Source organism: Aeromonas sp. FDAARGOS 1415, from assembly GCF_019048365.1.
GTDB classification, from domain to species: domain Bacteria; phylum Pseudomonadota; class Gammaproteobacteria; order Enterobacterales; family Aeromonadaceae; genus Aeromonas; species Aeromonas taiwanensis.
The window spans coordinates 1,782,761-1,894,067 of sequence record NZ_CP077363.1 but is presented as its reverse complement, the minus strand read 5'-3'; the positions used below and the strand labels follow the sequence as shown (position 1 = coordinate 1,894,067).

Here is a 111,307-nt window from a genome sequence, read left to right as displayed (position 1 = left end):
CGCCTGCCCCACCACCAGCGCCAGCAAGGTGCCCGACAGCAGACGCAGACGACCGCCTGCGCGCCAGCTCAGCGCGAACAGGGCCGCAATCAGGCACCCCAGCACACCGGCCAAGTAGCGGTGCACCATCTCGCTGCGCGCCTTGTGAGGCACCAGCGGGCTGTCAGGGTAACGCTGGGCCGCCTGCTCGACGTGATCGGCGTGGGGGATGGCCAGGGAGCCGTAACAACCTGGCCAGTCTGGACAGGCCAGCCCGGCATCCGTCAAGCGGGTGTAGGCACCGAGCATGATCACCAGCACCGCCAGCACTATGGCCATCGATGCCAACATCTTCTGGATCTTCATAGGCTACCTCGCCGACGCCAGGTTCCGGGTTGTGCAACGGACAGGGCCATGTCGCCCGCCCCCATCGTGATCTCCGCCTTCATTGCACACCTCGCTGATACTTGAGCAGCTGCTGCAGATCCGACAGCACAGACTTGCCAAACAGCGGCCATTGCGCCGTGCTGGCAGGGACCTCGTAACGCAGTATGGCCAGCCCCTGCGAGTCCACCAGCAGCATGTCGCCCACCCTCACCTCGCCATCCGTACCACTTCGAGGGGGCAGTTGTACCAGCTCCAGCTTGTCCAGATTGCGACCCAGTGCGGTCTGGATCCGCGCCATCAACTCCGGCACCTGGCGGCACAGCCCCTCGCACTCTCGGGCCGCCAGATAGACCAGCCGCCATTTGCTCTGGTGGGACGGGAGGGGGGGCAGCAGATAGATCTCCTGATTCATCCAGACCCCCTTGCTACGGGTGCCCGCTTCATACCAGCCCTGCTTCAGGGTCAGGGCCGCCAGTAGCACCGGCAGCAGGATCACCAGACTAAAGAGCACGGGAACGCGCCATCTACGCCATGGATTCATGGTGACATCCTCCTCGTCAGCACCAGACCGCCCACCAGCACCACAAGCGCCAATCCGAGCCATTGCACCGCATAAGCCCGGTGCTTCTCTGGGGGCATGACATTCGGCTGGTAGTGATAGAAGAAGGGAGTCCGCTGCTGGTAGAACACGGCGTCTGCGAGAGGCGCTCCCATGACCTCGCCCAGGGCCTCCGACCTGATGGACTGCAACCGGTTTGGATAGGGGCCGGACTCGATATTCTGTCCCAGCAGGAGGCCGCCGGGGGCTGTACGCAACACGCCATCGAGCGCCAGGGTGGCCGGGATAACGGGCCTTGGCAGCTGAGCACGGCTCGCGGGGGCGGGCACCCAGCCCAGGTTCACCAGCAATAAAATGGAGGCGTTGGGGGCTCGCACCGGAATGAGCACGTCATAGCCGATCCCCCCCCCGGCAGCCTGGTTGTCCAGCAACCAGATATAGGGAGATACCCACTCGACTTCACCCTGCAATGCCAGACCGTCCAGTGACGCCGGGTCGCTCCAGTCGAGCTGGGCCAGCGTTTGTGGCGGTGCCTGTTGTGCCACCGCCATCCGCTCCAGCAAAGACGCCTTCTCCACCCCGCGCTGCCACTGCCAGAGCGCCAGCTTGCACAAACCGGCGGTCACAACCAGAGTAAACAAGAGTACGAGCCAGCGTCTGTGGTGCCAGGGGCGTTGTTTGTTCCACGTTGCCAAGTCACGCATATCACGGAGGATCCCAACATGTTGATCAAGGTGGTGCTGGTACTCATGCTGCTGCTCATCATCGGACAGCTGTTTCACGCCCTCTGGCTGATGATGAGCGCAGGTCACACGCAAAAGATGTCGGCCCCTCTGGGGCGCCGCGTCTTCCTCTCTCTGTTGGTGATCGTCCTTCTGCTGCTCGCCGTCATGATGGGCTGGCTGGAGCCCAATCAGCGCCCCTACTGAGGGCGACCTCAGAGCAGATAGACGAAGACGAACAGACAGAGCCAGACCACGTCGACGAAGTGCCAGTACCAGGCCGCGGCCTGGAAGGCGAAATGGCGCTGCGGAGTGAAATGGTCCCTCAGCATGATGCGCAGCCAGATGATGGTCAGGAACAGGGTGCCCAGCATGACGTGCAGACCGTGGAACCCGGTCAGAATGAAGAAGGTATTGCCATAGATGCCGGAATCGAGCCGCAGTCCCAGCTCCCGGTACGCATGAAGGTATTCATAGCCCTGCAACCACAGGAATGTCAGCCCCAATACCACTGTCATCAGCAGCATCCCCTTGAGACGGGTCCGTCTCCCCGCTTCCAGCCCCGTATGCGCAAACAGCAGGGTGATGGAGGAGCCGAGCAGGATCACAGTGTTGACAAGGGGGATGCCATGCCAGGGCATGGCCTGGGTGGTGGTGCCTCCCGGGGTCTTGAGCAGGGGCCAATGGGCAGTGAAATCCGGCCAGAGCAACTGGCCTGTCATCACCTTGCTACCTGCTCCGTCCAACCAGGGCATGGCGAGCTGACGGGCATAGAACAGCACGCCGAAGAAGGCCAGAAAGAACATCACCTCGGAGAAGATGAACCAGACCATGCCCTGCCTGAAGGATCTGTCCATCTGGGCGCTGTAGAGCCCGGTCATGGACTCGTGGATGATATGGCGGAACCAGCCGAACAGCATGAACGCCAGCAAGGCCACCCCGGCCATCATCAGATAGCGACCGATACCGGCCTGGCCACTCGCGCTCTCATTGACCAGATGTCCCGCCCCCAGAGCCAGGAGAAACAGGGCGATGGCACCTATGATGGGCCAACGGCTCTGCTCAGGTACGTAATAATTCTGGTTCACCTTGGCCATGGCTATTTCCTCTGGGCGAGTGCCGGGGTCGGCTTGGGCTGGGTTATGTCATAGAGCGAGTAGGAGAGCGTGATGGTGTTGATGTCGTCAGGCAGGGCCGGATCGATATAGAACTTGAGCGGCATCAGCTTGCTCTCTCCTGCCTGCAACTCCTGGCGGTTGAAGCAGAAGCACTCCACCTTCTTCAGGTAGGCTGCCGCGGGGCCGGGGGAGACGGACGGCACCGCCTGGCCCACCATAGTGCGCTCGGTGGGGTTGAATACCCGGTAATTGACCTGCTTCACGTCCCCCGGTCGCACCGACAGTCGCACCGTTTCGCCGCTGAACTCCCAGGGCATCCGGCTATCCGCATGGGCAAGAAATTCGACCTGTATGCTCCGCGTACTGTCGGGCACCGCCCGTTCCATCGTGGCTGGCTGAGCGTCGGTCTTGCCATTGAGACCCGTCATCCGGCAGAAGACGTCATAGAGTGGGACCAGAGCAAAGGCAAAGCCAAACATGGCAAGCAAGACCAGGACCAGCTTTCTGAGCAGAGGGCCGTGATTAACCTGTGCCATGGTGCCTCCTTACTTCTCTTCCGGCCGGATGTCGGGCGGTGTCTTGAAACTGTGGTAAGGCGGTGGTGAGGAGAGCGTCCACTCCAGCCCCTGCGCCCCCTCCCATACCTGATCACTCACCTGCCTGCCCCCCCGGATGCACTTGATCACTCCCCAGACAAACAGAAGTTGTGACAACCCGAAGGCAAAGCCGCCGAGACTGATCAGCATGTTGAAATCGGCAAATTGCAGGGCGTAATCCGGAATACGGCGAGGCATGCCCGCCAGGCCGACGAAGTGCATGGGGAAGAACAGCACATTGACCGAGACGAGCGAGCACCAGAAGTGCCACTGGCCGAGCCGCTCGTCATACATGTGCCCCGTCCATTTTGGCAGCCAGTAATACGCGGCGGCCAGGATCGAGAAGACAGCACCTGTGACCAGCACGTAATGGAAATGGGCCACCACGAAGTAGGTGTCGTGATACTGGAAGTCCGCCGGCGTCATGGCCAGCATCAGCCCCGAGAAGCCGCCTATGGTGAACAGGGTGATGAAGGCGATGGCGAACAGCATGGGGGTCTCGAACGTCAGGGAACCGCGCCACATGGTGGCAACCCAGTTAAACACCTTCACACCAGTCGGCACCGCGATCAGCATGGTGGTGTACATGAAAAACAGCTCGGCCACGACAGGCAATCCTGTTGTGAACATGTGGTGTGCCCAGACCATGAAGGAGAGCAAGGCGATGCTGCTGGTGGCATAGACCATGGAGCGATAACCGAACAGCTGCTTGCGGGAGAAGGTCGGGATGATGCTGGAGACGATACCGAAGGCCGGCAAGATCATGATGTAGACTTCCGGGTGCCCGAAGAACCAGAAAATATGCTGGAACATGACGGGATCCCCGCCTCCAGCCGCATCGAAAAAGCTGGTGCCAAAGTATTTGTCCGTCAGCACCATGGTCACCGCCGCCGCCAGCACCGGCATGACGGCGATGAGCAGGAAGGCCGTGATGAGCCAGGTCCAGACAAAGAGCGGCATCTGCATCCAGCCCATGCCGGGGGCCCGCAAGTTGAAGATGGTGACGATGACGTTGATGGCCCCCATGATGGAGGAAATCCCCATGATGTGGATGGCAAACACAAACAACGCTGTGCTGTTGCCGCTGTACTTGGTCGAAAGAGGCGCGTAGAAGGTCCAGCCCGAGCTGGGCCCCCCCCCCTCCATGAACAGGCTCGACAGCAGGATCAGAAACGCAAACGGCAGTATCCAGAAACTCCAGTTGTTCATCCGGGGCAATGCCATGTCGGGGGCACCGATCATCATGGGGATCAGCCAGTTGGCCAGGCCGGTGAAGGCGGGCATGACGGCACCAAAGACCATGATGAGGCCGTGCACCGTGGTCATCTGGTTGAAGAAGAGGGGCTCAACCAGCTGCAAGCCCGGGTGGAACAGCTCGGCCCGAATGACCATGGCCATGGCGCCGCCGGTAAAGAACATGGCCAGGGCGAAGAGCAGATAGAGAGTACCGATGTCTTTATGGTTGGTCGTGTACAGCCAGCGCTTCAGACCCGATGCCGGTTGGTGGCCGTGCTCGCTATGCAGGGTATCCGTGATTCCATCGCTCATGCCGACGCCTCACTTGTCCTTGATGGGTTCGACTGGGTTCAGAAGGGACTGCACCTCGGCAGCCTGAATGAGATCGCCGGTCTTGTTGTCCCAGGCATTGCGCTCATAGGTGATGACGGCGGCGAGCTCCTGCGCCGTCAATTGCTTGCCGAAGGGTTGCATCGCCGTGCCGCTCTTGCCGTGGAGGACGATGTCCAGATGCTGGGCCCGATTCTCCGCCAGCGTGGTCACCTTGCTGCCCTTGAGCGCCGGGAAGATGCCGGGCAGTCCGGTTCCGGCGGGTTGGTGGCAGGCCGCACAATGACCCAGATAGATCTTCTCTCCCAGCTCCATGGCCTGTGGCAGCGTCATGCTCTCAGCGACCTGTGCCTGTTGCTGTTCCTTGGCTGCCGCCTGATCTGCCGCCACCTTCGCAATCCAGTCATCGAACTCCCCGGCAGGCTTGGCCACCACCACGATGGGCATGAAGCCGTGATCCTTGCCGCACAGCTCGGCGCACTGACCTCTATAGGTGCCGGCCTTGTCGATCCGGGTCCAGGCTTCATTGATGAATCCGGGGTTGGCGTCTTTCTTCACGGCGAAGGCAGGCACCCACCAGGAGTGGATGACGTCGTCCGAGGTCATCAGGAACCTGATCTTCTTGCCTACTGGCAATACCAGAGGCTGATCTACCTCTAGCAAATAGTTGTCACTTTTGGACTCGCCGCCCGAGATCTGTTTCTTGCTGGTCGCCAGCAGGGAGTAGAACTCCACCGGATGCTCAAGATATTTGTAATGCCACTTCCATTGCGATCCCGTGACGAGCACGGTCAGGTCGGCCTTGGAGGTGTCTTCCATCTTCAGCAAGGTGGAGGTCGCCGGGGCCGCCATCGCGATCAGGATCAGCACGGGGATCGCCGTCCAGAGCAGCTCGACGCGGGTACTCTCGTGGAATTGAGCGGCTTTGGCACCGCGAGACTTTCGATGACACACGATGGACCAGAGCATGATGCCAAAAACGAGCAGGCCGATGGCGCAACAGATGTAGAAGATCGTCATGTGCAGGTCATAGACCTGTTTGCTGATGGCGGTCACCCCGCGCGTCATGTTGAAGGTGATGTCGTTGGCGAAGGCGCTGCTGCTGACAAACCACATCATCCAGGCGCCATGGTTAACTGCATTTTTTCCCACATTGCACTCCCTGTGCACGTTAGAAAAGATGGACGGCATTAACTACCAATAAGGCTAACCATTTGAAATAAATAAATTTATTAAACTGCCATTTACATTCAAGTATTAGTCCATATTCGGAAAAAACCAAAATGCCGGCACGCGAGGCAGTACTCATCCGAGCAGTATGGACAGGCAGTCCGAACGAGATGGCCTGCCGGCTGAGCCATCCTTTGCATTCACATCAGTCCGGCACAGCTCTCACCCCCAAGACAGGTAGCCAGGCGAGAGACCCGATATGAACAAGGGGCCATCAGGCCCCTCGTTCATGTCTCGGCGATGCGCCATGTCCTGTACCGCCAAGGCTGTCAGCCCCCGGGTACCCTCGGTGTCAGCAACCTGGCTAGCAGGGCGCGCAGGGCCTTGATCAGGGCAGGCTTGCCAGCCACGCCCTGTGCTGCCGCGAGTTCGGCCCAGGGCGCATATTGCCAGATGGTGGCGATCAACAGCCGGCGCTCGTCGGGGCTCAGGTCATCCAGCAACGCCATCTTGCTGCCCAGCCAGCGTTGCAGCGTGGCCTGGCACAGCTCGAACGGTTTGTGGTGATGGGCGAAGCAGTCGAGCTCCTGATGCTCGAAGGCATCCAGCTCGGGCGCCCCGACAACCTGCTCCCCTCTCAGGCACAGCCAGACCAGCTCGGCATCTAGCTGCCTGAGCTCTCCCGCGAGCAGGGTCGGCAGCTGGCTCACGAAGCGCTGGCGCCATTGCGCCAGCTCCGCATGGCGTTCAGCTTGCAGCGGCTTCAACAGCAAGGCCGCATGACTGCCGCTCGCTGCGTCCCGCTGCAGACCGATGCGCAGCACCCTCAGCCCCCCCTTGAGCCAGAATGGCAGCAGATCGGGGCTGGCGGAGAAGGCGGATCCCAGATAGTCGACCCCCAATGTGCGATAGTGCGTCTCCAGCCTGTCCAGCAGCAAGGAACCCAGCCCCAGGCGATGCAGACCGGGGTGAATGGCGATGCGCATCACCCTGGCATAGGTGCGCTCCCCTGCCGTGATGAACCCGGCGTGGGCCAGCAGCGACTGGGGCAGCAGATGGCCGCGAGGACGCCGCCGTCCTGCCCAGATGTCCTGGGCCAATGCAGGGGATATATTGCCCTCTCGCGCCACCAGCGCCACACCGATCAGCGCGTCACCCTGCTCCAGCAGGTGGATGTCGAGATCCGGCCCCTCCAGCAAGTACCTGAGATCGCTGGGGCTGGTCTGGTAGTGGGCCAGCACGAGCAGGCCGAATACCCGGTTGAGCAAGGCCTCGTCGCCAGCCAGCACAGCCTGCTCCAGCCGTCGCCAGCTGGCGGTCGTCGGTGGTTGCGGTGCCACTGTGTCGGCGTGGAGGCCGAGCAGCCGGAAGGTCAGGGGCTCCAGCGGATCGTGCCGGCTCCAGCGAATGGGCTCCGCCAGGTGCAGCTCCTGCCAGTCCGGGGTTTCCCGATCCAGCACCTGCTTGAAGCGCAGGTGAAAGCCACGCCCCGTTCCCTCATAACCGTGTTCCGTGGTGGCGAAGACGATGCGGCTGTGGCGGGCCAGCATGGCCTCCAGAAGCGGTGTCGGTATGGCGGCCGCCTCGTCCACCAGCAGCAGATCCGCCTGCACCTCTCCCCTGGCCACCCGGTCCGGCGAGACATAGCTCAACCCCGCCAGCCTCTCTGGCATGTTGCCCAGCGCCGCTTCGGCATGGGCGAAGAGGGTGGCGACGGTCGCCTGCGAGGGGGCCGTCACCGCTATCCTCAAGGCGGGATCCCGGCTCAGCAGCTCGGCGCTGGCCAGCCCCAGCAAGGCGCTCTTGCCGCGTCCGCGATCGGCACTCAACACCAGGGGGCGCCGGCGATGGCCGTAAAGCACCTTGTGGATAGCGGGCAACCCGAGGGCCTGATCCGCGCTCAATGGCCGGCTCACATCCAGGGGATGCCAGGGCTCGCCCTTGTATAGGGGATCCAAGGTAAGTGCAGGATCCCCCGCCAGCAGCCGCACCAGGCGGGCGATGAACCCGTGCCCTGCCCGAGCGGCGTCCTCGGGCTGGGCAACCAGCCTCAACCTGTCCGGATCCGGATACGCCGGCCACGCCTCTCTGGGCGGCGTCAGCAGCAGCAACAGCCCCCCCGCCCGCAGCGTGCCCGACAAGGCACCGAATGCATCGGGGTGAAAGCCGCTGAAAGCGTTGAAGATCAGGGTGTCGCACTCCTGGCCGAGCCGCTGCAGTGCCTTGGCGGCGGGCAAGGGCCCGTGACGTTCTGGCCCATTGCCCAACCAGAACACCGCCTCTCCCAACAGGAGTTCGGCACGGGCGATGCAGTCCGCCTCCTCTCCTTCCAGCCAGACCAGTCGCCGTTCACCGGCGCGAGCAAGGGATTGGCGCAAGGTGGCCAGCGCGACAGGACTCATGGTGCCGAGTTGTGTTCCGGTTTGATCCTGGGTTCAAACATGCGATCCCCCATCTGATCGATGAAGGTGTGGGCCTTCTGCACCATGAAGCGCTCGGCATCGGCGGGGTTCACGAAGAGATCGGAGCGAATGAAGCGATGGGTCTGCACGACCCCGTCCACCTCTCTGGTGATGCGACCCGCCAGCCGGAACTGCCCCCCCTCTGCCATGGGCTCGGGATAGATGAGATAACCGGCATATTCGGTCGGCGTGACCTCGGCGTGCTGGGCAGGTTGTCCCTTGAACAAGGCATTGAGTAGTTTCTTGAGCATGTTCGCCTCCTCTCTGATGGTGGCATTCTCCCCAAGGGGAGAATAGGTAGCAAGCACGGGATCTTATTACGATTCGTTCTTTGCATTACGAACCATTCTCATTTAGATTTCTCTCATTCCAGCATGAGGTCCATATTATGTACGTGTGTTTGTGCCGCGGCATCACAGATAACCAGATCCGCAAGGCGGTACAGGCAGGCAAGACCGAGTTCCGGCAACTGAAGCAATCGCTGGAAGTCGGGGCCCAATGTGGCAAGTGCGTACGCATGACGATGGAGATCATCGCCGCAGAGCTGGACAAGATGGAGTCGGAGCAGGCGCCACTCTACTACGAAGTGGCCTGATACCTCGCCTGTAGACCCCTCGTCACCCCAAGCGAATGCTCCTCGTGTCAGGAGTGCCGATTCGCCATCCCCTGATTGTCATCTTTCTGGACTAAGCTCTAGTGATCCTTGCCCTAGGCTCGAACACGAGGAGTAATGTCGATGAAAGGAGATCCCAAAATCATTGCCCACCTCAACAAGGTGCTGGCCAATGAACTGGTAGCCATCAACCAATACTTCCTGCATGCCCGCATCTACGATGACTGGGGCCTCAAGGGGCTCGGGCACAAGGAGTATCATGAGTCTATCGATGAGATGAAACATGCCGACGAGCTGGTCAAGCGGGTGCTGTTTCTGGAAGGACTGCCCAACTTGCAGGATCTGGGCAAGCTGCGCATCGGTGAGACGGTGGAGGAGATGCTGCGCTGTGACCTGTCACTGGAGATGGACGCCATCCCTGACCTGAAGGTAGCCATCACCTACGCAGAGTCGGTGCAGGACTACGTCAGCCGCGACCTGTTCCAGGATATCCTGGAGGATGAAGAAGAACACGTGGACTGGCTGGAAACCCAGCTCGACCTTATTGAGCGCATCGGTCTGGAAAATTACCAGCAATCCCAGCTCCACTCGGAATCATCCTGACTCCCCGACGAGAAACGACCCGCCCAGGCGGGTTTTTTTCTGCACCGCACCTCATGCACACCGCACATAGCCCTTGTCGTGAGCCCTCGCAGATCGAGACCATATTCCCGTATCCCGTGACCCGCCTCCTTCCCTCTGCCGAGACGCACCTTGCGCCACATTGAACCGTCACCGCGATCACAGTTACGATGCATGGCGCAGCGACGCGGGTCGCTTTCGATTAGGATACCGCCCCAATCCCATCACTTTGCTACGGATGAACTCCATGGAACTGATTGCACGCGAGATGGCGCCCCACAAGCGGGTCGCCCTGGTGGCTCACGACAACATGAAGGCCCCGCTGTTGAACTGGGTGCTGCGCCGCAAGGAGGAGCTCAAGCTCCACCATCTCTATGCGACCGGCACCACGGGCACCCTGCTCGGCAAGAAGGCGCAGCTGCCCATCACCTGTCTCTTCTCCGGCCCCATGGGGGGGGATCAGCAGCTCGGCGCCCTCATCGCCGAAGGGAAGATAGACGTGATGATCTTCTTCTGGGATCCCCTCAATCCCGCCGCTCACGATCCTGACGTCAAGGCGCTGCTGCGCCTCGCCGCAGTCTGGAACATCCCGGTCGCCACCAACGAGGCGACGGCGGATTTCATCATGGACAGCCCGCACATGCAGCAGGCCTTCAGCGTGCAGGTGCCCGACTACGCCGGCTATCTCAAGGCCAGAACCGAGTAACCCACGCCAGACAGCAAAGAGCCGGAACAAGTGTCCGGCTCTTTTCAGTTATGGGGATGGGGAAAGGTCAGCGCTGAAGGCTCTTCTGCGCGAACTTGGGTCTGGCGTTCATGATCTGCTCCACCTGCTCGTCGCTCATCTTGCCGCGCGACAACCCCAGCACCTTGTAGGTGAGCAGGGGGCGGGCCGGCAGGGCGATCATCAGGGCGCGGATCTGGTTCTCGTCCTCTTTTTCCCGCACCGGCTTGCCATAGGCATAGGTCAGCACGCCGGCATCCATCAGGTTTTTGACGGCAGGTTCGGTGATCGGCAGGTTTATGACGCTTTTACGCTGCAGCACGAACTCGCGCAGCACCGCCTTTTCGTTGAAATCGAGGAAGCCGATCATCTGGGCCAGCTGGTCCTTCTGGCGGCGGGACTGCCACTCGTCACAGGCCCACTCCCAGGCGATCAGGAAGCCCTGGCTGCAGAAGTAGGAGATGGCGATCAGCATGCCGACCCCGAGCCAGGCGGCGTGGGCCGTGGCCCACTGGCTCACGGCCCCCTTCATCAGGCCGGCCGGGAACAGCAGAATGATGCTGCAGCAGAGCAGCAGCCAGACCATCAGCCAGTTGAGGCGGTTCAGCTGATAAAAATGTTGGATCCACCGTTTCATCGTTCACCCTTCCCAAGTCAATGTGGACAGTAGCCAACTCATAGCAATCCCTGTGCCAGAGCGCAGACCCCGGGGGAAAGATCAGGATCCAGGTAGGCCGGCGTTACATCCCCTTACAACTTGGTCCCCGCGATATCCCGGTTTTGCCTTGTGGGGCAGCCGCCGGCTTGGTACAACGCCCCCACTGTCATAGGGGAGTAGCAACCCGCCCGCGATCCGGGCAGGGCTCATGTCAACACGCTTGGATCCACAGGTCCATGGCATGGGCGGCGATGGCATCCATCGCTCTGCAAGACCTTTGGCCTCGACATGTACGCCAGCCAGGCGAGCCATGTCGGGTCCATCGGTTATCCTGCTCGCCTGGCGGCTACTCATATGCTGATCACCCTGCTGTTATTTCTGCTCTCTGCCATCACCATCTACCGGGCCTGCGAATACTTCGTCAACGGCATCGAATGGGTTGGCCATCACTTCCGGCTCTCCCAGAGCGCCATCGGCTCCCTGCTGGCGGCCCTCGGCACGGCCCTGCCGGAATGCATCGTCACCCTGACCGCCTTGCTGATGGGGCAGGCCCCCGCCCAGCAGCAGATCGGGATAGGGGCGGCTCTCGGCGGCCCCCTGGTGCTGGCCACCCTGGGCTATGGCACCGTCGGCCTGCTCCTGCTGCTGTGCATGAGCCCGGCCCACAGGATCATGGACAGGGAGGTGCTGCGCGACACCGCCCGGGACCAGGCCTGGTTTATCGGCATCTTCCTGCTGGCGGTGCTGCTCGGCACCCTGACCTTCACCGGCAAAGCCTGGCTGGCCTCTCTGTTCGTCCTGGTGTACCTCGCCTACGTGAGGCGCGAGCTGAGGCAGACCGACCGCCACGAGGCCCCGCTGCCCGAACCGCTCAGGCTGGATCCGCACGCCGGGATCCCGACGCTCGGCAAGGTACAGCTGCAGACCCTGACGGCCTTGATGGCGATGGCGCTGGCGGCCCAGCTGTTCGTCCATCAGCTGGCGAGCCTGGGGGAGCTGGCCGGCCTCTCCCCCGTGCTGGCGGCCCTGCTGCTGAGCCCGGTGGCCACCGAGATGCCGGAGCTGATGAACGTGTTGCTCTGGGTACGACAGGGCAAGTACCGGCTGGCGCTGGCCAATGTCTCCGGTGCCATGATGATCCAGGGCACCATCCCCAAGGCATTCTGCCTGCTGTTCACCCCCTGGTTGCTGGACGACGTCATGATGGCCTCGTCCCTGGTGACGCTGCTGGCGGTGGTGATCCTGTGGTGGGGCTTTCGGCGGGAATGGATGACGGCGGGCAGGCTCGCCCTGGCGGGACTCTTCTATCTGGGCTTCTGCGGCTGGCTGATCGCAAGCTGACGAGCGCCATGAACAAGGGCGGGTATCTCCCGCCCCCTTCATGGCCGGCACCCCGCGTCAGCCAACGCGGGACGGGCTGCTTAGAACTGCTGGAACCAGCGCTGGATCTGGGCCGGACCCTTGCTCTGAGTCAGGGCGAGCATCAGCAGGATGCGCGCCTTCTGCGGGTTCAGGGTCTCGGCCGCCACGAAGCCGTACTTGGCGTCGTCGATCTCCGCATCCAGGGTGGTGGCGCCGGTCGGCACGCGGGCGGAGCGCACCACGCGAATGCCATCCTTGCTCGCCTGGGCCAGGGTGTCGAACAGGGTGTGGTAGAGGTTGCCGTTACCCACCCCGGCGCTGACGATGCCGTCAAACTTGGCATCCACCAGGGCCTTGGCCGGCAGATCCGAGGCGTTGGCGTAGCTGTAGACGATGCCGACCCGGGGCAGCTTGTCGAGCTTGCTCACGTCAAACGGCGTCTGGCTGGTGTGCAGCCGGGCCGGGCTGCGCTGATAGTCGATCTTGCCATTGTGGATATAGCCGAGCGGGCCGAAGTTGGGAGCGGCGAAGGTCTGCACGCCGGTGGTGTTGGTCTTGGTGACGTCGCGGGCATCCAGCACGGTATCGTTCATCGCCACCATGACGCCACGCCCCTTGGAGGCGGGATCGGAGGCGGTGACCACGGCGTTGTAGAGGTTCATGGGGCCATCGGCGCTCATGGCGGTGGAGGGGCGCATGGCGCCGACCAGCACCACCGGCTTGTCGCTCTTCACGGTAAGGTTCAGGAAGTAGGCGGTCTCTTCCATGGTGTCGGTGCCGTGGGTGATGACGATGCCGTCCACGTCATCCTTGGCCAGCAGCTCGTTGACCCGCTTGGCGAGCTTGAGCCACACCTCGTCGTTCATGTCCTGGGAGCCGATCTTGACCACCTGTTCCCCCTGCACCTCGGCCACGTTCTTCATCTCGGGGACGGCCGCGATCAACGTCTCGATGGCCACCTTGCCGGCCTCGTAGTTGGACTGGGTAGCGGACTGCCCGGCGCCGGCGATGGTGCCGCCGGTGGCCAGTATGTGCACGCTCGGCAGCGCCATGGCCATGGGGGAGAGTGTCAGTCCGAGTACGGCGGCAAGCAGGGTCTTGCGGAGAGGGAGGGTCATGCTGCAATCCTTCTTATGGGTTTGATTGCAGCATTTTTATTCTTTTTAAACGGAATTTAATTGATCATTCTCACCAATAAAAAGAAGCAAACAGAATATTGGTCTGTTTTTTACCACTTAGGTGATAACTCACTCCGCGGTGAACCCCCTGGCTTCGATCAGGGCGATCAGCTCTTCCTTGCTCAGCTCGCTCTCGATGACGGCCTTGCTGCTGGCGAAGTCGACGCTGGCTTCGCTGACGGCTGGCTGGGCCAGCAACGCTTTTTGCAGGCTGGCGGCGCAGCCACCACAGGACATGCCGGAAACGGTCAGTTGAATGGTCATGGGATACCTCCTCTGTTGATGTGCAATCAGCCTAAAGCTGCCGCCCGCGGCAAGGTCAAGCCCCTTTGCTGGGCAAAGATCCCGGCATGGTCATGATGATGCTGACGTCCATCACCTCACCCCATCAGCCCCAGATAGTTCATCAGGGCAGCCCCCAGGCTGGTGGTGACGAGCGAGCCCAGGGTGGTGGTGGCGATGATGTTGGCCGCGAGGGCACTGTCACCGCCCATGGCGCGGGTCATCACATAGCTGGCGGCGGCGGTGGGGGTGGAGCTGATGAGGAACAGGATGCCGAGGGCCTGCGGGCTGAACCCGAGTGCCCAGGCGCCCAGTACCAGCAACACGGGGATGCAGCACAGCCGGTTGACCGTGGCCCAGCCGGTCAGCATGGCGCCGCCGCGCAGGGCCTTGAGGTTGAGGCTGGCGCCGGTGCACAGCAGGGCCAGCGGCAGGGTCATGTTGGCGAAGTAGTTGCCCGTGGTGATCACCAGCTGGGGCAGCTCGATACCGAGCAGACCGAAGGGCAGCGCCGCCAGGATGGCAATGATGAGGGGGTTTTTGACGATCCCCTTGAGTATGGGTTTGAGCCCCTTTCCGCCCCCCAGGCTACGGGTCAGGGTGATCACCGCGAGGATGTTGTAGAGCACGGTGACCGAGCCCACCAGCAGGGCGGCGGCCCCGATCCCCTCGGGGCCGTAGGCGTTCTGCACATAGGCCAGCCCCATGATCCCCATGTTGCCGCGAAAGCTGCCCTGCACGAAGATGCCCCGCAGTTTCTGCTCACGGATGAAGCGGGCTGCCAGTATCTCCAGCACCAGAAAACCGGCCAGGGTGCCGAGCAGGCCGTAAACGATGAGCCAGGGGCTCGGCATGGTGGAGAAGTCGGTGCGCACCATGCTGAGGAACAGCAGGGCTGGCAGGGTAACCTGGAACACCAGGCGGGAAGCGGACTCCACGAAGCTGTCAGGCAGCAGCCCCAGCCGCTTGAGCCAGATGCCGAGCAGCAGCACCAGACAGATGGGGCCCGTGATGGAGAGGGAGAAGTGCAGACTTGCCAACAGATCCATGATGCGCGTCCTGTGCAACGACGACGAAGAAAGTCGCCAGGGAAAAGGGCATTCTAACGCCATGGGCTTGTATTCACAGGACTTAATAACAACAATGTCGGCATCCCGGTTGTCACCCTCCCCCTGTCACGGATCCCTCATGGAAAAGAAACTGACCATCCTCGATATCGCTCGCCTCAGCGGGGTCGGCAAGTCGACCGTCTCCCGGGTGCTCAATCAGGATCCCAAGGTCAATGCCCAGACGAGGGCCAGGGTCGAGGCGGTGATCGCCGAGCACGGCTTCGTGCCAAGCAAATCGGCCAGGGCCATGCGCAGCCAGAGCCAGCAGGTGGTCGGCATCGTCGTGTCGCGTCTGGACTCCAGCTCCGAGAACCAGGCGGTGCGAGGCATGCTGGAAACCCTCTACCAGCGTGGCTACGACGCAGTGCTGATGGAGAGCAAATTTTCCCCTGCCAAGGTGAGCGAGCACCTGGCCGTGCTGGAGCGGCGCGGGGTGGACGGCATCATCCTGTTCGCCTTCAACGATCTGGACTATGCCGCCATGGCGCCGCTCAAGGAGAAGCTGGTGCTGATGGCACGCGAGCGGCCCGGCTTCTCGTCGGTCTGCTTCGACGATGACGGGGCGGTGCGGGCCGTGCTCGAGCACCTCGGGCGCCGCGGCCTCGTGGACGTCGCCTACCTCGGGGTCGAGCGCAGCGACCTCACCACAGGGTTGCGCCGTCACCAGGCCTACCTCGACTACTGCCATGAGCAGGGTCGCACGCCCCGCAGCGCCCTCGGGGATCTCGGCCTGCAGAGCGGCTACCGGCTGGCGGCCGAGCTGCTCACCCCCACCACCCAGGCCATGGTCTGCGCCAGCGATACCCTGGCCATCGGCGCCGCCAAGTACCTGCAAGAGCAGGGGCGTACCGACATCCTGGTCAGTGGCCTCGGCAGTAACCCCATGCTCCCCTTCCTATTCGCCAACACCCTCAGCCTGGATTTCGGCTACAAGGACGCCGGTATCCTGGCAGCCAGACAGCTGCTCGATCAGATTGAAGAGGGGCAGCCCCCCAGAGCCACCATCGCCCCCTGCCAGCCCCTGTAGTCTATCTTTTCCTCCATTCCCGGCATTTTGCGCTTTTTGTGACCAGCGCCACGAATTGGGAACGTTCCCATTGTCGCGGCGAGCCACTGGCCTCATGCTGATTGGGAACGATACCAATAAGCGGGCGGTCATTGGCCAGCCGGCAAAGAAACGACCATTATTCATGGAGTCACAGAGGGAAGGCTCATGTCAAAAGTCAACACACAACATCTGGCGCAGTTGATCGAGCGGATCGGCGGCAAGGAGAACATCACCACCGTCAGCCACTGCCTGACCCGGCTCAGGTTCGTACTGGCCGATCCGGCCAAGGCCGACCCCAAGGCCATCGAGACCATACCGTCGGTGAAGGGCAGCTTCACCCAGGGTGGCCAGTTCCAGGTGGTCATCGGCAACGAGGTGGATCAGTGGTACAAGGCACTGACCCAGGAGATCGGGGTCAGCGGCGCCAGCAAGGATGCCGCCAAACAGGCGGCCCGCCAGAACATGAATCCGCTGGAGCGCGGCATCTCCCACTTGGCGGAGATCTTCGTGCCCCTGCTGCCCGCCATCATCACCGGCGGTCTGATCCTGGGCTTTCGCAACGTCATCGGCGACATCAAGATGTTCGACGACGGGACCCACACTCTGGTGGAGATCAGCCAGTTCTGGGCCCAGGTCCACGCCTTCCTCTGGCTGCTGGGGGAAGCCATCTTCCACTTCCTGCCGGTGGGCGTCTGCTGGTCTGCGGTGAGAAAGATGGGCGGATCCGAGATCCTCGGCATAGTGCTGGGCATCACCCTGGTTTCGCCCCAGCTGATGAACGCCTACGGCATCGGCCAGCAGACTCCCGAGGTGTGGGACTTCGGCCTCTTCGTCATCCAGAAGGTGGGTTATCAGGCCCAGGTCATTCCGGCCCTGCTGGCGGGTGTCTTCCTCGCCTGGGTGGAAACCAACCTCAAACGCATCATCCCGGCCTATCTCTACCTGGTGATCGTGCCCTTCGTCTCCCTGCTGCTGGCGGTGATCGTGGCGCACGCCTTCATCGGCCCGTTCGGCCGCTGGATCGGTGACGGCGTCGGCTTCGCCGCCAAGGCCGCCATGACAGGCTCCTTCGCCCCCATCGGTGCGGCCCTGTTCGGCTTCCTCTACGCACCGCTGGTCATCACCGGCATCCACCACACCACCAATGCGGTGGACCTGCAGCTGATGCAGAGCATGGGCGGCACCCCCATCTGGCCGCTGATCGCCCTCTCCAACATCGCCCAGGCGTCTGCGGTCGTGGGGATCATCCTCATCAGCCGCAAGGAAAACGAGCGGGAGATCTCGGTGCCCGCCGCCATCTCCGCCTACCTCGGGGTAACCGAGCCGGCCATGTACGGCATCAACCTCAAGTACAAGTTCCCCATGCTGTGTGCCATGGTGGGCTCGAGCCTGGCGGCCCTCATCTGCGGGTTTGCAGGTGTAATGGCCAACGGCATCGGGGTGGGCGGCCTGCCCGGCATCCTCTCCATCCAGCCGCAGTACTGGGGCATCTACGCCATCGCCATGCTGGTGGCCATCGTGGTGCCAGTCCTGCTGACCCTGCTTGTCTACAAGCGCCAACAGGCAGCCGGCAAGCTGGATCTGGCCACGGCCTGATCCACACAACATCGGCGGAGCCCTGGCTCCGCCCTTTTCATTTGGCCTGTTCAGACCAACCCCGTTTCAACCTATGAGCGACCCAACCATGAAACAGACACCCTGGTGGCAAAGCGCCGTGATTTACCAGATCTACCCCAAGAGCTTTCAGGACAGCGGTGCTCGCGGCACCGGTGATCTCAAGGGGATCATGGCCCGCCTCGACTACCTCAAGACCCTCGGCGTCGACGCCCTCTGGCTGACCCCGGTCTACGTCTCCCCTCAGGTGGACAACGGCTACGACATCGCCGACTACCTGAATATTGATCCCGCCTACGGCACCATGGCCGACTTCGAGGCGCTCTTGGCCGCCGCCCATGCACGCGACATCCGCATCGTGATGGACATCGTCGTGAACCACACCTCCACCGAGCACGCCTGGTTCAAGTCGGCGCAGGGGGACAAGAACAGCCCCTACCGCGACTACTACATCTGGAAGGATCCGGTGGAGGGGGGCGTGCCCAACAACTGGCAATCCAAGTTTGGCGGCAGCGCCTGGGAGCTGGATAGCGCTACCGGCCAGTACTACCTGCACCTCTTCGCCCGCGAGCAGGCGGATCTCAACTGGGAGAACCCGGCGGTGCGTGCCGAGGTGAAAAACATCATCCACTTCTGGGCGAAGAAGGGGGTGGACGGTTTCCGCCTCGATGTCATCAACCTCATCTCCAAGGATCAGCGCTTCCCGAACGATGACAGTGGCGATGGCCGCCGCTTCTACACCGACGGGCCGCGCATCCACGAATTTTTGCAGGACGTGAGTCGCGACGTGTTCGCCCCGGTGGGCGCCATGACGGTGGGGGAGATGTCCTCCACCAGCCTGGAGCACTGCCAGCGCTATGGCGCGCTGGATGGCTCCGAGCTCTCCATGGTGTTCAACTTCCACCACCTCAAGGTGGATTACCCCAATGGCGACAAGTGGACCAAGGCGCCGTTCGATTTCCTCGAGCTCAAGCGCATCTTCAACCACTGGCAGAGCGGCATGCACGGCAAGGGGTGGTCGGCGCTGTTCTGGTGCAACCACGATCAGCCGCGCATCGTCTCCCGCTTCGGCGACGAGGGCGAGCACAGGGTCGTGGCCGCCAAGATGCTGGCCAGCACCCTGCACGGGTTGCAGGGCACCCCCTACATCTATCAGGGGGAGGAGATCGGCATGACCAACCCCGGCTATCAGCACATCGACGACTATCAGGATGTGGAGAGCCGCAACATCTTCGCCATCAAGCAGGCCGAAGGGATGAGCGAGGTCGAGATCCTCGCCATTCTCGGCGCCAAGTCCCGGGACAACTCGCGCACCCCGATGCAGTGGAGTGCGGTCCCCAATGCGGGCTTCACCGCCGGCACCCCCTGGCTCAAGCCCGCCGCCAACTACCCGGCGATCAACGCCGAGGCGGCCCTGGCCGACCAGAACTCGGTATTCTGGCACTACCGGGATCTGATCCGGCTGCGCAAGGCCCATCCCATCTTCACCCAGGGGGATTATCAGGAGCTGCTGGCCGGACACGACCGCATCTGGGCCTATGCCCGACGCGCCGACGGCCAGACTCTGGTGGTAGTGAGCAACTTCTACGGTGAGCCGGTGAACTTCGCCCTGCCCGCCGAGCTGGCCAATGGCGAGGGCCGCCTGCTGCTTGGTAACTACCCTGACGGTCTGGCACAGCCGGGATCCTGCACACTGCGCCCTTATGAATCCCTGATCTGGCTGATGGAGCAATGATGACTGACGCAACGACAGCGACACGGCCAGCCGTGCGCGGCCCCGAGTGGCAGAAGATGGTGGCGGGGGAGCCCTATGATGCGGGGGACGCCGAGCTGAAGGCGGCGCGGGAGCGCTGCCGCCACCTCTACCACAGTTTCAACACCCAGTGGCAGGAGAAGCCGGCGCAGGATGCCCTGCTCCATGAGCTGCTCGGCGGGCGCGGCGCCCAGTGCGCCATCAACCCGCCATTCTATTGCGACTATGGCGCCAACATCTTCGTGGGGGAGAATTTCTACGCCAACGTGGGCTGCACCATCCTCGACGTGTGCGAGGTACACATCGGTGACAACGTGCTGCTGGCGCCGGGAGTGCAGATCTACACCGCCGCCCACCCGGTGGCGGTAGCGCCACGCATCAGGGGGGTGGAGTTCGGGGCGCCGGTGCGCATCGGCAACAACGTCTGGATCGGCGGCAGCGTCGTCATCTGCCCCGGCGTCACCATAGGGGACAACAGCGTGATCGGGGCGGGATCCGTGGTCACCCGGGATATTCCGCCCGGGGTGGTCGCCGTCGGCAATCCCTGCCGCGTCTTGCGCCCCATGACGGCGGAGGAGCTGGCGACAGGCTGACTCTCAGGGCAGGCATCACGCCTGCCCTCTTTTCAGGTACCATGCCCCCGGACTACACCTGGCTGCGGCTGTTCTTTCTCACACCGGCAACAGGGCACCACAGCGTTTGTGCTGCCCCATGACCACCAGGGTCTTGAAGCTGCGCACCTGCTCCCTGGCGTGCAGCACGCGCCGGGTGAACTGCTCGTAACTCTGCATGTCCCGGGCGGCCACCTGCAGTACGAAGTCCTGCTCGCCCGTGACATACCAGAGGTCCATCACCTCGGGCTCCCCTTTCAGGCAGGCGATCATCTCGTCGACGATCCGGCCGTGATCCCGCTCCAGAGTCACCAGCACCAGCATGGTGATGGGCCAGCCCATGGTCGCCGGCGCCACCAGTGCCACCTCCCGCTCGATCAGCCCCGCCTCGCGCAGGGTGCGAAGGCGGCGGTAGCAGGCCGGTGCGGAGAGGCCGACCCTGTGGGCCAGCTCGGGAATGGGCAGACGGGCATCCTGCTGCAACTCGGCGAGGATGAGCAGGTCGAACTTGTCGGTCATGGGGCTCAGGAGATAAAGATTATCGCGTAGGGGCAGTATTAGACCGAAATTACGGCGAGCTCCAGATATATTTTCTTACCTCCCCCTTACCCAGGTTTGTACCCATGTCGCCGAATCCCCCCGCCCTCTCCTCTCTGCTGGCTGTGCTGCTCGCCATGCTGTCGATCACCCTCGGCGCCTCCCTGGCCAAGACGCTGTTTCCCCTGCTCGGGGCCGCAGGTACCACCCTGTTCCGGCTGGGGTGTGCCGCCCTTCTCCTGTCGATGGTGTTTCGCATCTGGCGCGCCCCCCTCGACCGGCGCACCCTGCTTGGCGCCCTCCCCTACGGCCTCTCGCTGGGAGCCATGAACCTGCTCTTCTATCTGGCCATCGAGCGCATCCCCCTCGGCGTGGCACTGGCCATCGAGTTCACCGGCCCGCTGACGGTGGCGCTGCTCTCCTCCCGCCACCGGGAAGACTTCCTCTGGCTCGGGCTGGCCATCGTCGGCTTGCTACTGCTCTTGCCCCTGCAGGCCGCCGAGCAGGCCATCGATCCGCTGGGGGCCGCACTGGCCCTGGGCGCCGGCGTGTTCTGGGGGCTCTACATGCTGACCGGCAAGCGGGCCGGGGCCCTGCTGGGGGCACAGGCGCCGGCCCTTGGCATGTGGGTCGGCACCCTGCTGGTGCTCCCCTTCGGCCTCGCCGGGGCGAGCGAGGCCTCCTTCACCCTGCCCGTGATCCTGGCCATCGCGGGGGTGGGGTTGCTCTCGAGCGCCCTTCCCTATTCGCTGGAGATGTTTGCCCTGCGCCGGTTGCCGCTCAAGAGCTACGGCATTCTCACCAGCGGCGAACCCGCCATGGGGGCCCTGATGGGATTGATGCTGCTGGGAGAGCGGCTGCCCCCCGCCCAGTGGCTCGGGATCGCCGCCATCATCGCCGCCTCCATGGGCACCACCTGGCATGCGGGACGAAGACGGCCCGACCCAGCCTGACCTGGCCTGATCCAAAAAAATGGGGCCGGTGATGACCGGCCCCGGGGGAGACGCGCAAGCGTCAGGACGAATAGCCGTAGCAGCGCTTGAGCTCGCCGAAGTCATAGAAGAAGCTGCCAGCCTGGACCGGGGCACACCCGGCCTTGAAGGTGAGCTCCTGCTCGTTGTAGAGCATCTTCACCAGCACCCGGCCGGCCTCGTTGCGGTAGACATCCCACTGGATGTTGGCCGCATAGGGTGAGACCCAGCCGCCACGCCACTCGTTGTTCTCCTGGCTCATCAGCACGCCGGGCTGGGCGCTCTGGCGGCTCCCTTCCAGCTGCATCAGGGCCGCCAGCGGGATCAGGGTCTCCGCATGGGCGAAGCGCAGCTTGGCCACGTGCTCGCCGGCCCCCTCCACCACCTGGGTCTGCACCTCATTGAACAGGCCGTCCAGCAGGGGCTGGGCCACGGCGTAGGTGGCACTCTGGCTGGCAAGGCTCGGCCCCTTCTCGTAGAAGTCCTCGGCATCGGAGAGATAGGAGAACCAAGCCGACTCCTCCGGGGTAATGAACTGCTCCAGATCCCAGGGCGCCCCTTGCGCCTGCGCCTCGCGCACCATGCCCGGACCTATGATGAAGAGGTTGTAGAGCATGAGGGCGGCGTCCACCTCGTCGCGCACATAGGTCTTGCCGCCATCTTCCGGGTTCACCGCCACATACTCGACGCCGCCGGCCAGCTCGTCGACAAAGGCCTTGCTGTAGAGGCGCTCGAGCATCTCGCGGGCCATCACCCGGGTCTTGGGCAGAGCCTTGAGCGCCTCGAGGGCCTCGGTCAGCTCGGGGGCGGGAGCCACCCCGTTGTCTTCGTCCCCGATGAAGGCCTGATAGTCCTGGAAGGTGGGCAGGTACTGGGCGTATTGCCCTTCCGGCTCCGTCTTGTGGAAGTAGAGCTCGAACTTGTTGCGCAGCCCCTTGTCGATCTCGGAAGGGTTCTCCTGACTCACGTAGCAGTCGGCGCTGTCGGTCACCAGCGAGACCCGCTTGGCCAGGCTCTGCATGAAGAAGTAGGCGCTCTCGTTTGCGCGATCCTTGCCCGAGGTCTCGACCTTGAGGCAGAGCGGGCTCGCGCCCCCGGTCAGCAGGGTGGGCAACCGCTCGGCGAGCCGGGTCGCGAGGTTGGCGTGCTCCTCCTTGCCGAGCGCGCTCAGCAGGCCATAGCCCAGGGCCTGGTTGGCGGCGGTGACGGCATCCACCTTGGCGCCGAGCGCCTGGCCCAGCTCGGTCAAGGCCCCCTGCCTCGCGGCCTCCGCCCACACCAGCTTGGTCAGCACGTCGTACTTGGGGCTCGACAGCGAGCGTGAGCCGTGGCGGGCCACCAGCTCGGTGAAGACGGGGGTGAAGCCGGCAGGAGCGGCCTCATAGCTGCTCGCATCCTGGCGAGCGGCATAGACGGCCTTGGTGCTGTATTGATAGTCACCGACGGCGGGCGACGAGGAGTCGTTTTCCGAATTGCAGCCGCTCAGCAGGGTGGCCGCCACGCAGGCGGCGAGGGTAGAGACGCGAAACATAGTCATCCTTGAACCAGTTTGAAAATGAAGCCGCACAGTACGCACTTCATATGACAATCCGGTGTCAGGCCAAGGTGCGACGCCGACATCCTGCCGGACAGGGCAGCTCGCTCCCCGCCATTCCTCCCGCCAAGCATCATTCATTTTTTTTGAACATATAGGCCAGTTTATCTCGCTAACAATGATGAGTGAGGCTGCTTATTATTCACCCATCGCTTGAGCAGGAGCGCCAAGCCGCAACATAGCTGGTCATTCATGGTGATGGCACCACAGAACCGGGTGCCTGATGTCAGTGAAAGAACAACACACGATTTGAATGACCTCTTGCATGGATGCATTGATATGGGTCTGACCGGCCCTGCCAATGACATAAAAACCAAGAGAGTGAATGAACATGAAAAACGTAATCAAGATGCTGGCCGTCGCAGGCCTGATGAGTGTTGGTGTTGCCCAGGCGGCCGTTCCCGCCGACTTCAACGCAGCCCCTGGCGTGTTGTTCGTCAACTGGCACGCCGGCGCCGCAGTGGCTGGCAAGAGCAACCCCCAGCTGGAGGTGCGTGACGAGTCCGGTGACCTGGTGGCCTCGGTCCATGCCAGCCTGATGGGTACCCAGCAGGTGCACATTCCGAGCCGCGCCCAGGGCAACCTGACCGTCAGCCTCGGGGATCAGAGCAGCGACTATCGCCTGCCGTTCAGCATCGGCAGCGGCAAGGCGCGCTGATCACGACAATCCATTTCTCCCTGCCAGACACGACAAGGGCGCCATGATGGCGCCCTTGTCGTCCTTGACGATCGGCTGGAGCCCTACTGAGTGAACACAGGACCGAAGCCGGATCCCCACAGAATGGCCGTGGCAGCCAGTACGCAGACCAGCAGCACCAGACCGACCGTCACCACGGAGCTGGCATAGATGAATCCCTGCTCCTTGGAGATGTGCATCAGGATGGGCACCCCCACGTAGAGCAGGTAGACGGAGTAGGTCAGCCCGATGAGGCCGATGATCATGACGAACCAGAGGTGCGGGAAGAAGGCGGACAAGCCGACCATGAAGAGCGGCGTAGAGGTGTAGGCCGCGAGCTCGAGCGAGGTTGTGTAGCTGGGATCCGAACCGAAGGTGTGACCCATCCAGTGCACCAGATAGGAGAGCGCGAGGACGCCGATGATGAGCGTCACGTACATGGCGATCGACAGCATGAGTGCGCTGTTGGCGGTCAGGGTGATGGGATCACCGACGCCTATGCTCCAGCCGATGTGTACGGCGGAGTAGTAGGCGCAGATGGGAGGGATCAGGGCCACGATCAGGATATGGGACAGACTGTTTCTGAAACTGTCGTGTCGCTCGTCTATGGTATGCCATTCGGTGTGAGGATGGGCATACAATCCCCATAAGTGATTCAATATCATAGCGTTATTCCTTCTCTGCTGTGATGGTGTGCTGATCGATACCGTGCTCGCTCCCCTGTCTGTTTTTTTGTCATGTCGCGCGCGGTGCGCCATCGTTCGCCACGGCGAGCGATGACTTTAAATAAAGTCGCTCCAGTGCCGCTGCGTCAAGGAAGGCAGCCCCGCCGGCGGGCAGGGCTGATGGAGGCTGGCTGTCGGGAGACGGTGGCCTGTCGCCCGCTTCGTCGTCAGTACTGCTTGGTTTTCGAGGCAAAACCCGCGAGGAAGAGGCCGGTCAGGAACATGCCGCAGAACGCCTCTATGGCCGACAACAGCTGGAGGGGGGAGGAGGTCTGGGAGATGTCGCCGTATCCCAGGGTCACGAAGGTCACAATGCTGAAATAGAGGGAACGCCCCAGATGGCCGTGGGTGGCGGACTCCGGCGTCACGAAATAGGTCAGGGTCGCCAGCAGGATGACCCCCATCGACATCAGCAGGCTGCGGATGGGCCGCTCACCGAATCCCCAGGTGATGAAGCTGATGAACTTGCCGGCACACCTGAGGTAACACAGCAGGGAGAGCCACCCCTTGCTCAGCAGGCCGCTGCGCAGCCAGCGCTCCCTGAACAGCTCCCGCGGACTGGCCAGGGCTTTCATCTCGTGCAGCTTCTCCTGGTAGTAGCACTCCCCGGCATCGACGGTGTCCCCCACGCTGGAGAAGAGGCGCTTGGCGTTGCGATAGAGCTTGCTCGCCTCGTTGTGATCGATCCGGCCATTCTCGTTGTAGGCCACCTGCACCTTGTCCAGGTTGGTGTGCTCCATGGTGGCATCGAAGTTCTTGGCGCGGACGTTGAAGTTCTTCAGCACGGCCCGGGAGGAGTGAAAGCGGATCTCCTCGCACTCTATGGTGAAGTCCTGAAACACCCCGTCCTCCAGCGCCAGCTCCCGCTTCTTGGCCCAGGCCCTGTGGTCCCAGAGCAGGGAATCGAACAGATCCAGTCCGATGACCCCGCCATTGACCCTCACCCCCTTGGCCGAGCAGTGCCAGAGATAGACCTTGGAGTTGTTGACGGCCCCGTCGAGAGAGAGCTCGTCGAGGCAGGTGAAGTCCAGCAGCCGACCGGAGATGATGGGGCTCTTGAGCGCCACGCCACCGATGTTGAGCAGGCTATGCCGGCCCAGCACCTGGGCCTCCCCCTTGTTGTTCTCGGAGACGGAGAGCAGGCTCTGCACCCGTTTCACCTCGTCCTTGCCATACTTGCCGGCCAGCCACATGCAGTAGGGTTCGAAGCGGCTCTCCGAGCGGATCAGGCCGCTCTTGCGCAGGGACTCCAGGGCGCCCGAGGCGGTCTCGTACAGGCGGATCTTGTCGTCGCTCATGTAGACGCACAGGCTCAGCACGCAGCGGGAGCTGATGAAACGGGCGATCCCTATCTGGAAGATCACGCTCTTCTCTATCTTCTGCTCCGCCATCCAGTCGCCGAAATGGGGCAGCGACGTCACCAGCAGATCCCAGATGAGGGGATAGTCGTTCTCCCGTCGCCATGCGTTGAATTGCTCGGGGGAAAGCTGCCACAGCTCGGTTGCGTTCATGGATTACCTCGGTCATGGATGTGCACCGCCAGAAAGACCCTTTCGAGAACGGCGGCTGGACGCAAGCTTACGGGAAAACGGGCGGGGCACGCCAGGGGATGCGACGATAAGTGACTGATGGGGAAGGTATAAATAAGCCAGCCCCCCCCCTGTTCTGCATCGGGGTAAGGGGACTTTCCCGGCGAACAGGCAAGAAAAAAGCCCAGCATTGCTGCTGGGCTTTTGAATTGGCTCCTCCGACTGGACTCGAACCAGTGACATACGGATTAACAGTCCGCCGTTCTACCGACTGAACTACGGAGGAACAATTTGGTGCCCAGAGACGGAATCGAACCGCCGACACGGGGATTTTCAATCCCCTGCTCTACCGACTGAGCTATCTGGGCAAATGGTGCCGGCTACCGGAATCGAACTGGTGACCTACTGATTACAAGTCAGTTGCTCTACCTACTGAGCTAAGCCGGCACACTTTAAACCATTGTGCATGAACAAATTTTCATTTCATGGCACCAAAATGTGGTGCCCAGAGACGGAATCGAACCGCCGACACGGGGATTTTCAATCCCCTGCTCTACCGACTGAGCTATCTGGGCGTGGGCGCTATTAAACGGATTTTAAGGCAGGTGGTCAACGGGAAATTTCACTTTTCGTCTCGTTCGTCTCTTTTTTGCGCAGCACCACCCATTTTCATCACTTCTACGGGAGACTCCCCTCCCCGGCGGCGCCAGAGGCGGGACTCCTCCCCCTTGAGCAGGCGGGTAATGTTCTCGTGGTGGCGGACGAGAATGAGGCAGGAGAGCAGGGAGACCGGCAGGGTATATTCCGGTTTGAGCAGATAGGTGAAGAGGGGCGTCAGCAGCACGGTAATGATGGAGGCCAGGGAAGAGTAGCCGCTCACCATTAGTACCAGCAGCCAGGTGGCAATCACGGCTCCCCCCATGGCAAAGCCGATGGGCAGCATGGTGCCAAGCGCCGTGGCGACCCCCTTGCCGCCCCGGAAGTGGAAGAAGATGGGGTACATGTGGCCCAGGCAGGCGGCGACGCCGATGAAACCGAGATAGACGGGTTTGATATCCAGATACCAGGCGAGATAGACGGGCGCCATGCCCTTGAGCATGTCGCTCAGCAGGACGATCAGCGCTGCCATCCGGCCCCCGAGGCGCAGCACATTGGTCGCCCCCGGGTTGTGGGAGCCGTGGTCGCGGGGATCCGGCAGCCCGGTGATGCGGGAAACCAGCACGGCACTGGACAGCGAGCCGCCCAGATAGGCCAGAATAATCATCAAAATCGTCAGGGCCGTCATCTTGGTCGTTTTTACCACGATATGAATGGGGTATGATGCGGGCCACATTCTCTGGTCTGGGCTTGCCCGAACGCGTGTCGCCCAAACCGGCCGCCGGCGGCAATCAGCTTGCCAGGCCTGCATCCCTGCGCTGTTTTCACAGCCCATCAAGAGTAAAGAAGAAGTACTGTCATGGACAAGGTGTTTATTCGCGGACTCGAGGTTTTGACCACCATAGGGGTTTATGAGTGGGAGAAGGGCATTCGCCAGAAGCTCTGCTTCGATCTCGAGATGGGGTTTGACAACCGCCCCGCCGCCGCAACCGACGATATCAACCTGGCGCTGGATTACGCCACCCTCTCCCGCAAGATCTGTGATCACGCCCAGAGCAAGGTCGTGGAGCTGGTCGAAACCATGGCCGAACAGGTCGCCGCCCTGGTGCTGGACGACGATCGCGTGCAGTGGGTCAAGGTGACCCTGACCAAGCCGGGCGCCGTGCCCAATGCCGCCGGCGTCGGGGTCGAAATCCTGCGCCATCGCACTCCTGCCGCGAGCGCCAGCTGATGACCACCATCTACATCAGCCTGGGATCCAACATCGAGCGGGAGCGCCACATCCGCGCCGGCCTCGATGCCCTGCACGCCGAGTTCGGGCCCCTTGCCGTCTCCCGGGTGTTCGAGAGCGAGGCGGTGGGCTTCAACGGCCGCCCCTTCTACAACCTGGTGGTCGCCGCCCGCACCAATATGCCCCTGGCCAGCGTCTGCCAGCGGCTGCGTGCCATGGAGTTCGCCAACGGCCGCGAGCCGGACGCCAAGAAGTTCGCGCCGCGCACCCTGGACCTCGACCTGCTGCTCTACGGCAACCTGGTGTGCGAGGAGCCGGTGGCGCTGCCCCGCGGCGAGATCCTCACCAACGCCTTCGTGCTCTGGCCGCTGGCGGAGCTGGCCCCCGAGCAGTGCCACCCCGTCGACGGCCGCCCCTTCGGCGAGCTGTGGCGGGCCTATGACAAGGCCTCCCAGCGCCTGAACCCCATACCCTTCCACTGGGAAGCGTGCGAACTGCAGCATCACTGATCACCAAGGGCACCTCGCGGTGCCCTTGTTGCTGATGGACTGCGCTGATGACGGATAAGAAACGGTGATTGGGCCTGTGTCTGAACGACTGGCAGCATGGCCGTCTGCACAGGAGAACCCCATGCCCCTCGACGCCATTCACGCCTTCAACTGCCAGCTGCTGACCGGGCTGCCCCATCAGCGCTACGAACACGAACCCATCCTGGATTACGCCACCGACGAGCGGGTCAAGGCCCGTTTCGGCTGGCAGGCGGAGTTCAGCAAGACCCTGTTTCTCAAGTTCAAGGATGATCGCTTCGCCCTGCTGCTGACCCACAGGGATGGGCGGCTCGACAGCAAGGCGGTCAGGGCCGTTCTCGGCGCCAAGCCCTCCATCTGCAGCGCCGAGGAGATGCAGGCGCAGATCGGCTGCCTGCCGGGGGCCGTCTGCCCCTTCCTGCCGAGGGCCGATGTGCCACTGCTGGTCGACTCGCAGCTGCTGGCCCACCACGCCTTCACCTGGACCCCGGGCCATCCGGAGTTGACCTTCCTGCTGGCCACCGAGCATCTGGCGGGCGTGCTCGCCCGCCTCCCCTGCCAGGTCAGCTTTCTGCCCTCCCCCGCGATATGACGTGCGCCCCGATTGTCGGGGCGCGGCCATCACCCCTTGCGTTCCTCCCTGGCCAGCTGGGCGAAGATCAGGGCGGCCAGCATGGACATCAGCCCGATGCACAGATAGGTGAGGTGGAAACCGTCGAGCCAGCGCCCGCTCTCCTGCACCGACTGTCCGGCGGAGAAGAGCCCCAGCAGGCTGGCAGCGATGGCCACCCCCAGGCTCATGGAGAGCTGCATCACCACCGACAGCAGGCCGTTGCCGCTGCTGGCATGCTCGGCACTCAAATCCTGCAACGTGAGCGTGTTCATGGCGGAGAACTGCAGGGAGTTGATGGCGCCGAACACCGCCAGCCACCCCAGCAGCACGCCGTGAGGCACCTGGTTGTCGATGAAATAGAAGCTGGCGATCATGGCCCCGAGCGCCAGGGTGTTGCCGATCAGGATGCGGCGATAACCAATGCGCGGGATCAGCTTGTTTACCAGCGTCTTGGTCAGCATGGCCCCGAGCACTGTGGGGATCATGGTCATCCCCGCCTTGCTCGGCGAGAAGCCGAGCCCCAGCTGCAGGAAGAGCGGGGTCAGGAAGGGCATGGCACCGCTGCCGAGGCGGGCGAACAGGTTGCCCCAGATGCCGATGGCGAAGGTGTTGGTCTTGAACAGCGCCAGGCTGAACAGGGGTTGCGCGGCCGTGGCGGCATAGAGCCAGTAGCTCGCCATGGCGGCCAGCCCGAACAGGAGGGCGAACAGCGCCCAGCCGGTGGAGAGACTGTGCTCCCCCAGCCCCTGCAGGCCGACGGAGACCAGCACCATGCCGATGCTGAACAGCACGAACCCCTGCCAGTCGAAGCGCGCGGTGATCTGCCGCAGTTCGGGCATGAAGTGCCAGCTCGCCACAAAGCCTATCACCCCCACCGGCAGGTTGATGAGAAAGACCCAGTGCCAGCTCGCCACTTCCACCAGCCACCCACCCAGAGCCGGGCCGATGAGGGGGCCGAGCAGACCGGGGATGGTGACGAAAGACATGACCCGCAGCAGCTCGTGCTTGCTGTAGACCCGTAGCACCGCCAGGCGCCCGATGGGCATCAGCAGGGCGCCCCCCACCCCCTGCAGCACTCGGGCAACGACCAGCACCGGCAGGGAGTTGGCGACTGCACAGGCGAGGGATCCCAGGGTAAACAGCAGGATGGCGGCCAGATAGACGCGGCGGGTGCCGAACCTGTCTGCCAGCCAGCCGGAGGCCGGGATGAGCAGGGCCACCGTCAGCATGTAGGCAATGACCACCGACTGCATCTGCAGCGGGCTCTCCCCCAGGGCCTCGGCCATGCTGGGCAGTGCCGTGTTGAGGATGGTGCCATCCAGCGTCTGCATGAAGAAGCCGACCGCGGTCAGCCAGGGCAGCCACTTGCGTTGGGCCGGGGTCACCATCTGTGTGCTGTCGGGCATGGCAGTCACCTCCTCGTCAGATAAGAAAAGACCCGCACGAAGACGGGTCATATCAGCATATCAGGCATCCGGCTGGCCGAGCATGGCCTTGAGCCGCTCCTCAAGGCTGGGCTCAGGGGCCCTCAGGGCGTCGAGGAACAGACGCTCTATCCCTTCCCTGTCCTGGCTCTTCACGATGAACACCAGGCGGGACTGGGCCTTGCCCTCCGGCCACTCCCCCAGGGATTGCAGCGGATAGAGCTGGCCGTGCACGCCGTGGATCACCACGGGCTGGCTCTCCCCCTCCAGCTGCAGTATTCCCTTGAGGCGCAACAGGGCGTCGCCGTACTGTGCCTGCACCGCATCGATCGCCGCCAGCAGGCGGGATGGCTTGAGGGGTTCGCCGATGCGCAGGGAGAAACTCTCGATATTGTTGTGAGCAAAAGAGCCGCCGTGCGCGAAATGGGTCGGCGCGGCCGTGCCCACCTTGGCGGCAAACGGCGCCATCTTCGGCTGCATGGGTGATGCCAGCCCCTGTCTCGGGGACTCGGTACGCAGCCAGGCCAGCAGCTGGCGCACGTCGCGCCCGGCCGCCTCGTTGTAGGCGCCCAGCTTCTCCAGCACGGCGGGCGAGAGCACCCCGTTGCTGACCCGCTCGATGGGGGCTGCCGGGTTGAGGGCAGCCAGCTGGCTCTCGACCCGCGCCTGGGTCTCCTCATCCACCAGGTCCCCCTTGCTCACCACCAGCAGATCCGCGAGCGCCACCTGCTTGACCGCCTCGTACTGGGCAGCCAGTTGCTGCTCGATATGACCCGCGTCCACCACGGTGACGGTGCCATCGAAGCGGTAGCGCTGGGCGATAAAGCCCTCCTCACGCAGGGTGAACAGCACGGGGGCAGGGTCCGCCAGCCCCGTGGTCTCGATAATGAGTCGTTTGAAAGGCTTAATTTTCCGCTGGATAGCCTTCATAAAGAGCCCCTGCAGCGCCTCCACCAGGGAGCCCTGCACCGAGCAGCAGATGCAGCCGGAATCGAGCAGCACCACCTGCTCGTCCACCTGCTGCACCAGGTGGTGATCCAGCCCCACGGAGCCGAACTCGTTGATGAGCACGGCGCACTCGCCGAGCTCGGGCTGCTTGACCCAGTGGTTCAGCAGCGTGGTCTTGCCGCTGCCGAGGAAGCCGGTCAGCAGGGTGACGGGGATGCGGGTGTCTTGCATATCGGTCATGTCAAATCCTTAAAACCTGGCGTGATGAGAGGGCCAAGCACCCTCACTTGTTGGCAAACAGCTCGCCGAGCCAGCGGTTTTCGAAGCGGCCGTGGGGATCGAGCTCTCGCTTCAAGGCCAGGAAGTCGTGCCAGCGCGGCAGCAGGGCCGGGAAGTCGTAGAGATCCATCGCCAGGTGCTTGCCGAAGTGCGGGGTGCCCCCCAGCGGCACCAGCAGCTGTTGCAGCTCGCGCATCTGCTCCATGGAGCCGTTGACGAAGGTGCCGTCCGCCGCCAGATAGACCAGGAAGCCAATCCAGCACACCGACTTGCCATGGGCGGCGCTGAGCCAGGCCTCGGAGGGGCCGGTGCAACGCAGGATAAAGGGGTAGTGCAGCACGCCCGGGTTGGCCTCCTGCCAGGCCTGCAGGATCTCGAGGGCCTCCCCCATGCGCTCGAGGGGCACCGCCACCTCGCAGTTGATCTGGGGCGCCGGGATCCCCTTGCAGAGGATCTGGTAGACGTTGCCCACCAGATCCGAGGCGTCCTTGAAGCGGCGTACCGTCTCGAAGTGCTCCCCCGCCAGCGCCTCGTCCTTGGTGTCCTTCGCCATCTTCTGCAGGGTCGCGTCGATAGTGGCGTTCATGCGGCCGTCGATGTCCCCCTCCAGTTGCAGTGGCTCGCTGCTGGCAGCGCGGTAACGGGCCACCTCCTCCTCGCTGGCGGGATCCACCAGCCAGATGTGGCTCTCCCCGGTCCAGGCAAACCACCAGCTCTTCACGAAGGCATGCTCGCGGTTGAGGCGCTCGTTATGCGCCAGCAGGAAGGGGTAGTCGGTGGTGAACTTGGTGCAGCGCATGATGCGGTTCGGCACGGTGCGCAGGGTGACGTCGAGCAGGATGCCGAGCATCCCCATCCCCATCACGAAGGCCCCGAAGCGCGGATCGGTGCGATCCACCCGGATGATCTCCCCATCGGCCAGCATCACGGTCAGCGCCTCCACCGCGTCGCACAGGGCGGACTGGTGCAGCCCCTGACCATGGGTGCCGGTGCTGAGCGCCCCGCCCAGGGTCTGGATGCCGATGACGCCGGGGGACGCGGGCAGCATGCGATCCATGGCGACAAGATCCGCATAGACGGTGTCCAGCGGCGTGCCCGCCTGATAGGTCACGGTGTCGGCGGTGTGTCCCAGGGGGCCGCGCAGGTGGTGCAGGTCCACCAGCAGCGCCTGACTGCCCTCGGCATAGACGCTGTGGATGGGCTCAAAGGAGAGGCCGGATCCGATGAGGCGCAGCTTGCGCGTCGGGTATTCCCGCAGCAACTGTTGCAGCTCGTCGCGATGTTTCGGGCGCCACACCTGCTCCAGGGCACCGAGGGGATTGGTTCTGGACCAGTTGAACAGCACCTCCCGACTGCCAATCGCCTTGATGCTGTGAAATGCCTGGAACTGAACCGTCATACCGCGCCTCATCTCTATCTGACGTCAAAATGAGCGACGATTCTACCGAAAAGTGGCTGGCAAGGCATGAAAAACAAGCCCCTGCACTTCGCGGGTGATAGCTTCGCCCCGGTGCGGCCTCCTCAGCGCGAGGACTGGGTCAGCGCCAGCAGCAGGCTGAATCCCACCAGCAGCCCACCGAATACCCGATCAATCCAGTGGCGCACCGCCAGGAGCCGGACCCGTACCGCGTCGGTGGAGAAGAAGATCGCCACAGCGCCAAACCAGAGGGCGTGGGCCAGCACGATGAAGGCAGGGGCTGGGCCAGATCCGGCAGACGGCGCAGGCCCTGCGCCAGCAGAGCCGCCCCCAATCGCTGGTACTCTCCTGCGAGCCCACCCTGCTGATGCGCTGGCTGATCCCGCGCTGGCCTGCATTTCAGGCTGCACACCCGGAGCTGGAGGTGCATCTGATGGCGGGCGGTGGCGCCCTCAGCTTTGACAGCGGCATCGATCTCGCCATCCGGCGTAACGACTTCCACTGGCCCGAAGATCTCCACAGCCTGCCGCTGTTCGAGGAGCGAACCGGGCCGGTCTGCCAGCCGGACAAGGTGGCACAGTTCTTCGAGCGCAAAGGGAAGCAGTGGGTCCTGCGGGCGACGGCCCCGCGCCTGCACACCCGGACCCGTCCCGGCGCCTGGCAGGAGTGGCTGCGCAGAGCCGCCCCCATGCAGGCAGACGAGGGGCCGGGGCAGACGTTCGAGCACTTCTACTTCAGCCTGCAGGCGGCGGTGGCCGGCCTTGGCGTCGCCATCGGCCCTTACCGGCAGGTGTGTGACGACATAGAAGCCGGCCTGCTGGTGGCGCCGCTCGGCTTCATTGCGGACGGCACCGGCTATCACCTGCTCGCTCCCACCCGGCCCGAGCCCGGCAGCCCCCACGAGACCCTGGTGAACTGGCTGAACGGCCTGGAGCCCTGAGCCCTGCCCTAGGCTGCGCTGCCGGCAGGTGCCTCCCCAAGGGCCAGCACGCGGCAGAACTCCCGCAGGGGCATGGGGTGGGCAAACAGGTATCCCTGCTGATAGTGGACACCCTTGGCCCTGAGGTAGGCGGCCTGCTGCTCCGTCTCGACCCCTTCGGCCACCAGGGAGAGCCCCAGCCGCCTGCCGAGATCGATGACGTTGTCGACGATGTGCTCCGAGAGGGACTCGGTGCCAATGCGGCGAATGAAGGACTGGTCGATCTTGAGGTAGTCCACGTGGAATTGCTGCAGATAGACCAGGCTGGAGTGGCCCGTGCCGAAGTCGTCCAGGGCCAGTTGCACCCCCATCTCGTCCAGCGCCTTGAACAGCGCCAGGGTGTGGGGATCCGCCGCCAGCAATTCCCGCTCGGTCAGCTCCAGCACCAGGATGATGCGGCCGGGCTCGAAGCGATCGAGGAAGCGTCGGCACTCCCCGATCAGGATATCGTCGCGGCAATGGGCGGCACTGATGTTGAAGCTGATGTGACACCCGCGGGGCAGTGCAGCCTGCTCGTCTGCCAGTTGCCGGCCCACCTCCTCCATGAGGAGAGTGGTCATGGGAACGATCAGGCCGCAGGCCTCTGCCTGGGGGATGAACAGGTCCGGTCGCACCAACCCCATGTCAGGGTGCTGCCAGCGCATCAGCACCTCGGCCCCCACGATGCGTCCACTGCCACTCTCCACCAGGGGTTGCAGATAGGGAACGAACTCCCTCCCCCGCAGGGCCCGTGCCAGCTCGTTCGCCGGCGAGCGGGGCCGCCCCAGCAGCCACCAGATGAGCAGGGCGAAACCGGCGCTGACCCCGGCCAGCAGCAACAACCCGAAGCGGTGCGTCTGCAGCAGACCCTGCCAGTTCGAGGGGCTTCGATACCCCACATAGATGGAGAAGGGGTAGACCCTCGAACTCATCATGACGCCGCCATGGGGAAGCGCCTCGGGGGACCGCATGAATAGATGGCCCCGCTGGTCCAGCCAGCGCTCACCGACCTTGAGCCTGATCTCGAGGGAGGGATCCTTGAGATTCAACATGAAGCTGAGATAGTCCCCGTCGATGACGCTGAGGGCGGCACGGCGCCCCTTGGCGGCACGCACCACCAGGAAGGGGTGATCCTGTCGTATGGGGCTGACGTTGCCGAGTTGCAGCATCCCCTTGACGAAGTGTTCCACCGAATAGGCCATCCGGTATGGGCCGAAGAAGGAGGTGCAATAGATGCTGCCATGGCGGGCCAGATTCACCGAACGCACGAAGGGCACCTCGGCCACCTGCTGTCGCAAGGCCGGCAGCACGGGGGCACACGACTGATCCAGCAGGGGCAATGCCCTGCGATTGGCCTCGTCGGCGTGGCCGAGCATGGTCTCCAGCAGGGTCACGGTATGGGTCGCGGCCCCCTCCGACTCCAGCTGCAGATTGCGCAGGTAATGGCTGTGGAACCCCCAGGTGCCGAGCAGCATGGGCACAGAGAACACCAGCAGGGCGAGGAGCAGACGCAGCCAGGGATGAGCCGTATCGAGCCGCAGTGAATAAGGCATGGGGGATCCGCTAAAAATGGGACGGTCAGTCTAGCGACCGACGCTGAACCCAACCCTAACCGGATAAAAAACCGTCAACCCGGGGTACAGGCCATCCGTCAACCCGGGCTTGGGATAAGGGGCTTCACCTTGGTTATCAGGCGGGACACCGGACTATGCCACGGAGCGCCTGGGCGACAGCCCCTCGCAAAACCGGGGCATCGGCACCGGCTTGCCATAGAGATAGCCCTGCAGATAGTCGACCCCCTTGCCGCGCAGATAGTCGGCCTGTTCCCGGGTCTCGACCCCCTCCGCCACCAGGGCGAGGCCAAGGCGGCTCGCCAGATCGATCACGTTGTCGACGATGTGCCGGGAGAGGGATTCGGTGCCGATCCGACGGATAAATGACTGATCTATCTTGAGATAATCCACATGGAACTGCTGCAGGTAGCGCAGGCTGGAGTGGCCTGTGCCAAAGTCGTCGATGGCCAGCCTGACCCCCATCTGATCCAGCTGCTGGAACAGGGAGATCGTCTGGTGATCCGCCACCAGCAACTCCCGCTCGGTCAGCTCGAGCACCATCACCACCTTGCCGGGCGCAAAGTGATCGAGAAAGGTGCGGCACTCGCTGAGCAGGGAGAAGTCGTGGCAGTGGGCCGCACTGATGTTGAAGCTGATGTGAAAGCCATCCGGCAGCTCCGCCTGCACTCGCCCCAGCTGGTTCGCCACGCTTCTCATCATCTGGCTGGTCATGGGCACGATAAGGCCGGACTCCTCCGCCTGGGGAATGAAGAGATCGGGGCGGATCACCCCCTCGGTGGCATGGTGCCAGCGCATCAGCACCTCTCCTCCCACCATGCTGCCGTCATCGCTGGCGACCAGCGGTTGCAGGTAGGGGACGAACTCCCTGGCGCGCAGGGCCCGTTTCAGCTCGTCATTGGGGGAGCCCGGACGCCCCAGCACCCACCACACCAGCCAGGCGAGCAGCGAGGAGGTCACCGCCAGTGACAACAAGGCCAACCGACGCTCTTCCCAGAGTGACTGCCAGTAGTGCGGCATGCTGTAGCCGGCGTAGATGGTGAAGGGATAGCGTTTGGAAGAGATCTCGAGGCTGGTGCTCCGCTCCAGCCTGGGAACATGGTCCAGGTAGCGGCCAGCCTCATCGATGCTGGCCGACCCCACCTGCAGCAGCAGGACGTCGGGCTTGTCTCCCAGGGAGAGCATGAAACCGAGCAGGGAGCTGTCGACGGCGCTGAGGACGGCATCCCTGCCCTGCTCGGTACGCACCACCAGCAGGGGGTGGTTCTGCCTAACCTTGTTGCCGCGCATCAGCAGCAACTTGCGGTCGAGATAGCGGGAGCCATCGTCGGCCTCCCTGACTGCCCCGAACAACGAGGTACAACGGATCACCCCGTCACTGACCAGGTTGACCGAGCGCAGGAAGGGCTCCAACGCCACTTTCTTGCGCAAGAGCAGCAAATTGCGTTCACAGGGGGCCGCCACAAACGGCAGCATTTCCCGGTTGACCTGTTCCGCACGATCCAGCACCTCTTCCATCAAGGTCATCGCCTTGTGCGCAGAAGCTCTAGAATCGGCTTTAAGATCATAGAGATAGTTGCTGTGAACGATCCAGCCACCGACCAGCAGAGGGAGCAAGAACGCCAGCAGCGTGCTGCCGATGCGCAACCTGGTACGGGAAAGATCCAACCGGAAAAGAAACATAAAAAAACCACGCCACAAGCAGCCAGGCCCGCCCAGGCAGGCGCTGCACCAGACCCGGAGTCGGGTTACACCGGCAACGATGACTCATCGCGACCATTCATAACCGAATAACATAACGCAACACGCTTATAAAACGAATCAAACATACTGTGGCCAGATCACACTTATGCCATCCCTCCACAGCAAGAGACCCGTATAGAAACGAATAATGCCGCGTCGGGACGCGGCATTAGGGTTTGTTTCCTGAACGGCCTCAGGTGGGATCCGGTTATACCGCCTGTTGCAGGATCACCGCATCAGCCTTCTTGGTGTAGGAGGCGATCTCGTTGAAGTTGAGGTAGCGATAGGTATCGGCGGCAGTGGCATCCAGCGACTTGGCATACTGCAGGTACTCGGCCACGGTCGGGATCTTGCCGAGGATGGCAGCAACCGCAGCCAGTTCGGCAGAAGCCAGATAGACGTTGGCACCCTTGCCCAGACGGTTCGGGAAGTTGCGAGTGGAGGTGGAGACCACGGAGGCCCCTTCTGCCACGCGCGCCTGGTTACCCATGCACAGGGAGCAGCCCGGGATCTCGATGCGGGCACCGACCCGGCCGAAGATGCCGTAGTAGCCCTCTTCGGTCAGCTGATCCTTGTCCATCTTGGTCGGCGGCGCGATCCACATGCGGGTCGGCAGCTCGCCCTGGTACTTCTCGAGCAGTTTGCCGGCGGCACGGAAGTGGCCGATGTTGGTCATGCAGGAACCGATGAACACCTCGTCGATCTGATCGCCGGCTACCGTGCTCAGCAGACGGGCGTCGTCCGGATCGTTCGGCGCGCACAGGATCGGCTCCTTGATGGTGGCCAGATCGATCTCGATGATTTCGGCGTACTCGGCATCCTTGTCCGCTTCCATCAGCACCGGGTTCGCCAGCCACTCTTCCATCCCCTTGATGCGGCGGGTGATGGTGCGCACGTCGCCGTAGCCTTCGGAGAGCATCCACTTCAGCATGACGATGTTGGACTTCAGATACTCGATGATCGGCTCTTTATCCAGCTTGATGGTGCAACCGGCGGCGGAACGCTCGGCGCTGGCGTCGGCCAGCTCGAACGCCTGCTCCACCTTCAGGGTCGGCAGACCTTCGATCTCGAGGATGCGGCCGGAGAAGATGTTCTTCTTGCCCGCTTTCTCGACGGTCAGCAGCCCTTTCTGGATGGCGGCGTAGGGGATGGCGTGGACCAGGTCACGCAAGGTGATGCCCGGCTGCAGCTCGCCCTTGAAGCGCACCAGCACGGATTCCGGCATGTCCAGCGGCATGACGCCGGTGGCGGCGGCGAAGGCCACCAGGCCAGAGCCCGCCGGGAAGGAGATGCCGATGGGGAAACGGGTGTGGGAGTCACCACCGGTACCCACGGTATCCGGCAGCAGCATGCGGTTCAGCCAGGAGTGGATGACGCCGTCACCCGGGCGCAGGGAGACACCGCCGCGGTTCATGATGAAGTCCGGCAGGGTGTGGTGGGTCTGCACGTCGATGGGCTTGGGATAGGCCGCGGTGTGGCAGAAGGACTGCATGGTCAGATCGGCGGAGAAGCCGAGGCAGGCCAGATCTTTCAGTTCGTCGCGGGTCATCGGGCCCGTGGTGTCCTGGGAGCCGACCGTGGTCATCTTGGGTTCGCAATAGGTGCCCGGGCGGATGCCCTTCACGCCGCACGCCTTGCCCACCATCTTCTGGGCCAGGGTGAAGCCCTTGCCGGTGTCGGCGACAGGCTGCGGACGACGGAACACGGTGGAGAACGGCAGACCCAGCGCTTCGCGGGCCTTGTCGGTCAGGCCACGGCCGATGATCAGCGGAATACGGCCACCAGCGCGCACTTCGTCGATCAGCACCTCGGTTTTCAGTTCGAACCGGGCCAGCACCTCGTCGGTGCCGTGGCGAGTGATCTTGCCCTCATAGGGGAAGATGTCGATGACGTCGCCCATCGCAAGTGCAGAGACGTCTACCTCGATGGGCAGGGCGCCGGCATCTTCCATGGTGTTGAAGAAGATGGGGGCGATCTTGCCGCCCAGACAGACGCCGCCGGCGCGCTTGTTCGGCACGAACGGAATGTCGTCGCCCATGAACCAGAGCACGGAGTTGGTGGCGGACTTGCGGGAGGAGCCGGTACCGACCACGTCACCGACGTAAGCCAGCGGGAAGCCCTGCTCTTTCAGCGCGTCTATGGTCTTGATGGGGCCGATGACGCCGTCCTTGTCCGGAGTGATGCCGGGACGGGCGTTCTTCAGCATCGCCAGGGCGTGCAGCGGAATGTCGGGGCGGGACCAGGCGTCCGGCGCCGGCGACAGATCGTCGGTGTTGGTTTCGCCGGTCACCTTGAAGACGGTGACGGTGATCTTCTCGGCCAGGGCCGGGCGGGAGAGGAACCACTCGGCGTCGGCCCAGGATTGCAGCACCTGCTTGGCATGGGCATTGCCCGCCTTGGCCTTCTCTTCCACGTCGTGGAAGGAGTCGAACATCAGCAGGGTGTGGGAGAGGCCCTTGGCAGCAAGAGGGGCCAGCTGGGCATCGTCCAGCAGATCGATCAGCGGCTGGATGTTGTAGCCACCCTGCATGGTACCGAGCAGCTCGACGGCTTCGGCGGCAGTCAGGATGGGGGAATGGGCCTCGCCCTTGGCGATGGCGGTCAGGAAGCCGGCTTTCACATAGGCCGCTTCATCAACACCCGGGGGAATGCGGGAGGACAACAGTTCTTTCAGAAAGTCCTGTTCGCCGGCGGGCGGATTCTTGATCAGCTCAACCAGGGCAGCGACCTGCTCTGCGTCCAGAGGTTTGGCGACCACGCCTTCGGCGGCACGTTCTGCGACGTGTTTACGGTATGTTTCAAGCACGACTAATTCCTCTTTGGTCTTTTTTTGGGGGTTCGCCCAAGCTCGCGGCGATCGTCCTTGCGGGACACCCGTAGGGTGCCCCCCACTATATAAGTTTTAACGACTAATTAAAATCCAAAGCCTGTGCAGTTATTCATCAAACCAGCATAACCATATAAACCAATTAGGTTTTTTTAGAGTGACAAGCCACCCACCCAAGGTGAGTTAACAAAAAGGCAGCATTTCTCCCTTATTGGAACGTAGTGCCCAATTGCAGATAGAACATGTCATGTCCCCCCTCCGCCATGCCATAGCCGAGGAAGATGGGGCCGAGGAAGCTCTCCACCCCCAGATAGACGGATCCCGAGGTGTAGGAGGACTCCAGGCTGATGTCCCTCCCCTTGTCCCAGACGCCGCCCTGCTCCAGGGAGCCCCCGAGGAACAGGGGCGCCTTGATGGCCCCGAAGTCGTTGTCCGCCACCCGGTAGATGTAGCGCAGACCGCTGAACAGGCTGTAACGACCGCTCAGCTGGTAGTGCTGGAAACCGGACATGCGGAACAGCCCGCCGAGATCCTGCACGAACAGCGGTACCGACTCCTCCGACGTGGAGCCCCCGCCTTCCAGCATCAGGTTGAGGCTGTGCCGGCCCCAGGACCAGGGCTTGATCATCGCCAGGTGGTAGTTCACCCCCTCGGTCTGCTCGGACGCACCATGGGACGGATCCAGCTCGATGCTGGAATAACCGCCCTTGATGTCCCAATAGGCCCCCTGATAGGGGAAGTAACGGCTGTCCAGGGTGTCGTGCTCGAAACGCACATAGGGGCCCCAGGCCGAGGCGTCGGCGTCGGTATTGGAGATGTTCTGGATCTCCACGTTGCCAACCTTGCCTTCCAGTCCGAGGGAGAACCGGCTCCAGGGCTGGCGGTTCCAGCCGACGGCGAGATCCAGGCTGGTGAAGCTGTACTCGGAGTCCAGATAGCTCACCCCGGACGATCGGGTCTGCTCTTCCGGGAAGAAAACGCGGCGCTGGGTCTTGTCATAGGCCAGGCTCGCCTCGCCAAACAAGGTCTGGGAAGGCTCCAGCGGTGTGTAGAAGTCGGTCTTGAGGTGCTTGGCCGTGCCGAGCGACGCCTCGGTCAGCCACTCCGCCCCCCAGTCGTTGACGTTGGTGAGGGTGTAGGACATGCCGACGTTGTAGTTGGAGCTGCTCTCGAAATCGTCGGAGAAACCGAGCTGGAAGTTGAGATAGCCCGGCCCCCAGTTCTTCTCGCTGGCATCCACCACCAGCACGTTTTCGCCGCCCCGCTCCTCCACCTCGTAGGTAATGCGATCGAACGACTCCAGGGCGTAGAGGCGGCGGATCCCCGCCTCCAGGCTCTCGTAGGTCTGCACCTTGTCCGGGCGCACCTTCAGCATGGCCCGCACCGTCTCGTCGGAGAGGCGGGACTTGTTGATGATCTCCACCTTGTCGATGTAGTAGGCGGGCTGGCCGCTGCGTTCGGCACGGCGGCTCAGCTTGCCGTTACGGTAATCGGAATAGGCGTCGGGAGAGAGGGAAAGTGCATCAAGCTGGACAGCCGCGCGGTTGGCCACCTGTTCCCCTATCTTTATCCCCTCCGGCATCAGGGCGAAGTCGGCGATGCCCATGTTGCCGAACTCGGGCGTCAGCAGAATGTCGTCAGGCCCCATCAGGGCCTTCTGCTTCTCGGTACCGACCTGGGTCATGTAGGTCGTGAGCTGGTCTATCATGGCGAGCCCGGATTTGAGGGACTCGCGGGTGCGCAGCCTGGCCCCGATGTCCACCGCGATCACCACGTCGGCCCCCATGGCCTTGGCCACGTCCACCGGCATGTTGTTGACCGTGCCGCCGTCGGACAGGATCCGCCCCTCCCAGTCTACCGGCTTGAGCGCCCCCGGGATGGACATGGAGGCCTGCATCGCCTTGGCGAGGCTGCCGTGATCCAGCACGAAGGGGGTGACCGTCTCCATGTCGGTCGCCACCGCCCGATAGGGAATGGGCAGATCGTCGAAGCTCTTCTGGGACGGCAGGTTGGAGGTCGCGTGACGCAGCAGGCTGGCCATGGACTGGCCCTGGAAGAAGCCGTCAGGCAGCTGGGTGGAGTCGCCGTTGACCCCGATGTCGGTGCGCAGCTGATATTTCTCGCTCTGCTGCTTCTTGCGCAGGGAGAGCTCGTCCCGACCGACCTTGTCCTGATACCCCTTGTTCCAGTCGATGGCCAGGGTGGTGCGCTCCACCTCCTCGGCACTGAGCCCCATGGCATACATGCCCGCCACGTAGGAGCCCATGCTGGTCCCGACGATGATGTCCACCGGAATGCGCTTCGCCTCCAGCACCTTGAGCACGCCGATATGGGCCGAGCCCTTGGCGCCGCCCCCGCTCAGCACCAGGGCAATCCTGGGCCTCTCCACCTTGGCTGCGGGCGTGGCGGGTCTGGCATCGCCCTCCTGGGCCGCTGCCATCAGGGGCAGGGCTGCCAGCAGGAGCATTAACAGGTGAGTCCATCCCCGATGAAAGATGCGCATATGAGTGTCCATTGATCCGGTGCGAGTCGAGTGGCCAGTCTACCGGCCGAGTGCTGCCTACTATAAGTGGATGCACTGTAACCGCAACCCGGGGTGCTGGCGAGATGTGGCAGGCGAGGTGGCTATCCCACCGGCAAAGATGCGCGCCAATAAATCCCCGCCCGGATGTGAGCGCAAACGTTAATCGACAATAAACGCCTCCCCCGCTCAAGAAAGCGCCCGCTACGCCGCTAATATGAATTCAACTTCCCGGTTCACAATCCCGAGTCACCCTTATGTTCGCAAGCCTGACACTGAAACAGAAAATTCTGGCCACCGTCATCCTCGCCGTCGCCCTCTCCTGCCTGCTGGTGGGGTATTTCAGCCAGCGTTCGGCACAGCAGCTGATCGAACAGCGCATGTTCCAGCAGGAACTGCCCAACCTCACGCAGCGTATCGGCAAGGAGATCGAGAAGGACCTCACCTCGGTCGCGAACGCCGCCAGGCAGCTGGCCAACGATCGCTTCGTGCTGGACTGGGTCGAGCGCGGCATGCCCAAGGAGCAGGAGGCCATCCTCATCAACCAGCTCAAGGACATGACGAGCCAGTACGGCCTGGTCACCGCCTCCTTCGCCGATCGCCAGAGCGCGGCTTACTACAACCAGGACGGCTTCCTGCGCATCCTGAACCACGACCAGGACAACTGGTTCTACGACTACACCAAGAGCGGCCAGGATCTGATGCTCAGCATCTTTCGCGAGACCAATGGCGAGGTGAAGCTGTTCGTCAACTTCCAGCAGAAGGATGGTCGCGGCCTCGCCGGCCTCGCCAAGTCCCTCGACAGCATGGTCAGCATGCTCGCCGATTTTCGCATCGGTGAGAGCGGCTTCGTCTTCATGACCGATGGCAGTGGCAAGGTGAAACTGCACCCGGATGCGGCCCGCATCGATCGGGACAACCTGACCCAGCTGGCAGAAGGCGGCAGCACCAACCTGCTGGCCAAGCAGCCCTTTGCCGCTACCCACGCCAATGTCGACGGCCAGCCGGTGATCCTGGCCAGCAGCTATATCCCCCTGCTGGACTGGTATCTGGTAGCTCAGGTGCCTGAAAACGAGATCTTTGCCGAGCTGGATCGGGCACGCCTGCATATCGTGCTGGTCAGCCTGGCCATCGCCGTCGGCATGGGGCTGCTCGGCGTGCTGCTGGCCGGCTCGGTCAGTCGCCCGCTCAACGAGCTGGCTCGCCTATTCCGGGAACTCGGCAGCGGCGACGGCGATCTGACCCAGCGCCTCAAGGTCGATGGCCGTGACGAGCTGGCTCAGGTCGCCACCGGCTTCAACAACTTCGTCACCAAGATCCACGGCTCCATCGAGCAGGTCGCCAGCAACTCCCGTCAGCTGGCCGCCACCGCCAACGAGGTGGCCGCCAAGGCCCAGCTCACCCAGCACAACTGCACCGCCCAGCGGGATCGCACCGTCCAGGTCGCCACCGCCATCCACGAGATGGGGGCCACCGTCAGCGAGATCGCCGGCAATGCGTCCCTGGCTGCCGACGTCGCCAAGCAGGCCAACGAGCAGGCCGATGCGGGGGCCCAGGTCGTGGCCCAGGCACGCCACGGCATCGTCGGCCTCTCCGGCGAGATCGAACAGGTCGCCGGCGTCATCGAGTCCCTGGCCAGCCAGACCGACTCCATAGGCAGCATCCTCGATACCATCCGCAGCATCTCGGAGCAGACCAACCTGCTGGCCCTCAACGCCGCCATCGAGGCCGCTCGCGCCGGTGAGCAGGGCCGCGGCTTCGCCGTGGTGGCCGACGAGGTGCGCAACCTTGCCAGCCGCTCCGCCGCCTCCACCGCCGAGATCCAGGTCATGATCAACAGCCTCCAGGAGCAGAGCGCCCGCGCCGTCAGTGCCATGGCCCAGGGCCGCAACCAGAGCCAGCTGGTGGTCACCCAGGCCGACGAGGCCAACGGGGCCCTCGATCAAATCACAGGCCACATCACCCAGATCAGCGACATGAACATCCAGGTCGCCACCGCCACCGAGGAGCAGTCCAGCGTGGTCGGGGAGATCAACCGCAACGTGGAGGACATCAACCAGCTCACCATGGAGACGGCCGACATCGCCCACCAGCTCACCGAGTCCAGCCGCAGCCTGCAACAGCTCTCCGGCGAGCTCGACAAGCTGGTCGGCAACTTCCGGCTGTGACCCCTTCCCCCTCGTTTTATGAACCAGGGAGCCAACGCGCTCCCTTTTTCATGGCAACGGCAGGCCATGACGCAACGCCGCCAATTCGACTCAGGATTCCTGGCCGCAATGCTTCATAATCAGGGGAGAACCAAGGAGAACGAGAATGGGCAAACTGATGATGGTCATGGTACTGGGCGCACTGCTGTCGGCCTGCAGTAGCGGTCCGGTGCGAGTGCACGGCGCCGATGTCAGTGTGGATGACACCCGGATCAGGGTCTACGACGGCCACCACGACCGCTATTACGACGACGATTATCATGGCGGCCAGCGGGGTCACTTCTGTCCACCGGGACAGGCCAAGAAAGGGCGCTGCTAGCGCCTTTTTCATGCCCGTTCCCCGGGCGGAGCAGACCCTCTAACACATCACTGGCGAGCGCCGTGATGCGCCGCCAACCACCGCCTCAACACGGCACGTACTTCCCCCTCATGAAGGATGCTGGACTGGCTCATCGCGATGCCAGCGGCAAGTCGTGACGCAACACCATCAATCCGCCCCGGTATTCATGGTGAACGGCAACATAATCAGGGGAAACACAGGAGGTTGTTATGGACAAGCGGATTCTGATCGTACTGCTTGGCGCCTTGCTCAGCGGTTGTGCCAGTGGCCCGGTGCGGGTCCACGGCGCGGATTTCAGCGTGGATGACGCGCACATCCGGGTGAGCGACGGCTACTACCGTTACCATGGCGACCACTACTATCGCCATTACGACGATCACCATCACCACCACCACCGCGACAGGTACTATCGCGAACGAGACTACCGGGACCATTACGATGGTCATCACCACGGCGGCTATCGCTCGTTCTGCCCGCCGGGTCAGGCGAAGAAGGGACGCTGCTGACGGCAAAACCCCGAAAGACAGACGACAAAAAGCCGCTCCATGGAGCGGCTTTTTCACAGGCGGGAAGAAGCTTATTTCTTCTTCTTGGCCTTGGCGTTCGGCAGGTCGGTGATGGAGCCTTCGAACACTTCGGCAGCCAGGCCCACGGACTCGTGCAGAGTCGGGTGAGCGTGGATGGTCAGCGCGATGTCTTCGGCGTCGGCACCCATCTCGATGGCCAGACCGATTTCACCCAGCAGTTCACCGCCGTTGGTACCCACGATGGCACCACCGATGACGCGGCCGCTCTCCTTGTCGAAGATCAGCTTGGTCATACCGTCGGCGCAGTCGGACGCGATGGCGCGACCGGACGCAGCCCACGGGAAGGTGGCGACTTCGAAGTTCAGGCCCTGTTGCTTGGCTTCCTTCTCGGTCAGACCGACCCAGGCCATTTCCGGCTCGGTGTAGGCGATGGACGGGATCACTTTCGGGTCGAAGTAGTGCTTCTTGCCGGCGATGACTTCGGCCGCGACGTGGCCTTCGTGCACACCCTTGTGGGCCAGCATGGGCTGACCGACGATGTCACCGATGGCGTGGATGTGAGCCACGTTGGTACGCAGCTGCTTGTCCACCTCGATGAAACCACGCTCGTTGACGGCAACGCCCGCCTTCTCGGCGTCCAGCATCTTGCCGTTCGGCACACGACCCACGGCAACCAGCACGTTGTCGTAGCGCACCGGCTCGGCCGGGGCGTGCTTGCCTTCGTAGGAGACGTACAGGCCGTCTTCACGGGCTTCAACTGCGGTGACCTTGGTCTCCAGCATGATGTTGAATTTCTTGGCAACGCGCTTGGTGTAGATCTTGACGATGTCTTTATCGGCAGCCGGTACCAGCTGGTCGGCAAATTCCACCACGTCGATCTCGGAGCCCAGGGAGGAGTACACGGTACCCATCTCCAGACCGATGATGCCGCCACCGATAACCAGCAGCTTGCCCGGTACGGTAGTCAGTTCCAGCGCATCGGTAGAGTCCCATACGCGCGGATCTTCATGGGGGATGAACGGCAGCTTCACCGGACGGGAACCCGCGGCGATGATGGCGTTGTCGAAGGTGACGGTGGTCTTGCCGTCGGCGCCTTCCACTTCCAGCGTGTTCGGGCCGGTGAACTTGCCGAAGCCGTTCACGACCTGGACTTTACGCATCTTGGCCATGCCAGCCAGACCGCCGGTCAGCTGGTTGATGACCTTCTCTTTCCACAGACGCACCTTGTCGATGTCGGTCTGCGGGGCACCGAATACGATGCCGTGCTCGGCCAGCGCCTTGGCTTCTTCAATGACTTTGGCGACGTGCAGCAGTGCCTTGGACGGGATGCAGCCCACGTTCAGGCAGACGCCACCCAGGGTGGAGTAACGCTCGACGATAATGGTATCCAGACCCAAGTCAGCCGCACGGAAGGCAGCGGAATAACCGGCAGGGCCAGCACCCAGTACTACGACCTGGGTTTTGATTTCTTTACTCATCATGACCTCTTTGTCGTTCTTATATCCCCGGACAGCACAGTCTTATGCCAGACAAGGCGGCTGCAGCCGTGAAAAAAACGGGGCAAGTTTACAATCCTGTTAATGAAATGAGAAGCAAAAAGGGCGGGCTGTGGGCCCGCCCTCTCACTTACAGGACCAGTCGACGAATGTCGGACAGTACACCACTCAGGGTGGTGATGAAGCGAGCACCGTCGGCGCCGTCGATGACGCGGTGGTCGTAGCTCAGAGCCAGCGGCAGCATCAGACGCGGCACGAACTCTTTACCGTTCCACTTCGGCTTCATCTCGGACTTGGAGACGCCCAGGATGGCCACTTCCGGCGCGTTGACGATCGGGGTAAAGCTGGTACCACCGATGCCACCCAGGCTGGAAATGGTGAAGCAACCGCCCTGCATGTCGGCAGCGGTCAGCTTGCCGGCACGGGCCTTCTTGGAGATCTCGGCCAGATCGCGGGACAGCTCGTGGATGCCCTTCTTGTTGACGTCGCGAACCACCGGAACCACCAGACCGTTGGGGGTATCCACCGCCACACCGATGTGGATGTACTTCTTCATGATCAGCTTGCTGCCGTCTTCGGACAGGGCGCTGCAGAAGCGCGGATGGGCTTCCAGGGCCTTGGCGGCGGCTTTCAGGATGAACACCAGCGGGGTGATCTTCACGTCCAGCTTCTGCTTCTCGGCCAGGATGTTCTGCTCTTTGCGGAACGCTTCCAGATCCGTGGTATCCGCTTCGTCGAACTGGGTGACGTGGGGGATCATGGCCCAGTTGCGATGCAGGGCAGGACCGGAGATCTTCTGGATACGGGTCAGTTCCAGCTCTTCGACCGGGCCGAACTTGCTGAAATCAACCTTCGGCCAGGCGACGACGCTCATGCCGTTGCCAGTGCCGGTGCCAGCAGCCGGAGCGGACTCGGCGCGCTTGACCGCATCCTTCACGTAAGCCTGCACGTCTTCTTTGACGATGCGACCCTTGCGACCGGAGGCTTTCACCTTGGCCAGGTTGACGCCGAACTCGCGTGCCAGACGGCGAACCGCCGGGGAGGCGTGGACGTAGGCATCGTTGGCCACGAAGTCGGAAGCGGCAGCAGCCTGGGCAACCGGCGCAGGGGCGGCGGCAACCGGAGCGGCAGCAACAGGCGCAGGGGCGGCGGCAGGAGCAGCCACGGCAGCCGGAGCGGCACCAGCCACTTCGAACACCATGATCAGGGAACCGGTGGAGACCTTGTCACCCGCCTTCACCTTGATCTCCTTGACCACACCGGCGAACGGTGCAGGCACTTCCATGGAGGCCTTGTCGCCTTCCACGGCGATCAGGGACTGGTCGGCTTCAACCTTGTCACCCACGGCCACCATGATCTCGGTGACTTCCACTTCGTCACCACCGATGTCCGGTACGTTGACGTCTTTCGCGCCGGCGGCAACCGGAGCGGCAGCCACGGGGGCGGCAGCAGGAGCAGGAGCGGCAGCAGCGGCCGGGGCAGCGCCCGCCACTTCGAATACCATCACCAGGGAACCGGTGGAGACCTTGGCACCAGCGGCAACCTTGATCTCGACCACGCGACCGGCGAACGGTGCCGGCACTTCCATGGAGGCCTTGTCACCTTCCACGGCGATGATGGACTGGTCGGCTTCAACCATGTCGCCCACGGCAACCATGATTTCAGTCACTTCGACTTCGTCACCACCGATGTCCGGTACGTTGACGTCCTGACGAGCGGCAGCGGCCGGAGCGGCGGCCGGCGCAGCAGCAACCGGGGCAGCAGCCTGGGCCGGAGCCGGTGCGGCAGCACCCTCGGCTTCGAAGACCATGATCTGGGAACCGGTGGCAACCTTGTCGCCCACCTTGATCAGGATCTCTTTGACGATACCCGCGGCCGGAGCCGGGACTTCCATGGAAGCCTTGTCACCTTCCACGGCGATCAGGGACTGGTCCAGCTCGACCTTGTCACCCACGGCCACCATGATCTCGGTGACTTCAACTTCATCGGCACCGATATCCGGCACCATAATCTGTTTGGACATTGCGCTTTATCCTCTTGCGTGTATCCGCGTGACGGGCTGACCCCGCTCACGCGTCTCTCGCGTTAACCTTTGCAAGGTCGCGCCGGATACCCGGCGCGACACTCGTTCCTCTTACGCGTACAGCGGGTTCACCTTGTCGGCATCGATGCCGTACTTGGCGATGGCCTCGGCCACAACCTGCTTGTCGATCTCGCCGCGCTTGGCCAGTTCGGTCAGGGCAGCAACCACCACGTAGAACTCGTTCACTTCGAAGTGACGACGCAGGTTGGCACGGCTGTCGGAACGGCCGTAACCGTCGGTACCCAGCACGCGGTAGTTCTCGGTCGGTACGAAGGCACGCACCTGATCGGCGAAGGACTTCATGTAGTCGGTCGCGGCGATGGTGGCTTCGGCACCCAGTACCTGAGCGATGTAGGGAACGCGAGCCTCGGCGGTCGGGTGCAGCATGTTCCAGCGATCCGCGTCCTGACCGTCACGAGCCAGCTCGTTGAAGGAGGTGACGCTGAACACGTCGGAACCCACGCCGTACTCGCTGGCCAGGATCTGGGCGGCGGTGCGCACGTGACCCAGGATGGAGCCACAGCCCAGCAGCTGAACCTTGGCCTTGGTACCGGCCACGGACTCCAGCTTGTAGATACCCTTGCGGATGCCTTCCTCGGCGCCTTCCGGCATGGCCGGCATGGCGTAGTTCTCGTTCAGGGTGGTGATGTAGTAGAACACGTTCTCCGGGTTCTCACCGTACATGCGGCGCAGGCCGTCCTGTACGATCACCGCCACTTCATAGGCGTAGGACGGGTCGTAGGAGATGCAGTTCGGGATGGTACCGGCCAGGATGTGGCTGTGACCATCTTCGTGCTGCAAGCCCTCTCCGTTAAGAGTGGTACGACCGGAGGTCGCACCCAGCAGGAAGCCACGGGCTTGCTGGTCACCAGCTGCCCACGCCATGTCGCCGATCCGCTGGAAGCCGAACATGGAGTAGTAGATGTAGAACGGGATCATCGGGCAGTCGTTGGTGCTGTAAGAGGTCGCAGCAGCCAGCCAGGAGGACATGGCGCCCAACTCGTTGATACCGTCTTGCAGAACCTGACCCTGCTTGTCTTCCTTGTAGTAGGAGACGATGTCGCGGTCTTGCGGGGTGTACTGCTGACCGTGCGGGCTGTAGATACCGATCTGGCGGAACAGGCCTTCCATACCGAAGGTACGGGCTTCGTCAGCCAGGATCGGCACGATGCGCTTGCCGATGGACTTGTCTTTCAGCATCACGTTCAGGGAACGCACGAACGCCATGGTGGTGGAGATTTCGCGCGCCTGTTCGCCCAGCAGCGGACCGAAGGCATCCAGCGCCGGGATTTCCAGCTTGGTGGTGCTCTCGCGCAGACGGGTCGGTACATAGCCCTTCAGTGCGGCACGACGGGCGTGCAGGTACTTGTGCTCTTCGGTACCTTCTTCGATCTTCAGGTACGGCAGGTTTTCCAGCTGCTCGTCGGTCACCGGCAGGTTGAAACGATCGCGCAGGTGACGCACGGAGCCCAGATCCATCTTCTTGACCTGGTGAGCGATGTTCTTGCCTTCGGCCGCTTCGCCCATGCCATAACCCTTGATGGTCTTGGCCAGGATCACGGTCGGCTTGCCCTTGGTCTGTGCAGCCTTGGAGAAGGCGGCGAACAGTTTGCGAGGGTCGTGACCACCACGGTTCAGGGCGAAGATCTCCTCGTCGGTCATGTCTTTGACCAGCGCGGCGGTTTCCGGGTAACGGTTGAAGAAGTGCTCGCGCACGTAGGCGCCATCGCGGGACTTCATGGTCTGGTAGTCACCGTCCACGGTCTCGTTCATCAGCTGGATCAGCTTGCCGGACGTGTCTTTCTTCAGCAGCTCATCCCACTTGCGACCCCAGATGACCTTGGTGACGTCCCAGCCGGCGCCGGAGAACAGGCCTTCCAGCTCGTTGATGACCTTGCCGTTGCCCACAACCGGACCGTCCAGACGCTGCAGGTTGCAGTTGACCACGAACACCAGGTTGTCGAGCTTTTCACGCACGGCAACGGTCAGGGCACCCTTGGCTTCCGGCTCGTCCATCTCGCCGTCACCCAGGAAGGCGTAAACGGTCTGCTCGGAGCAATCTTTGATGCCACGGTCGGTCAGGTACTTCAGGAAGCGCGCCTGATAGATGGCGGCGATGGGGCCCAGACCCATGGAGACGGTCGGGAACTGCCAGAATTCCGGCATCAGTTTCGGGTGCGGGTAGGAAGGGATACCCTTGCCATCCACTTCCTGACGGAAGTTGTCCAGCTGCTCTTCGGTCAGGCGACCTTCGGCGAAAGCACGGGCGTAGATGCCCGGGGAGATGTGACCCTGGAAGTAGACCAGGTCACCACCGTCCTTCTCGTTACGAGCACGGAAGAAGTGGTTGTAGCAGACTTCGTAGATGGTCGCGGAAGAAGCGAAGGAAGACATGTGACCACCCAGGTCCAGGTCTTTCTTGGAGGCGCGCAGCACGATCATCATGGCGTTCCAGCGGATGATGGCGCGGATGCGACGTTCCATCTCCAGGTCGCCCGGGTAAGCCGGTTCGTCGCTGGACGGGATGGTGTTGATGTAGTCGCGAGTAGCCTTGGCAGCTACGTCCACGCCACTTGCGCGAGCCTTCTCAGCAAGCTGTTCAAGGATGAACTGAGCGCGTTGCGGACCCTCTTCACGCAGCAGGGATTCCAGAGAGGCAAGCCACTCCAGCGTTTCTATCGGGTCCACATCGTTCTTCAGGATATCAGACATGGCTGGTTCCTATGTTGTTGTGATTGCACGGCATTGCACGGCGAAGGGCGCAAGCATTCGACAATAAAGAAAGCCTTGTGGGATTAGTTTTCCTGCTGACGGATCCGACGCATGGATCGCTGGATCCGGCTGTCTTCCCTCTGCATATCCAACAAGGTGTCCTCGATAAAGGCCAGGTGCTCATGACAAGCAGCTCTGGCCCGCTCCGGAGCCCCCGACAGGATAGCCTCGATCAGGCTCGCACGATGGCGACGGATCTTGGCTACCACTCCCGGACGGCGATTCAAAATCTCGTTATTTCGTAAAATGTTCTGCTCGAGCATGGGGCCCATAGCCCGCAACAGGTGCAACAGCACCACGTTGTGGGAGGCCTCGGCCACGGCCAGATAGAACTGGGTGACGGCGGCGGATTCGGCCACCAGCGACCCCTGCTGGCCGGCTTCCTCGATGGCGGACTGCGCCAGGCGGATCCGCTCGAAGTCAGCCTCGGTGCCCCGCAGCGCCGCATAGTAGGCACAGATACCTTCCAGCGCATGACGAAATTCCAGCAGGTCGTACTGGGCTTCGGGGTGAGTGCTGAGCAGCTCGAACAGGGGATCGGCGATCCCCTTGCTCAGGGCATTCTGTACGTAAGTGCCACCGCCCTGACGACGATACAAGAGCCCTCTTGCTTCCAGGCGCTGGATGGCTTCGCGCAGAGAAGGGCGCGATACCTGAAACTGGATGGCGAGTTCCCGCTCGGGCGGCAACTTCTGGCCCGGCTGCAGGCTGCCTTCCAGAATCATGCTTTCCAGCTCGGCGACGATGGCGTCGGCCAGCTTGGGCTGAGTTATCTTGATATAGGGCATGAGGCTACTTTGTTAAATTGGTATTACCAATTCTATGATTGGGGCGAAAATTAGCAGAGGGCATGGAAAAAGTCCACTCGAAATATGATCTGCATCAAGAAGCAACATCACCACTTTAGGGGTAAATTACCGTAATCATGATGCAGCTCATAGAAAATGGTCTGACCAATATTTGTGAGCTTGCTCACCGGCAACATTTGTTCAACAGCATGAAAAATGGCTTACCTCATAAGGCAAGCCATTGATTCTAAAAACACAAAATAATTTTTAGTTTTTTCACTCAGAGTGTAGCTTTTCCCGATATCGAGCCCATTCGAAACTGCCACCCGGATCCGTCTTGCGGCCCGGCGCTATGTCGCAGTGACCGACGATCCGCTCCGCCGTGATGGCAGGATACTGGCGTAAAATGGCCCGGGTGAGACCTGACAGCACCTCATACTGCACATCGCTGTAGGGAAGCTCGTCGGTGCCTTCCAGCTCGATGCCGATGGAGAAATCGTTGCACGCCTCCCTCCCCTCCCAGCACGACACTCCCGCATGCCAGGCCCTGGCACAGAACGGCACGTACTGCACCAGCCCCCCGTCCCGACGAATCAGGCAGTGGGCCGAGACCCGTAGCTGATGGATACCGGCAAAATAGGGATGAGCGTCGGGATCCAGCCGGCCGAGAAACAGATCGTCTATCCAGGGGCCGCCAAACTCGCCCGGCGGCAGGCTGATGCCGTGTATCACCAGCAGGGAGACATCGTCGGGACTGAGCCGCGCATTGTGATGGGGCGAGGGCACCTTGCGGGCCTGATCGCACCATCCTTCTCGATCGATGGAAAACTGGGTTGTGGAATTTGTCATCGTCTGCTCGACTCACAATGGGAATGGGCGCCCTGGCATGACGGCGCACTAAAGGGGAAACAAGTCTCTGAATTCACGGCTAAAGCTGTGTTAGGCTGAGCCATTCACTCGCGCGATGTGGGACATCCTATGCACCCTATGGCACGCCGTCTCTGGCTGCTGGCCTGGCTCTCGCTGCTGGGCCTGTTGACCCTCTATTTTCACGCTCGCGAGCAACCGTCCGTCACCGCCGATGGCGATCTGCGGCTCAAGGCGGATGCCAGCGGCCATTATCGTCTGGAGGGTGCCATCAACGGCCAGCCTGTGCAACTGCTGCTGGACACGGGTGCCACCCGCATAACCGTCCCGCAGCCAGTCGCGGAACGGCTGGGGCTGACCGCCCACGGCAGCAGCCAGGTCAACACGGCGGCCGGAATAATCCGGGTCGGCAACGGTACCATTGAAACGCTGGCGATGGGCCCTTTGACCTTGTACGATCTGGCCATCTTCATCAATCCGGCGGCGGAGGGGGACGAGGTGCTGGTAGGCATGAATGCCCTCGGTCGGCTGGAGCTAGTTCAAAAGGAGCGGCAATTGCTGCTCAGACCCTTGCAGGAATAAGGCATGTTTCAACAGGACGTCAGCCGCGCCGTGCGCGCCGCACTACTCGAAGACTTGGGCGATGCCCTCACCGCTCTGGATCAACCGGATGCCAGCGCCGATATCACGGCCCAGCTGATCCCGGCGGATCGCATCTCGACGGCCCGGGTCATCACCCGCGAGGCCGGCGTGTTCTGCGGGCAGCCCTGGGTCGACGAGGTGTTCGCCCAGCTCGGCGGCGAGGTGAAGGTGGAGTGGCTGGTGCAAGATGGCGAGCGCCTCTCCCCCAACCAGGAACTGTTCCGCCTCCATGGCCCGGCTCGCGTGCTCCTGACCGGCGAACGCAATGCCCTGAACTTCGTGCAGACCCTCTCTGGCGTCGCCACCCTGACCGCCCGGTACGTGGCCGAGCTGGAAGGAACGGATTGCCGGCTGCTCGACACCCGCAAGACGCTGCCCGGCCTGCGTACCGCCCAGAAATATGCCGTCACCTGCGGCGGCGGCAAAAACCATCGCATCGGGCTCCATGATGCCTATCTCATCAAGGAGAATCATATCCTCGCCTGCGGCGGCATCCGGGAAGCCATCACCGAGGCCCGCCACCTCAATCCGGGCAAGCCGGTGGAAGTGGAAGTGGAATCCCTGCCCGAGCTGGAGCAGGCACTGGCAGCCCGGGCAGACATCGTGATGCTGGACAACTTCGACGTTCCCATGATGCGAGAGGCCGTTCGCATCAATCAGGGACGCGCCAAACTGGAGGTTTCCGGCAACGTCACCCTGGAGACGCTGGCGGAATATGCCGCGACCGGCGTCGACTTTATCTCGGTGGGTGCCCTGACCAAACACGTGCGGGCGCTGGATCTCTCGATGCGCTTTATCGCAGATTAATCGAATCAGCCCCCCTTGCCTGGGAAATATTACAGGACTCGAAACTTGCAAAAGGCGCCATCGGCGCCTTTTCTTTATGCAGGAACCCGCGACATAAGGAGTGTGAAGATGGGCCCTCCCCAAGATTGAACAGTGCCAAGAGACACCTTTTAACCGTTGATTTTTCTACAAGTTTCACTAAATGACACAAAAGTGGCTGACAAGAGCCCTGCCTCTGTTGCCAACCCGAAGCGCTCGGATAAGATACTGGCTGTGGATAGCATTCCACCGGTGCTTATCAGGAACCATGGACAAAAGGATATTTGACATGAAAAGACAGTCAGGGTTTACGCTAATCGAATTGATGATCGTCGTTGCGATCGTCGCCATCCTCGCCGCCATCGCATTGCCGGCGTATCAGACCTATACCAAAAAAGCCAAGTTTTCAGAGGTAATCGCCGCGACAGGGGGTTTTAAAACTGCGGTAGAGGTTTGTTACCAAACGAATGCTTCTTTAGCCACATGTTTTACCCCTGGAGCAGGGGGAATACCATCAGCAGCTGGAGCTACCGGTTTTGTGACGTCCGTTACGGTCGGAGGCTCCTCTAGCGCAGTTAGTATTACGGCTGTCGGTGATTCTGGAGTATTCGGCTCTGGTAATAATACCTATGTCATGTCAGGGGCCCCGAGCGGAGGCCAAGTTTTATGGACACAACCAGCATCAGGGTCAACATGTAGCGCCGCAGGTTTGTGTTAAACAATTATGACCTCTAGCCTCAATAGCGGCCTGGCCACCAGTCTGGCCGCTTCCTCCCTCCTCAGTGAGCCGGACTCACAACGCTATCTGAGCCAGGCCAGGGCACAGCGCAAGCCCTTTGTCACCTTCCTCATTGAAAACGACATCCTCGACAGCAAGGCCCTCGCCGATTTTTGCGAGCTGGAGTATGGGGTACCTCTGCTGGATTTAGCCGCCTTCGACCTGGCCGAGATCCCGCAGAAATACCTCAATCAAAAGCTGATTGAGAAGCACCACGTCCTGCCCATCTACACCCAGGGGCACACCCTCTATATTGCCATGTCGGATCCGACCAATGTGTCGGCCCTGGAGGATTTCGGCTTCAGCTTCGGCTTGCACACCGAGGCCCTGCTGGTCGAGGAGAGCAAGCTGACCACCGCCATAGGCAAGCTGATGGAGAGCGAGCAGGATACCCTTGGCATGGACCACATCGATGAGGCCGAGATCTCTGAGCTCGAGGTTTCCGATGAGAGCTCTCGCATCGACGAGGGCGTCAACACTGCCGACGATGATGCTCCCATCGTCAAGTACATCCACAAGATCATGATGGATGCCATCAAGCGCGGGGCATCGGACCTGCATTTCGAGCCTTATGAGCAGAAGTACCGGATCCGGTTTCGCATTGACGGCATACTGCACGAGATCGCCACCCCGCCGGTCAATCTGGCCAACCGCTTCGCGGCCCGCCTCAAGGTGATGGCCCGCCTCGATATCGCCGAACGGCGCCTGCCCCAGGACGGCCGGATCAAGCTCAAAATTTCGCGCAACCGATCCATGGACATGCGGGTCAACACCCTGCCCACCATGTGGGGCGAGAAGATCGTTATCCGGCTGCTGGACTCGTCGGCCGCGCGCCTCAACATCGATCAGCTCGGCTTCGACGACCGCCAGAAGGGACAATATCTTCACGCCCTCTCCAAGCCACAGGGCATGATACTGGTTACCGGCCCCACAGGGTCGGGCAAGACAGTGTCGCTCTATACCGGCCTCAACATCCTCAACACCAGCGAGGTCAATATCTCCACCGCCGAGGATCCGGTGGAAATCAACCTGCCTGGCGTCAACCAGGTGCAGATCAATCCCAAGGCGGGGCTCACCTTTGCCAGCGCCCTGCGCTCCTTCCTGCGTCAGGACCCCGACATCGTCATGGTAGGCGAAATACGGGATCTGGAAACCGCCGAGATCGCCATCAAGGCCGCCCAGACCGGTCACCTGGTGCTCTCTACTCTGCACACCAATTCGGCGGCCGAGACACTCACCCGCATGATGAACATGGGCGTCCCCGCCTTCAACATCGCCTCTTCGGTGACCCTCATCATGGCCCAGCGTCTCGCCCGCAAACTGTGCGACCACTGCAAGGCCCCCGAAACAGTACCGGAAGCCGAGCTGCTGGAGCTCGGATTTAGCCAGCAGCAGCTCGCTGCAGGCTTGCGCCTGTTCAAGCCCGTGGGTTGCAAAGAGTGTTCGGGAGGATACAGAGGACGCGTCGGCATCTATGAGATCATGCTGATGTCGGACAATATCGCCAAGCTCATCATGCAGGGAGCCAACTCGCTGCAAATCGCGGCCATCGCGCAGAAGGAAGGGATGCGTACCCTGCGGACCTCGGGCCTGGAAAAAGCCCGTCTTGGGGTCACCAGCCTGGCCGAAATAAACCGTATCACCACCAACTGAGTAGAGTGTTCGAGGCATCTCACCGGGTGAAGCGCTGCCAACACCCCGATGATGTTTTCCAAGCCAAGATGAGCCGGACTGGCAGCAGCATCCGGCCACCGTCGCCCAATTGCAGGATGCAGTGATGGCAACATTAGCTCAAAGAAAGAACGCGCCCAAAAAGATCTTCTCATTCCGCTGGCACGGCTTCAATCGCAAGGGGCAGAAGGTGTCCGGCGATTTCCAGGCCGACAGCATCAATACCGTCAAGGCCGAACTGCGCAAGCAGGGTGTCAATGTCACCAAGGTCAGCAAGCAGGGCCAGGGGCTGTTTTCGAGGGGTGGTGCCCGCATCAAGCCGATGGACATCGCCGTCATCTCCCGCCAGATCACCACCATGCTCTCAGCCGGCGTCCCTCTGGTTCAGAGCCTGCAGATCATCGCCCGTGGCCACGAAAAGTCGGCGGTGCGCGAACTGATCGGCCAGATCGCCGCAGATGTGGAGACAGGTACCCCGCTGTCGGAGGCGTTGCACCGTCATCCCCGCTACTTTGACGATCTCTACTGCGATCTCGTCGAGGCGGGCGAGCAGTCCGGCGCTCTGGAGACCATCTACGACCGCATCGCCACCTACCGCGAGAAGAATGAGGCGCTCAAGTCCAAGATCAAGAAGGCCATGTTCTACCCCGCCATGGTCATTCTGGTTGCCATCATAGTGACCTCTATATTGCTGTTGTTCGTCATTCCCCAGTTCGAAGAGATCTTCAAGAGCTTCGGAGCCGAGTTGCCCGCCTTTACCCGGTTCGTCATCGGCATATCCCGGTTCATGCAGGCATGGTGGTACGTCATCTTTGGCGGCCTCGCTCTGACCATCTTCCTCTATGTGCGGGCCTGGCGAAAATCCCAGAAGGTGCGAGACAGCACCGACAGGTTCATTCTCACCATCCCCGTCGTGGGCAACATACTGCACAAGGCCGCCATGGCCCGCTTTGCCCGCACCCTCTCCACCACCTTCTCCGCCGGTATTCCTCTGGTGGAGGCGCTGGTTTCGTCGGCCGGCGCCTCGGGCAACTATGTCTACCGCACGGCCATCATGGCCATTCGCAACGAGGTCATGGCCGGCATGCAGATCAACGTCGCCATGCGCACCGTGGATCTCTTTCCCGACATGGTGACCCAGATGGTCATGATCGGTGAGGAGTCAGGCGCCATCGACGACATGCTATCCAAAGTCGCGGGCATCTTCGAGCAGGAGGTCGATGACATGGTGGACGGGCTCACCAGCCTGCTCGAACCCATCATCATGGTGGTACTGGGGGTGCTGGTCGGCGGCATGGTCGTGGCCATGTACCTCCCCATCTTCAAGCTGGGCTCTGTGATACACTGACCTCCTTGGCGAGCGGCCAGCCGGCTGGGTCCGGCCTGGCCGCCTGCCCCTCTTTCCCAACACTAGCGATTGATATATGGCGCCTCTTATTGAACTGGCCCAGGGCTTGCCCTGGCTCTATCTCTCCTTGATCTTTCTCTTCTCCCTCATGGTGGGCAGTTTCCTCAACGTGGTGATCCACCGCCTGCCCATCATGATGGAGCGGGATTGGCGCGCCGAATATCGCGACTATTTCGATGAGGATGAGTCCATCTCCGCCAACGAACGCTACAACCTGATGGTGCCCCGCTCCGCCTGCCCTCACTGCGGCCATGCCATCACGGCCATCGAAAACATTCCACTCCTGAGCTGGCTCTGGCTCAGAGGGCGCTGCCGCGAGTGCCAGGCCCCCATTTCGGCCCGCTATCCTCTGGTCGAACTGCTCACGGCCCTGCTGTCCGTCGCCGTGGCAGCCACTCTGACGCCCGGCTGGGGTGTGCTGGCAGCCCTCCTGCTCACCTGGAGTCTGGTGGCGCTTATCTTTATCGATCTGGACAAGATGCTGCTGCCCGACCAGATCACCCTGCCACTGCTGTGGGGCGGGTTGCTGTTCAACCTGCTGGGTGGTTTCGTTCCCCTGGTTGATGCGGTCATCGGTACCATGGCAGGTTATCTTGTGCTCTGGAGCCTCTACTGGAGTTTCAAGCTGCTCACCGGCAAGGAGGGCATGGGGTATGGTGACTTCAAGCTGCTGGCGGCGCTGGGAGCCTGGCTCGGCTGGCAGGCGCTCCCCATCATACTGCTGCTCTCTTCCCTGGTGGGGGCCGTCATCGGCATCACGCTGATCGCACTGCGTAAACACCATCAGGGCAATCCCATCCCCTTTGGCCCCTATCTTGCCATCGCAGGCTGGATAGCGCTGTTGTGGGGGGATAAGATCACCCGCTGGTATCTCGAGCTCGTGCTCTAGCCAAAGGATCTCTGACTCATGTATGTGGTAGCCATCACCGGCGGCATCGGCAGCGGCAAGACCACGGTCGCCGATCGGTTTGCGGCCTTGGGGATCGACGTGGTCGATGCAGACGTCATCGCCCGCGAGGTGGTGGAGCCCGGCACTCCTGCGCTGGTCGCCATCGCCAGCCATTTTGGCCAGGATGTCCTCTCGCCAGATGGACGACTCGATCGCCGCAGACTGCGCGAGTTGATCTTCAGCAATCCCGCAGCCAAGTCCTGGCTCAATGCCCTGCTCCATCCCCTCATCCGCAGTGAGATGCAACGCCAGTGTGCCGCCGCCAGCTCACCCTATTGCCTGCTGGTGGTGCCCCTGCTGGTGGAGAACCGGCTCACCGGGCTGGCCAATCGGGTATTGGTCATCGACGTGGACGAAGCGACCCAGATAGAGCGTACCTGCCGCCGGGACGCTGTGAGCCGGGAGCAGGCTCAGGCCATATTGGCGTCCCAGGCAAGCCGTGCTGAACGCCTGGCGATGGCCGATGACGTACTGGACAACCAAAGTGGCACAAGCGAGACCATTACCGCGCGAATTTTAGCCCTGCACCAGACATATCTGGCATTTGCCTCTCAACAAGCCAGCCAACAGTGAGTACACTAGGCCGGTTTATGGCTGGCCAGGATTAGGCATGATTTACGATTTTCCCCTCAACGAAAAAAGCCGGACCTATCTTCGTCTGGAGTCCCTGTTTTCCCAGATCCGCGACAATCTGGAGAGTGACCAGTCCTGGGCACACATCGCCTTCTTCAAGGGGTTGTTCGATTTGCAGGAGCTGCTGGAGCGCGGCGATCTGCGTGCCGATCTGATCAAGGATCTGGAGCGCCTCGGCCAGCGCCTGAGCCACTGGGCCAGCCTGCCCGATGTCGATCTCGAGCAGATCCAGCGGATGCAGCAGGAGAGCACCCAGCTCTCCCGCAACCTGCTCAACTCCCCGCGTCCAGGTGCCCGCCTGAAGGAAGATCGTCTGCTCGGCTCCATCCGTCAGCGTTTCTCCATCCCGGGCGGCCTGTGCGCCTTCGACGTGCCCCAGCTGCACCACTGGCTGATCACCCCGGCCGTGGCACGCCACCAGCAGATGCAGCAATGGCTCAGTGACATCACCCTGCTGATGAACGCCATCACTCTGCTGCTACGCCTGTGGCGCGAGTCGGGCAATTTCAGCGAGCAAGTGGCCACCAACGGCTTCTTCCAGGACACCGCCGAGGGAGCCGAACTTATCCGTATCCGCTTGTCCGGCACCCAGCCCTGCTACCCGACCCTGAGTGGACACAAAAACCGCTTCGCCCTGCGCTTCCTGCCGACGACGGAACAGCAGATTGGCGACGTCGCGTTCCAGCTCGCCTGTTGTTGAGGAGCGCCCCATGGTAACCAAGGTAAAGTGCCCGACCTGTCAGACCGAAATCGAGTGGGGCCCCCAGAGCCCGTTTCGCCCCTTCTGCAGCAAGCGCTGCCAGCTGATCGACCTCGGCGAATGGGCGGATGAACAGAAGCGCATCCCGGGCGAGATCAACCCGGATCTGCTGCCCGATCCGGAGCAGGGCGATCCCTGGCAGTAAACACAACATGATCAAAAAAGGGCCTAAGAGGCCCTTTTTCAATGACTTGATACCGCCTTCAGGACAACGAGGCCTGCAGCCGCGCTACTATGGGGCCGTTGGCATCCGGGAAGCGGTATTCGTGCAACGAGGCCAGCGGCACCCAGCGGCACTCCTGCCCCTCCTTGCCAAACGGTTCGCCGTGGAAGCGGGTCACTTTCCAGATATCCAGCAATACCTGCTTGTCGGGGTAATCGTGGTGCAGCTCCATGAAGGGGGCACAATCCTGCACCCGGATCCCGATCTCCTCCCACAGCTCCCGGTCCAGCGCGGTGAGCAAGTCTTCACCCGATTCCACCTTGCCCCCGGGAAACTCCCAGCGATCCCCCTGATGGCGATCGGCAGAGCGTTTGGCGATGAAGATATCGCCCCGTTCATTCTCGATGACGCCGACCGCCACCCAGATCCGTTTCTTCTGTCCCATTTCGGTTACCTCGTCAGATGCAGGTCACTGCGCAATTCTCATCAATAACAAGGCGGGCACTGGGCCCGCCTTGTTATGGCATCGCGCGTTATCAGGTCAACTGACCGTGACAGTGCTTGTATTTCTTGCCGGAGCCGCAGGGGCAGGGATCGTTGCGCCCCACCTTCTGCTCGTCCCGCACAAAGGTGACGGGGGCCGTTTCAGCCTGCTCTTCATCGGCAAGCTGGTTCTCGGCGGCGGCGTGGGTATAGGTACGGGGAGCGGCTTCTGCCTGCTGGCGCTGCTGCTCTTCCATCGCCTCCACGTCCCGCTCCTGCACCTGTACCCGGCTCAGGATGCTGACCACGTCGCGCTTGAGAGTCTCCAGCATCTGGGTGAACAGATCGAAGGATTCGCGCTTGTACTCCTGCTTGGGGTTTTTCTGGGCGTAGCCGCGCAGATGGATGCCCTGACGCAGATGATCCATGGCCGCCAGATGCTCCTTCCACAGGCCATCCAGGGTTTGCAGCATCACCGCCTTCTCGAAGTTGCGCAGCACCTCCTTGCCGACCAGCTCCTCCTTGTGGGCATAGAGCTTGGTGGCTTCGTCCAGGATTCGCTCGCGCAGCTTCTCTTCATACAGCTTGTCGTCTTCCGCCAACCACTGCTGCAGCGGCAGGTCGAGGGCGAAATCGGACTTCAGACGCGCCTCCAGACCCGGTACGTCCCACATCTCTTCCAGGGACTGGGGCGGAATGTACTCGTCGATGATGGCACCGTAGACATCGTCACGGATGACGTGGATGGTCTCGGAGATGTCGCCGGTGTCCAGCAGCTCGTTGCGCTGCTCGTAGACCACCTTGCGCTGATCGTTGGCCACATCGTCAAACTCAAGCAGGTTTTTACGGATGTCGAAGTTGCGACCTTCCACCTTGCGCTGGGCGTTCTCGATGGCCTTGGTCACCCACGGGTGCTCGATGGCCTCGCCCTCTTCCATGCCCAGCTTCTTCATCATGCCGGTCACGCGATCGGAGGCGAAGATCCGCATCAGGGTATCTTCCATGGAGAGGTAGAAGCGGGAGGAACCCGGGTCGCCCTGACGACCGGAACGGCCGCGCAGCTGGTTGTCGATACGACGGGATTCGTGACGCTCGGTACCGATGATGTGCAGGCCGCCAGCGGCCAGCACTTCGTCGTGACGCACCTGCCAGGCCGCTTTCAGCTCGGCAATCTGCTCGTTTGACGGGTTTTCCAGCTTGGCAATCTCTGCCTGCCAGTTACCGCCGAGCACGATGTCGGTACCACGACCGGCCATGTTGGTGGCGATGGTGACGGCACCGGTCTGGCCTGCCTGGGCGACGATCTCCGCTTCCATGGCGTGGAACTTGGCGTTCAGCACCTTGTGCGGGATGTTCTCCTTGGTCAGGATGCCGGAGAGCAGCTCGGAGTTCTCGATGGAGACGGTACCGACCAGCACCGGCTGGCCGCGCTTCACGCACTCGCGGATGTCCTGCACGATGGCGGCGTATTTCTCCTGGGCGGTCAGGTAGACGAGATCGCCCATGTCCTTGCGCACCATCGGCTTGTTGGTCGGGATGACCACGGTATCCAGACCGTAAATCTGCTGGAATTCAAAGGCTTCGGTATCGGCAGTACCCGTCATGCCCGCCAGCTTGTCATACAGACGGAAGTAGTTCTGGAAGGTGATGGAGGCCAGGGTCTGGTTCTCGTTCTGGATCTTGACCCCTTCCTTCGCCTCGACCGCCTGGTGCAGGCCGTCAGACCAGCGACGACCCGGCATGGTGCGGCCGGTGTGCTCGTCGACGATGACGATCTCGTCCTTCTGGACGATGTAGTCCACGTTGCGCTCGAACAGGGTGTGCGCACGCAGGCCGGCGTTGACGTGGTGCAGCAGGCTGATGTTGGTGGCGGAGAACAGGGAGTCCTCTTCGGCCAGCAGCCCCTCTTTCTTGAGCAGCTCTTCCACGAAGATCTGGCCGTTCTCGGTCAGCAGCGCCTGGCGGTTCTTCTCGTCCACCGTGTAGTGGCCGTCGCCGGTGTACTCTTCGGAGTCTTCCTTGTCCTGCTTCACCAGCAGGGGGATCAGCTTGTTGATCTGGGTGTACATGGCGGAGCTGTCTTCCGCCGGACCAGAGATGATGAGCGGAGTACGGGCCTCATCGATGAGCACCGAGTCCACCTCATCCACCAGCGCATAGTTGAGCGGACGCTGCACGCGCTGCTCCGGCGAGAACGCCATGTTGTCGCGCAGGTAGTCGAAACCGAATTCGTTGTTGGTACCGTAGGTGATGTCGGCGGCGTAGGCGTCGCGCTTCTGGGATGCATCCATGCCGGGCACGTTGCAGTCGACGGTCAGGCCGAGGAAGGCGAACAGCGGGCGATTCGCCTCGGCGTCACGCTTGGCCAGATAGTCGTTCACCGTCACCACGTGCACGCCGCGGCCGGTCAGGGCATTCAGGTAGGCCGGCAGGGTCGCGGTCAGGGTCTTGCCTTCACCGGTCTTCATCTCGGCGATGCGGTTGGAGTTCAGCACCATGCCGCCGATCAGCTGGACGTCGAAGTGACGCATGCCGAACACACGGCGAGAGGCTTCACGCACGGTGGCGAAGGCTTCCGGCAGCAACTGCTCCAGTGTTTCACCCTGCTCCAGACGCTGACGGTACTCGGCAGTCTTGGCCTGCAGCTCCTGATCGGACAGTGCCTCGAACTGAGGCTCCATCGCATTGATCTGTTTTACAATTTTACGCAAAGCCTTGAGCGTTCTGTCGTTCCGGCTGCCGATAATCTTGGTGAGCAGTGTGCTAATCATGGGTACCAACTGTTTTGGTTATATAAGCGTTCCGTCACTGGAACCTGAAGAAAAAACCTAACCCCGTCTGGCATTCAGAAAGCGCGCGGGGTTGACCTGACGACCATCTTTCAACACTTCGTAATGCAAATGCACGCCGGTCGCACGACCGGTGCGCCCCATCAGGGCTATCTTCTGGCCTTCATCGACCAGGGTGCCCACATCCACCAGCAACTTGGAATTGTGGGCATAACGGGTCACCAGACCATTGCCATGGTCTATTTCCACCATGTTGCCAAATTCCGGATGACGGCCAGCCCAGCTGACGATCCCCTTGCCGGTCGCCAGTATGGGGGTGCCGGGCTTGCCACGGAAATCCACTCCCTTGTGCATCTTGGCGCGACCGTTGAACGGATCGACCCGGCCACCGAAGCCGGAGGAGATCCAGACTCGCTCCTGCTTCACCGGTGAACCCGGGATGAAGCCGGCATCGGTGATATGGTGATTCATGATAAAGGTTTCAAGTACCGACAGCTGTTCTTCACGGCTGCTGAGCTGGCGGTTGAGGTGTTCCATGGAGTCTTGCAATTCGTTGAGGCTGACTTCCAGATCAGCATCATAGGAGGGGCCCCCCATGGGAGGCAGCTCCTTGAAGTTGAACTCTTCGGGATCCAGGTCTGCCTTCTCGGTCAGGCGTTCGCCGAGGGCATTGAGGCGGCCAAGCTGCCCCTGCATGGTGCCCACCTGGGCCGCCAGCATGGCGAGCTGTTCACGGGCTTCATCGGCCCCTTGTGCGGTTTTTTGCTGTTCGGCCAGGGCCAGCGCGGTTTCCAGCGCGTCCATTTTTTGCTGCCAGCTCTGCCAGAGCCAGCCGCCACCTAAGGCCAATACCGTGAAGAGGATACCGCCGACCCAGGCCAGACGTTGTTTGGGTAAGTGCAACTTGCGGCGCTGCTTACCGTGGAGGATCAGGGTAATGCTCATAGAAATATGTCTTCTCGGTCAGGTGAGGCCAGAGGCCCGCACGGGCAATAAAACCGGGAGATAATCGGTATTAAAGGATGGAATAAACAAATGACAGGACGTCGGTGCGGAGAGATGACCGACGTCCTGTTGCACAGCTATCAGGCCAGAACCAGACCGTTGTCGTAGTAAGCGATGGGGGCTTTGTCGCCCTCACCCTCGAAGGTCACCAGTTCCCAGGCCTCCTGCTGGGCCAGCAAGGCGCGCAGCAGCTTGTTGTTCAGGGCATGGCCCGTCTTGTAGGCACGGAATTCACCGATGATGCTGCGATTGCACATGTACAGATCACCGATGGCATCCAGCATCTTGTGCTTGACGAACTCGTCCTCGTAACGCAGGCCATCTTCGTTCAGCACCCGGTAGTCATCCAGCACCACGGCGTTTTCCAGGCTGCCGCCCAGCGCCAGGTTCTGGGAACGCAGGTACTCGATGTCGCGCATGAAGCCGAAGGTACGGGCACGGCTGATCTCTTTCACGAAGGAGCTGCCGGAGAAGTCAAGCACGCAACGCTGGTTGCGGCCTTCAAACACCGGATGCTGGAAGTCGATCTCGAGATCCATCTTGAAGCCGTTGCGATAGGGGTGGAATTCCGCCCACTTGTCGCCGTCTTCAACCCGCACGCTCTGCTTGATACGCACGAACTGCTTGGGCGCATTCTGTTCACGGATACCCACTTCCTGCAGCAGGTAGATAAACGGATGCGCACTGCCATCCATCACCGGGATCTCGGGTGCGTCAACCTCCACATAGAGGTTGTCGATCCCCATCCCGGCCAGGGCGGCAGAGAGGTGTTCGATGGTGGACACGCGGACACCGGCTTCGTTCACCAGAGCGGTACAAAGCACGGTATCACGCACCTGATCGGCGTTGGCTGGCAGCTCTACCACAGGATTCAGATCGGTACGCAAGTAAACGATCCCTGTGTTAACAGGCGCCGGACGGAACGTCATGGTGACTTTCCGGCCCGAATGCAGGCCCACACCGGTGGCCTGGACACTCGTTTTCAAGGTTCTTTGTCTAATCATGGGTGTATCCGCTTAACAGCTCATATTCCTGACCAGATGGTCGTTGCCGGGCCATCTTAGCACAATCCTTAAGCAACAAACAAACCAGAGCCATCAGAGGCTTAGTCTGCCTGCTTGCGCAGGAACGCAGGAATATCGAGATAATCCGGTTCGCGACGAGCTTGCGGCTCGGCGTTCACCACCTTGGCCGGCGCCTCTTCCATCACGCGAGACTGCAGGGCTTCGCTGATCAGGGGCTGACGAGCCGGACGCTCTTGTACCATGTTGTTCTTCACCAGGGTGATGTCGGGCTTGCGCTCGGCACCGATACCGGTGGCCACCACGGTCACGCGCAGTTCGTCGTGCATTTCCGGGTCGATAACGGTACCCACCACCACGGTGGCGTTCTCGGACGCGAAGGCCTTGACCGCGTTACCGACGGTTTCGAACTCTTCGATGGTCATGTCCATGCCGGCGGTGATGTTGACCAGGATGCCACGGGCACCGGCCAGATCCACGTCTTCCAGCAGCGGGCTGGAGATGGCCTTCTCGGCGGCTTCTTCGGCACGGTCGTCACCAGAAGCGGAGCCGGTACCCATCATGGCGGTACCCATCTCGCGCATTACGGTACGGACGTCCGCGAAGTCGACGTTGATCAGGCCCGGACGGGTGATCAGCTCGGCGATGCCCTGTACCGCGCCCAGCAGCACGTCGTTGGCTGCCTTGAAGGCGTCCAGCAGGGAGATGCCGCGACCCAGCACCTTCAGCAACTTGTCGTTGGGGATGGTGATCAGGGAGTCGACGTTCTTGGACAGCTCTTCAATACCGTGAGCGGCGAAGCCCATCCGCTTCTTCCCTTCGAAGGAGAACGGCTTGGTCACGACGGCAACGGTCAGGATGCCCATCTCGCGCGCCACTTCGGCCACGATCGGCGCAGCACCGGTACCGGTACCACCGCCCATGCCGGCGGCGATGAACACCATGTCGGAACCGGTCAGCAGCTCGCGCAGCGCTTCCCTGTCTTCCATGGCGGCGTCACGACCCACTTCCGGGTTGGCCCCGGCACCCAGACCCTTGGTGATGCCACCACCGATCTGCAGGGTAGTGTTGGCACTGGAGTTGCGCAGCGCCTGGGCGTCGGTGTTGACGGTAATGAACTCAACACCCTCGATGTTTTGACGAACCATGTGCTCGACTGCGTTGCCGCCGCCGCCACCCACACCTATCACCTTGATGACGGCTTCGTCAGTGTGGCTATCCATAAATTCAAACATGTTGTCTCTCCGCTTTATTTGCCTGACTCAGCAAAATCTTTAGAACTCGCCACGCAACCAGTTGCTGACCCGTTTGACCAGCCCACCTACGCTTGCCTTGGCGGCATATTCCTTGCTACTGCCGGTGGATTGATTGGTACGGCCATACTGCAACAACCCGACTGCGGTCGAGTACACCGGTGCCTGTACGTAGTCACTCAATCCCCGGATATTCATGGGCTCACCCACCCGGACCTGGCTCTGGAAGATCTGCTCTGCACACTCCACAATGCCTTCGATCTGGGCCGCGCCACCGGTCAATACCACACCGGCGGCCAGCTGATGCTTGACCCCCTGTGCCTTCAATTCGCTCTGCACCCGCACCAGCTCGTCATTCACCATGGAGAGCAACTCGGTGTAACGGGGTTCAATCACTTCCGCCAGAGTCTGCCGCTGCAGGCTGCGCGCCGGGCGGCCGCCGACACTGGGGACTTCGATATTGTCTTCCTTGCTGACCAGGCGGCCGAGGGCACAGCCGTAGCGCACCTTGATCGCTTCCGCATCCAGCGGCGGCGTGCCGAAGGCGTAGGCGATGTCGCTGGTCACCGTGCTGCCGGCATAGGGGATCACCTTGGTGTGACGCAGGGCGCCGCCGGTAAAGAGCGACATGTCCATGGTGCCGCCACCGATGTCCACCACGCAGACACCCAGCTCCTTCTCGTCCTCGGTCAGCACGGCGTAGCTGGACGCCAGCGCGGAGAAGATCAACTGATCCACCCGCAGGCCCACCTTCTCCACGCACTTCTCGATGTTGCGCGCCATGTCGTTGTGGCAGGTGATCAGGTGCACCTTGGCCGCCATCCGCACGCCGGAGAGGCCGACCGGGTTCTTGATCCCTTCCTGATAGTCGATGGCGAACTCCTGGGGCAGCACGTGCAACACCCGCAGCTCGTCCGACAGTCGCACCGACTTGGCGGTGTGGATGACGTTGTCCACGTCTTCCTGGGTCACCTCTTCATCGGAGATGGGCACCATGCCGGTCTCGTTGCGGCAGTCGATGTGCTTGCCGGAGAGCCCCAGATAGACGGAGCTGATCTGGCAGTCGGCCATCATCTCGGCCTCTTCCACCGCGCGGCGCAGGGACTTGACCACGGAGTCGAGGTCATTGACCCCGCCCTTCTCCATCCCGCGAGAAGCGTGGCTGCCCATGCCGATGACATTGAGTTCGCCATCTGGCAATACTTCGCCAACCAGTACCGCCACCTTGGTCGTGCCGATATCCAGTCCGACAATCAAATTTCTATCTGCGGTGTTGGTCATTCACTTTCTCTTCGCTTTTCTTCCAGCCAACTGCCATCCCGGTGTCGTATCGAAGATCCACGTAAGCAACCCGCTCACGAGGCTCGATGACCGGAAAGGCATCGATAAACCGCTGCAGACGGAGCGCGATGTCCGAGCGCCCCACAAACAGCTGAATGTTGCCATCCAGGGTCAGTTCCCAGGCATGGCGGGGGGTCAAATGCACCCCCAGCAACTTGTATCCCTTTGCCGCCAGCAGCGTCTCGTACTGATGGCTGGCCTCCAGCACCTTGGCCGCCTGGTCATCGGGGCCGGACAACTGCATCAGGGGTTTCTTCACCCTGTCCGGCGCACTGAATACCTCACCCTTGGTGTTGACGAAGCGGCTGTCATTCCAGCGGGCCGCCACGTCCTGTTCGGTGAGGTAGACCTTGATCTTGTTCGGCCACTTCTTGCGTACCGAAACCTGGGCTACCCAGGGCAAGGCGTTCAGACGCGCCTGCAATTCGTTCACGTCCAGCTCGAAGAAGTTGCGCAGCTCGGCACCATCCAGCACGGCGGCACGCAACTCATCGGCTTTCAAATATTCGTGTTGCCCCTGCAGCAACAGCTCGCTCATGGGCAACCGACTGGCATCCGTCAGCCAATCTTTAACATCCAGCGCAGTCTGGTAGAGCCCCCACATGACCAGGATGAAAATTCCCACCCCGGCGATGAAGCCTCCCTTGGTGCGCCCTTGTGCCCTTGCCTCCACCCGATCGATCCCCGTTTAACGCGCCGTGCCGGCCACTTGCAGGCCGGTTCGCCATTATATAGGCCTCGGCTTGGCGGTCAAAATACTCATTGGGCCCTCAGGCACCGGATTTCATGCTATCCACGCTCAATTTCATCTCGCCGAGACGACGGGCAAGCGCCCCGACGTTCCCCGCCCCCTGGGTCAGCACCAGATCCCCCTCGCCAATCAGGTCAGCCAGCACCGCCGGCACGTCGTCAGGCGTTGCGACAAAGATGGGCTCCAGGGTGCCACGGGAACGGATGGTGCGGCACAGAGCGCGGCCATCGGCACCCGGGATCGGCTCTTCACCGGCGGCATAGACCTCCAGCATCACCAGCACGTCCACCTTGGAGAGCACATCGGCGAAATCTTCATAGAGATCCCGGGTCCGGCTGTAACGGTGGGGCTGGAACACCATCACCAGGCGCTTCTCGGGCCAGCCGGCACGGGCGGCGTTGATGGTGACCTTGACCTCGCTCGGGTGGTGGCCGTAGTCGTCCACCAGCATGGCCTTGCCGCGGCCGGTCTCGAACTCGCCGTATTGCTGGAAGCGGCGACCCACCCCTTCAAACTTGGCGAGCGCCTGGATGATGGCCTCGTCACCGATGCCATCCTCGGTCGCGACCGCGATGGCGGCAGCAGCGTTGAGGGCATTGTGAATACCCGGCAGATTCAGGGTCACCTCCAGCTCGCCCGCGCCAGCGCGACGCACCCGGAAGCGGCTGCGGTTGCTGGTCTGCACAAAATCCAGCACCTGGACATCGGCGTCATCACTCAGGCCATAGGTGATGGTCGGGCGGGCGATCTCCGGCAGCATGCCGCGGATCACGGGGTCGTCCACGCACACCACGGCCAGCCCGTAGAACGGCAGGTTGTGCAGGAAGTCGATGAAGGTGGCCTTCAGCTTGGAGAAGTCACCGCCGTAGGTGTCCATGTGATCCGCTTCGATATTGGTCACGATGGAGACCATGGGCTGCAGATGCAGGAAGGAGGCGTCGCTCTCGTCCGCCTCGGCGATCAGGTAGCGGCTGCTCCCCAGGCGCGCATTGGTGCCGGCGCTGTTGAGCAGGCCCCCGATGACGAAGGTCGGATCCCGGTCCGCTTCGGCATAGATGCTCGCCACCAGACTGGTGGTGGTGGTCTTGCCGTGGGTGCCGGCGATGGCGATGCCATGGCGGAAGCGCATCAGCTCGGCCAGCATCTCGGCGCGGCGCACCACGGGGATGCGCAGCTCGCGGGCAGCCACCAGCTCGGGGTTGTCCTGTTTGATGGCGGTGGAGACCACCACCACGCTGGCGCCGTCGACGTGCTCGGCACTGTGACCGACGAAGATGTGGGCCCCCAGGGAGGCCAGGCGTTCGGTGACCGCATTACGAGCCAGATCGGAACCAGTCACCTGATACCCCTCGTTGGCAAGCACCTCGGCAATACCGCCCATACCGGCTCCACCGATGCCGATAAAGTGGATGCGACGCACGCGGCGCATTTCAGGGATAACGGTACGCAGTTTTGCCAGTTCAACCTTGGTCATAGTTCTTTCTCAATTCGCGGCCACAAGCCACTTTCATTCGGTGACACATGTATTCGAGGAGAGGGTACGCGGCCTTGGCCAGCACCCCGTCCGTCAATCTCGTTTGGCTCACCTTGTCGCGAGCCGCTTGCATTCGTCAGCCACCCGCTCGGCCGCGTCCGTGATGGCGACGCGGCGCGCGGCCTGGGCCATGTTCAGCAGCGTCTCCCTGCGCCCGGCGAGCCAGGAGAGACGGGCCGCCAGGGCGGCCGGCGTCAGCTCGGACTGGGGCAGGAACTCGGCCGCACCGCCGTCGACCAGGGTCAGGGCGTTGCGGGTCTGGTGATCGTCCACCGCGTGGGGCAGCGGAACGAAGATGGCAGCCACCCCGGCGGCGGCCACTTCGGACACGGTCAGGGCCCCGGCCCGACAGACCACCAGGTCGGCCCAGGCATAGGCGTCCGCCATGTCCTTGATAAATTCGCTCACCTCGGCATCGAGGCCGTGCTGGGCATAGGCGGCGGAGACGGCCTCGCCATTGCCCTTGCCGCACTGGTGGCGCACCGCGATGGGCACACCGGCGGCGGCGACTGCGGGCGGCACCTGTTCGTTGAGCACCCGGGCCCCCAGACTGCCGCCGACGATCAGCAGGCGCAGCGGTTCTGCACTGCTGCGCAGTTGCGGATCCGGCAGGGAAACCACCTCGGGGCGCACCGGGTTACCCACCACGGCGGTGCGGGCGCTCGGGGCGAAGGCACCCGGGAAGGCCATCAGCACGCGCTTGGCGAGGCGGGCCAGCAACTTGTTGGTCATGCCGGCCGCCGCGTTCTGCTCGTGCAGCAGCAGCGGAATACCGGCGAGCCAGGCGGCCACGCCACCCGGGCCGGAGGCAAAGCCCCCCATGCCGAGCACCACGTCGGGCTGGATGGTCTTGAGCACCTGGCGGGCCTGCAGCACGGATTTGACGATGCGATAGGGGGCTGCCAGCAGGCGCTTGATGCCGTTGCCACGCACCCCCTGGATGTCGATGAAGGAGATGGGGTAGCCGTGGGCGGGCACCAGCTCCGCCTCCATCCGGTCGGCGGTGCCGAGCCAGTGAATGGTCCAGCCCTGGGCCTTGAGGCGATCGGCAACGGCCAGACCGGGGAACACATGGCCCCCGGTACCACCCGCCATCACCAGTAACGTCTTGCTCACGAAACCTCCCGCACACGCGCCTGGGCACTGGCCTGGCGCAACTCGAAATCGATACGGATCAACATGCTCACCGCCACCATCATGATGATGAGACTGGAGCCACCATAACTGACCAGGGGCAGGGTCAGCCCCTTGGTGGGCATCATGCCGCTGGCGGCGCCGACGTTGACGAAGGTCTGGAAGCTGAACCAGATGCCGACGCCGATGGCCAGATAACCTTCATAGAGTCGCTCGGCCACCAGCGCCTGGTGACCCAGCTTGAGCGCCTTGACCGAGAGCGCAAAGATGAGGAAGAGTGCGCCAAGCACGCCCACATACCCCAGCTCTTCCCCCAGGATCGCAAACACGAAGTCGGTGTGGGCTTCCGGCAGGTACTCCATCTTCTGGATGGAGTTGCCGAGCCCCTCGCCGAACCAGCTACCGCGACCAAACGCCATCAGGGACTGGGTCAGCTGATAACCGCTGCCGAACGGATCGGCCCAGGGGTCGAGGAAGGAGGTCACCCGCCGCATACGGTAAGGTTCGGCGATGATCAGGGTCACCACGGCGCTCACCCCCACCAGGATGAGACCGATGAACTGCACCAGGCGAGCACCGGCCAGGAACAGCATGCCCAGCGACGTCACGAACATCACCACCACGGAGCCGAGATCCGGCTGGGCCAGCAGCAGGATGGCCACCACGAACAGCACCGCCATCGGCTTGATGAAGCCGATGAAGCGCTCGCGCACCTCGCTCTGGCGGCGCACCAGGTAGCCCGCCAGGTAGACGAACAGCGCCAGCTTGCCGAACTCGGCAGGCTGCAGGTTGAAGGGGCCGAGCGGCAGCCAGCGTACCGAGCCGTTGACGCTGCGACCGACCAGCAGCACCATCACCAGCAACACGATGGCGAGCAGCAGCATGGGGCCGTTGTACTGCTGCCAGCGTGCCATGGGCACCTGCAGCACGAACCAGGAGATGCAGAGCGCCATCACCAGGAACATCCCGTGACGCTTCACGAACATGAAGGGGTCATCCCCCAAGGCGATCCCCTCGGGGATGGAGGCAGATGCCACGATGACCAGCCCGACCCCCATGAGCGCGAGTGCCAGCACGACCAACTGTCGATCGTAGAGACCGGCGGGGCGCGCCGGTAGCAACCAGCGCTGCAGGAAGCCTGCGACCACGCGAAGGGCGTTCATAACCCCATCACCAGTTCGGTAAAGCGATCGCCGCGCGCTTCGAAGGACTTGAATTGATCCAGGCTGGCGCAGGCCGGGGCCAGCAGCACCCAGTCACCGGGCCGGGCATCCGCCGCCGCCTTGGCGACGGCGGCGTCGAGATCGGCAACCATCTCGGTCTGTTCGCCCAGGGCCAGCAGCACCTCGGCGTCCTGACCGAAGCAGTACATGTGATCGATCTGGTTGCCGAGCAGCGCCTGCACCGGGCCGAAGTCCTGCCCCTTGCCCTGGCCACCGGCCAGCAGCAGCAGACGCCCCTTCACCGCTTCGCGCACCCCGGCCACGGCAGCCAGGGTAGCCCCCACGTTGGTGGCCTTGGAGTCGTTGATCCAGCGCACCCCGTTCACCTCCCGCACGAAACGGGCACGGTGGGGCAGGCCCTCGAAGCGGCGCAGCACCGCGAGCTGGGGCTCGCGGGGAATGCCCACCGCGTCGCACAGAGCCATGGCCGCCAGGGCGTTGGCCTGATTGTGGGCGCCGACGATCTTCATCTCGTCCACCGCCAGCAGAGGCTCGCCGTGCAGGGTCAGCCAGTGGCGGCCCCCCAGCTCGCAGCGGCCATAACCGTTGCAGTCCAGGCCGAAGCTCTGCCACACCTGGCCCACATCGGGCAGGGTCTGGGGATCGTCCCGATTCACCAGGATGTGCTGGGAGTGCTGATGGATCTCCATCTTGGCGGCGCGGTAGTCGGCCATGCCCTGATAGCGATCCATATGATCTTCACTGAGGTTCAATACCACGGAGGCGGCGGCACGCAGACTGTGGGTGGTTTCCAGCTGGAAGCTGGAAAGCTCCAGCACGCAGAGCTCCATCGGCTGCTTGAGCAGATCCAGCGCCGGCGTGCCGATATTGCCGCCCACACCGACCTTGAGGCCGGCCTCGGCGATCATCTCGCCCACAAGGGTGGTCACCGTGCTCTTGCCGTTGGAGCCGGTGATGGCGATGACGGGCACCTGGGTCTCGCGCACGAACAATTCGATGTCGCCGACAATCTGCACGCCACGCTCGGCGGCCGCCTTCAGCTCCGGGGTCGCCAGGGCGATGCCAGGGCTCGCCACTATCATGTGCGCCTGCAGGAGCCGCTCTGCGTCCAGCCCGTGAATGAGCTCCACCTCGGGGGGCAGCTGATCCTTGCCTGGCGGGTTGGCACGGGTGTCCATCACCAGGGGCGTGACGCCACGGCCGAGGAAGTAGTCGACGCAGGAGAGTCCGGTTTTGCCGAGTCCGATGATGATGACCATGGCTTACCTCACCTTCAGGGTGGCGAGGCCGAGCAGCACCAGCATGAGGGTGATGATCCAGAAGCGCACGATGACGCGCGGCTCCGGCCAGCCCTTCTTCTCATAGTGGTGATGGATGGGGGCCATGCGGAAGATGCGCACGCCGCGCAGCTTGTAGGAACCCACCTGCAGGATCACCGAGACGGTCTCCATCACGAAGACGCCCCCCATGATCACCAGCAGGAACTCCTGGCGCACCAGCACGGCTATGGTGCCGAGCGCGCCACCCAATGCCAACGATCCTACATCCCCCATAAAGACCTGGGCCGGATAGGTGTTGAACCAGAGGAAGCCCAGACCCGCCCCGACGATGGCGGTACAGACGATCACCAGCTCGGAGGTGTAGGGCACATAGGGGATGTGCAGGTAGTTCGCGAAGTTGACGTTGCCGGTTGCCCAGGCGATGAAGGCGAAGCCCCCCGCCACCATCACGGTCGGCATGATGGCCAGGCCATCGAGACCATCGGTCAGGTTGACCGCATTGGAGGTACCGACGATGACGAAGTAGGTCAGTACGATGAACATCAGACCGAGTTGCGGCATCACGTCCTTGAGGAAGGGCACCACCAGCTGGGTCTGACCGTCGTGAGTGGCGGTGGCGTACAGGAACACGGCCACCCCCAGCGCAACAGCGGATTGCCAGAAGTATTTCCAGCGGGCGATCAGGCCGTCGGTGTTCTTGCGCACCACCTTGAGGTAGTCATCGGCAAAGCCGATGGCGCCGTAGGCACCCAGCACGAACAGCACCAGCCAGACATAAGGGTTGTCGAGGCGGCACCAGAGCAGCACAGAGATGAAGATGGCGGCGATGATCATCAGGCCACCCATGGTCGGGGTGCCCTTTTTGCTCAGGTGCGATTCGGGACCGTCATTGCGGATCACCTGGCCGAATTTGAGGATCTGCAGGCGGCGGATGAGGCGCGGCCCCATCCAGAGTGCCACCACCAAGCCGGTGATGATCGACAGGATGGCGCGAAACGTCAGGTAGGAGAAGACGTTGAAGAAGGTGAAGTGCGGGGTGAGCAGTTCCGCCAGCCAGACTAGCATGTGGCCGACTCCTGACGGTCAGCGACCATCTTGACGATATCTTCCATGCGGGAGCCGCGGGCCCCCTTGACCAGAATCGAAATTTCCTGATGTGTCTCTATCATTTGCGCAAGCACTTCAAACAACGACGCCTTGTTATCGAAATGTCGGCCAGCCGCGGCATCTGCGGTGTGGCGACTCTGTTCCCCTACGGTCAGCACGGCGTCGAGGCCGCGCTCGTGAGCGTGGCGACCGACCCGGGCATGCTGCGCGGCGGACTCCTCACCCAGCTCCTTCATGTCACCGAACACCAGCACCTTGTAGCCGCCCATGGCGGTCAGGGCGTCGATGCCCGCCAGCACGGACTCCACGCTGGCGTTGTAGGTGTCGTCCACCAGGGTGAGGCCACCCCAGCGTTGCACACAGAAGCGTCCCTTGACCGGGGCCATCTGCTCCAGCCCCGCCTTGACGGAGGCGAGCGAGGCGCCGAGCGCCAGACAACCGGCCGCGGCGGCCAGGGCGTTCGCCACGTTGTGGCGCCCCGGGATGGCCAGGGTCAGGCTCACGTCGCCCTGGGGCGTCACCATCACGAATTCGGCACAACCCTGTGCATTTATCACGACGTCACGGCCATGGAACGGCTGGCTCTGGTCGTCGATGGAGAAGGCGCAGCTCAGGCCCTTCGCCTGCCACTGCGGCCAGAATTCGTTGTCGGCGTTGACGATGGCGCTGCCGCCCTCGCCCAGCCCCTCGAAGATCTCGCTCTTGGCGTGGAACACCCCTTCCAGGGAGCCGAAGCCCTCCAGGTGGGCGGCTGCCACGTTGTTGATGAGGGCGGCATCGGGTTTGGCCAGAGACGTGGTCCAGGCTATCTCGCCCGGATGGTTGGCCCCCAGCTCCATCACCGCAAACTGGTGTTGCGGTTCCAGGCGCAGCAGGGTGAGCGGCACCCCCACCTCGTTGTTGAAGTTGCCGGCGGTGGCCAGCACCTCCCCTTCGTGGCGCAGGATGGCGGTCGCCATCTCCTTCACCGTGGTCTTGCCGCAGCTGCCGGTGATGGCCAGCACCTTGGGATTGATGCGCTCGCGCACCAGACGGCCGAGGCGACCCAGCCCCTTGAGGGTGTCGGCCACCACCAGTTGCGGGATGGCCAGCGGCAGCTCGCGCTCCACCAGCAGGGCGGAGGCGCCAGCGGCGACGGCCTGGTCGCAGAAATCGTGGGCGTCGAAACGCTCGCCGCGCAGGGCGACAAACAGCGCCCCTTCGCCCAGGGTACGGGTGTCGGTACTGACCGCCGTGATCTCGTGGTCGCCCCCGATCAGGCGGGCATCGAGCACCTGCGCCAGGTCGGCAAGCCTGAGGGTCATCATTTGAATGACTCCATTAATGTGTGCAAGGCGGCCGCGACGGTTTCCCGGTCGCTGTAGTGCCGCTTGTCGGTTCCAATGATCTGATAATCCTCGTGGCCTTTGCCGGCCACCAGGATGATGTCCTCTTTGCTCGCCTGACTCAGCGCCAGCCGGATCGCCTTGACCCTGTCGTGCTCTATCTGCACGGCGCCGGGATCGCGAAGCCCCGCCACCATGTCGGCCATGATCCGGGCCGGCTCCTCGGTACGGGGATTGTCGTCGGTCAGGATCACGCAGTCCGCATGCAGCTCCGCCATGGCAGCCATCATGGGACGCTTGCCACGATCCCGATCGCCGCCGCATCCCACCAGGCACCAGAGGCGACCGTGGCAATGTACCCGCAGGGCCTGCAGTGCCTTCTCCAGCGCGTCCGGGGTATGGGCATAATCGACCACGGCGAGCGGCGCCTTGCCACCGCCGAAGCACTCCATGCGGCCGGTGACCGGCTGCAGCTGCGGCGCTGTGGCCAGCAGGGTGTCGAAGTCATATCCGAGCACCAGCATGGCCCCCATGGCACCCAGCACATTGCTGACGTTGAAGCGGCCGAGCAAGGGGGCGGATAATACACCATTCCCCCAACTGGAGTTAATGCGCGTGTCAAAACCTTGTTGGTGGAAGTGGGGATCCTGCGCCGTCAGCTGTCGCCCAATATGGTTTTCAATCGGGCCATGCACGCTGAAGGCCACCGCGGTCGGATAGGCCGCCAGCCACTCCCTCCCCAGCCGGTCATCGGCATTGATGACGGCGCAAGGCTCGTCCACCAGTTTCAGCAGCTCCTCCTTGGCGGCGGCATAGGCCTCCATGGTGCCGTGATAGTCCAGGTGATCCCGGCTCAGGTTGGTGAACACGGCGGCAGAAAACGGCAGGGCGGCGACGCGGTGCTGCACCAGACCGTGGCTGGAGACCTCCATCGCCACCAGATCCGCTCCCTGCGCTTGCAGCGCGGCCAGATTGGCCTGCACCTGGACGGCGCTGCCGGTGGTGTTCTCCGCTTCGATGAGAGAGCCGAACAAGCCGTTGCCTATGGTGCCCATGACCCCGGCCTTGCCCCCCAGCAGGGTGCGCCAGTTCGCCACCAGCAGGGCCGTGGTGCTCTTGCCGTTGGTGCCCGTGATGCCCACCAGCTGCAGTTTGCTCGCCGGCTGGTCGTAGAAATACCCGGCCAGCTCGGAGAGACGGGCCGGCAGATCCACCATGCCGATGCAGGGGACCGGAACCGGAGGGGCGACGAATTCGCCGTCCTCCTCAAACAGCACGGCGGTCGCTCCCTGAGCCACCGCCTGTTCGATGAAACGCCTGCCATCCACCTGATGCCCGCGGATGGCCACGAAGAGGGACCCGGGCCCGACCCGCCGGCTGTCCAGCTGAAGGTCGGTGAGGGGAAGCGCCGGGGCATCGATGCCGACCTGGCTCATCAGTTGATCAAGTGCGCGGGCTGGCATGGAAAGCCTCCGGGAAAACGGGAATGCGGGCGCACACGAAACGCAGCGCCATGAAAAGCTCCCCGGTCGCGCCGGGGGAGACGGAAACTATCCCGTGTCGATCAGGTACGTGGTGCGCCATTGGCGGCCTCCGTGCGGGCAAGCTTGGCGGGCACCTCGGGCGGAATCGCATCGGGGCGGATGTTGAATAGCTGCAGCACGCCCCCCATGGCCTCGGCAAACGGCGGGGTCGCGACGGCGCCGCCGTAATAGGCATTGCCCTTGGGTTCGTTGATCACCACCACCATGACGAAGCGGGGGTTGCTGGCCGGCGCGAAGCCGGCAAACCAGGCCATGTAATCCTTGCCGTAACCGCCTGCCACGGCGACCTTGGCGGTACCACTCTTGCCACCGACACGGTAGCCCGGGATCTGGGCCTTGGGAATGGCGTTGCTGACCACGTACTCCAGCGCCTGCAGCATGGCGGCGGCGTTGTTGTGATCGATGACCTGCTCACCCTTGGGCGGCTTGGTCACCTTGATGATGGAGAGCGGCACCCGCTTGCCCTTGTTGGCCAGGGTGGCGTAGGCGGACGCCAGCTGCAGCGGGGTGACCCGCAGACCATAGCCGAACGACAGGGTGGCCCGTTCGATATCGGACCAGCGGCGACGCTGGGGCAGCATGCCGCTGCTCTCCCCCATCAGACCGCTGCCGGTGTCCATCCCGAAGCCCACCATGCTGAGGGTGTTGATCATCTCCTGGGCGGGCATCCGCAGCGCGATGCGCGACATGCCGATGTTGGAGGAGTAGCGCAGGATGTCGTAGAGGTTGGTCGCCTTGTGGATACTCACGTCACGGATCTGCTTGGCCCCGATAAAGAGCGGGCCGCCCGGGATGAAGTCTTTCCAGCTGGTGACGCCTGCCTGCAATCCGCTCAGCAGAATCAGGGGTTTGATGGTGGAGCCCGGCTCATAGGTATCGGTCACCACCCGGTTGCGTACCCGGAAGCTCTGGTACTGGCCGCGGTTGTTCGGGTTGTAGGAGGGGGTGTTGACCATGGCGAGCACCTCTCCGGTCTTCACGTCCAGCATCACCATGGAGCCGGAGGTTGCCTTGTTCTCGTCGGTGGCCCGCTTGAGGGCGCGATAGGCCAGCGCCTGTACCCGCTGATCGATGCTCAGTTGCAGATCGTTGGCGTGCTTGCCCTCTTTCACCAACCCGAGCCGCTCGATGACCCGGCCCTGGCGATCCTTGCGCACCCGCATCTCGCCCGGGGTCGCGGTCAGCCACTCGTTGTAGCTGCGCTCGATCCCCTCGATGCCGCTGCCGTCGATGTTGGTCACCCCCACCAGGTGGGCGCTGATCTCGCCGGTCGGATAGAAACGACGCGCTTCGGGGCGCAGATAGATGCCGCCGAGCTTGAGACCCTTGATGTATTCCGCCACCGCCGGCGTCACCTGGCGTTGCAGGTAGACGAAGCGCTTGCTCGGGTTGGCGATGCGGTGCTTGAGGGTGTTGATGTCGAGTTTGAGCACGGCGGAGAGCGCCAGCCAGGCGCGCTCGTTGTGGATGGCACCGGACTCGTGCACTGTCTTGGGATCGGCCCAGACGGCCTCGACCGGCACGGAAACCGCCAGCTGCTCGCCGTTGCGATCCGTGATCATGCCGCGCACCGCCTGGGTGGAGGTGGTACGCAGGGAGCGCATGTCCCCCTCCTGACGCAGTCTGTCCGGATCGATCACCTGGATCCAGGCCAGCCGCAGGATCAACCCCGCAAATGCGATGCCGATGAAGAAAACCAGGGTACGAAAGCGCCACGGGTAGAGTGAGGGTGCTTTCGCCTTGGCTTTGTCCTTTGCCGGAGCCTTGGTGGCGGCCTTGCGTGTCATGGTTGTGTAATTACCTTCTCGGTGGTCACCAGGGGACGGGCCATCTGCAGCTTGTCCATGGCCAGGCTCGCCACCCGGGAGTGCTCGGCCAGGGTGCCCTGCTCCAGCAGGAGGTGCCGCCACTCGATGTTGAGCCTGTCCTCTTCCGCCATCAGGTCGTTCTGCTTGGCCGTCAGTCCCCGGGTCATGTTGGTCACCAGGATCACCGCGAAAGCGGTCACCAGCACGGCGATGGTCAACAGGACCTGCAACTTGTGGCGCCAGAGATCCGCAACGATCTCCCTGGCGAGGTGAACGCGCACATCGCTCATCGCTTACTCCGCAAGACGCTCTGCGACCCGCAGCACCGAGCTGCGGGACCGGGTGTTTTCATTGACCTCGTGCTCGGAAGGCTTGAGCGCCTTGCCGACCGACTTGAGCTTGCGACCGCCGGCCAGCTGGGCCTCGGTCAGCGGGATACCGTGCGGTACCTCAGGTCCCTTCTCGTGCTTGCGGATGAAATGCTTCACCAGCCTGTCTTCCAGGGAGTGGAAGCTGATGACGGAGAGGCGACCATGGGGCGCCAGCACGTCTAGGGCGCCGTTGAGGGCCGTTTCGATCTCGTCCAGCTCGCTGTTGATGTAGATGCGGATGGCCTGGAAGCTGCGGGTCGCCGCGTGCTTGCCCTTCTCCTTGCTGGGGTTGACCCGGGCGATCATCTCCGCCAGCTGGCGGGTGCGCACATAAGGCTCTGTGACCCGGTCGTGCACGATGGCGCGGGCAATCTTCTTGGCGAAGCGCTCCTCGCCGAAGGTCTTCAATACCCAGGCGATGTCATCCACGTCGGCACGGGCCAGCCACTCGGCGGCGCTCTGGCCGGAGGTGGGGTCCATCCGCATGTCGAGCGGACCGTCCTTCATGAAGCTGAAGCCGCGTTCGGCATCGTCCAGCTGGGGGGAGGAGACACCCAGATCCAGCAGGAAGCCGTCGACCTTGCCCAGCAGGCCGCGCTCGGTCAGATAGCGGGTGATACCGGAAAACGGCCCGTGCACGATCTCGAAGCGGGGATCCTGGATCTTGGCCGCCTCGGCGATGGCCTGGGGATCCCGATCGATGGCTATCAGGCGCCCGCTCGGGCCCAGATGCTGGAGAATGAGACGAGAGTGACCACCCCGGCCAAAGGTACCGTCGACGTAGACACCGTCCGGCTTGATGGCCAGCCCTTCGACGGCTTCGTGCAACAGCACTGTGATATGTTCAGCGGCTTGGGTCATTTATAAAGAAAAATCCTGTAGTCGTGGTGAACTTGCCCAGTCGTCCTCGGGCAGGCCCAGGATGTCGTCATTGATCTGTTGTTGCCAGCGGGCTTCATCCCACAACTCAAACTTGTTGAGCTGGCCCACCAGCATGATTTTCTTGTCCAGCCCCGCATGGCTGCGCAGCGGCTGGCTGAGCAGCAGACGGCCGTTGCCGTCCAGCTCGCACTCGGTCGCATGACCGAGCAGCAGGCGCTGCAGGCGGCGCTCCGCCGGGTTGGTACTGGAAAGCGTCTTGAGCTTGCGCTCTATCTCTTCCCATTCATTCAGGGGATACAGCAGCAGACAGGGATGGGCGATGTCGATGGTACAGACCAGCTGGCCGTCGCATTCGTCGCGCAGCCAGTCTCGATATTTGGTCGGAATCGCCAACCGCCCCTTGTTGTCGAGGCTGATGGCGTGAGCGCCACGCAACAAATTGCCGTCCCCGAAAGGTGAGTTATGAGGGCGAACCGCCCGATAAAACCACTTTGATCCACTTTTCTCCACCATGAAGTTTAAGGACGAGCAGGGGGCTTTTCAAGCAAGGATCTCTGGCATGGGGAACATATTGACGCAGCCTGGGGAGTGTACCGATTAAATGAATTGATTTTTCACAAGTTATTCACGGTTGAATTAAATCCATCCCGTCAGGTGCCGCTCTTAATTAATCGATTTCAGGGGGAAATGATGAAACGAAACAGCACGACGGCGCACAGGATAATGCTCACGCCCACCACGGGATAGATGATATAGCCATCTCCCGCCCGCCTGGCACGCAGCACTACGAGCTGGCAGAGCAGCAGGTTATAGAGGATGAGAAGAAAAGTCAGCAGAAGGTTGGCACCAAATGTCAGCTCGTCGGCATAGACGACATAGAGCCACATCAAACCAAAATTAACGAGGATCAGATAAAGCAGAAATTTCTGAATCGCCCTGCCCGCCTTTGGGGTCTTTTTTACTCGTGTTATCATGCTTATCACGTCCTGGATACCACATGAACAGTCGACAGATATTGTCAAAAACTGTTGAGATACATCGTGTTTTTATCATTTTCCCGCCAGGCAATGTCCTTCCTTGCAAAATTATCCCGTGGCTTTCTACCCTGGTTATCGCTGCTGACCAGTACCGTTTGCTACTCCTACGATAATTATCACTGGCAGGCAGGTTTTCCCACCCCCCTTGCCGGTCCCGGTGCCGAGCTGGTCAGCCAGCAGAGCCGCTACCTGCTGCAACAACGCCGCCACCTGCAACAGCGCCTCACCGAGTCCCAACCCATGATCCGCTGGGTGGAACAACAGGTGCGCACACGCAAGCTGCCCACCATGCTGGCGCTGCTCCCCCTGATCGAGAGCAGCTACCGGCTGGACGTGGTCTCTTCCGCCGGCGCCGCCGGGCCCTGGCAGCTGATGCCCGATACCGCCGCCCGCTTCTCCATCCCCATGACGCCCGGCTTCGACGGCCGCTATTCCCTGCCTTTGGCGACGGAGGCCGCCCTCACCTATCTCGGCTGGCTGCATCAATTCTTCGGGCAGGACTGGCTGCTGGCGCTGGCGGCCTATAACGCGGGAGAAGGACGAGTGCTTAAGGCGGTACTCCATGGCGGGACACGCAATCTGTGGGCGCTGCAACTGCCCACGGAGACGCGCCTCTACGTGGCACGTTTCATCGCCCTCTCCCAGTTGCTGGACAGGGCGGCGCAGCACGGCTTCGTACTGCCATCCTGGCAGGCGGGGGAGAGCATTCAGGTATGGCGGCAGCCGGGCGACTGCTCCCTGCTGAGCTGGGCCATGGCCAGGGGTGTCTCCATGAACGAGGCGAGCCGCTGGAACCCCGCCTGGCGCCTGCCCGACGCCCAGAGCGTGAGCGACTGCCCCATTGTCTATGGCGGGGGCAAGGCGCCAGCCCGCAGCAAACCGGAAGGACGGCCTCTGCTGGCTCAGGCCGTGTCGCTGGAGAGCCTGCACGACCCCCTGCTGCTGCAACCGGCCAGGGGGCTGGACATGGGGCGGGGGGGGATCAGGCTGGAGCGGATGCCGGATCCGCTGGGGCTGGAGCAGACCCGCCCTCTGCTGGCGCCATGAAACAGTGGCGCCAGTGGCTGAGCACGGGGGCGAGATCGATGGCCGGATCGGCCCAGCGCGCGCCATAGAAGCTGAGGTACTGGCCGATGGCCCGGCGGTGGGTGATGTGACAAGCCAGCACGATTCGGGGTAGCAGTGACAGGCTGACGGTATCGGGCAGGACGAAGCGGGCGGGGGCCAGAAAACCGACCCCGCCAGGCCCGATGTCCTTGATCACCGCCCGGCCGATGTGCTTGTCGAAGAGCAGACCGGACACCATGAGCCGGGCCGCAATGCCGCAGCTCTGGGACTCCAGGGGCGTGCTGCCGTCGTGCAGATACCAGCGGGGTACCTTGCGCCTGGGATCGTTGAACGGGGTCACGGGGGGCAGATCGGGATCAGGGGTTTCCATGGGCAGTGGCATCCTTGGCTTGCCGGGTGGCGGCTTGGGTTTGGGCGCTGAACAGCTGCTCCAGGCTCTTCTCCGCCTGGGTCGTCATCACCAGCAGCTCGATGCGGCGATTCTGGCTGCCCCGGGGATCGGCGGTGTTGTCCAGCATGGTGTCCGACATGGCGACCACCTGGCCCACCCGCTCGGGGGGCATGCCGCCGGCAAGCAGGACGCGCCGCGCCATCATGGCGCGATCGGAGGAGAGCTCCCAGTTGCTGTAGTTCTCCCCCGCGAAGGGGGTACTGTCGGTGTGGCCGGAGATCATGACCCGGTTCTCCACACGCTGGAAGATAGGGGCCAGCGCCATCAGCAGATGGCGGAAGTAGGGACTGATGCGGGCGCTGCCGCGGCTGTACATCTCGCGATCGTCATCATCGCGGATCAGGATGCGAAGCCCCTGTGGCACCAGTTGCAGCTCCAGGTTGTTCCTGGCCTGCATCTGGTCCGCCATGGATCCGATGAAACCGGCCAGCTGCCGCATCTGCATCTCCCCTTCGATCTTGCCCACCAGCAGACTCTCGTAGCTGCCCTTGGCGCCGTCGGTGAAGATGCTGCGATCCCGCTCCATGTGTCTGGGCATCCGCTGCCCCTCCTCCACGAACTGGGGGCTCAGCTCCTCCAGCACGGAAGGATTGCCTCCCAGATCCACCGGATAGGGGCTGTTGCGGATGTCGAAGGGGTTTGCCTCGCTGTCCATGATGCTGTAGTCGCGCAGGCGGCTCGCCACCACATCGCGCTCTTCCTGGCTGGAGACCGCCAGGATCCAGAGCACCATGAAAAACGCCATCATGGCCAGAGTGAAGTCGGCGAAGGCAACCTTCCACGCTCCTCCCCCCTTGGGACCACTGCTGCGCCGCTGCTGGCGCTTGATGATGATCTGCTCGTGGTTGCGCATCACATGGCCCTGTTGGTCACCCAGTCTTCCAGTTCGAGGAAGCTGGGTTTCACGTCAGGCTCCAGCATCTTGCGGCCCGAGTCGACGGAGAGCAGCGGCGTCTTGCCCCGCAGCTGAGCAATCAGGATCGACTTGATGCACATCAGCATGCCGATGCGGCGCTTGACCATCTCCTCCATGGCGTTGCTGATGGGTTCCAGCAGGCAGTAGCAGAGGAAGATGCCGATGAAGGTGCCGACCAGAGCGGCCGCCACGTGCACACCGATGTTGCTGAGGGGGCCGTCGAGCTGCTGCATGGTGATGATGATCCCCATCACGGCCGCGAGGATCCCGAACCCGGGGCAGGCTTCCCCCGTCTTGTGCAGGGCATGGGAGGGCTTGAGCATGTCCTCTTCGATGGCCATGATCTCCTGCTCCAGTATGGTGTCCAGCTCATGGGGGGTGATCTTGCCCATGCCCAGCAGACGCAGGTTGTCGATGATGAAACCGAGCAGTTGCGGATCTTCCGACACCTGGGGATACATCAGGAAGACGGAGCTCTGCTGCGGGTTCTCCACGTGTTCGTCCAGCGCCTTCATCCCCTTGTTGCGGGTCTCTTCCAGCAGTTGATGCATCAGGGTCAGCAGCTCGCGATAGATCTCCTTCTCGTCTTTGTTGGACTTGAAGCAAAGCTTCATCTGGCGCCACATTTCATGCATCACCTCCTTGGAGTTGCCGAGGAACATGGAGCCGACGGCGGCACCAATGATGATGATGAGTTCGGCAGGCTGCCACAGGGCGATGGGCCGCCCCCCGGCCATCATGAACCCGCCGATCACACAAACGAAAATGACACCAAGACCAATCTGTTTTTGCATGGATGCTCCCGCAGAAATCACGAAGACTCCCCCCGCGGGGAGAGGCACTACTAAATGGAGTCGACCAAATGCTGCTTGAGCTGAAGGACGCACTGCTTGTGGAGCTGACATACCCGCGACTCGGTCAGTCCGAGCACCAGGGCGATCTCCTTCATGTTCAATTCCTGCTGGTAATAGAGGGAGAGCAGCAACTGCTCACGCTTGTCCAGGGTGCCGAGCACCTTGCTGAGGGTCATGGCCAGATCCTGATCGTCGGACTCCGACGCCGGCGCCCTGCCGCCGTTCTCCAGCCACTCCTCCAGACTCTGCAGCGCCTCGGCCTGGCTGGCATAGGCGAGCTGGCGCACCTCCTCGACGGAGCAATCCAGCGCCTGCGCCAGCTCCTGTTCGGTCGGGTTGCGCCCCAGCCGGTTGAACAGCTCCCGCTGCACCTGATTGTGGCCGTGCACCTGCTGGCGCAGCTGGCGGGGCCGCCAGTCGAGGCGCCGCAGCTCATCCAGCATGGCGCCGCGCACCCGCTTGAACGCATAGCTCTCGAACTGGGCATCCGGTTCGCTGCCGTAACGGCGCCAGGCCTCCAGCAGGCCCATCATGCCGACCTGCTCCATGTCCTCCTGATCGAAGCAGGCGCTCACCTGGCTGCGCAGGTGGGTGGCCGCCCGCTTCACCAGAGGCAGGTAACGACTCAGGATCGCCTGCTCGCCGGTACGGGGCGCGGAGGCAGTCAGGTCACAGGGGGTGTCCCAGCCGGCATCCATCATGTGCTACTGCACCAGCACCTTGGTGACCAGCACTTCGTCCAGGTAGGGCTTGTAGCCATACCCCTCCAGGGTTCCCACCAGCTTGCCGAGCAGAGAGGTCTGCAGGGCCGAGATGTTCTGCAGCTCCTGCTTCACCGCCTCATGGGAGCGATGGCTGAAATATTGCACCATGGCATTGCGGATCAGGGGGGTCAGCTCGTTGAGCGTCTCCAGCTGCTGGGGGTTGTGGGTCACCAGCGCCAGCTCCAGCACCAGATAGTGGGGCTCTCTGTCCCCCTCCAGGCTGATGACGAAGCGCTCCATCGGCTTGAACAACGGTGTCTTGCTCAACTCGGGCTTGGCCTCCTCCAGGCCCAGCCAGACGGCCACCATATCCCGCTTGAGATAGGCGCCATAGGCCAGCGCCGCCAGCAGGCACAGTGCCATCACTATCACCATCATCCACTTCATGACACGCCGCATCATTTGAAATCACTCTCGCTATAGCCAGATTGTTGAATGTCACACCAGGGTATTGAGCCAGTCCTGACCAGCGCCGCTCGATGCATCCCGTTCTTCCTGCCACTGCCGCCGGCCAGCCAGGATCTTGTCCTGCTGCCAGCGATCTCCCCGCTCCTGCTCGCCCCCCTGCCCCACGTTCACCTCGACGCCGCCGGCGTGGTGAGGAGCCAGGCTCATGCGCAGCCGCTCCATCGACTGGATCAGAGCGTCGCGCACCGCCGGGTTGGTCACGTTGAGCTGCACGTTGAGCCGATCGCCCTCGACCCTGACCGTCAATTCGAGGCGGCCAAGCTCGGGGGGATCGAGCCGGATGTGCGCCTGCTTGATGCTCTGGTTCACCTGCAGCTCGACCCTGTCCTTGAGCACATCCACCAGCTGCTGACCCCATTGGGCCGGGCTGTCTGCCAGGCGGGCAGGCGCCCACTGGTACTCTGCGCTCCTGGCCAGGGCGGGTTGTGTCGGCAGCCCCGCCATGACTTTGGGATCCACGGCGGCGAACTCCCGATCCGGCGCGGTCTCACCGGGCAGGGGGGGCAAACCGGCGATGGCCGGGAGCACAGGGCGCTCCCCCTGCCCGGCCGGCTGGGCCAGCCGCAGGGCGAGTTCCGTGCCCAGCAGGGGGTGGGCCTCCTTGCTGCCCGCGGCACTCATCGCCGGTATCGCCGGCATCCTCTCCCCTTCCTGGCGTTCGAGGCGGGTGAGCGCCCGCAGCGTCGGCGAAACGGGCTCGGCCCGTGTGCTCTCCCCTGTGGCAGGGAGAGCGGGCTCCACCGACGGACGGGAGAGGCGCACGCCCTCTTCCGGGCGAACAAAGGGCGTTGGCATATGAGTAAAGGCGGCCAACTGCTCGGCGACATCGGGCGCCGACTCGGGGCTTGCCTCAGCACTCCCCTCAGCATTCTCCTTGGCGCTGGCCTTGGTAGCCGTCTCGTCGTCGTTCTCGCCTGCGGGAAGCAGTGGAGTCACAGAGGCCAAGGCGTCCTGCGGGAGATCGAGCGGCTGGAACGCTTCCCCCTGCCCATCGGGCTGGCGGGAGAGGCGGGTGAACCCAGTGGAGGCGGAGGGAGGCAGGGTATCGGTGCCAAGGAAGGGGATCATGCCCATGCCTGCGCCTCGTCATAGGCCTGCAGCCCTTCCCGCTTGAGGGAGAGGGACTCCCACTCCTGCTTGCGCAGGGCGGTTTCCTGCTGGCAGAGCGCGAAGGCCTCCTGGTGCCATTGGCGAACCTGATCCCGGGCCGGCATCAAGGCTTGCCAGAGGGCCGGCTGCTGGCGCAGGAGTTCGATGAGCTGGGCCAGGCGATGATCCGCCAGGCGCACCGCCTCCCACTGCCCGGCGCGGGCCTGCTGTAAAATCAGACGCCCCAGCCCCAGCAGCTGGCGCTGGCGACTCTCGCGTTCCGTACCGGACGGCACGGCCCCTGTCATGGACATGATGATGGCCCCAAATTAAGACGACCCTGCCAACAAGCAAGGAGCAGGCCAGATGTGTAGGGTTGAAATATCAATGCGTTAGTCACTTTCCCTGACATGTGAGGAAGAGGAACTTCCGCATCAGCGGGGGTGGCGGGCCATCGCTTCCCAGCCCTCTTTCAACTCCAGCAGGATGCGGCGCACTTCCGCAAACCCCGCCATGTCGTTCGCCACGCTGATCTCGAACAGGCGCTGGCCGCAGTAGTCATACAGGCGGTGCAGGTTGTTGGCGAGATCCCCCCCCTTGTCCATGTCGAGGGCGCTGTCGAGCCCCCCCAGGATCTGCAGGCACTTGTTGATGGACTGCCCCTTGCGTTCATATTGCCTGGCCAGGATGTGGCCCTCGGCCCTCGCGATCTCGTCGAGCAGGCCGTCCATCAGCATCAGCACCAGCTGGTGCGGATCGGCGCTCGCCGCCTTGGCCTGGGTGGCGGCGAACTGGTAGGCGTCATAGCCATCTTGAGGTTCAAACATGAAAAACTCGCTTATTCAAAGTGTTACGGGCAAGCCGTCTCACAGGGCGCCCATGGTCTGCAACATCTGGTTCATGGTGGTGAACTGGTTGAGGTAGCGCTTATACGCGGAATCCATGCGCCGATCCAGCGCCTCCATCCGTTCGTTGACCCGCTTCTCGTTCGCCTCCAGGCCGGTCTTGCGCCCCTTGAGCGCACCGTCCCGCTTGGTATAGGGGTCGAGCGCGTTGCTCATCCGCTTGAGCAGGCCGTCGTCCCCCATCAGCGCCTTGCCGAGCAGTTCGGGGTCCTTCTCCAGGGCCTTGTTGAAGTCGGTCTCGTTGAAGGAGAGTTTGCCTGTCTTGTCAGTCTTGATCCCGAGGCTCCCCAGGGTCAGATCGTTGGGAAGGTCCCGCACGCTGCGGGCGATCAGGCTCTTGAGACTGCGCACCCCGCTGTCGGAGGAGAGCGCCCCAGGCGCCTTGGGATCGCTGGAGGTCATCTTGGCCAGCTCGTCCACCAGCTCGTTGTAGCTGTCGACAAACTTCTTGAGGGAGCCGGTGACCGCCTCCTTGTCCTGATCCACCGTCACCAGCAGCGGTGCATCCCCCGCCTTCTGCGCCTTGGTCAGCTGGAAGGTCAGGCCATCCACCACGTTCTCTATCTTGTTGCTGGACGAGGTGATGGTGAGGGGATTGTCGCCCCCCATCTGCAGCCTGGCGTCCTGCGCCTGGGTGATGTCGGTCTTGCCGGCCACGGCCACCCCGAGGGCATTGGCCGCATCGCCGCTGTAATTGAGGGTGATGGCGTTCTCCACCCCGCTCTCCTTGCTGGTCAGCACCATGCTGACCTTGCCGTCGGTACGCACCAGGGTCGCCTTCACCCCGGGGTTGTCCTTGGCATTGTTGATCTGGGAGACCAGATCTTTTGCGGTGGCGCCAGCCGGCAGGGTCGCCAGATCGATGTCGAGGGTCTTGCCCTTGACGGTCAGGGAGAGCACGCCGTCCGCGGGCAGCGGCGCCGTGTCGCTGTCGAGCTGAAGGCCGACCTGATGGGACTGGGCGAGCTGCTCCACGAAGAAGTTGTACTGGCCCGAGCTGGCCTTGCCATTGCTCGTTACCGTCATGATCCCGTCCTGGGACAGGGTCGCCTTCTGCGCCTGCAGGCTGCTCGCCTTGTTCAGATCCTTGAGCAGAGTCTGGAAGCTCGACAGCTTGGTGGTGAGGGTACTGATGGCGCTCTGCTGCGCCTTGACGCTGTCCAGCTGTGTCTTCAGCAGCTTGTCCATGTTCTGGCGCTCGGCGGCTACCAGCTGCATCGCCATGCTGGCCGGATCTATTTGCATCTCTCTCCCCTTGTTCGGTGGCATGCCTGTTGGAAAAGACCGCTCCGATCCTTTCCAACCGGCAGGCGGTTGTCAGACAAGGGCCGCCCCCAAGGGCGGCCCAGCAACGCATCAACGCAGCAGGGAGGTCACCATGCCGGTCATCTGGTTGGAGTTGGACAGCACGGACATGCCAGCCTGCATCAGCATCTGGTTCTTGGTCATGTTGGTGCTCTCCTGGGCGAAGTCGGCATCCATGATGCGGCCGTTCGCCATGTCAGTGTTCTCTTTCATGTTGGAGAGGTTGTTGACGGTGTGCTCCAGACGGTTGATGTTGGCACCGAACTGGGAACGGGCGGTACCGATAGCATCCAGGGCGTCTTCCATCTTGGTGATCTGCTCATTGAAGGCAGTGGAGGCCAGAGCGGTGGCATCGGCGGTGGCCAGGTCGGAGGTCGCCGTGGTGATAGCGGTGTTGACAGCCTGAACATTGGTGCTGGCATCCACATCCAGCTTCTCGGCGGCAGTACCACCGATCTGGAAAGTCACAGTACCGGCTTCGAACTTGCCACCAGCGCCGATCAGAGCCTCACCACCAAAACGGGTGTTATCGCTGATGTTCTTCAGCTCTGCGGTCAGTTCCTTCATTTCGGTGCCCATGGCCAGACGGTCTTCCGCGCTCGCGGTGCCGTTGGCGCCCTGGGTGGCCAGGTCTTTCATGCGCTGAACGATGTTGGTCATCTCGTCCATGGCACCTTCGGCGGTCTGCATCATGGAGACGGCGTCCTGGGCGTTGCGCATGCCGACCTTCTGGCCGTTGGACTGGGCTTGCAGACGGGTGGCCATCTGCAGACCGGCGGCGTCATCGGCGGCGGAGTTGATGCGAAGACCGGTACCCAGGCGCTGCATGGCGGTGCCCAACATCTTGTTGGTGTTGTTCAGCTGGTTCTGAGTGGTCAGAGAAGCGAAGTTGGTATGAATGGACAAACCCATGATCTATTCCTCGAAGAAGGCTGCTACCGCAGCGGATAACCTTACGAAGAAGAGAAGCGACAGGTGCGAGGCAAGACTTGAGCTGCGGGTGAAAAATATGATGAAAAAAGAGGGCGCAGGAGGAGCTGGGAGGGGAAACAGAAAAAGGCACCCACCAGGGGGATGGGTGCCACCAGCATCAACGCAGCAGGGAAGTCACCATGCCGGTCATCTGGTTGGAGTTGGACAGCACGGACATGCCAGCCTGCATCAGCATCTGGTTCTTGGTCATGTTGGTGCTCTCCTGAGCGAAGTCGGCATCCATGATGCGACCGTTCGCCATGTCGGTGTTCTCTTTCATGTTGGAGAGGTTGTTGACGGTGTGCTCCAGACGGTTGATGTTGGCACCGAAGGAAGAACGGACAGCACCAATTTGATCAAGCAGGTTGCTTGTGGCGGTAATCGCGTCACTGGCTTTGGTTTGATCATCAATACCCGCGACAATATCAGCGTCCGCAATACCCTTAGCTCCTGCAGTACCGGTCAGATCCTTCATGGCGGTTGCTACATCAACCTTCAGTGTTTCAGTGCTAGAGCCACCAATCTGGAAAGTCACGCCAGTGGCAACCTCAAACGAACCACCCTTCAACAGCTTCTGGCCACCAAAGCTGGTGTTACTAACAATATTGCCCAGCTCTTTGGTCAGTTCGCCGAACTCGGCGTTCAGGGCGGTGTAGTCTTCGGTACTGGTAGTGCCGTTCGCACCCTGGGTGGCCAAATCTTTCATGCGCTGAACGATGTTGGTCATCTCGTCCATGGCGCCTTCGGCGGTCTGCATCATGGAGATGGCATCCTGGGCGTTGCGCATACCGACCTTCTGGCCGTTGGACTGGGCTTGCAGGCGGGTAGCCATCTGCAGACCGGCCGCGTCGTCGGCGGCGGAGTTGATGCGAAGGCCGGTGCCCAGACGCTGCATGGCGGTGCCCAGCATCTTGTTGGTGGAGTTCAGCTGGTTCTGGGTGGTCAGGGAGGCGAAGTTGGTATGGATGGACAAGCCCATGATGTATTCCTCGAGTTAAACGCTGCACAGCAGCCCGTTAGGTTGACATCAGATAGAGACGACCCCTTTCGCGCAGAAATGTAATCTTCCCTCCGCATATTTTTCTTCTGGCCCCCTCCCGGGCATTCCGGTATCCCGGGTGCTCGCCGCCTCCCCCATCCGGCATGCTTATTGCTTTTAAAACGTCCTCTCTCACTACCGGATGGCGACATGGCAGCCTCGCTCTACACACCCCATTTCGTTCAACAGTTCCAGTGCATCGGCGATCGCTGCGAGGACAACTGCTGCCACAGCTGGACCATCAGCATCGACAAGCAGACCTTCCGCAACTACGAGCGCCACCCCGACCCCACGGTCAAATCCCTGAGCAAGCTGCACATCATCAAGGTGAAGCAGAGCAACGAGCGCTGGGGGGAGATAAAGCTCGACGAACAGGGCGCCTGCCCCTTCCTCGATGAAAACCGCCTGTGCCAGATCCACAGCAAGGCGGGTCCGGATGCCCTGAGTCACACCTGCAAGACCTACCCCAGAGCCCAGACCCGCATCGGCAACCAGCTCAAGAGGTCCCTGATGCTCTCCTGCCCCCAGGTGTGCCGCCAGTTGCTGCTTGACCCCCTGGCGATGCAGACCGAGGTCACCGAGCTCACCCAGCCCCTGCCCTTCGCCCCACCCCCCTCCACCGCCATGGCGACCCTGCACAGCCTGAGCATTCACGTGCTGGCGGCCACCAATCTCCCGGCCGAGCTGCGACTGTGGCTCATCGGCATGCTGATCCACCGGGATCCTGCGCAACTCTCCCACGAGGCCTTCCTCGATCAGGTGGCCGTGCTGGCCGAACGGGGCGAGCTACACGCCATGTTCGACCAGTTGCCCGCCCTGCCCCGGTTGCAATGGTGGGGCCTCAGAACCATGACCCACCAGTTGCTGGCCTACTCCCAGGGACGACGGGGACGCCAGACCATGCAAGCCTGCCTCGACAAGATCAATGTGGTGCTGGAGGGGGTCTACGATGAGGGCAAGATCGCAGGGCTGCAGCAGGTCTGGCAGGACAGGGTCGCCCCCTTCCTGGCCGAGCGCCCCCAGATCATGAATAACTACCTGCTCTACTACGTCTATCACCACAACTTCCCGCTGCTGCAAGGGGACAGGTTCCAGGCCTATCAGTTGCTGGTGATCGACTACTTCCTGCTGCGCAACTACCTCTGCCTGCTGGCCATGGACAAGGCGCTGGAAGAGCAGGACGTCGTCAACCTCTTCTACAGCTATCACACCATACGCCAGCACAACGCAAGCTTTCTCAAGACCATAGAGCAGGGGCTCAGCGACTCCGGCTTCGCGTCGGATATCTCCCTGTATGCCCTGCTGAAACCCTGAAAAACAGGAAACCGCCAGCGGGCTGCATGGCGGTTTCCTGTTGTGATGGGGGATCCCGACCCTAGGTCAGCAGCGCCACCACGTTCTGGCGCGATACATTGGCCTGGGCCAGCAGGCCGGACATGGTCCCCATGAAGCCCCCCTCCTTGAGCTGCAGGCTGAGCTTGCCCTGCAACTGGGCCAGCTCCTCCTGCTGCAGGTTCTGGCTGCGCGACTTCACCCGGTCGAGCTGCTTCACCATTCTCTGGCGGAACTGTTTCAGCTCGCGCACCGACTGTTCGATCTCCCCGAGCAGCCGCTTCAGGCGCTGCTGCTCCTGCTTGATCTCTCCCCTGTCGAGCCCCTCGCCGAGCTGGGTCAGCTGCCCGGCCCTTTGCTTGAACTGCACCGGCACCGGGTTGCCTGCCGGGATGCGAATGCCCTCCCCGCTCAGCAGCACCGGCTCGTCCAGCTTGCGCCTGTGCTGATCCGGCACACTCAGCTCCAGCTTGCCCAGCTCGTTCAGGCGCGCCTGGATATGCTCCTTGCGCAGCGCGCGATCCAGGCGGGAGGCCGCCTCCGCTTCACTGGCATCGGCAGGCAGCAGCACCTCGACGGCGCTGCTGGTCTGGGGGAAGGAGAAGACGAGACGCTCGGCACTCGACTTGGGGCTCAGCAGATCGAGCCGCTCCGCGCCGTAGTGCACCCGGCTATCCGCAGCCGACGCCAGCAGACGGGGCCGAAGCTCGCTCGTCAGCGGTGCCTGAGGCTGGGTCAGCTTCTCTTCCAGCACCTTGAGGCGGGAGACCAGATCCCCGCTCGCCGCCTTCTGCTGGCCGAGCTGCTGCTCGAGGCGCTTGAGTTCCCCCCACACCTGGCTCAGGGCCTGCTCGCTCCCCTGGGCATGGGCGATGCGCTGCTGCGCCGTGCCGATCAGAGCCCAGCGATCCAGACGGATGACATTCGGCTGGCGTTCATTGCGCGGAGTCTGGGGAGAAGTAGCCTGGGCAGTCGAACGACCTTGCAGCCTGGGCTGGGCCGGGGTCTCGGCCACACCACCCGGGCGGGTTTGTTGAATCTGCATCCTGGCTCCTTAGACAGACTTAAGGCATGTAGTTGAACAGGCTCAGGCCATTGACCTTGGCAAAGGCCTGCTGCTGCACCTGCAGGGCCATCAGCACGTGGGCCTGCTGGGTCACGGCCCCCGCGTAGTCGAGGGACTCTATCTGATTGCTCACTTCCTTGCTATAGGTGCTCTTCTCGGCGTGCCCTTCGTCCACCTGATCCAGCAGGTTGATCCGCGCCCCTATGGTACTGACCATCTGGCTGATGTCATCCTGCAGGGTCTTGCTGCGATCCAGCATGGCTCTGGCCTGATCGGCCGCATCCGGGGCGCCGGCATCGAAGGCCGCCACCATGTCGTCCAGTTGCTTGAAGAAATCCCCGTTCTGGATGAATAGGGTGTCGGCGGTCTGGTTGAGGGAGACCGTCACTCCCCGGGCAATCTCCACCTCACGCACCAGGGCATCCCCCTGGTAGAGATAGCCGCCACCCGGCGCCTGGACGATGGGGGTCTTGTCCACCTGGCTGCCGCTGAACAGGCTGGAGCCGTTCTCGTTGCGGGCGTTGGCGAGATCCAGCAAGCCCTCCTTGATGATGGCCGCCTCGCTGGACACCGCGCGGCGATCGTCCTCGGAGAGGGAACCGTTGGCGGCAGTCTGGGTCAGCTCCCGCAACCGGCTCAACATGTTGGTCATGGTCTCGAGCTGCAGCTCCCCCTGGGAGAGCTGGCTCTTGGCGTTGGCGATGTTCTTCTGGTACTGGGCCATCGCCGCCTGCTCCTTCTTCAGACCGAGCAGCTGCACGCTGCCGACCGGATCGTCCGAGGGTTGCAGGATCCGCTTGTTGGACGCGATCTGGCGGTCCAGCCTGGCGTATTCGCCGAAGCCCCGTTGCAGGTTGTCGAGCATGCTGAGCTGGATTTGATTGGTGCTGATTCTCATGCCGTCCTCATCAGAACATGTTCAGGATGGAGTTGAAGAGTTGGATTTGACTGGTGCTGATCCTCATATCGCCCTCGTCAGAACATGTTCAGGATGGAGTTGAAGAGTTGGATTTGACTGGTGCTGATTCTCATGCCGCCCTCATCAGAACATGTTCAGGATGGAATTGAAGAGTTGATCCGAGGTGCTGATCACCTTGGCATTGGCCTGGTACGCCTTGGTGTAGGCCATGATCTTGACCCCTTCCTCGTCGGTATTGACCCCGCTGACGCTGCTGAGCTTGGTGGCGAGCTGCTTCTCCATGTTGGCGTCCGCCTCCATGGTCGCCTTGGCCTGGCCGCTCTGCACCGCCATCTTGCCGAGCAGGGCGCTGTAGGCGTCGTACTGGCTGTCCTTGATGGTCAGCAGCTCCTGCAGGTTGCGGTTGTCGCCGCTGCCGCCCCCCGCCTTGGCGAAAGCAAGGTGGTCCCCGGTGAAGCCGTCGGCCACCTTGAGGGTGCCTGACGGATTGAGGGGATCGTAACTGAACAGGGGTTTGCCCGGATCGCCGTTCAGATCGACGCCCCCCGCCTGCTTGGCGTTGAAGTCGTCCGCCAGCTTCTTCGCGATCTGGTTCAGCTCGTCGCGCAGGGGGCGCAACACTGTGGTGCGATACTCCAGCACCCCGGCCAGGGTGCCGCCCTGAAGCCTGGGCACCTCGAAGGATTGCGGCCCGAAGCTCAGGCTCAGGGTATCCCCTGCCAGGGAGAGGGTGCTGCTGCTGCCCGCCAGCACCAGGGGCTGGCCCTGGGGCAGACTCAGGGAGAAGGAGCCGTCGCTCTGGCGGTTGACCCTCACCTCCATGAAGGTGGAAAGCTCACGCACTATCTGCTCGCGGCTGTCTTCCAGCGCAGAGGTGTTGACCCCCTTGGAGGCCTGCTCGCCGATCTGGGTATTGAGCTCCGCCACCTGCTTGAGATAGCTGTTGACCTGGGTGATGGTGCTGCCAAGCTGATCGTCGATCTGCTTCTCCTGGGTCAGCAGGCTCTCGTTCAGCTGGCCGAACCGGTTGGCAAGGGCTCCGGCAGAGCTGACGATCTGGCTGCGCTGGGCCGGCGTCTCCGGGCTGTCGAGGGCGGCGCTGAGGGAGGCGAAGAAGCTGTCCAGCCCCTTGGTGATGTTCATCGCCTCGCTGCCGAGCAGCTGCTCCGTGGTGTTGATGTACTGATGGAACGCATAGGAGGCACCGGTCGAGGAGCGGCTGCGCCAGTGCTGGGACACCAGGTAATCATCGGTGATCCTGCGAACCCCCGTCACCTCGACCCCCATGCCGTTGTCCAGCCGGCCAAAGCCCGACAGGCTGCCCATGGTGGCTTCCTGGCGGCTGTAGCCGACTGTGTTGACGTTGGCGATATTCTGGGCGGTGACGTTCAGCGCGATCTGCGCCGCGTTGAGTCCGCTAAAACCGATATTGAGCAGCGACATCAGTCAACTTTCCTCATTTTTGCCGAATTCAGAGGCTGACTGAAAGCAGCCAGGGTCTGGGGTTCTGAAGCGACCACAGGCTCGGCATTCTTTAATGTGGGGGCCAGTTGATTGACCATCTGCTCCTTGAGCCCCATGCCACCGCGCTTGACCAGGCTCATCGCGAGCTGGCTGTCGTACATATCGCGGTAGAGCGACTCCCCCTTGATGATCCTGTCCTCGTCATCCTGCAGGGCGTCGGAGGCCGAACGCATGTGCTTGAGCACCGTCTGCAGGAAGCTCACCTCGAACTGGCCAGCCGCGGCCTCCAGGGCCGCGCGCTGATCCGGGTTGCTCTTTATCTGCTGCAGTTCGTTGAGATCCTGGTAGAAACCGGGCTCGGAGGTAATTCTGGTCATAGAGATCCTTAGATGACCACCAGCTCGCCTTCGAGGGCGCCCGCCTCGTCGAGGGCTTGCAGGATGGCCATGACATCGTCCGGGGTCGCCCCCAGGGAATTCACTGCCTTGACGATCACCTCCAGGGAGGTGCCATCCGGCCAGACAAACATGTTGTTGCGCTCCCGGTCAACCTGGATCTGGGAGTTCGGCGTCGTGGTGGTCCTGCCGTTGGAGAAGGCGTTGGGCTGGCTCACCGTCTGGCTCTCCCCTATGGTCACCGTCAGGCTGCCGTGGCTGACTGCCGCCTTGTGCACCTTGACCCCCTGCCCCATGACGACGGTGCCGGTGCGGCTGTTGAAGACGACGCGCGGCCGCTCCTTGCCCATGTCCACCTGGATGTCCTGCAGCAGGGCCATGAAGGAGATGCGCTGGCTCTCGTCCCGCGGCGCCGCGATCTGGATGCGACCGGCGCTGACTGCCTTGGCCACGGGCCCGAGCTGGCGGTTGATCTCCCGCTCCACGTTGCGGGCCGTCTTGAAGTTCGGCTGATGGAGGTTGAGGGTGACTTCCGGCTTGTCCGAGAAGTTGCTGGCCGCCTCCCGCTCTATGATGGCCCCGTTCGGAATGATGCCCGCCGTCGGCACATTGATGGTGACGGACGAACCGGACTGCCCCTCGGCCTTGACCCCGGCCACCACCAGGTTGCCCTGGGCGACCGCATAGACCTCGCCGTCGATGCCGCGCAGGGGGGTCAGCAGCAGCGAGCCGCCCCGCAGGCTCTTGGCGTCGCCGATGGAGGTCACGGTCACGTCCACCAGCTGCCCCTTGCCGGCCAGGGCGGGCAGGGTCGCCTGTACCGAGACGGCGGCCACGTTCTTGAGCTTGGGGTCGATGTCATCGGGCAGCTGCACGCCGAACTGCTTGAGCATGTTGGTCATGGACTGACCGGTGAACTTGACCTGGCTGCGATCCCCGGTGCCGGAGAGGCCGACGACCAGGCCATAGCCCACTAGCTGGTTGGTGCGCATCCCCTGCACGTCGGCGATGTCCAGCAGGGCCCGCTTGGCGGGGGTGGCAGCCCCGGCCACGCCCGAGAGGGCGAGGCAGAGCAAGGCGATATACCATCTGTTCATCGGGATCCTCACAGGGGGGCGAAAGCGGAGCTGAAGAAGCGTGCCAACCAGCCCATCTGGTTGCTGTCGGCGAGGGCACCGCGCCCCGCATAGGTGATGCGGGCGTCGGCGATGCGCTGGGAGGAGATGCGGTTGCTCTGATCGATGTCCTCGACCCGCACCATGCCCCCCAGCCGGATGTACTCATCCCCCTGGTTGAGGCGGATCCACTTCTCACCGCGGATCCCCAGCACCCCGTTCGGCATCACCTCGGCCACGGTGACCGTGATGGCCCCCGCCAGGGTGTTCTGCTGGCTGGAGGTGGCCCCGCCGTCGAAGTCCCGATCCGCACTGACCGAGGCGCCCCAGTCGGGCCGCGACACGCCACCGATGGAGGGGGCCGGCACATTGATGCTGCTGGCCTTGTTCATGCTGGTGTTGGCCTTCTTGCTGGACTGGGTGCGCTCCTCCAGCATCACGGTCAGGATGTCGCCGACCCGGTAGGCGCGGCGATCCTGGAACAGGGTCATCATGTAATCGTTGCGGTAGAGGCTGCCATCCTCCCCCACTCCCGCCTTCGTCAGCTCGGAGCGGGAAGGGGCCCACTTCTCGTCACCGGGCTCCGGGGCCTGCAACTCATAGGTGGAGCAGCCCCCCAGCAGCAGGCAGAGCACGACACAGCGCCACATCGACCTCATCATCACAGCGCCTGGGTCACGAACTTGAGCATCTGATCGGCGGAGGAGACCACCTTGGCGTTCATCTCGTAGGCGCGCTGGGTGGTGATCATGTCCACCATCTCCTCCACCACGTTGACGTTGGAGCTCTCCAGGGTGAACTGCTTGATGGCCCCCATGGCCTCTTCACCCGGCACCCCTTCGATGGCTTCGCCGGAGGCACCGGTGGCACGGTAGAGGTTGCCCCCCAGGGCTTCCAGGCCAGCCGGGTTGGAGAAGTTGGTCAGGGTGATACGACCCAGCTCCACGTTCTCCTGCTGTCCCGGCAGGGTGGCGCTCACGGTGCCGTCCGTGCCGATGGAGATCTTGGTGGCGTTGTCCGGGATCTGGATCTGCGGCAGCATGGGCAGGCCGTCGGCGTTGACCAGCAGCCCCTCCGCATTGCGGTGCCACTGGCCGTTGCGGGTGTAGGCGGTCTCGCCATCCGGGCGCTCGACGCCGAAGAAGCCGGCACCGACCACCGCCATGTCCAGCTCCTGATTGGTGTTCTGGAACTGGCCGGGGGTGAACACCTTCTGGGTACCGACCACCCGCACACCATTACCCATCTGGATGCCGATGGGGGACAGGTTCTGCTGATCCTGCTGGGCACCGGGCTGGCGCTGGACCTGATAGAACAGGTCTTCGAACGCCACCCGATCGCGCTTGAAGCCGACCGTGTTGACGTTGGCCAGGTTGTTGGAAATGCTGGCCATCTTGGCATCCTGTGCCGACAGACCCGTCTTGCTCACCCAAAGCGCTGCATGCATCTTCGTCTCTCCACCATCTCATGGGAGGGCGCCTGGCGCCCTCATCAATCTCTTGCAGGCCGGTCACACCGGCCCTGCGTGATTCTGTCAGCCCTGGCCGGAAATCAGCCTGGCTCCCTGTCTCGCCTGCTCGTCCGCCGTCTTCATCAGCTTGACCTGCAGCTCGAAGTTGCGGGTCAGGGACATGCTGCCGATCAGCTCGTCCACCGCATTGACGTTGGCCCCCTCGAGGAAGCCGGACGCCAGCACCACCTGCTCGCTGATCTCCGCATCCCCGCCCTGGCGCTGACGGAACAGGCCGTCCGCCCCCTTGACCAGCTCGCGCGGGTCCGGGTTCACCAGTTTGAGCCGACCCACGTCCAGGCGGGCGCCGCCCCCCGGCGGGGTGATGCTGAGGGAGCCATCCTTGCCAAAACTCAGATCCCGGTAGGCGGGCAGCACCATCTCGCCCCCATCCCCGAGCACGGGGCGACCGTTGAGGGTGAGCAGCCCTTCGCCGTCCACCTCCAGGTTGCCGGCGCGGGTGTAGGCCTCCTTGCCGTCAGCGGTCAGCACGGTGAGAAAACCGTCGCCGCGGATCGCCACATCCAGCTTGCGGCCGGTCTGCATCAGGGCACCGGCCCGAAAATCGGTGCCCGCCTGCTCCTCCCGGGCCATGACCCGGCTCTGGTAGCCGTCACCGGTCAGGGCGTAGGCGGAGGCTCGCTCGAAGTCGGCCCGAAAACCGGCGGTATTGACGTTCGCCAGGTTGTTCGCCCGGATCTGCTGGGCCATCAGGGTGTGTTGCGCCCCCGACATGGCGGTATAGATAAGCTTTTCCACGCATCACGCCTTAGAAGGAGTTGAAGAGCACCTGGGTCATTTTGTCCGCCGAGCTGATGGTCTTGGCGTTCGCCTGGTAGTTGCGCTGGGAGGTCATCAGGCTGACCAGCTCCCCGGTCAGATCGACGTTGGAGGCCTCGTAGGCGCCCGCCGTCAGGCCACCGAGCGTCCCGGTGCCCGGCGCCCCCAGCACGGGCTGGCCCGAACTGAAAGACTGCTGCCAAGTGGTGTTGTTGGCCTGCACCAGGCCGTTGGGATTGGTGAAGTTCGCCATCACCACCTGACCCTGAAGCAGGCTCTGGCCGTTGGTGAAGGTGGCGTAGACACCGCCATCCGCATCCACCCGGACGCCGGTAAGATCCCCGGCGGTATAGCCGTTGGACTGGTTGCGGGTCGCGTTGAAATCGGAGGCATACTGGCTGACCTTGGTCAGATCGGCGGTGAGGGCGATGGGCTCGGCCCCCGCCGGCGCCAGGTTCAGCACCGGAGGCGTGGTCGGGGACTGCAGGGTGCCGTTGGTATTGAATACCATGGTCACCGGGGTGCCGGTCTGGGTGCCGTTGAAGGCGTAGTTGACCTGCCAGGTGTTCTCCCCGGTCTTCACGAAGTATTGGGTGAGGGTGTGCTCGACCCCGAGGGAGTCATAGACCTTGCTGGACTGGGAGTAGCTGAAGCTGTCGGCCTTGGCGGGATCGAAGGGGTTGACCGCCTGGTCGATGACGCTGGCGTCCGCCTTGAGGTTCGCCACGAACTCCAGGGTATCGGAAGGCTTGGCAGCCAGGCTGCCCGCCTTGACCTGGATGTCGCCCACCACGCCGGACTGCAGCTCCCCCGCCTCGTTGGTGACGTAGCCCTGCAGACGGGTGCCGCTGGCAGTGGTCAGGTAGTTGCTGGCATCCCGCTGGAACATGCCGGCCCGGGTATAGGAGGTCTGGCCGTTGTCATCCTTGAGGACGAAGAAACCGTTGCCCGAGATGGCCAGATCCAGCCCGCGCCCGGTCCGGGTCACGTCGCCGTTGCGATCGAAGTTCTGGGAGACGTTGCTCATCTCCACGCCGCCCGCTTGGCCGCCGCCGTAGATGGCGGCAAACTCGGCACGGCTGGACTTGAAGCCGGCGGTGCTGGCATTGGCCACGTTGTTGCTGATGACGCTCAATTCCTGGTTGACGGCGCGCAGGCCGCTCAGTCCGATACTAAAAGACACAGTGTCGCTCCTTTTCTGGTTACGCCGACTTGCCAAACTGGACGGCGCTGAACAGGGGAACATCCCCGACGCCCGCCACTTGCAGCATGATTTCGCCCGTGCCCGGCAGGCTGACGCGCTCCACCCGGCTGGCCACATAGTTCTTGCTGGTGGTGGTCACCCCCGCGAGGGAAGCTTTCACCTCGAAGCTGTACTCACCGGCCGGCAGGGTCGGCAACTCGTAATCCAGCGCCCCCGCCTTGCTCTCGCCCCAGCTCTTGGTCGCGACCAGGGTGCCGTGCTTGTCATAGACCTTCAGCTCGACCGCATCGGCCGCGCCGGCCAGCTCCACCTGACCGCGGATGGCGCCCTCTTTCTGCTGATCCAGGGTCTGGCTCGGCACCATCACCTCCTTGTCGATGAGGTCAGTGCTCTGCAGCACCTGCTGGGTATCCATCATGTTGATGGACTTCTGCTGCAGCACCTTGAGCCCCTCGACCCCCTCCACCATGCTGAACTGCGCCAGCTGGGTGACGTACTGGGCGCCATCCAGCGGGTTGGTGGGGTCCTGGTTCTGGATCTGGGCCACCATCATCTGCAGGAATTCGTTGCGCAGTTGTACACCCTGGCCGGCCGACGCATTGTTGCTGGCGATCTCCGGAGTGGCCGAGTACTGGCTGGTGCTGCGGGCGGTATCCAGACCGCTGACTTGTGGCAGGCTCATTTATGCCCCCTGGCCGAGACGCAGCAGCCCCTGCTGCATGCTGTTGATGCGGTTGATCACCTCCACCGAGGTCTCGAAGCCCCGCGAGGCGCTCATCATGTCCGCCATCTCCTCCACCGCGTTGACATTGGAGTAGTAGACAAAGCCATCGCCGTCGGCCAGGGGGTTGGTCGGCTCCAGACGCTTCTCGACCTGGCGATCCGACTGCACTATGCCGGCGATCTGCACCTGGGCGGCTCCCAGCCCTTCGGCCTCCTGCACCCGCTGATACAGGGTGGAGAAAACGGGCTTGATGGCGCGGAACGCGGCCTCCTCACTGCCGGCGGCGCTGTCGACGTTGGCCAGGTTGGAGGCGACGGTGTCGAGGCGGACGGTCTGCGCCCGCATGGCGCTGCCGGCGATGTCATAGATTCGGTTGAACGACATGATTAACGGCCCTCGATCGCCTTGGCGATCCCGGTGATTTTCATATTCAGGAAGGTGAGGCTGGTCTGGAAGTCGGTGGCATTGCTGGCAAACTTGCTCTGCTCCACGCTGAGCTCGGCGGTGTTGCCATCCATGGAGACCTGGTAGGGGATGCGGTAGAGGGGATGCTGCATGTCGTTGTTCATGGCGCCCTGGCTGATGGCACTGCCCGGCTCCCCTGCTGCCACCTGTCCGGCGACACGGCCGAGGATCGCCTTGTAATCCACATCCCGCGCCAGATAGCCTGGGGTATCCACATTGGCCAGATTCCCTGCCAGAATACGGGCCCTGTCCGCCCGCACATCCAGGGCATAGGGATGGACGCCAAGCGCGCTGTCAAATGAGATACTCATGCTTCATCCTTCTTGTGAACCAGTCAGACCGGTGCATCCTTTATCAAGACTCATGCCAATCATGAAAACCCGTGATTTCCGCTGGTCAGGCCATCGCCCATGGCGGGCGGGGCGGACAAAGGGGGAAGCAATGTTTCCCATATGGAAGAGTGCAGGCCTGTTCGTCCTGCTGATCTTGGCACTGCCCCTGCGGGCCGAACCGCCCCCCCTGGCGCAGCGGCTGAGCGATGGCCTGACGACGGATGCAACGGCGGCCCTCGACGACTACCTGCACCGGCAGGGCTGGCCGCAGACGCAAGCCGACTATCAGGTCTGGCTCTCCCCCGCCGTGGCCCACCTGCCCGACTGCCGGCAGGCGGTGCGCTATCAGGCCGGGGGGCAGTATCGCCAGCCCTGGGGGCGGCGCCCCTATCTGGTGGAGTGTACCGAGCCGGCCTGGCAACTCAGGGCCAGGGTGGAGGTGACCCTGATGATGCCGGTCTGGGTGACGGCCAGGGAGATCCAGAAGGGACAGTCCATAGGACCCGGGGATCTGGTCGAGAAGTCTGTCGAGGTCAGCCGGCTGCAGCGGGGCTTCGTCCCCAGCACCCACCCCCTGGTGGGCAGCAAGAGCACCCGCCAGCTCAGGATGGGGCAGCTTATCGGTGAACTCGACCTGCAGCAGGCCTGGGCGGTCCGGGCAGGGGAAGGGGTGTTGATCCGGGCGGGGCAACCGGGTTTTTCCGCCACCACCCGGGGCAAGGCCCTGACGAATGGCGCCATCGGCGAGGGGATCCGGGTCAGAAACCTCGGCTCGGGCAAGGAGATCCAGGCCTGGGTGATCGACAAGGGAGAGGTCGAAACCCGTTTTTAGCCCACAAAAGGCGAGTTTGATTCAAGTTCGGCCGCCTTCGGGTCGCCTGTCAGAGATAGACCATCAGGAATTGACGTTATGAAGATCACACGCACCGACCCTCTCTACGTTCAACCCCAGCCGCAGCGCAAGGCGGATGCCGCCCCCGCTGCCCAGCCAAGGGCCACCGCGCAGGGGGAAGCCAGGATCAGCGCCACGGCACAGACCATCAACCAGGCGAGGAGCGAGCTGGCCTCCACCTCGGACGTGGACATGGAGAAGGTGAACCGGATCCGCCAGGCCATCAGCGAAGGCCGGCTCGAGCTGGACATGGATGCCCTGAGCCAGGCCATCCTGGACATGCACCGCAGATGACCATGGCCCCCAAGCTGAGGGTCAGGCAGTTGATCACCGGCATCCAGCAGGACTGCGGCCGCTATGCCGAGCTGCAACAGCTGCTGCTCGCCCAGTACCGCCTGCTGGCCAGCCACGATGTGGACGGGCTGACGAAGCACAACTATCAGCAGACACGGGTGATGAGCGAGATCCAGCAGCAGGTCCAGCAACGCTGCCAGCATCTGCGGGCCCTGGGTTTCAAGCCCGACGAACAGGGCATGGCAACCCTTATTGGCAAGCTGCCCTCCCCCCTGCAACAGCAGGTTGGCGAACAGTGGCGGCGGCTCGAGCAACTGCTGCTCCAGTGCCGGCGCCAGAACGAGCAGAATGGCCGTCTGCTGGCCGGTCAGATCGAGACGATCAACACCCTGCTGGGCCAGGAGTCCGCCTACGGCCGGCAGGAACACTTCCCCGACTGAACCCTCACTTCCCCTGCTGGGCGCGATGACGCTGAGTAGCGAGCTCGTCCAGCTGACGCTGCTCCCCAGACTCCCGGCGCTGGCGTGCCGCCAGGGCCCGCTTTTCCAGCAGCAGCTCCAGCCCCTTCACCCGGCCAAACTGCTTGATCAACTGCCCCTCGTGGTGAACCAGATCCTGGCTGGCCAGGACACTCTGTTGCTGCTGGTGCGCCAGCAGGTGGCGAAGCTGTCCCTGCATCTGCTGCTTGTTCTGCCACAACAGAGGGTGGAAGGTTGCCGAGCCCGGCTGCATCGTCTCGATGACCTCCTGCAGCTTCCGGGCCCTGTGCTCCTCCCGCAGCGCCACCTCGCGCAGGCGCTGGCGCTCCTTGCCCATGGCGTCCAGGGCATCCTGTTGCAGGCCGAGATAGGATTTCAGCACCCCGCCTCCTTAGGCCCTGCCGAGCACTTGTTTCAACCCGGCCATCACCTGGATGATGGGGGTCTCCTCCTGCAGGCCCTGCTGCAGGAAACTGGCGATGGCGGGGTAGCGCTGGACCGCCTCATCCATCTGGGGATCGGCCCCCGGCTGGTAGCCTCCCAGGGGCAGCAGTTCGCGCACCTGCTGATAGCGTCCCCACAGCTGGCGCAGGCTCACCGCCAACCCCTGCCATTCGGGAGAGACCACCTGAGGCATCACCCGGCTCACGGAGGCGCCGATGTCGATGGCCGGGTAGTGCCCCTCCTCCGCCAGACGCCGTGTCAGGACGATGTGACCGTCGAGGATGGCCCTGGCGGCATCCACCACGGGATCCTGCTGATCATCCCCTTCCGCCAGCACGGTGTAGAAGGCGCTCAGGCTGCCGTCGGGATGGGTGCCGTTGCCCGCCCGCTCCACCAGCTGGGTCAGCATGCTGAACACCGACGGCGGATAGCCACGGGTCGCGGGTGGCTCGCCGATGGCGAGTGCGATCTCCCGCTGGGCCTGGGCGTAGCGGGTCAAGGAGTCCATCAGCAGCAGCACGTCCTGCCCCTGCTCGCGGAAATACTCGGCGATGCGGTGGCACAGCTGGGCGGCCCGCAGTCGCATCAGGGGGGACTGGTCCGCCGGGGCCGCGATGACCACGGCGCGGGCCAACCCCTCGGCCCCCAGGCTGTGCTCGATGAACTCGCGCACCTCCCGGCCCCGCTCCCCGATGAGGCCCACTACCACTATCTGGGCGCTGGTATTGCGGGTCATCATCCCGAGCAGCATGCTCTTGCCCACCCCGGAGCCGGCAAACAGCCCCAGGCGCTGGCCCTTGCCCACCGTCAGCAGGCCGTTGATGGCGCGGATGCCCACGTCGAGCGGTTCGCGCACCGGCGTGCGCAGCAGGGGATTGGGAGGGGTGGAGAACAGGGGAACCCGCTCCCCTTCCTCTTTCAGGGGGCGGCCATCCAGGGGTTGCAGCAGGCCATCCAGGACCCGGCCAAGCAGATGATCGCCGACCCGGATGGTCTCCTCCCCATCGACGGGCAGGACCCGGGCACCGGCATAGAGACCGCTCATGGGCTGGAGCGGCATTAGGTAGGAGATGTCACGGTTGAAGCCGACCACCTCGGCCAGCAGGGCGGTCCCGGTGGCCGTCTCCACCTCGCAGCGCTGCCCCATCACCAGCTGGCAGCCCACCACTTCCAGGGTCAGCCCGGTGACGCGCACCAGCCGCCCGTAACGGCGAAAGCCCGGCACCTCCTCCAGGCTGTCGAGGGCCGAGGTCAGCGCCTGCTGCAGGGCCTCATGCATCCTGTGCCAGATCCAGGGTCTGGTTGAGCTGCTCGATGCAGCGCTCGAGGCGCTCCCCCGTGTTGATCTCGATCACCGCGGCCCGGGTCTCGATGCGGGCGTCGCCGACCGCCAGCGCCGGATCCACCTGCAGCGGCCACTTCTCGCAGCGGGTCACCCCCTGCTCGGCCAACCGCTGCCTGTCCCCCTCGTTGAGGTAGATGACCAGCTCCTCCGACTCGCTCGGCAGGATGGCCATGGCCTGCTCCACCTGGTGGAGCACCTGCTGGGGATTGAGGGTGAATTCGGCCTGGATCACCCGCTTGGCCACCTGGGCCACCAGCTGGGCGACCAGCTCCTTCTGCTCCAGCATCCGGGCCCGGGTCAGGGACTCCCACTGCTGTTGCAGCTTGGCAAAAGGCACCATGGACTCATCGAAGGCGGCCCGCCCCTCGGTCAGCCCCTGGGCCAGACCACGCACCTGTCCCTGCTGCAACCCCTTGGCCTCTCCCTCAATGAGACCGCTGGTCAGCCCCTGCTGGTAGCCGGACTGATAGCCTTCGGCCTGCCCCTGCTCCAGCCCCTGCTGATAGCCATATTCGAACTCTTCCTGCTGGCTCCTGGCCTCTTCCCCGCTCTGTCCCAGCGACGGGAAACGGTAGAGACGGGTAGCCCCGGCCGCCAGTTTGCGAACGTGCTGACTCATGCCTGACTCCTGTTAGCTGACGGTGGGCTCTTCGAACAGCTGGAACTCGATCTCGCCCTGCTCCACCAGTTCCCGCACCAGCTGCATCACCTCTTCCCGGGCCTGCTCCACCTTGCGCAGGGAGACGCTGCCCTGATCCTGGATCTGGGCCTCCAGCGCCTGCGCCATCCGCTTCGGCATGGCACCCAGTACCACCTTGCGAAAGCCGGCCTCGGTATTCTTCAGGGCCAGGGCCAGCAGATCCGCCGGCAACTCCTGCACCAGGCGCTGCAGGGTGTCGTCGCTCTGGCGACGCAGGGCCATGAAGTCGAACATGTTCTTCTCGATCTCCAGGGCCATCTCGCCGTCATGCTCCCGCAGCAGGCTGAGCATCTGCTCCTTGTTTCCCTGATAGCGGTTGAGGATGTCGGCCACCTGGCGTACCCCGTTGACCTTGGCACCGGACTGATCGGCCACGTAGGCGAGGCAGCGATCCAGGGTCAGCCGCAGCTCCCCGAGAACGTGCTCGCTGACCGAGCTGAGGCTCGCGACCCGCACCAGCAGATCGTCGTGGACCGACCCCGGCAGGGCGTCCAGCACCGCCGAGGCGGTCTGGGGGGGCAGGAAGGCGAGCAGCACCGCCTGCATCTGGGGGTGCTCGTTGCGGAAGAAGCGGGCCAGCACATCCGCCGGGACCCACTGCAGACGCTGGATGTCCTGGCTCATCGCATCCCCGTAGAGGCTGTCGAGCAGGCTGCGGGAGAGGCGCTGGCCGAGGGCCAGATCCAGGGTCTGCTCCAGGTATTCCCGCGAGGCGCTGCCGATGCCGCTCTGCTCGCGATACTGGTCGAAGAACTGCTGCAGGGTCCACTTGGCTTCGATGGAGCTCACACCGGAGAGACCGGCCATCTTGGAGATGAGGCGCTGTACCTCGTCCCGCGACAGCTTCTGCATCACCTTGGCGGCCGCCTCCGTTCCCATGCTCAGCAGCAGGATGGCGGCCTTCTCGAGGTTGTCGATGTCGATGTCGACCGCGTTCTGATTCAGATTACCGTTGCTCATTGCCGCTCACCCATTGTCTGACCACTTCCGCCACCCGGGCCGTGTCCTTGTCCACCAGCAGTTGCAGGTGCTTGAGCTGGACCTCCAGCTCGGACCCCGGTTCCGGCAGCGCCTCGAGATCCAGGGAGGAGAACTGAGGCTCCAGCCTGTACTCGGGCTGTTGCAGGCTATTGCCGGAGGAGGACGGTTCATGTTGCTCATCCCCTTCCCGCCGCATGGAGAGACCCACGGCAGGCTCCCGATCCTCGTCCAGCTCCTGTCCGGGCTCGGCGTCAGGATATTGCTGGGTGCGCACCAGGTGCTTCACCAGGGGACGAATGCCGAAGAACACCAGGGTCAGCCCCAGCAGTCCGCCCACCAGGTAGCGCAGGGAATCTTGCCAGTAGGGGGTCTCCAGCCAGCTCGACTCCGGCGGTGTCACCGGCACGGCGCCGTTGAAATCGAACACCTGCAGGCTGATCTGGTCGCCACGGGCACTGTCAAAGCCGACCGAGCGCTCCACCATCTGGCGGATCTGCTCGAGCTGCTCCGCGCTCCACCCCTCCTTGGGGCCGATCTGCTGATTGAGCAGGATGGAGACGTTCATCCGCTCCAGTCGCCCCTGCTGATAGCGGGTATGCACTATGGTGCGGCTGTTCTCATACTGCTTGCTGACTTCCTGGCGCTCGGTTCGTGTGTCGTTCTTGGCAGGTTCCTGCGCCTTGTTCTCCTCGGTGGCGGCCTGATCGGTCTGGGGCGCCGTTTCCGGGGGACGGTTGGAGAGGGCACCCGGAATGCCGAGGGCCAGGGCGTCTATGGTCTTGTCGGATTTGTTGGATTCCCTGGTCACCACCCCGTTGGGATCGAGCTGCTGCTGGGTCTCCTCCACCGCGTTGAAGTTGACGTCTGCTGCGATCTGCACCCGGAAGTTGCCGGTGCCCAGCATGGGGTAGAGCATGTCGTTGGCCCGCTGGCGGATGTACTGCTCCAGCTTGCGCACGTACTCCATCTGCTGGACGCTCTGCTTGCCGAAGCCCGCCTTGTCACCCAGCTCCGCGCTCAGCAGCTGGCCGCTCTGATCCACCACGGTCACGGCGCCGGGCTTCATGCCGGAGATGCTGCCCGCCACCAGGTTGGCGATCGCCTCAACCTGGCCCGGCTCCATGGACTGACCCGGCTGCAGATCCAGCATCACGGAGGCGCTGGGCTTCTCCTCGTCACGGCCGACGAACAGGGTTCGCTTCGGGATGGCCAGATGCACCCGGGCACTGCGCACCGCATCCAGGGAGATGATGGTTCTGGCCAGCTCCCCCTCCAGGGCATGACGGTAACGCGCCCCTTCCATGAATTCGCTGGTGCCAAGGCCGGTGACATTGTCCAGCCCCTCCAGGCCTGCCGGCATGGCGGCCCGGACGCCGCGGGCCGCCAGCGCCATACGGACATGGGCAAGCTGGCTCTCAGGCACCAGGATCTGTCCCGAGCTCTTCTCTAGCCGGAA

At 62.8% G+C, this 111,307-nt stretch carries 108 protein-coding genes, 4 tRNA genes, 2 pseudogenes and 1 riboswitch (2 of these 115 cut by a window edge); of the genes and pseudogenes, 32 read left to right on the top strand and 82 right to left on the bottom strand.

Translation table 11 applies throughout. The features are described 5' to 3' along the window. The 3 genes from I6L45_RS09065 to I6L45_RS09055 form a co-directional block, all read right to left on the bottom strand. Positions 1-330, bottom strand: the 5' end (the start) of a protein-coding gene (locus I6L45_RS09065) for a heme A synthase (protein ID WP_254204384.1). It extends 672 nt beyond the left edge of the window; the window shows 330 of its 1,002 coding nt (coding positions 1-330); its start codon is at positions 328-330; the stop codon falls past the left edge of the window. Positions 331-424: 94 nt separating this feature from the next. Continuing rightward, the gene (locus I6L45_RS09060) at positions 425-907 is read right to left on the bottom strand and encodes a hypothetical protein (RefSeq protein WP_216984013.1); all 483 of its coding nucleotides are present in this window, start codon (positions 905-907) and stop codon (positions 425-427) included. Continuing rightward, positions 904-1,566: an SURF1 family protein gene (locus I6L45_RS09055; RefSeq protein WP_216984012.1), complete on the bottom strand. Its 663-nt coding sequence runs from the start codon at positions 1,564-1,566 to the stop codon at positions 904-906. The genes I6L45_RS09060 and I6L45_RS09055 overlap by 4 nt, the downstream gene beginning before the upstream one ends. Positions 1,567-1,647: 81 nt before the next feature. On the opposite strand from I6L45_RS09055, the gene I6L45_RS09050 reads away from it, so the two are divergent. Continuing rightward, positions 1,648-1,854, top strand: coding sequence for a DUF2909 family protein (locus I6L45_RS09050; RefSeq protein WP_216984011.1), 207 nt, complete (start codon positions 1,648-1,650; stop codon positions 1,852-1,854). Between the two features lie 8 nt (positions 1,855-1,862). Here I6L45_RS09050 and I6L45_RS09045 read toward each other — a convergent pair whose 3' ends face one another. The 6 genes from I6L45_RS09045 to I6L45_RS09020 all read right to left on the bottom strand — a co-directional run bounded on the left by I6L45_RS09045 (position 1,863) and on the right by I6L45_RS09020 (position 8,810). Further along, a complete protein-coding gene (locus I6L45_RS09045; protein WP_216984010.1) occupies positions 1,863-2,744 on the bottom strand; it encodes a cytochrome c oxidase subunit 3 in 882 nt (293 codons plus the stop codon). Positions 2,745-2,746: 2 nt separating this feature from the next. After that, positions 2,747-3,301, bottom strand: a complete 555-nt coding sequence (locus I6L45_RS09040; RefSeq protein WP_216984009.1) for a cytochrome c oxidase assembly protein — start codon at positions 3,299-3,301, stop codon at positions 2,747-2,749. Positions 3,302-3,310: 9 nt separating this feature from the next. Then, a complete protein-coding gene (ctaD, locus tag I6L45_RS09035) occupies positions 3,311-4,909 on the bottom strand; it encodes a cytochrome c oxidase subunit I (RefSeq protein WP_216984008.1) in 1,599 nt (532 codons plus the stop codon). 9 nt (positions 4,910-4,918) lie between these two features. Further along, on the bottom strand, positions 4,919-6,046 hold the full coding sequence (gene coxB, locus I6L45_RS09030) for a cytochrome c oxidase subunit II (protein ID WP_216984007.1): 1,128 nt from the start codon (positions 6,044-6,046) through the stop codon (positions 4,919-4,921). Between the two features lie 380 nt (positions 6,047-6,426). Next, a complete protein-coding gene (locus tag I6L45_RS09025) occupies positions 6,427-8,499 on the bottom strand; it encodes a tRNA(Met) cytidine acetyltransferase TmcA (RefSeq protein WP_216984006.1) in 2,073 nt (690 codons plus the stop codon). Next, positions 8,496-8,810 carry an HlyU family transcriptional regulator gene (locus I6L45_RS09020; RefSeq protein ID WP_216984005.1) on the bottom strand — a complete coding sequence of 105 codons (315 nt, stop codon included), beginning with the start codon at positions 8,808-8,810 and terminating at the stop codon, positions 8,496-8,498. Before I6L45_RS09020 ends, I6L45_RS09025 begins: the two co-directional genes overlap by 4 nt. A gap of 137 nt (positions 8,811-8,947) precedes the next feature. On the opposite strand from I6L45_RS09020, the gene I6L45_RS09015 reads away from it, so the two are divergent. The 3 genes from I6L45_RS09015 to I6L45_RS09005 all read left to right on the top strand — a co-directional run bounded on the left by I6L45_RS09015 (position 8,948) and on the right by I6L45_RS09005 (position 10,499). After that, positions 8,948-9,154 carry a bacterioferritin-associated ferredoxin gene (locus I6L45_RS09015; RefSeq protein WP_043762913.1) on the top strand — a complete coding sequence of 69 codons (207 nt, stop codon included), beginning with the start codon at positions 8,948-8,950 and terminating at the stop codon, positions 9,152-9,154. Between the two features lie 141 nt (positions 9,155-9,295). Further along, entirely contained in the window at positions 9,296-9,775 is a 480-nt protein-coding gene (gene bfr / locus I6L45_RS09010) for a bacterioferritin (RefSeq protein WP_134694807.1), read from the top strand. A 265-nt stretch (positions 9,776-10,040) separates the two neighbouring features. Continuing rightward, positions 10,041-10,499 (top strand): methylglyoxal synthase, encoded by a 459-nt coding sequence (locus I6L45_RS09005; RefSeq protein ID WP_041211864.1) that lies wholly within the window; start codon positions 10,041-10,043, stop codon positions 10,497-10,499. Positions 10,500-10,566: 67 nt separating this feature from the next. Here I6L45_RS09005 and I6L45_RS09000 read toward each other — a convergent pair whose 3' ends face one another. Next, positions 10,567-11,154: a superinfection exclusion B family protein gene (locus I6L45_RS09000; protein ID WP_043762908.1), complete on the bottom strand. Its 588-nt coding sequence runs from the start codon at positions 11,152-11,154 to the stop codon at positions 10,567-10,569. A 180-nt stretch (positions 11,155-11,334) separates the two neighbouring features. Further along, positions 11,335-11,441: riboswitch (yybP-ykoY riboswitch) on the top strand. A gap of 88 nt (positions 11,442-11,529) precedes the next feature. On the opposite strand from I6L45_RS09000, the gene I6L45_RS08995 reads away from it, so the two are divergent. Then, the gene (locus I6L45_RS08995) at positions 11,530-12,516 is read left to right on the top strand and encodes a sodium:calcium antiporter (protein WP_254204383.1); all 987 of its coding nucleotides are present in this window, start codon (positions 11,530-11,532) and stop codon (positions 12,514-12,516) included. 80 nt (positions 12,517-12,596) lie between these two features. Here the strand turns inward: I6L45_RS08995 and ansB are convergent, their stop codons facing one another. The 3 genes from ansB to I6L45_RS08980 all read right to left on the bottom strand — a co-directional run bounded on the left by ansB (position 12,597) and on the right by I6L45_RS08980 (position 15,046). Continuing rightward, positions 12,597-13,655: an L-asparaginase 2 gene (gene ansB, locus I6L45_RS08990; protein ID WP_216984003.1), complete on the bottom strand. Its 1,059-nt coding sequence runs from the start codon at positions 13,653-13,655 to the stop codon at positions 12,597-12,599. A 129-nt stretch (positions 13,656-13,784) separates the two neighbouring features. Then, positions 13,785-13,979, bottom strand: coding sequence for a heavy-metal-associated domain-containing protein (locus I6L45_RS08985; RefSeq protein WP_043762903.1), 195 nt, complete (start codon positions 13,977-13,979; stop codon positions 13,785-13,787). 116 nt (positions 13,980-14,095) lie between these two features. Continuing rightward, on the bottom strand, positions 14,096-15,046 hold the full coding sequence (locus I6L45_RS08980; RefSeq protein ID WP_043762901.1) for an AEC family transporter: 951 nt from the start codon (positions 15,044-15,046) through the stop codon (positions 14,096-14,098). A gap of 139 nt (positions 15,047-15,185) precedes the next feature. On the opposite strand from I6L45_RS08980, the gene treR reads away from it, so the two are divergent. The 4 genes from treR to I6L45_RS08960 all read left to right on the top strand — a co-directional run bounded on the left by treR (position 15,186) and on the right by I6L45_RS08960 (position 20,114). Next, positions 15,186-16,133: a trehalose operon repressor TreR gene (gene treR / locus I6L45_RS08975; protein ID WP_216984002.1), complete on the top strand. Its 948-nt coding sequence runs from the start codon at positions 15,186-15,188 to the stop codon at positions 16,131-16,133. Positions 16,134-16,319: 186 nt separating this feature from the next. Beyond that, a complete protein-coding gene (treB, locus tag I6L45_RS08970) occupies positions 16,320-17,750 on the top strand; it encodes a PTS trehalose transporter subunit IIBC (RefSeq protein ID WP_043762897.1) in 1,431 nt (476 codons plus the stop codon). 88 nt (positions 17,751-17,838) lie between these two features. Next, on the top strand, positions 17,839-19,503 hold the full coding sequence (gene treC, locus I6L45_RS08965) for an alpha,alpha-phosphotrehalase (protein ID WP_216984001.1): 1,665 nt from the start codon (positions 17,839-17,841) through the stop codon (positions 19,501-19,503). Then, positions 19,503-20,114 (top strand): sugar O-acetyltransferase, encoded by a 612-nt coding sequence (locus I6L45_RS08960; protein ID WP_216984000.1) that lies wholly within the window; start codon positions 19,503-19,505, stop codon positions 20,112-20,114. Before treC ends, I6L45_RS08960 begins: the two co-directional genes overlap by 1 nt. Positions 20,115-20,192: 78 nt before the next feature. Here I6L45_RS08960 and I6L45_RS08955 read toward each other — a convergent pair whose 3' ends face one another. Beyond that, positions 20,193-20,651 carry an Lrp/AsnC family transcriptional regulator gene (locus I6L45_RS08955; protein ID WP_134694798.1) on the bottom strand — a complete coding sequence of 153 codons (459 nt, stop codon included), beginning with the start codon at positions 20,649-20,651 and terminating at the stop codon, positions 20,193-20,195. A 104-nt stretch (positions 20,652-20,755) separates the two neighbouring features. On the opposite strand from I6L45_RS08955, the gene I6L45_RS08950 reads away from it, so the two are divergent. After that, positions 20,756-21,622, top strand: a complete 867-nt coding sequence (locus I6L45_RS08950; RefSeq protein ID WP_216983999.1) for a DMT family transporter — start codon at positions 20,756-20,758, stop codon at positions 21,620-21,622. A 61-nt stretch (positions 21,623-21,683) separates the two neighbouring features. On the opposite strand, the gene I6L45_RS08945 is transcribed toward I6L45_RS08950, so the two are convergent. Further along, positions 21,684-23,177: a histidine phosphatase family protein gene (locus I6L45_RS08945; RefSeq protein ID WP_216983998.1), complete on the bottom strand. Its 1,494-nt coding sequence runs from the start codon at positions 23,175-23,177 to the stop codon at positions 21,684-21,686. Positions 23,178-23,559: 382 nt separating this feature from the next. Here I6L45_RS08945 and I6L45_RS08940 point away from each other — a divergent pair, with 382 nt between their 5' ends. After that, on the top strand, positions 23,560-23,892 hold the full coding sequence (locus I6L45_RS08940) for a hypothetical protein (protein ID WP_216983997.1): 333 nt from the start codon (positions 23,560-23,562) through the stop codon (positions 23,890-23,892). An 83-nt stretch (positions 23,893-23,975) separates the two neighbouring features. Here I6L45_RS08940 and I6L45_RS08935 read toward each other — a convergent pair whose 3' ends face one another. The 7 genes from I6L45_RS08935 to plsY all read right to left on the bottom strand — a co-directional run bounded on the left by I6L45_RS08935 (position 23,976) and on the right by plsY (position 27,449). Then, positions 23,976-24,575, bottom strand: coding sequence for a Yip1 family protein (locus tag I6L45_RS08935; RefSeq protein WP_134694794.1), 600 nt, complete (start codon positions 24,573-24,575; stop codon positions 23,976-23,978). Between the two features lie 227 nt (positions 24,576-24,802). Next, positions 24,803-26,146 carry a potassium channel family protein gene (locus tag I6L45_RS08930; protein ID WP_216983996.1) on the bottom strand — a complete coding sequence of 448 codons (1,344 nt, stop codon included), beginning with the start codon at positions 26,144-26,146 and terminating at the stop codon, positions 24,803-24,805. Between the two features lie 228 nt (positions 26,147-26,374). Beyond that, positions 26,375-26,450: transfer RNA gene (locus I6L45_RS08925), tRNA-Asn, on the bottom strand. 6 nt (positions 26,451-26,456) lie between these two features. Then, positions 26,457-26,532: transfer RNA gene (locus I6L45_RS08920), tRNA-Phe, on the bottom strand. A 3-nt stretch (positions 26,533-26,535) separates the two neighbouring features. After that, a tRNA-Thr gene (locus I6L45_RS08915) sits at positions 26,536-26,611 on the bottom strand. Positions 26,612-26,663: 52 nt separating this feature from the next. Continuing rightward, a tRNA-Phe gene (locus I6L45_RS08910) sits at positions 26,664-26,739 on the bottom strand. Between the two features lie 47 nt (positions 26,740-26,786). Continuing rightward, positions 26,787-27,449: a glycerol-3-phosphate 1-O-acyltransferase PlsY gene (plsY, locus tag I6L45_RS08905; RefSeq protein WP_216983995.1), complete on the bottom strand. Its 663-nt coding sequence runs from the start codon at positions 27,447-27,449 to the stop codon at positions 26,787-26,789. A gap of 171 nt (positions 27,450-27,620) precedes the next feature. Here plsY and folB point away from each other — a divergent pair, with 171 nt between their 5' ends. The 3 genes from folB to I6L45_RS08890 all read left to right on the top strand — a co-directional run bounded on the left by folB (position 27,621) and on the right by I6L45_RS08890 (position 29,111). Then, a complete protein-coding gene (gene folB, locus I6L45_RS08900; RefSeq protein ID WP_043762875.1) occupies positions 27,621-27,992 on the top strand; it encodes a dihydroneopterin aldolase in 372 nt (123 codons plus the stop codon). After that, positions 27,992-28,501, top strand: coding sequence for a 2-amino-4-hydroxy-6-hydroxymethyldihydropteridine diphosphokinase (gene folK, locus I6L45_RS08895; RefSeq protein ID WP_216983994.1), 510 nt, complete (start codon positions 27,992-27,994; stop codon positions 28,499-28,501). The genes folB and folK overlap by 1 nt, the downstream gene beginning before the upstream one ends. A gap of 121 nt (positions 28,502-28,622) precedes the next feature. Continuing rightward, positions 28,623-29,111, top strand: coding sequence for a YbaK/EbsC family protein (locus tag I6L45_RS08890; protein ID WP_216983993.1), 489 nt, complete (start codon positions 28,623-28,625; stop codon positions 29,109-29,111). A 29-nt stretch (positions 29,112-29,140) separates the two neighbouring features. Here the strand turns inward: I6L45_RS08890 and mdtD are convergent, their stop codons facing one another. From mdtD to I6L45_RS08870, 4 genes and pseudogenes are all read right to left on the bottom strand, one after another. Next, positions 29,141-30,538 carry a multidrug transporter subunit MdtD gene (gene mdtD, locus I6L45_RS08885; RefSeq protein WP_216983992.1) on the bottom strand — a complete coding sequence of 466 codons (1,398 nt, stop codon included), beginning with the start codon at positions 30,536-30,538 and terminating at the stop codon, positions 29,141-29,143. Between the two features lie 60 nt (positions 30,539-30,598). After that, a complete protein-coding gene (locus I6L45_RS08880; RefSeq protein ID WP_216983991.1) occupies positions 30,599-31,744 on the bottom strand; it encodes a GTP-binding protein in 1,146 nt (381 codons plus the stop codon). Positions 31,745-31,787: 43 nt separating this feature from the next. Further along, on the bottom strand, positions 31,788-33,182 hold the full coding sequence (locus tag I6L45_RS08875) for a D-arabinono-1,4-lactone oxidase (protein WP_216983990.1): 1,395 nt from the start codon (positions 33,180-33,182) through the stop codon (positions 31,788-31,790). A 122-nt stretch (positions 33,183-33,304) separates the two neighbouring features. After that, a pseudogene (locus I6L45_RS08870) lies at positions 33,305-33,475 on the bottom strand (LysE family translocator); the annotation flags it as partial. Between I6L45_RS08870 and I6L45_RS08865 the strand changes: the two are divergent. After that, a pseudogene (locus I6L45_RS08865) lies at positions 33,472-34,140 on the top strand (LysR substrate-binding domain-containing protein); the annotation flags it as partial. The pseudogenes I6L45_RS08870 and I6L45_RS08865 sit on opposite strands and share 4 nt — an antisense overlap. 8 nt (positions 34,141-34,148) lie before the next feature. On the opposite strand, the gene I6L45_RS08860 reads toward I6L45_RS08865, so the two are convergent. From I6L45_RS08860 to I6L45_RS08845, 4 genes are all read right to left on the bottom strand, one after another. Continuing rightward, positions 34,149-35,711 (bottom strand): cyclic diguanylate phosphodiesterase, encoded by a 1,563-nt coding sequence (locus I6L45_RS08860; RefSeq protein ID WP_216983989.1) that lies wholly within the window; start codon positions 35,709-35,711, stop codon positions 34,149-34,151. A 153-nt stretch (positions 35,712-35,864) separates the two neighbouring features. Further along, complete coding sequence (locus tag I6L45_RS08855) at positions 35,865-37,412, bottom strand: cyclic diguanylate phosphodiesterase (protein WP_216983988.1); 1,548 nt, start codon at positions 37,410-37,412, stop codon at positions 35,865-35,867. A gap of 268 nt (positions 37,413-37,680) precedes the next feature. Further along, positions 37,681-40,278 (bottom strand): bifunctional aconitate hydratase 2/2-methylisocitrate dehydratase, encoded by a 2,598-nt coding sequence (acnB, locus tag I6L45_RS08850; RefSeq protein WP_210547731.1) that lies wholly within the window; start codon positions 40,276-40,278, stop codon positions 37,681-37,683. 229 nt (positions 40,279-40,507) lie between these two features. Next, complete coding sequence (locus I6L45_RS08845) at positions 40,508-42,802, bottom strand: patatin-like phospholipase family protein (RefSeq protein WP_216983987.1); 2,295 nt, start codon at positions 42,800-42,802, stop codon at positions 40,508-40,510. A gap of 275 nt (positions 42,803-43,077) precedes the next feature. On the opposite strand from I6L45_RS08845, the gene I6L45_RS08840 reads away from it, so the two are divergent. The 3 genes from I6L45_RS08840 (at position 43,078) to I6L45_RS08830 (ending at position 45,873) form a co-directional block, all read left to right on the top strand. After that, on the top strand, positions 43,078-44,988 hold the full coding sequence (locus I6L45_RS08840) for a methyl-accepting chemotaxis protein (protein ID WP_134694782.1): 1,911 nt from the start codon (positions 43,078-43,080) through the stop codon (positions 44,986-44,988). A gap of 145 nt (positions 44,989-45,133) precedes the next feature. Further along, complete coding sequence (locus tag I6L45_RS08835) at positions 45,134-45,346, top strand: hypothetical protein (RefSeq protein ID WP_043762844.1); 213 nt, start codon at positions 45,134-45,136, stop codon at positions 45,344-45,346. 230 nt (positions 45,347-45,576) lie between these two features. Further along, positions 45,577-45,873, top strand: coding sequence for a hypothetical protein (locus I6L45_RS08830; protein WP_216983986.1), 297 nt, complete (start codon positions 45,577-45,579; stop codon positions 45,871-45,873). Between the two features lie 71 nt (positions 45,874-45,944). Here the strand turns inward: I6L45_RS08830 and lpdA are convergent, their stop codons facing one another. The 5 genes from lpdA to ampD form a co-directional block, all read right to left on the bottom strand. After that, positions 45,945-47,372, bottom strand: a complete 1,428-nt coding sequence (lpdA, locus tag I6L45_RS08825) for a dihydrolipoyl dehydrogenase (RefSeq protein ID WP_134694780.1) — start codon at positions 47,370-47,372, stop codon at positions 45,945-45,947. A 148-nt stretch (positions 47,373-47,520) separates the two neighbouring features. Further along, positions 47,521-49,413: a pyruvate dehydrogenase complex dihydrolipoyllysine-residue acetyltransferase gene (gene aceF, locus I6L45_RS08820; RefSeq protein WP_210547734.1), complete on the bottom strand. Its 1,893-nt coding sequence runs from the start codon at positions 49,411-49,413 to the stop codon at positions 47,521-47,523. A gap of 111 nt (positions 49,414-49,524) precedes the next feature. Then, entirely contained in the window at positions 49,525-52,185 is a 2,661-nt protein-coding gene (aceE, locus tag I6L45_RS08815; protein ID WP_210547735.1) for a pyruvate dehydrogenase (acetyl-transferring), homodimeric type, read from the bottom strand. Positions 52,186-52,268: 83 nt separating this feature from the next. Further along, the gene (gene pdhR, locus I6L45_RS08810; RefSeq protein ID WP_043762834.1) at positions 52,269-53,033 is read right to left on the bottom strand and encodes a pyruvate dehydrogenase complex transcriptional repressor PdhR; all 765 of its coding nucleotides are present in this window, start codon (positions 53,031-53,033) and stop codon (positions 52,269-52,271) included. A gap of 276 nt (positions 53,034-53,309) precedes the next feature. Further along, the gene (ampD, locus tag I6L45_RS08805) at positions 53,310-53,882 is read right to left on the bottom strand and encodes a 1,6-anhydro-N-acetylmuramyl-L-alanine amidase AmpD (RefSeq protein WP_216983985.1); all 573 of its coding nucleotides are present in this window, start codon (positions 53,880-53,882) and stop codon (positions 53,310-53,312) included. A gap of 129 nt (positions 53,883-54,011) precedes the next feature. Between ampD and I6L45_RS08800 the strand changes: the two genes are divergently transcribed. From I6L45_RS08800 to yacG, 9 genes are all read left to right on the top strand, one after another. Next, entirely contained in the window at positions 54,012-54,482 is a 471-nt protein-coding gene (locus tag I6L45_RS08800) for a TIGR02281 family clan AA aspartic protease (RefSeq protein WP_202016401.1), read from the top strand. A 3-nt stretch (positions 54,483-54,485) separates the two neighbouring features. Further along, positions 54,486-55,349 carry a carboxylating nicotinate-nucleotide diphosphorylase gene (gene nadC, locus I6L45_RS08795; protein WP_216983984.1) on the top strand — a complete coding sequence of 288 codons (864 nt, stop codon included), beginning with the start codon at positions 54,486-54,488 and terminating at the stop codon, positions 55,347-55,349. A 307-nt stretch (positions 55,350-55,656) separates the two neighbouring features. Next, on the top strand, positions 55,657-56,085 hold the full coding sequence (locus I6L45_RS08790; RefSeq protein ID WP_216983983.1) for a prepilin-type N-terminal cleavage/methylation domain-containing protein: 429 nt from the start codon (positions 55,657-55,659) through the stop codon (positions 56,083-56,085). Between the two features lie 6 nt (positions 56,086-56,091). After that, a complete protein-coding gene (gene tapB, locus I6L45_RS08785; protein ID WP_216983982.1) occupies positions 56,092-57,798 on the top strand; it encodes a PilB family type IVa pilus assembly ATPase TapB in 1,707 nt (568 codons plus the stop codon). A gap of 124 nt (positions 57,799-57,922) precedes the next feature. Then, a complete protein-coding gene (locus tag I6L45_RS08780) occupies positions 57,923-59,164 on the top strand; it encodes a type II secretion system F family protein (RefSeq protein ID WP_216983981.1) in 1,242 nt (413 codons plus the stop codon). A gap of 76 nt (positions 59,165-59,240) precedes the next feature. Then, complete coding sequence (locus I6L45_RS08775) at positions 59,241-60,113, top strand: A24 family peptidase (protein WP_216983980.1); 873 nt, start codon at positions 59,241-59,243, stop codon at positions 60,111-60,113. A gap of 18 nt (positions 60,114-60,131) precedes the next feature. After that, positions 60,132-60,746 carry a dephospho-CoA kinase gene (coaE, locus tag I6L45_RS08770; RefSeq protein WP_216983979.1) on the top strand — a complete coding sequence of 205 codons (615 nt, stop codon included), beginning with the start codon at positions 60,132-60,134 and terminating at the stop codon, positions 60,744-60,746. 37 nt (positions 60,747-60,783) lie between these two features. Next, positions 60,784-61,506 carry a cell division protein ZapD gene (gene zapD, locus I6L45_RS08765; RefSeq protein ID WP_167576542.1) on the top strand — a complete coding sequence of 241 codons (723 nt, stop codon included), beginning with the start codon at positions 60,784-60,786 and terminating at the stop codon, positions 61,504-61,506. Between the two features lie 10 nt (positions 61,507-61,516). Further along, positions 61,517-61,711, top strand: coding sequence for a DNA gyrase inhibitor YacG (gene yacG / locus I6L45_RS08760; protein WP_043762810.1), 195 nt, complete (start codon positions 61,517-61,519; stop codon positions 61,709-61,711). A 58-nt stretch (positions 61,712-61,769) separates the two neighbouring features. Here the strand turns inward: yacG and mutT are convergent, their stop codons facing one another. The 19 genes from mutT to I6L45_RS08665 form a co-directional block, all read right to left on the bottom strand. Continuing rightward, positions 61,770-62,174, bottom strand: coding sequence for an 8-oxo-dGTP diphosphatase MutT (mutT, locus tag I6L45_RS08755; protein ID WP_216983978.1), 405 nt, complete (start codon positions 62,172-62,174; stop codon positions 61,770-61,772). A gap of 91 nt (positions 62,175-62,265) precedes the next feature. After that, entirely contained in the window at positions 62,266-64,983 is a 2,718-nt protein-coding gene (secA, locus tag I6L45_RS08750) for a preprotein translocase subunit SecA (protein ID WP_216983977.1), read from the bottom strand. A gap of 57 nt (positions 64,984-65,040) precedes the next feature. Further along, entirely contained in the window at positions 65,041-65,946 is a 906-nt protein-coding gene (locus I6L45_RS08745; RefSeq protein ID WP_043762803.1) for a M23 family metallopeptidase, read from the bottom strand. Between the two features lie 140 nt (positions 65,947-66,086). Continuing rightward, positions 66,087-67,010: a UDP-3-O-acyl-N-acetylglucosamine deacetylase gene (lpxC, locus tag I6L45_RS08740; protein ID WP_043762800.1), complete on the bottom strand. Its 924-nt coding sequence runs from the start codon at positions 67,008-67,010 to the stop codon at positions 66,087-66,089. 101 nt (positions 67,011-67,111) lie between these two features. After that, complete coding sequence (ftsZ, locus tag I6L45_RS08735; protein ID WP_005305686.1) at positions 67,112-68,263, bottom strand: cell division protein FtsZ; 1,152 nt, start codon at positions 68,261-68,263, stop codon at positions 67,112-67,114. Between the two features lie 39 nt (positions 68,264-68,302). Next, positions 68,303-69,562 carry a cell division protein FtsA gene (gene ftsA / locus I6L45_RS08730; RefSeq protein WP_025328454.1) on the bottom strand — a complete coding sequence of 420 codons (1,260 nt, stop codon included), beginning with the start codon at positions 69,560-69,562 and terminating at the stop codon, positions 68,303-68,305. Then, positions 69,543-70,295 carry a cell division protein FtsQ/DivIB gene (locus tag I6L45_RS08725; protein WP_043762795.1) on the bottom strand — a complete coding sequence of 251 codons (753 nt, stop codon included), beginning with the start codon at positions 70,293-70,295 and terminating at the stop codon, positions 69,543-69,545. Before I6L45_RS08725 ends, ftsA begins: the two co-directional genes overlap by 20 nt. 97 nt (positions 70,296-70,392) lie before the next feature. Next, positions 70,393-71,847 carry a UDP-N-acetylmuramate--L-alanine ligase gene (gene murC, locus I6L45_RS08720; RefSeq protein ID WP_216983976.1) on the bottom strand — a complete coding sequence of 485 codons (1,455 nt, stop codon included), beginning with the start codon at positions 71,845-71,847 and terminating at the stop codon, positions 70,393-70,395. Positions 71,848-71,955: 108 nt separating this feature from the next. Then, positions 71,956-73,023 (bottom strand): undecaprenyldiphospho-muramoylpentapeptide beta-N-acetylglucosaminyltransferase, encoded by a 1,068-nt coding sequence (murG, locus tag I6L45_RS08715; protein ID WP_216983975.1) that lies wholly within the window; start codon positions 73,021-73,023, stop codon positions 71,956-71,958. After that, on the bottom strand, positions 73,020-74,204 hold the full coding sequence (gene ftsW / locus I6L45_RS08710) for a cell division protein FtsW (RefSeq protein ID WP_043762787.1): 1,185 nt from the start codon (positions 74,202-74,204) through the stop codon (positions 73,020-73,022). Before ftsW ends, murG begins: the two co-directional genes overlap by 4 nt. Beyond that, the gene (gene murD / locus I6L45_RS08705; RefSeq protein ID WP_216983974.1) at positions 74,201-75,484 is read right to left on the bottom strand and encodes a UDP-N-acetylmuramoyl-L-alanine--D-glutamate ligase; all 1,284 of its coding nucleotides are present in this window, start codon (positions 75,482-75,484) and stop codon (positions 74,201-74,203) included. The genes ftsW and murD overlap by 4 nt, the downstream gene beginning before the upstream one ends. Positions 75,485-75,487: 3 nt before the next feature. After that, on the bottom strand, positions 75,488-76,570 hold the full coding sequence (mraY, locus tag I6L45_RS08700) for a phospho-N-acetylmuramoyl-pentapeptide-transferase (protein ID WP_011707583.1): 1,083 nt from the start codon (positions 76,568-76,570) through the stop codon (positions 75,488-75,490). Further along, positions 76,564-77,919: a UDP-N-acetylmuramoyl-tripeptide--D-alanyl-D-alanine ligase gene (gene murF, locus I6L45_RS08695; RefSeq protein ID WP_134694761.1), complete on the bottom strand. Its 1,356-nt coding sequence runs from the start codon at positions 77,917-77,919 to the stop codon at positions 76,564-76,566. The genes mraY and murF overlap by 7 nt, the downstream gene beginning before the upstream one ends. Beyond that, positions 77,916-79,400, bottom strand: a complete 1,485-nt coding sequence (gene murE, locus I6L45_RS08690; RefSeq protein WP_216983973.1) for a UDP-N-acetylmuramoyl-L-alanyl-D-glutamate--2,6-diaminopimelate ligase — start codon at positions 79,398-79,400, stop codon at positions 77,916-77,918. Before murE ends, murF begins: the two co-directional genes overlap by 4 nt. 101 nt (positions 79,401-79,501) lie before the next feature. Next, on the bottom strand, positions 79,502-81,268 hold the full coding sequence (locus I6L45_RS08685) for a penicillin-binding transpeptidase domain-containing protein (RefSeq protein ID WP_043762773.1): 1,767 nt from the start codon (positions 81,266-81,268) through the stop codon (positions 79,502-79,504). Continuing rightward, positions 81,265-81,579, bottom strand: a complete 315-nt coding sequence (ftsL, locus tag I6L45_RS08680) for a cell division protein FtsL (RefSeq protein ID WP_043762770.1) — start codon at positions 81,577-81,579, stop codon at positions 81,265-81,267. The genes I6L45_RS08685 and ftsL overlap by 4 nt, the downstream gene beginning before the upstream one ends. A 3-nt stretch (positions 81,580-81,582) precedes the next feature. Beyond that, entirely contained in the window at positions 81,583-82,521 is a 939-nt protein-coding gene (gene rsmH, locus I6L45_RS08675; protein WP_216983972.1) for a 16S rRNA (cytosine(1402)-N(4))-methyltransferase RsmH, read from the bottom strand. Continuing rightward, the gene (gene mraZ / locus I6L45_RS08670) at positions 82,522-82,980 is read right to left on the bottom strand and encodes a division/cell wall cluster transcriptional repressor MraZ (RefSeq protein WP_043762766.1); all 459 of its coding nucleotides are present in this window, start codon (positions 82,978-82,980) and stop codon (positions 82,522-82,524) included. A gap of 239 nt (positions 82,981-83,219) precedes the next feature. After that, positions 83,220-83,516 carry a hypothetical protein gene (locus I6L45_RS08665; protein ID WP_043762764.1) on the bottom strand — a complete coding sequence of 99 codons (297 nt, stop codon included), beginning with the start codon at positions 83,514-83,516 and terminating at the stop codon, positions 83,220-83,222. Positions 83,517-83,771: 255 nt separating this feature from the next. Here I6L45_RS08665 and I6L45_RS08660 point away from each other — a divergent pair, with 255 nt between their 5' ends. Beyond that, positions 83,772-84,626, top strand: a complete 855-nt coding sequence (locus tag I6L45_RS08660) for a lytic transglycosylase domain-containing protein (protein ID WP_254204390.1) — start codon at positions 83,772-83,774, stop codon at positions 84,624-84,626. Here the strand turns inward: I6L45_RS08660 and I6L45_RS08655 are convergent. The 11 genes from I6L45_RS08655 to lafA (I6L45_RS08605) form a co-directional block, all read right to left on the bottom strand. Further along, entirely contained in the window at positions 84,562-85,017 is a 456-nt protein-coding gene (locus I6L45_RS08655) for a hypothetical protein (RefSeq protein ID WP_216983970.1), read from the bottom strand. The genes I6L45_RS08660 and I6L45_RS08655 overlap by 65 nt on opposite strands. Then, positions 85,004-85,951, bottom strand: coding sequence for a lateral flagellar motor protein LafU (gene lafU, locus I6L45_RS08650; protein WP_043762758.1), 948 nt, complete (start codon positions 85,949-85,951; stop codon positions 85,004-85,006). Before lafU ends, I6L45_RS08655 begins: the two co-directional genes overlap by 14 nt. Further along, complete coding sequence (lafT, locus tag I6L45_RS08645) at positions 85,951-86,808, bottom strand: lateral flagellar motor stator protein LafT (protein WP_043762755.1); 858 nt, start codon at positions 86,806-86,808, stop codon at positions 85,951-85,953. Before lafT ends, lafU begins: the two co-directional genes overlap by 1 nt. Positions 86,809-86,858: 50 nt before the next feature. Then, entirely contained in the window at positions 86,859-87,569 is a 711-nt protein-coding gene (gene lafS / locus I6L45_RS08640) for a lateral flagellar system RNA polymerase sigma factor LafS (RefSeq protein WP_216983969.1), read from the bottom strand. Positions 87,570-87,572: 3 nt separating this feature from the next. Beyond that, entirely contained in the window at positions 87,573-88,031 is a 459-nt protein-coding gene (gene lafF, locus I6L45_RS08635) for a lateral flagellar basal body-associated protein LafF (RefSeq protein WP_216984192.1), read from the bottom strand. 39 nt (positions 88,032-88,070) lie between these two features. Continuing rightward, on the bottom strand, positions 88,071-89,174 hold the full coding sequence (locus I6L45_RS08630) for a flagellar hook-length control protein FliK (RefSeq protein WP_216983968.1): 1,104 nt from the start codon (positions 89,172-89,174) through the stop codon (positions 88,071-88,073). Further along, a complete protein-coding gene (locus I6L45_RS08625; protein ID WP_216983967.1) occupies positions 89,165-89,503 on the bottom strand; it encodes a LafX in 339 nt (112 codons plus the stop codon). Before I6L45_RS08625 ends, I6L45_RS08630 begins: the two co-directional genes overlap by 10 nt. Before the next feature lie 120 nt (positions 89,504-89,623). After that, positions 89,624-90,016 carry a lateral flagellar export chaperone LafC gene (gene lafC, locus I6L45_RS08620; RefSeq protein WP_216983966.1) on the bottom strand — a complete coding sequence of 131 codons (393 nt, stop codon included), beginning with the start codon at positions 90,014-90,016 and terminating at the stop codon, positions 89,624-89,626. A gap of 39 nt (positions 90,017-90,055) precedes the next feature. Beyond that, positions 90,056-91,339 (bottom strand): lateral flagellar capping protein LafB, encoded by a 1,284-nt coding sequence (gene lafB, locus I6L45_RS08615; protein WP_216983965.1) that lies wholly within the window; start codon positions 91,337-91,339, stop codon positions 90,056-90,058. A gap of 111 nt (positions 91,340-91,450) precedes the next feature. Continuing rightward, entirely contained in the window at positions 91,451-92,311 is an 861-nt protein-coding gene (gene lafA / locus I6L45_RS08610) for a lateral flagellin LafA (RefSeq protein ID WP_216983964.1), read from the bottom strand. A gap of 178 nt (positions 92,312-92,489) precedes the next feature. After that, on the bottom strand, positions 92,490-93,350 hold the full coding sequence (gene lafA, locus I6L45_RS08605) for a lateral flagellin LafA (RefSeq protein ID WP_216983963.1): 861 nt from the start codon (positions 93,348-93,350) through the stop codon (positions 92,490-92,492). A gap of 210 nt (positions 93,351-93,560) precedes the next feature. On the opposite strand from lafA (I6L45_RS08605), the gene fliB reads away from it, so the two are divergent. Then, entirely contained in the window at positions 93,561-94,724 is a 1,164-nt protein-coding gene (gene fliB, locus I6L45_RS08600) for a flagellin lysine-N-methylase (protein ID WP_216983962.1), read from the top strand. Between the two features lie 61 nt (positions 94,725-94,785). Here the strand turns inward: fliB and I6L45_RS08595 are convergent, their stop codons facing one another. The 12 genes from I6L45_RS08595 to lfgB all read right to left on the bottom strand — a co-directional run bounded on the left by I6L45_RS08595 (position 94,786) and on the right by lfgB (position 104,695). Continuing rightward, positions 94,786-95,787 (bottom strand): hypothetical protein, encoded by a 1,002-nt coding sequence (locus I6L45_RS08595; protein WP_216983961.1) that lies wholly within the window; start codon positions 95,785-95,787, stop codon positions 94,786-94,788. Positions 95,788-95,806: 19 nt separating this feature from the next. Beyond that, positions 95,807-96,706, bottom strand: a complete 900-nt coding sequence (lfgL, locus tag I6L45_RS08590; protein ID WP_043762728.1) for a lateral flagellar hook-associated protein LfgL — start codon at positions 96,704-96,706, stop codon at positions 95,807-95,809. Positions 96,707-96,850: 144 nt separating this feature from the next. After that, the gene (gene lfgK, locus I6L45_RS08585) at positions 96,851-98,170 is read right to left on the bottom strand and encodes a lateral flagellar hook-associated protein LfgK (RefSeq protein ID WP_216983960.1); all 1,320 of its coding nucleotides are present in this window, start codon (positions 98,168-98,170) and stop codon (positions 96,851-96,853) included. Then, a complete protein-coding gene (locus I6L45_RS08580; RefSeq protein WP_216983959.1) occupies positions 98,170-98,568 on the bottom strand; it encodes a rod-binding protein in 399 nt (132 codons plus the stop codon). Before I6L45_RS08580 ends, lfgK begins: the two co-directional genes overlap by 1 nt. Before the next feature lie 8 nt (positions 98,569-98,576). Beyond that, positions 98,577-99,683 (bottom strand): lateral flagellar basal body P-ring FlgIL, encoded by a 1,107-nt coding sequence (gene fgIL / locus I6L45_RS08575; protein ID WP_134694746.1) that lies wholly within the window; start codon positions 99,681-99,683, stop codon positions 98,577-98,579. An 8-nt stretch (positions 99,684-99,691) separates the two neighbouring features. Continuing rightward, positions 99,692-100,363 (bottom strand): flagellar basal body L-ring protein FlgH, encoded by a 672-nt coding sequence (gene flgH, locus I6L45_RS08570; protein WP_043762719.1) that lies wholly within the window; start codon positions 100,361-100,363, stop codon positions 99,692-99,694. Continuing rightward, the gene (lfgG, locus tag I6L45_RS08565; protein WP_043762717.1) at positions 100,363-101,148 is read right to left on the bottom strand and encodes a lateral flagellar basal-body rod protein LfgG; all 786 of its coding nucleotides are present in this window, start codon (positions 101,146-101,148) and stop codon (positions 100,363-100,365) included. Before lfgG ends, flgH begins: the two co-directional genes overlap by 1 nt. 87 nt (positions 101,149-101,235) lie before the next feature. Further along, entirely contained in the window at positions 101,236-101,970 is a 735-nt protein-coding gene (lfgF, locus tag I6L45_RS08560; RefSeq protein WP_216983958.1) for a lateral flagellar basal-body rod protein LfgF, read from the bottom strand. A 10-nt stretch (positions 101,971-101,980) separates the two neighbouring features. After that, the gene (gene flgEL, locus I6L45_RS08555) at positions 101,981-103,174 is read right to left on the bottom strand and encodes a lateral flagellar hook protein FlgEL (RefSeq protein WP_216983957.1); all 1,194 of its coding nucleotides are present in this window, start codon (positions 103,172-103,174) and stop codon (positions 101,981-101,983) included. A gap of 19 nt (positions 103,175-103,193) precedes the next feature. Further along, positions 103,194-103,877, bottom strand: coding sequence for a flagellar hook assembly protein FlgD (locus tag I6L45_RS08550; RefSeq protein ID WP_216983956.1), 684 nt, complete (start codon positions 103,875-103,877; stop codon positions 103,194-103,196). Then, positions 103,878-104,303 (bottom strand): lateral flagellar basal body rod protein FlgCL, encoded by a 426-nt coding sequence (flgCL, locus tag I6L45_RS08545; protein WP_043762711.1) that lies wholly within the window; start codon positions 104,301-104,303, stop codon positions 103,878-103,880. 2 nt (positions 104,304-104,305) lie between these two features. Continuing rightward, positions 104,306-104,695 (bottom strand): lateral flagellar basal body rod protein LfgB, encoded by a 390-nt coding sequence (gene lfgB, locus I6L45_RS08540; RefSeq protein WP_216983955.1) that lies wholly within the window; start codon positions 104,693-104,695, stop codon positions 104,306-104,308. Between the two features lie 130 nt (positions 104,696-104,825). Between lfgB and lfgA the strand changes: the two genes are divergently transcribed. From lfgA to I6L45_RS08525, 3 genes are all read left to right on the top strand, one after another. Further along, positions 104,826-105,548, top strand: coding sequence for a lateral flagellar basal body P-ring formation protein LfgA (lfgA, locus tag I6L45_RS08535; RefSeq protein WP_302054811.1), 723 nt, complete (start codon positions 104,826-104,828; stop codon positions 105,546-105,548). Between the two features lie 78 nt (positions 105,549-105,626). Then, entirely contained in the window at positions 105,627-105,902 is a 276-nt protein-coding gene (gene flgM / locus I6L45_RS08530; protein ID WP_216983953.1) for a flagellar biosynthesis anti-sigma factor FlgM, read from the top strand. Continuing rightward, positions 105,899-106,342, top strand: coding sequence for a flagellar protein FlgN (locus I6L45_RS08525; protein ID WP_216983952.1), 444 nt, complete (start codon positions 105,899-105,901; stop codon positions 106,340-106,342). The genes flgM and I6L45_RS08525 overlap by 4 nt, the downstream gene beginning before the upstream one ends. Positions 106,343-106,346: 4 nt before the next feature. Here the strand turns inward: I6L45_RS08525 and lfiJ are convergent, their stop codons facing one another. The 5 genes in view from lfiJ to fliFL are tightly spaced (at most 12 nt apart) and all read right to left on the bottom strand, a layout consistent with a single transcriptional unit that may run on beyond the window. After that, positions 106,347-106,763: a lateral flagellar protein LfiJ gene (gene lfiJ / locus I6L45_RS08520; protein WP_216983951.1), complete on the bottom strand. Its 417-nt coding sequence runs from the start codon at positions 106,761-106,763 to the stop codon at positions 106,347-106,349. Positions 106,764-106,772: 9 nt separating this feature from the next. Then, a complete protein-coding gene (gene lfiI, locus I6L45_RS08515) occupies positions 106,773-108,104 on the bottom strand; it encodes a lateral flagellar FliI-like assembly ATPase LfiI (RefSeq protein ID WP_216983950.1) in 1,332 nt (443 codons plus the stop codon). Next, on the bottom strand, positions 108,097-108,789 hold the full coding sequence (lfiH, locus tag I6L45_RS08510; protein ID WP_216983949.1) for a lateral flagellar assembly protein FliH: 693 nt from the start codon (positions 108,787-108,789) through the stop codon (positions 108,097-108,099). Before lfiH ends, lfiI begins: the two co-directional genes overlap by 8 nt. 12 nt (positions 108,790-108,801) lie before the next feature. After that, positions 108,802-109,830 (bottom strand): lateral flagellar motor switch protein FliGL, encoded by a 1,029-nt coding sequence (gene fliGL, locus I6L45_RS08505; protein ID WP_043762697.1) that lies wholly within the window; start codon positions 109,828-109,830, stop codon positions 108,802-108,804. Next, positions 109,817-111,307: the 3' portion of a lateral flagellar M-ring protein FliFL gene (gene fliFL / locus I6L45_RS08500; RefSeq protein ID WP_216983948.1), read on the bottom strand. 255 nt of this gene lie beyond the right edge of the window; 1,491 of the gene's 1,746 nt are visible here — the last part of the coding sequence; its start codon lies off the right edge, out of view; it ends in the stop codon at positions 109,817-109,819. Before fliFL ends, fliGL begins: the two co-directional genes overlap by 14 nt.

Excerpts from the sequence above, each read along its gene's own strand:
- I6L45_RS09060 (WP_216984013.1), bottom strand. The coding sequence starts at position 907 with ATGAATCCATGGCGTAGATGGCGCGTTCCCGTGCTCTTTAGTCTGGTG.
- I6L45_RS09050 (WP_216984011.1), top strand. The coding sequence starts at position 1,648 with ATGTTGATCAAGGTGGTGCTGGTACTCATGCTGCTGCTCATCATCGGA.
- I6L45_RS09045 (WP_216984010.1), bottom strand. The coding sequence starts at position 2,744 with ATGGCCAAGGTGAACCAGAATTATTACGTACCTGAGCAGAGCCGTTGG.
- I6L45_RS09040 (WP_216984009.1), bottom strand. The coding sequence starts at position 3,301 with ATGGCACAGGTTAATCACGGCCCTCTGCTCAGAAAGCTGGTCCTGGTC.
- ctaD (WP_216984008.1), bottom strand. The coding sequence starts at position 4,909 with ATGAGCGATGGAATCACGGATACCCTGCATAGCGAGCACGGCCACCAA.
- coxB (WP_216984007.1), bottom strand. The coding sequence starts at position 6,046 with ATGATGTGGTTTGTCAGCAGCAGCGCCTTCGCCAACGACATCACCTTC.
- I6L45_RS09025 (WP_216984006.1), bottom strand. The coding sequence starts at position 8,499 with ATGAGTCCTGTCGCGCTGGCCACCTTGCGCCAATCCCTTGCTCGCGCC.
- I6L45_RS09020 (WP_216984005.1), bottom strand. The coding sequence starts at position 8,810 with ATGCTCAAGAAACTACTCAATGCCTTGTTCAAGGGACAACCTGCCCAG.
- I6L45_RS09015 (WP_043762913.1), top strand. The coding sequence starts at position 8,948 with ATGTACGTGTGTTTGTGCCGCGGCATCACAGATAACCAGATCCGCAAG.
- bfr (WP_134694807.1), top strand. The coding sequence starts at position 9,296 with ATGAAAGGAGATCCCAAAATCATTGCCCACCTCAACAAGGTGCTGGCC.
- I6L45_RS09005 (WP_041211864.1), top strand. The coding sequence starts at position 10,041 with ATGGAACTGATTGCACGCGAGATGGCGCCCCACAAGCGGGTCGCCCTG.
- I6L45_RS09000 (WP_043762908.1), bottom strand. The coding sequence starts at position 11,154 with ATGAAACGGTGGATCCAACATTTTTATCAGCTGAACCGCCTCAACTGG.
- I6L45_RS08995 (WP_254204383.1), top strand. The coding sequence starts at position 11,530 with ATGCTGATCACCCTGCTGTTATTTCTGCTCTCTGCCATCACCATCTAC.
- ansB (WP_216984003.1), bottom strand. The coding sequence starts at position 13,655 with ATGACCCTCCCTCTCCGCAAGACCCTGCTTGCCGCCGTACTCGGACTG.
- I6L45_RS08985 (WP_043762903.1), bottom strand. The coding sequence starts at position 13,979 with ATGACCATTCAACTGACCGTTTCCGGCATGTCCTGTGGTGGCTGCGCC.
- I6L45_RS08980 (WP_043762901.1), bottom strand. The coding sequence starts at position 15,046 with ATGGATCTGTTGGCAAGTCTGCACTTCTCCCTCTCCATCACGGGCCCC.
- treR (WP_216984002.1), top strand. The coding sequence starts at position 15,186 with ATGGAAAAGAAACTGACCATCCTCGATATCGCTCGCCTCAGCGGGGTC.
- treB (WP_043762897.1), top strand. The coding sequence starts at position 16,320 with ATGTCAAAAGTCAACACACAACATCTGGCGCAGTTGATCGAGCGGATC.
- treC (WP_216984001.1), top strand. The coding sequence starts at position 17,839 with ATGAAACAGACACCCTGGTGGCAAAGCGCCGTGATTTACCAGATCTAC.
- I6L45_RS08960 (WP_216984000.1), top strand. The coding sequence starts at position 19,503 with ATGACTGACGCAACGACAGCGACACGGCCAGCCGTGCGCGGCCCCGAG.
- I6L45_RS08955 (WP_134694798.1), bottom strand. The coding sequence starts at position 20,651 with ATGACCGACAAGTTCGACCTGCTCATCCTCGCCGAGTTGCAGCAGGAT.
- I6L45_RS08950 (WP_216983999.1), top strand. The coding sequence starts at position 20,756 with ATGTCGCCGAATCCCCCCGCCCTCTCCTCTCTGCTGGCTGTGCTGCTC.
- I6L45_RS08945 (WP_216983998.1), bottom strand. The coding sequence starts at position 23,177 with ATGACTATGTTTCGCGTCTCTACCCTCGCCGCCTGCGTGGCGGCCACC.
- I6L45_RS08940 (WP_216983997.1), top strand. The coding sequence starts at position 23,560 with ATGAACATGAAAAACGTAATCAAGATGCTGGCCGTCGCAGGCCTGATG.
- I6L45_RS08935 (WP_134694794.1), bottom strand. The coding sequence starts at position 24,575 with ATGATATTGAATCACTTATGGGGATTGTATGCCCATCCTCACACCGAA.
- I6L45_RS08930 (WP_216983996.1), bottom strand. The coding sequence starts at position 26,146 with ATGAACGCAACCGAGCTGTGGCAGCTTTCCCCCGAGCAATTCAACGCA.
- plsY (WP_216983995.1), bottom strand. The coding sequence starts at position 27,449 with ATGACGGCCCTGACGATTTTGATGATTATTCTGGCCTATCTGGGCGGC.
- folB (WP_043762875.1), top strand. The coding sequence starts at position 27,621 with ATGGACAAGGTGTTTATTCGCGGACTCGAGGTTTTGACCACCATAGGG.
- folK (WP_216983994.1), top strand. The coding sequence starts at position 27,992 with ATGACCACCATCTACATCAGCCTGGGATCCAACATCGAGCGGGAGCGC.
- I6L45_RS08890 (WP_216983993.1), top strand. The coding sequence starts at position 28,623 with ATGCCCCTCGACGCCATTCACGCCTTCAACTGCCAGCTGCTGACCGGG.
- mdtD (WP_216983992.1), bottom strand. The coding sequence starts at position 30,538 with ATGCCCGACAGCACACAGATGGTGACCCCGGCCCAACGCAAGTGGCTG.
- I6L45_RS08880 (WP_216983991.1), bottom strand. The coding sequence starts at position 31,744 with ATGACCGATATGCAAGACACCCGCATCCCCGTCACCCTGCTGACCGGC.
- I6L45_RS08875 (WP_216983990.1), bottom strand. The coding sequence starts at position 33,182 with ATGACGGTTCAGTTCCAGGCATTTCACAGCATCAAGGCGATTGGCAGT.
- I6L45_RS08860 (WP_216983989.1), bottom strand. The coding sequence starts at position 35,711 with ATGCCTTATTCACTGCGGCTCGATACGGCTCATCCCTGGCTGCGTCTG.
- I6L45_RS08855 (WP_216983988.1), bottom strand. The coding sequence starts at position 37,412 with ATGTTTCTTTTCCGGTTGGATCTTTCCCGTACCAGGTTGCGCATCGGC.
- I6L45_RS08845 (WP_216983987.1), bottom strand. The coding sequence starts at position 42,802 with ATGCGCATCTTTCATCGGGGATGGACTCACCTGTTAATGCTCCTGCTG.
- I6L45_RS08840 (WP_134694782.1), top strand. The coding sequence starts at position 43,078 with ATGTTCGCAAGCCTGACACTGAAACAGAAAATTCTGGCCACCGTCATC.
- I6L45_RS08835 (WP_043762844.1), top strand. The coding sequence starts at position 45,134 with ATGGGCAAACTGATGATGGTCATGGTACTGGGCGCACTGCTGTCGGCC.
- I6L45_RS08830 (WP_216983986.1), top strand. The coding sequence starts at position 45,577 with ATGGACAAGCGGATTCTGATCGTACTGCTTGGCGCCTTGCTCAGCGGT.
- lpdA (WP_134694780.1), bottom strand. The coding sequence starts at position 47,372 with ATGAGTAAAGAAATCAAAACCCAGGTCGTAGTACTGGGTGCTGGCCCT.
- aceF (WP_210547734.1), bottom strand. The coding sequence starts at position 49,413 with ATGTCCAAACAGATTATGGTGCCGGATATCGGTGCCGATGAAGTTGAA.
- aceE (WP_210547735.1), bottom strand. The coding sequence starts at position 52,185 with ATGTCTGATATCCTGAAGAACGATGTGGACCCGATAGAAACGCTGGAG.
- pdhR (WP_043762834.1), bottom strand. The coding sequence starts at position 53,033 with ATGCCCTATATCAAGATAACTCAGCCCAAGCTGGCCGACGCCATCGTC.
- ampD (WP_216983985.1), bottom strand. The coding sequence starts at position 53,882 with ATGACAAATTCCACAACCCAGTTTTCCATCGATCGAGAAGGATGGTGC.
- I6L45_RS08800 (WP_202016401.1), top strand. The coding sequence starts at position 54,012 with ATGCACCCTATGGCACGCCGTCTCTGGCTGCTGGCCTGGCTCTCGCTG.
- nadC (WP_216983984.1), top strand. The coding sequence starts at position 54,486 with ATGTTTCAACAGGACGTCAGCCGCGCCGTGCGCGCCGCACTACTCGAA.
- I6L45_RS08790 (WP_216983983.1), top strand. The coding sequence starts at position 55,657 with ATGAAAAGACAGTCAGGGTTTACGCTAATCGAATTGATGATCGTCGTT.
- tapB (WP_216983982.1), top strand. The coding sequence starts at position 56,092 with ATGACCTCTAGCCTCAATAGCGGCCTGGCCACCAGTCTGGCCGCTTCC.
- I6L45_RS08780 (WP_216983981.1), top strand. The coding sequence starts at position 57,923 with ATGGCAACATTAGCTCAAAGAAAGAACGCGCCCAAAAAGATCTTCTCA.
- I6L45_RS08775 (WP_216983980.1), top strand. The coding sequence starts at position 59,241 with ATGGCGCCTCTTATTGAACTGGCCCAGGGCTTGCCCTGGCTCTATCTC.
- coaE (WP_216983979.1), top strand. The coding sequence starts at position 60,132 with ATGTATGTGGTAGCCATCACCGGCGGCATCGGCAGCGGCAAGACCACG.
- zapD (WP_167576542.1), top strand. The coding sequence starts at position 60,784 with ATGATTTACGATTTTCCCCTCAACGAAAAAAGCCGGACCTATCTTCGT.
- yacG (WP_043762810.1), top strand. The coding sequence starts at position 61,517 with ATGGTAACCAAGGTAAAGTGCCCGACCTGTCAGACCGAAATCGAGTGG.
- mutT (WP_216983978.1), bottom strand. The coding sequence starts at position 62,174 with ATGGGACAGAAGAAACGGATCTGGGTGGCGGTCGGCGTCATCGAGAAT.
- secA (WP_216983977.1), bottom strand. The coding sequence starts at position 64,983 with ATGATTAGCACACTGCTCACCAAGATTATCGGCAGCCGGAACGACAGA.
- I6L45_RS08745 (WP_043762803.1), bottom strand. The coding sequence starts at position 65,946 with ATGAGCATTACCCTGATCCTCCACGGTAAGCAGCGCCGCAAGTTGCAC.
- lpxC (WP_043762800.1), bottom strand. The coding sequence starts at position 67,010 with ATGATTAGACAAAGAACCTTGAAAACGAGTGTCCAGGCCACCGGTGTG.
- ftsZ (WP_005305686.1), bottom strand. The coding sequence starts at position 68,263 with ATGTTTGAATTTATGGATAGCCACACTGACGAAGCCGTCATCAAGGTG.
- ftsA (WP_025328454.1), bottom strand. The coding sequence starts at position 69,562 with ATGACCAACACCGCAGATAGAAATTTGATTGTCGGACTGGATATCGGC.
- murC (WP_216983976.1), bottom strand. The coding sequence starts at position 71,847 with ATGACCAAGGTTGAACTGGCAAAACTGCGTACCGTTATCCCTGAAATG.
- ftsW (WP_043762787.1), bottom strand. The coding sequence starts at position 74,204 with ATGAACGCCCTTCGCGTGGTCGCAGGCTTCCTGCAGCGCTGGTTGCTA.
- murD (WP_216983974.1), bottom strand. The coding sequence starts at position 75,484 with ATGGTCATCATCATCGGACTCGGCAAAACCGGACTCTCCTGCGTCGAC.
- mraY (WP_011707583.1), bottom strand. The coding sequence starts at position 76,570 with ATGCTAGTCTGGCTGGCGGAACTGCTCACCCCGCACTTCACCTTCTTC.
- murF (WP_134694761.1), bottom strand. The coding sequence starts at position 77,919 with ATGATGACCCTCAGGCTTGCCGACCTGGCGCAGGTGCTCGATGCCCGC.
- murE (WP_216983973.1), bottom strand. The coding sequence starts at position 79,400 with ATGCCAGCCCGCGCACTTGATCAACTGATGAGCCAGGTCGGCATCGAT.
- I6L45_RS08685 (WP_043762773.1), bottom strand. The coding sequence starts at position 81,268 with ATGACACGCAAGGCCGCCACCAAGGCTCCGGCAAAGGACAAAGCCAAG.
- ftsL (WP_043762770.1), bottom strand. The coding sequence starts at position 81,579 with ATGAGCGATGTGCGCGTTCACCTCGCCAGGGAGATCGTTGCGGATCTC.
- rsmH (WP_216983972.1), bottom strand. The coding sequence starts at position 82,521 with ATGACCCAAGCCGCTGAACATATCACAGTGCTGTTGCACGAAGCCGTC.
- I6L45_RS08665 (WP_043762764.1), bottom strand. The coding sequence starts at position 83,516 with ATGATAACACGAGTAAAAAAGACCCCAAAGGCGGGCAGGGCGATTCAG.
- I6L45_RS08655 (WP_216983970.1), bottom strand. The coding sequence starts at position 85,017 with ATGGAAACCCCTGATCCCGATCTGCCCCCCGTGACCCCGTTCAACGAT.
- lafU (WP_043762758.1), bottom strand. The coding sequence starts at position 85,951 with ATGCGCAACCACGAGCAGATCATCATCAAGCGCCAGCAGCGGCGCAGC.
- lafT (WP_043762755.1), bottom strand. The coding sequence starts at position 86,808 with ATGCAAAAACAGATTGGTCTTGGTGTCATTTTCGTTTGTGTGATCGGC.
- lafS (WP_216983969.1), bottom strand. The coding sequence starts at position 87,569 with ATGATGGATGCCGGCTGGGACACCCCCTGTGACCTGACTGCCTCCGCG.
- lafF (WP_216984192.1), bottom strand. The coding sequence starts at position 88,031 with ATGCGGCGTGTCATGAAGTGGATGATGGTGATAGTGATGGCACTGTGC.
- I6L45_RS08630 (WP_216983968.1), bottom strand. The coding sequence starts at position 89,174 with ATGGGCATGATCCCCTTCCTTGGCACCGATACCCTGCCTCCCTCCGCC.
- I6L45_RS08625 (WP_216983967.1), bottom strand. The coding sequence starts at position 89,503 with ATGTCCATGACAGGGGCCGTGCCGTCCGGTACGGAACGCGAGAGTCGC.
- lafC (WP_216983966.1), bottom strand. The coding sequence starts at position 90,016 with ATGTTTGAACCTCAAGATGGCTATGACGCCTACCAGTTCGCCGCCACC.
- lafB (WP_216983965.1), bottom strand. The coding sequence starts at position 91,339 with ATGCAAATAGATCCGGCCAGCATGGCGATGCAGCTGGTAGCCGCCGAG.
- lafA (WP_216983964.1), bottom strand. The coding sequence starts at position 92,311 with ATGGGTTTGTCCATTCATACCAACTTCGCTTCTCTGACCACTCAGAAC.
- lafA (WP_216983963.1), bottom strand. The coding sequence starts at position 93,350 with ATGGGCTTGTCCATCCATACCAACTTCGCCTCCCTGACCACCCAGAAC.
- fliB (WP_216983962.1), top strand. The coding sequence starts at position 93,561 with ATGGCAGCCTCGCTCTACACACCCCATTTCGTTCAACAGTTCCAGTGC.
- I6L45_RS08595 (WP_216983961.1), bottom strand. The coding sequence starts at position 95,787 with ATGCAGATTCAACAAACCCGCCCGGGTGGTGTGGCCGAGACCCCGGCC.
- lfgL (WP_043762728.1), bottom strand. The coding sequence starts at position 96,706 with ATGAGAATCAGCACCAATCAAATCCAGCTCAGCATGCTCGACAACCTG.
- lfgK (WP_216983960.1), bottom strand. The coding sequence starts at position 98,170 with ATGTCGCTGCTCAATATCGGTTTTAGCGGACTCAACGCGGCGCAGATC.
- I6L45_RS08580 (WP_216983959.1), bottom strand. The coding sequence starts at position 98,568 with ATGACCAGAATTACCTCCGAGCCCGGTTTCTACCAGGATCTCAACGAA.
- fgIL (WP_134694746.1), bottom strand. The coding sequence starts at position 99,683 with ATGAACAGATGGTATATCGCCTTGCTCTGCCTCGCCCTCTCGGGCGTG.
- flgH (WP_043762719.1), bottom strand. The coding sequence starts at position 100,363 with ATGATGAGGTCGATGTGGCGCTGTGTCGTGCTCTGCCTGCTGCTGGGG.
- lfgG (WP_043762717.1), bottom strand. The coding sequence starts at position 101,148 with ATGCATGCAGCGCTTTGGGTGAGCAAGACGGGTCTGTCGGCACAGGAT.
- I6L45_RS08550 (WP_216983956.1), bottom strand. The coding sequence starts at position 103,877 with ATGAGCCTGCCACAAGTCAGCGGTCTGGATACCGCCCGCAGCACCAGC.
- flgCL (WP_043762711.1), bottom strand. The coding sequence starts at position 104,303 with ATGTCGTTCAACCGAATCTATGACATCGCCGGCAGCGCCATGCGGGCG.
- lfgB (WP_216983955.1), bottom strand. The coding sequence starts at position 104,695 with ATGAGTATCTCATTTGACAGCGCGCTTGGCGTCCATCCCTATGCCCTG.
- lfgA (WP_302054811.1), top strand. The coding sequence starts at position 104,826 with ATGTTTCCCATATGGAAGAGTGCAGGCCTGTTCGTCCTGCTGATCTTG.
- flgM (WP_216983953.1), top strand. The coding sequence starts at position 105,627 with ATGAAGATCACACGCACCGACCCTCTCTACGTTCAACCCCAGCCGCAG.
- I6L45_RS08525 (WP_216983952.1), top strand. The coding sequence starts at position 105,899 with ATGACCATGGCCCCCAAGCTGAGGGTCAGGCAGTTGATCACCGGCATC.
- lfiI (WP_216983950.1), bottom strand. The coding sequence starts at position 108,104 with ATGCATGAGGCCCTGCAGCAGGCGCTGACCTCGGCCCTCGACAGCCTG.
- lfiH (WP_216983949.1), bottom strand. The coding sequence starts at position 108,789 with ATGAGTCAGCACGTTCGCAAACTGGCGGCCGGGGCTACCCGTCTCTAC.
- fliGL (WP_043762697.1), bottom strand. The coding sequence starts at position 109,830 with ATGAGCAACGGTAATCTGAATCAGAACGCGGTCGACATCGACATCGAC.